Annotated in this window: 103 protein-coding genes and 5 pseudogenes (2 of these 108 only partly in view); 34 read left to right on the top strand and 74 right to left on the bottom strand. The window is 55.9% G+C overall.

Translation table 11 applies throughout. The features are described from left to right. Positions 1-913: the 3' end of a phosphoenolpyruvate carboxylase gene (gene ppc / locus AFK67_RS01070; protein WP_007735062.1), read on the top strand. The gene continues 1,739 nt to the left of window position 1, outside the view; only the last 913 of its 2,652 coding nucleotides appear in the window; the start codon falls outside the window, past its left edge; the stop codon is at positions 911-913. Positions 914-981: 68 nt separating this feature from the next. Here ppc and AFK67_RS01065 read toward each other — a convergent pair whose 3' ends face one another. The 9 genes from AFK67_RS01065 to metB all read right to left on the bottom strand — a co-directional run bounded on the left by AFK67_RS01065 (position 982) and on the right by metB (position 15,218). Further along, positions 982-2,112, bottom strand: coding sequence for a fimbrial protein (locus AFK67_RS01065; protein ID WP_007735063.1), 1,131 nt, complete (start codon positions 2,110-2,112; stop codon positions 982-984). A 68-nt stretch (positions 2,113-2,180) separates the two neighbouring features. After that, a complete protein-coding gene (locus AFK67_RS01060; RefSeq protein WP_038884205.1) occupies positions 2,181-4,850 on the bottom strand; it encodes a fimbria/pilus outer membrane usher protein in 2,670 nt (889 codons plus the stop codon). A 45-nt stretch (positions 4,851-4,895) separates the two neighbouring features. After that, complete coding sequence (locus AFK67_RS01055; RefSeq protein ID WP_007735066.1) at positions 4,896-5,594, bottom strand: fimbrial biogenesis chaperone; 699 nt, start codon at positions 5,592-5,594, stop codon at positions 4,896-4,898. A gap of 54 nt (positions 5,595-5,648) precedes the next feature. Next, positions 5,649-6,206 (bottom strand): fimbrial protein, encoded by a 558-nt coding sequence (locus AFK67_RS01050; RefSeq protein WP_007735069.1) that lies wholly within the window; start codon positions 6,204-6,206, stop codon positions 5,649-5,651. A gap of 591 nt (positions 6,207-6,797) precedes the next feature. Continuing rightward, positions 6,798-8,453: a malate dehydrogenase (quinone) gene (mqo, locus tag AFK67_RS01045; protein ID WP_032967731.1), complete on the bottom strand. Its 1,656-nt coding sequence runs from the start codon at positions 8,451-8,453 to the stop codon at positions 6,798-6,800. A gap of 274 nt (positions 8,454-8,727) precedes the next feature. Next, complete coding sequence (locus tag AFK67_RS01040; protein WP_007735080.1) at positions 8,728-10,017, bottom strand: methyl-accepting chemotaxis protein; 1,290 nt, start codon at positions 10,015-10,017, stop codon at positions 8,728-8,730. A 345-nt stretch (positions 10,018-10,362) separates the two neighbouring features. Then, positions 10,363-11,268 carry a methylenetetrahydrofolate reductase gene (gene metF, locus AFK67_RS01035; RefSeq protein WP_038884207.1) on the bottom strand — a complete coding sequence of 302 codons (906 nt, stop codon included), beginning with the start codon at positions 11,266-11,268 and terminating at the stop codon, positions 10,363-10,365. 353 nt (positions 11,269-11,621) lie between these two features. Further along, a complete protein-coding gene (locus AFK67_RS01030) occupies positions 11,622-14,054 on the bottom strand; it encodes a bifunctional aspartate kinase/homoserine dehydrogenase II (protein WP_007729225.1) in 2,433 nt (810 codons plus the stop codon). Between the two features lie 9 nt (positions 14,055-14,063). Further along, positions 14,064-15,218, bottom strand: coding sequence for a cystathionine gamma-synthase (gene metB / locus AFK67_RS01025; RefSeq protein WP_007729223.1), 1,155 nt, complete (start codon positions 15,216-15,218; stop codon positions 14,064-14,066). 280 nt (positions 15,219-15,498) lie between these two features. On the opposite strand from metB, the gene metJ reads away from it, so the two are divergent. Further along, positions 15,499-15,816, top strand: coding sequence for a met regulon transcriptional regulator MetJ (metJ, locus tag AFK67_RS01020; protein WP_004385727.1), 318 nt, complete (start codon positions 15,499-15,501; stop codon positions 15,814-15,816). A 92-nt stretch (positions 15,817-15,908) separates the two neighbouring features. Here the strand turns inward: metJ and rpmE are convergent, their stop codons facing one another. Beyond that, positions 15,909-16,121, bottom strand: coding sequence for a 50S ribosomal protein L31 (gene rpmE, locus AFK67_RS01015; RefSeq protein ID WP_004385728.1), 213 nt, complete (start codon positions 16,119-16,121; stop codon positions 15,909-15,911). Between the two features lie 203 nt (positions 16,122-16,324). Between rpmE and priA the strand changes: the two genes are divergently transcribed. From priA to rraA, 7 genes are all read left to right on the top strand, one after another. Further along, positions 16,325-18,520 carry a primosomal protein N' gene (priA, locus tag AFK67_RS01010; protein WP_007729222.1) on the top strand — a complete coding sequence of 732 codons (2,196 nt, stop codon included), beginning with the start codon at positions 16,325-16,327 and terminating at the stop codon, positions 18,518-18,520. 158 nt (positions 18,521-18,678) lie between these two features. After that, positions 18,679-19,713, top strand: a complete 1,035-nt coding sequence (gene cytR, locus AFK67_RS01005; protein ID WP_007729220.1) for a DNA-binding transcriptional regulator CytR — start codon at positions 18,679-18,681, stop codon at positions 19,711-19,713. A gap of 86 nt (positions 19,714-19,799) precedes the next feature. Continuing rightward, positions 19,800-20,825, top strand: a complete 1,026-nt coding sequence (gene ftsN / locus AFK67_RS01000) for a cell division protein FtsN (protein ID WP_007729217.1) — start codon at positions 19,800-19,802, stop codon at positions 20,823-20,825. 91 nt (positions 20,826-20,916) lie between these two features. Then, positions 20,917-21,447: an ATP-dependent protease subunit HslV gene (gene hslV, locus AFK67_RS00995; protein ID WP_032967548.1), complete on the top strand. Its 531-nt coding sequence runs from the start codon at positions 20,917-20,919 to the stop codon at positions 21,445-21,447. Positions 21,448-21,456: 9 nt separating this feature from the next. Continuing rightward, a complete protein-coding gene (hslU, locus tag AFK67_RS00990) occupies positions 21,457-22,788 on the top strand; it encodes an ATP-dependent protease ATPase subunit HslU (RefSeq protein ID WP_007754556.1) in 1,332 nt (443 codons plus the stop codon). 180 nt (positions 22,789-22,968) lie between these two features. Next, positions 22,969-23,901, top strand: coding sequence for a 1,4-dihydroxy-2-naphthoate polyprenyltransferase (gene menA / locus AFK67_RS00985; RefSeq protein WP_007729212.1), 933 nt, complete (start codon positions 22,969-22,971; stop codon positions 23,899-23,901). Between the two features lie 92 nt (positions 23,902-23,993). After that, entirely contained in the window at positions 23,994-24,479 is a 486-nt protein-coding gene (gene rraA, locus AFK67_RS00980; RefSeq protein WP_007729210.1) for a ribonuclease E activity regulator RraA, read from the top strand. 50 nt (positions 24,480-24,529) lie between these two features. On the opposite strand, the gene zapB is transcribed toward rraA, so the two are convergent. Then, a complete protein-coding gene (zapB, locus tag AFK67_RS00975) occupies positions 24,530-24,769 on the bottom strand; it encodes a septal ring assembly protein ZapB (RefSeq protein WP_007667757.1) in 240 nt (79 codons plus the stop codon). A 434-nt stretch (positions 24,770-25,203) separates the two neighbouring features. On the opposite strand from zapB, the gene AFK67_RS00970 reads away from it, so the two are divergent. The 3 genes from AFK67_RS00970 (at position 25,204) to AFK67_RS00960 (ending at position 28,081) form a co-directional block, all read left to right on the top strand. Beyond that, positions 25,204-26,052, top strand: a complete 849-nt coding sequence (locus AFK67_RS00970; RefSeq protein ID WP_007729203.1) for an MIP/aquaporin family protein — start codon at positions 25,204-25,206, stop codon at positions 26,050-26,052. Between the two features lie 18 nt (positions 26,053-26,070). Beyond that, positions 26,071-27,588, top strand: a complete 1,518-nt coding sequence (gene glpK, locus AFK67_RS00965) for a glycerol kinase GlpK (RefSeq protein WP_007729199.1) — start codon at positions 26,071-26,073, stop codon at positions 27,586-27,588. A gap of 130 nt (positions 27,589-27,718) precedes the next feature. After that, positions 27,719-28,081, top strand: a complete 363-nt coding sequence (locus AFK67_RS00960; protein WP_007729196.1) for a YibL family ribosome-associated protein — start codon at positions 27,719-27,721, stop codon at positions 28,079-28,081. A 39-nt stretch (positions 28,082-28,120) separates the two neighbouring features. On the opposite strand, the gene AFK67_RS00955 is transcribed toward AFK67_RS00960, so the two are convergent. Together AFK67_RS00955 and AFK67_RS00950 are read right to left on the bottom strand one after the other, a co-directional pair. Next, positions 28,121-28,648, bottom strand: a complete 528-nt coding sequence (locus AFK67_RS00955) for a GNAT family N-acetyltransferase (RefSeq protein WP_007729191.1) — start codon at positions 28,646-28,648, stop codon at positions 28,121-28,123. Further along, positions 28,645-29,004 carry a type II toxin-antitoxin system TacA family antitoxin gene (locus AFK67_RS00950; protein ID WP_235047927.1) on the bottom strand — a complete coding sequence of 120 codons (360 nt, stop codon included), beginning with the start codon at positions 29,002-29,004 and terminating at the stop codon, positions 28,645-28,647. The genes AFK67_RS00955 and AFK67_RS00950 overlap by 4 nt, the downstream gene beginning before the upstream one ends. A gap of 349 nt (positions 29,005-29,353) precedes the next feature. Between AFK67_RS00950 and lldP the strand changes: the two genes are divergently transcribed. From lldP to lldD, 3 genes are read left to right on the top strand one after another with little or no spacing between them, the layout of a single operon-like run. Further along, entirely contained in the window at positions 29,354-31,009 is a 1,656-nt protein-coding gene (gene lldP / locus AFK67_RS00945) for an L-lactate permease (RefSeq protein WP_007729175.1), read from the top strand. Further along, positions 31,006-31,791: a transcriptional regulator LldR gene (gene lldR / locus AFK67_RS00940; protein ID WP_007729172.1), complete on the top strand. Its 786-nt coding sequence runs from the start codon at positions 31,006-31,008 to the stop codon at positions 31,789-31,791. Before lldP ends, lldR begins: the two co-directional genes overlap by 4 nt. Next, positions 31,791-32,996, top strand: a complete 1,206-nt coding sequence (gene lldD / locus AFK67_RS00935) for an FMN-dependent L-lactate dehydrogenase LldD (RefSeq protein WP_007729169.1) — start codon at positions 31,791-31,793, stop codon at positions 32,994-32,996. The genes lldR and lldD overlap by 1 nt, the downstream gene beginning before the upstream one ends. A 103-nt stretch (positions 32,997-33,099) precedes the next feature. On the opposite strand, the gene yiiM is transcribed toward lldD, so the two are convergent. Further along, the gene (gene yiiM, locus AFK67_RS00930; protein ID WP_007729166.1) at positions 33,100-33,777 is read right to left on the bottom strand and encodes a 6-hydroxyaminopurine reductase; all 678 of its coding nucleotides are present in this window, start codon (positions 33,775-33,777) and stop codon (positions 33,100-33,102) included. 70 nt (positions 33,778-33,847) lie between these two features. Then, positions 33,848-34,468 carry a superoxide dismutase [Mn] gene (gene sodA, locus AFK67_RS00925; protein WP_032967551.1) on the bottom strand — a complete coding sequence of 207 codons (621 nt, stop codon included), beginning with the start codon at positions 34,466-34,468 and terminating at the stop codon, positions 33,848-33,850. Positions 34,469-34,841: 373 nt separating this feature from the next. Between sodA and rhaT the strand changes: the two genes are divergently transcribed. Next, positions 34,842-35,879 carry an L-rhamnose/proton symporter RhaT gene (rhaT, locus tag AFK67_RS00920; protein WP_007729162.1) on the top strand — a complete coding sequence of 346 codons (1,038 nt, stop codon included), beginning with the start codon at positions 34,842-34,844 and terminating at the stop codon, positions 35,877-35,879. Here the strand turns inward: rhaT and rhaR are convergent. After that, positions 35,876-36,718, bottom strand: a complete 843-nt coding sequence (rhaR, locus tag AFK67_RS00915) for an HTH-type transcriptional activator RhaR (RefSeq protein WP_007729161.1) — start codon at positions 36,716-36,718, stop codon at positions 35,876-35,878. The genes rhaT and rhaR overlap by 4 nt on opposite strands. A gap of 71 nt (positions 36,719-36,789) precedes the next feature. After that, a complete protein-coding gene (rhaS, locus tag AFK67_RS00910; protein WP_032967550.1) occupies positions 36,790-37,626 on the bottom strand; it encodes an HTH-type transcriptional activator RhaS in 837 nt (278 codons plus the stop codon). 300 nt (positions 37,627-37,926) lie between these two features. On the opposite strand from rhaS, the gene rhaB reads away from it, so the two are divergent. From rhaB to rhaM, 4 genes are all read left to right on the top strand, one after another. Then, the gene (rhaB, locus tag AFK67_RS00905; protein ID WP_038884209.1) at positions 37,927-39,399 is read left to right on the top strand and encodes a rhamnulokinase; all 1,473 of its coding nucleotides are present in this window, start codon (positions 37,927-37,929) and stop codon (positions 39,397-39,399) included. Beyond that, positions 39,396-40,652 carry an L-rhamnose isomerase gene (locus tag AFK67_RS00900; RefSeq protein ID WP_038875526.1) on the top strand — a complete coding sequence of 419 codons (1,257 nt, stop codon included), beginning with the start codon at positions 39,396-39,398 and terminating at the stop codon, positions 40,650-40,652. Before rhaB ends, AFK67_RS00900 begins: the two co-directional genes overlap by 4 nt. Positions 40,653-40,661: 9 nt before the next feature. Continuing rightward, positions 40,662-41,486, top strand: coding sequence for a rhamnulose-1-phosphate aldolase (gene rhaD / locus AFK67_RS00895; RefSeq protein WP_007729157.1), 825 nt, complete (start codon positions 40,662-40,664; stop codon positions 41,484-41,486). A gap of 163 nt (positions 41,487-41,649) precedes the next feature. After that, positions 41,650-41,964, top strand: a complete 315-nt coding sequence (gene rhaM / locus AFK67_RS00890; RefSeq protein WP_007729156.1) for an L-rhamnose mutarotase — start codon at positions 41,650-41,652, stop codon at positions 41,962-41,964. A gap of 132 nt (positions 41,965-42,096) precedes the next feature. On the opposite strand, the gene AFK67_RS00885 is transcribed toward rhaM, so the two are convergent. The 4 genes from AFK67_RS00885 to AFK67_RS00870 all read right to left on the bottom strand — a co-directional run bounded on the left by AFK67_RS00885 (position 42,097) and on the right by AFK67_RS00870 (position 47,300). Beyond that, positions 42,097-43,359: an MFS transporter gene (locus tag AFK67_RS00885; RefSeq protein ID WP_007729154.1), complete on the bottom strand. Its 1,263-nt coding sequence runs from the start codon at positions 43,357-43,359 to the stop codon at positions 42,097-42,099. A gap of 56 nt (positions 43,360-43,415) precedes the next feature. Then, the gene (locus AFK67_RS00880) at positions 43,416-45,539 is read right to left on the bottom strand and encodes an alpha-galactosidase (RefSeq protein WP_038884210.1); all 2,124 of its coding nucleotides are present in this window, start codon (positions 45,537-45,539) and stop codon (positions 43,416-43,418) included. Positions 45,540-45,669: 130 nt separating this feature from the next. Beyond that, on the bottom strand, positions 45,670-46,677 hold the full coding sequence (locus AFK67_RS00875) for a substrate-binding domain-containing protein (RefSeq protein ID WP_038884211.1): 1,008 nt from the start codon (positions 46,675-46,677) through the stop codon (positions 45,670-45,672). 74 nt (positions 46,678-46,751) lie between these two features. Then, on the bottom strand, positions 46,752-47,300 hold the full coding sequence (locus tag AFK67_RS00870) for a helix-turn-helix domain-containing protein (RefSeq protein WP_007711075.1): 549 nt from the start codon (positions 47,298-47,300) through the stop codon (positions 46,752-46,754). A 99-nt stretch (positions 47,301-47,399) separates the two neighbouring features. On the opposite strand from AFK67_RS00870, the gene AFK67_RS00865 reads away from it, so the two are divergent. Together AFK67_RS00865 and AFK67_RS00860 are read left to right on the top strand one after the other, a co-directional pair. After that, positions 47,400-48,062 carry an AzlC family ABC transporter permease gene (locus AFK67_RS00865; protein WP_032966303.1) on the top strand — a complete coding sequence of 221 codons (663 nt, stop codon included), beginning with the start codon at positions 47,400-47,402 and terminating at the stop codon, positions 48,060-48,062. Continuing rightward, the gene (locus AFK67_RS00860) at positions 48,062-48,385 is read left to right on the top strand and encodes an AzlD domain-containing protein (RefSeq protein WP_032966302.1); all 324 of its coding nucleotides are present in this window, start codon (positions 48,062-48,064) and stop codon (positions 48,383-48,385) included. Before AFK67_RS00865 ends, AFK67_RS00860 begins: the two co-directional genes overlap by 1 nt. 38 nt (positions 48,386-48,423) lie before the next feature. On the opposite strand, the gene AFK67_RS00855 is transcribed toward AFK67_RS00860, so the two are convergent. Together AFK67_RS00855 and fdhD are read right to left on the bottom strand one after the other, a co-directional pair. Then, entirely contained in the window at positions 48,424-48,633 is a 210-nt protein-coding gene (locus AFK67_RS00855; RefSeq protein WP_007711067.1) for a YdgH/BhsA/McbA family protein, read from the bottom strand. A gap of 130 nt (positions 48,634-48,763) precedes the next feature. Further along, the gene (gene fdhD, locus AFK67_RS00850) at positions 48,764-49,606 is read right to left on the bottom strand and encodes a formate dehydrogenase accessory sulfurtransferase FdhD (RefSeq protein WP_007711065.1); all 843 of its coding nucleotides are present in this window, start codon (positions 49,604-49,606) and stop codon (positions 48,764-48,766) included. A 165-nt stretch (positions 49,607-49,771) separates the two neighbouring features. Between fdhD and fdnG the strand changes: the two genes are divergently transcribed. Genes fdnG through fdhE form a run of 4 tightly spaced genes read left to right on the top strand, consistent with a single transcriptional unit; the run spans position 49,772 to position 55,295 of the window. Further along, positions 49,772-52,822 carry a formate dehydrogenase-N subunit alpha gene (gene fdnG / locus AFK67_RS00840; protein ID WP_144421353.1) on the top strand — a complete coding sequence of 1,017 codons (3,051 nt, stop codon included), beginning with the start codon at positions 49,772-49,774 and terminating at the stop codon, positions 52,820-52,822. 12 nt (positions 52,823-52,834) lie between these two features. Then, complete coding sequence (gene fdxH, locus AFK67_RS00835; RefSeq protein ID WP_007711061.1) at positions 52,835-53,737, top strand: formate dehydrogenase subunit beta; 903 nt, start codon at positions 52,835-52,837, stop codon at positions 53,735-53,737. Then, positions 53,734-54,369: a formate dehydrogenase cytochrome b556 subunit gene (gene fdoI / locus AFK67_RS00830; protein ID WP_007667684.1), complete on the top strand. Its 636-nt coding sequence runs from the start codon at positions 53,734-53,736 to the stop codon at positions 54,367-54,369. The genes fdxH and fdoI overlap by 4 nt, the downstream gene beginning before the upstream one ends. After that, positions 54,366-55,295 carry a formate dehydrogenase accessory protein FdhE gene (gene fdhE / locus AFK67_RS00825; protein WP_007711057.1) on the top strand — a complete coding sequence of 310 codons (930 nt, stop codon included), beginning with the start codon at positions 54,366-54,368 and terminating at the stop codon, positions 55,293-55,295. Before fdoI ends, fdhE begins: the two co-directional genes overlap by 4 nt. Before the next feature lie 66 nt (positions 55,296-55,361). On the opposite strand, the gene nadS is transcribed toward fdhE, so the two are convergent. The 3 genes from nadS to AFK67_RS00810 form a co-directional block, all read right to left on the bottom strand. Next, positions 55,362-55,652, bottom strand: coding sequence for a NadS family protein (gene nadS / locus AFK67_RS00820; protein WP_007711054.1), 291 nt, complete (start codon positions 55,650-55,652; stop codon positions 55,362-55,364). Further along, positions 55,652-55,963, bottom strand: coding sequence for a type II toxin-antitoxin system RelE/ParE family toxin (locus AFK67_RS00815; protein WP_007711052.1), 312 nt, complete (start codon positions 55,961-55,963; stop codon positions 55,652-55,654). The genes nadS and AFK67_RS00815 overlap by 1 nt, the downstream gene beginning before the upstream one ends. A gap of 194 nt (positions 55,964-56,157) precedes the next feature. Next, positions 56,158-56,760, bottom strand: a complete 603-nt coding sequence (locus AFK67_RS00810) for a LysE family translocator (RefSeq protein ID WP_007711049.1) — start codon at positions 56,758-56,760, stop codon at positions 56,158-56,160. 156 nt (positions 56,761-56,916) lie between these two features. Between AFK67_RS00810 and AFK67_RS00805 the strand changes: the two genes are divergently transcribed. Continuing rightward, positions 56,917-57,789 (top strand): ROK family protein, encoded by an 873-nt coding sequence (locus AFK67_RS00805; protein ID WP_007711046.1) that lies wholly within the window; start codon positions 56,917-56,919, stop codon positions 57,787-57,789. Between the two features lie 24 nt (positions 57,790-57,813). Here the strand turns inward: AFK67_RS00805 and yiaY are convergent, their stop codons facing one another. The 4 genes from yiaY to AFK67_RS00785 all read right to left on the bottom strand — a co-directional run bounded on the left by yiaY (position 57,814) and on the right by AFK67_RS00785 (position 63,135). Beyond that, the gene (yiaY, locus tag AFK67_RS00800; RefSeq protein WP_007711026.1) at positions 57,814-58,965 is read right to left on the bottom strand and encodes an L-threonine dehydrogenase; all 1,152 of its coding nucleotides are present in this window, start codon (positions 58,963-58,965) and stop codon (positions 57,814-57,816) included. Positions 58,966-59,184: 219 nt separating this feature from the next. Beyond that, on the bottom strand, positions 59,185-61,032 hold the full coding sequence (gene selB, locus AFK67_RS00795; protein ID WP_007711021.1) for a selenocysteine-specific translation elongation factor: 1,848 nt from the start codon (positions 61,030-61,032) through the stop codon (positions 59,185-59,187). Continuing rightward, a complete protein-coding gene (selA, locus tag AFK67_RS00790; protein WP_007711018.1) occupies positions 61,029-62,411 on the bottom strand; it encodes an L-seryl-tRNA(Sec) selenium transferase in 1,383 nt (460 codons plus the stop codon). The genes selB and selA overlap by 4 nt, the downstream gene beginning before the upstream one ends. Before the next feature lie 115 nt (positions 62,412-62,526). Beyond that, positions 62,527-63,135, bottom strand: a complete 609-nt coding sequence (locus AFK67_RS00785; protein WP_007711015.1) for a glutathione S-transferase — start codon at positions 63,133-63,135, stop codon at positions 62,527-62,529. A 531-nt stretch (positions 63,136-63,666) separates the two neighbouring features. Here AFK67_RS00785 and AFK67_RS00780 point away from each other — a divergent pair. From AFK67_RS00780 to fpr, 5 genes are all read left to right on the top strand, one after another. After that, on the top strand, positions 63,667-65,589 hold the full coding sequence (locus tag AFK67_RS00780; protein WP_007711012.1) for a PTS mannitol transporter subunit IICBA: 1,923 nt from the start codon (positions 63,667-63,669) through the stop codon (positions 65,587-65,589). Between the two features lie 206 nt (positions 65,590-65,795). Then, positions 65,796-66,944 carry a mannitol-1-phosphate 5-dehydrogenase gene (gene mtlD, locus AFK67_RS00775; RefSeq protein ID WP_007711009.1) on the top strand — a complete coding sequence of 383 codons (1,149 nt, stop codon included), beginning with the start codon at positions 65,796-65,798 and terminating at the stop codon, positions 66,942-66,944. 48 nt (positions 66,945-66,992) lie between these two features. Then, the gene (mtlR, locus tag AFK67_RS00770; RefSeq protein ID WP_007711006.1) at positions 66,993-67,532 is read left to right on the top strand and encodes a mannitol operon repressor MtlR; all 540 of its coding nucleotides are present in this window, start codon (positions 66,993-66,995) and stop codon (positions 67,530-67,532) included. Positions 67,533-67,643: 111 nt separating this feature from the next. Next, positions 67,644-68,654, top strand: a complete 1,011-nt coding sequence (gene glpX / locus AFK67_RS00765) for a class II fructose-bisphosphatase (protein ID WP_007711002.1) — start codon at positions 67,644-67,646, stop codon at positions 68,652-68,654. A gap of 93 nt (positions 68,655-68,747) precedes the next feature. Beyond that, positions 68,748-69,494 carry a ferredoxin--NADP(+) reductase gene (gene fpr / locus AFK67_RS00760; protein WP_007710999.1) on the top strand — a complete coding sequence of 249 codons (747 nt, stop codon included), beginning with the start codon at positions 68,748-68,750 and terminating at the stop codon, positions 69,492-69,494. Here fpr and AFK67_RS00755 read toward each other — a convergent pair whose 3' ends face one another. After that, entirely contained in the window at positions 69,495-69,914 is a 420-nt protein-coding gene (locus tag AFK67_RS00755; RefSeq protein ID WP_007710996.1) for a DUF805 domain-containing protein, read from the bottom strand. It lies immediately after the preceding gene. A gap of 114 nt (positions 69,915-70,028) precedes the next feature. Between AFK67_RS00755 and AFK67_RS00750 the strand changes: the two genes are divergently transcribed. Continuing rightward, complete coding sequence (locus tag AFK67_RS00750) at positions 70,029-70,628, top strand: YiiQ family protein (RefSeq protein ID WP_007710993.1); 600 nt, start codon at positions 70,029-70,031, stop codon at positions 70,626-70,628. A gap of 106 nt (positions 70,629-70,734) precedes the next feature. Beyond that, complete coding sequence (gene tpiA, locus AFK67_RS00745) at positions 70,735-71,502, top strand: triose-phosphate isomerase (RefSeq protein ID WP_038875583.1); 768 nt, start codon at positions 70,735-70,737, stop codon at positions 71,500-71,502. A gap of 61 nt (positions 71,503-71,563) precedes the next feature. Here the strand turns inward: tpiA and AFK67_RS00740 are convergent, their stop codons facing one another. From AFK67_RS00740 to AFK67_RS00555, 43 genes and pseudogenes are all read right to left on the bottom strand, one after another. Further along, positions 71,564-71,953, bottom strand: a complete 390-nt coding sequence (locus AFK67_RS00740; RefSeq protein ID WP_032966296.1) for a DcrB-related protein — start codon at positions 71,951-71,953, stop codon at positions 71,564-71,566. Between the two features lie 578 nt (positions 71,954-72,531). Next, on the bottom strand, positions 72,532-72,972 hold the full coding sequence (locus AFK67_RS00735) for an SMI1/KNR4 family protein (RefSeq protein WP_007710985.1): 441 nt from the start codon (positions 72,970-72,972) through the stop codon (positions 72,532-72,534). 214 nt (positions 72,973-73,186) lie between these two features. Then, a complete protein-coding gene (locus AFK67_RS22470; protein ID WP_144421352.1) occupies positions 73,187-73,513 on the bottom strand; it encodes a hypothetical protein in 327 nt (108 codons plus the stop codon). Continuing rightward, positions 73,497-73,682 (bottom strand): hypothetical protein, encoded by a 186-nt coding sequence (locus AFK67_RS22465; RefSeq protein WP_050569287.1) that lies wholly within the window; start codon positions 73,680-73,682, stop codon positions 73,497-73,499. The genes AFK67_RS22470 and AFK67_RS22465 overlap by 17 nt, the downstream gene beginning before the upstream one ends. A gap of 216 nt (positions 73,683-73,898) precedes the next feature. Next, entirely contained in the window at positions 73,899-74,420 is a 522-nt protein-coding gene (locus AFK67_RS22660; RefSeq protein ID WP_032966294.1) for a hypothetical protein, read from the bottom strand. Between the two features lie 168 nt (positions 74,421-74,588). Further along, entirely contained in the window at positions 74,589-75,131 is a 543-nt protein-coding gene (locus tag AFK67_RS00720; protein WP_032966292.1) for a HEAT repeat domain-containing protein, read from the bottom strand. Positions 75,132-75,374: 243 nt separating this feature from the next. Beyond that, positions 75,375-76,331, bottom strand: a complete 957-nt coding sequence (locus AFK67_RS00715) for a hypothetical protein (RefSeq protein WP_007710980.1) — start codon at positions 76,329-76,331, stop codon at positions 75,375-75,377. A gap of 411 nt (positions 76,332-76,742) precedes the next feature. Beyond that, positions 76,743-77,015 (bottom strand): annotated as a pseudogene (locus AFK67_RS23600) (RHS repeat-associated core domain-containing protein); the annotation flags it as partial. 169 nt (positions 77,016-77,184) lie between these two features. Beyond that, positions 77,185-77,721: an SMI1/KNR4 family protein gene (locus AFK67_RS00705; protein WP_038884215.1), complete on the bottom strand. Its 537-nt coding sequence runs from the start codon at positions 77,719-77,721 to the stop codon at positions 77,185-77,187. 11 nt (positions 77,722-77,732) lie between these two features. Then, positions 77,733-78,035, bottom strand: a pseudogene (locus AFK67_RS23325) (hypothetical protein); the annotation flags it as partial. A 90-nt stretch (positions 78,036-78,125) separates the two neighbouring features. Beyond that, positions 78,126-79,183, bottom strand: a pseudogene (locus tag AFK67_RS00700) (RHS repeat-associated core domain-containing protein); the annotation flags it as partial. A 98-nt stretch (positions 79,184-79,281) separates the two neighbouring features. Beyond that, positions 79,282-79,731, bottom strand: coding sequence for a riboflavin biosynthesis intermediates N-glycosidase (locus tag AFK67_RS00695; RefSeq protein WP_081591069.1), 450 nt, complete (start codon positions 79,729-79,731; stop codon positions 79,282-79,284). A 1-nt stretch (position 79,732) separates the two neighbouring features. After that, entirely contained in the window at positions 79,733-80,071 is a 339-nt protein-coding gene (locus AFK67_RS00690; RefSeq protein ID WP_032966291.1) for a hypothetical protein, read from the bottom strand. Positions 80,072-80,221: 150 nt separating this feature from the next. Beyond that, on the bottom strand, positions 80,222-80,593 hold the full coding sequence (locus AFK67_RS00685; protein ID WP_235047928.1) for an SMI1/KNR4 family protein: 372 nt from the start codon (positions 80,591-80,593) through the stop codon (positions 80,222-80,224). Further along, positions 80,565-81,017 (bottom strand): HNH endonuclease signature motif containing protein, encoded by a 453-nt coding sequence (locus tag AFK67_RS21390; protein WP_071602761.1) that lies wholly within the window; start codon positions 81,015-81,017, stop codon positions 80,565-80,567. Before AFK67_RS21390 ends, AFK67_RS00685 begins: the two co-directional genes overlap by 29 nt. 263 nt (positions 81,018-81,280) lie before the next feature. Then, positions 81,281-81,814: an SMI1/KNR4 family protein gene (locus AFK67_RS21385; RefSeq protein WP_320769042.1), complete on the bottom strand. Its 534-nt coding sequence runs from the start codon at positions 81,812-81,814 to the stop codon at positions 81,281-81,283. Next, positions 81,814-83,190 (bottom strand): annotated as a pseudogene (locus tag AFK67_RS00680) (RHS repeat-associated core domain-containing protein); the annotation flags it as partial. The pseudogene AFK67_RS00680 and the gene AFK67_RS21385, both read right to left, overlap by 1 nt. A gap of 227 nt (positions 83,191-83,417) precedes the next feature. After that, entirely contained in the window at positions 83,418-83,873 is a 456-nt protein-coding gene (locus AFK67_RS00675; protein ID WP_032966298.1) for an SMI1/KNR4 family protein, read from the bottom strand. A gap of 580 nt (positions 83,874-84,453) precedes the next feature. Further along, complete coding sequence (locus AFK67_RS00670; RefSeq protein ID WP_032966992.1) at positions 84,454-84,786, bottom strand: hypothetical protein; 333 nt, start codon at positions 84,784-84,786, stop codon at positions 84,454-84,456. After that, on the bottom strand, positions 84,779-89,341 hold the full coding sequence (locus AFK67_RS00665) for an RHS repeat-associated core domain-containing protein (RefSeq protein ID WP_007718878.1): 4,563 nt from the start codon (positions 89,339-89,341) through the stop codon (positions 84,779-84,781). The genes AFK67_RS00670 and AFK67_RS00665 overlap by 8 nt, the downstream gene beginning before the upstream one ends. Before the next feature lie 2 nt (positions 89,342-89,343). Beyond that, complete coding sequence (locus AFK67_RS00660; RefSeq protein ID WP_007668176.1) at positions 89,344-89,775, bottom strand: DcrB-related protein; 432 nt, start codon at positions 89,773-89,775, stop codon at positions 89,344-89,346. Next, positions 89,772-91,700, bottom strand: coding sequence for a type VI secretion system Vgr family protein (locus tag AFK67_RS00655; protein ID WP_053532921.1), 1,929 nt, complete (start codon positions 91,698-91,700; stop codon positions 89,772-89,774). Before AFK67_RS00655 ends, AFK67_RS00660 begins: the two co-directional genes overlap by 4 nt. Before the next feature lie 743 nt (positions 91,701-92,443). Further along, the gene (locus AFK67_RS00650) at positions 92,444-92,881 is read right to left on the bottom strand and encodes a hypothetical protein (RefSeq protein WP_007731689.1); all 438 of its coding nucleotides are present in this window, start codon (positions 92,879-92,881) and stop codon (positions 92,444-92,446) included. Between the two features lie 298 nt (positions 92,882-93,179). Beyond that, a complete protein-coding gene (locus AFK67_RS00645; protein WP_235047932.1) occupies positions 93,180-93,737 on the bottom strand; it encodes a DUF4265 domain-containing protein in 558 nt (185 codons plus the stop codon). A 34-nt stretch (positions 93,738-93,771) separates the two neighbouring features. After that, positions 93,772-94,839: a hypothetical protein gene (locus AFK67_RS23315; RefSeq protein WP_235047933.1), complete on the bottom strand. Its 1,068-nt coding sequence runs from the start codon at positions 94,837-94,839 to the stop codon at positions 93,772-93,774. A gap of 1,043 nt (positions 94,840-95,882) precedes the next feature. Continuing rightward, entirely contained in the window at positions 95,883-96,275 is a 393-nt protein-coding gene (locus AFK67_RS00635) for a DUF2750 domain-containing protein (protein ID WP_032967622.1), read from the bottom strand. 166 nt (positions 96,276-96,441) lie between these two features. Then, positions 96,442-96,840 (bottom strand): hypothetical protein, encoded by a 399-nt coding sequence (locus tag AFK67_RS00630; protein ID WP_032967621.1) that lies wholly within the window; start codon positions 96,838-96,840, stop codon positions 96,442-96,444. Then, a pseudogene (locus AFK67_RS23555) lies at positions 96,837-97,841 on the bottom strand (RHS repeat-associated core domain-containing protein); the annotation flags it as partial. The pseudogene AFK67_RS23555 and the gene AFK67_RS00630, both read right to left, overlap by 4 nt. Positions 97,842-97,883: 42 nt before the next feature. Continuing rightward, entirely contained in the window at positions 97,884-98,426 is a 543-nt protein-coding gene (locus AFK67_RS00620) for a DUF4303 domain-containing protein (protein ID WP_038884240.1), read from the bottom strand. Beyond that, positions 98,426-102,445 (bottom strand): RHS repeat-associated core domain-containing protein, encoded by a 4,020-nt coding sequence (locus tag AFK67_RS00615; protein WP_038884242.1) that lies wholly within the window; start codon positions 102,443-102,445, stop codon positions 98,426-98,428. Before AFK67_RS00615 ends, AFK67_RS00620 begins: the two co-directional genes overlap by 1 nt. Positions 102,446-102,666: 221 nt before the next feature. Next, on the bottom strand, positions 102,667-103,347 hold the full coding sequence (locus AFK67_RS00610; RefSeq protein ID WP_007731659.1) for an ankyrin repeat domain-containing protein: 681 nt from the start codon (positions 103,345-103,347) through the stop codon (positions 102,667-102,669). A 97-nt stretch (positions 103,348-103,444) separates the two neighbouring features. Further along, a complete protein-coding gene (locus AFK67_RS00605; protein ID WP_007731656.1) occupies positions 103,445-104,740 on the bottom strand; it encodes a Tle-like phospholipase domain-containing protein in 1,296 nt (431 codons plus the stop codon). Next, entirely contained in the window at positions 104,733-105,884 is a 1,152-nt protein-coding gene (locus tag AFK67_RS00600) for a DUF2169 family type VI secretion system accessory protein (protein WP_007731654.1), read from the bottom strand. The genes AFK67_RS00605 and AFK67_RS00600 overlap by 8 nt, the downstream gene beginning before the upstream one ends. Before the next feature lies 1 nt (position 105,885). Further along, positions 105,886-108,024, bottom strand: a complete 2,139-nt coding sequence (locus tag AFK67_RS00595) for a type VI secretion system Vgr family protein (RefSeq protein ID WP_053532883.1) — start codon at positions 108,022-108,024, stop codon at positions 105,886-105,888. Positions 108,025-108,177: 153 nt separating this feature from the next. After that, on the bottom strand, positions 108,178-108,627 hold the full coding sequence (locus AFK67_RS00590; protein ID WP_007726032.1) for a hypothetical protein: 450 nt from the start codon (positions 108,625-108,627) through the stop codon (positions 108,178-108,180). Between the two features lie 177 nt (positions 108,628-108,804). Continuing rightward, positions 108,805-109,197: a DUF4150 domain-containing protein gene (locus AFK67_RS00585; protein WP_007679141.1), complete on the bottom strand. Its 393-nt coding sequence runs from the start codon at positions 109,195-109,197 to the stop codon at positions 108,805-108,807. A gap of 5 nt (positions 109,198-109,202) precedes the next feature. Next, on the bottom strand, positions 109,203-109,808 hold the full coding sequence (locus AFK67_RS00580) for a DUF3540 domain-containing protein (RefSeq protein WP_007726033.1): 606 nt from the start codon (positions 109,806-109,808) through the stop codon (positions 109,203-109,205). Between the two features lie 9 nt (positions 109,809-109,817). After that, positions 109,818-110,888: a pentapeptide repeat-containing protein gene (locus AFK67_RS00575; RefSeq protein ID WP_007726034.1), complete on the bottom strand. Its 1,071-nt coding sequence runs from the start codon at positions 110,886-110,888 to the stop codon at positions 109,818-109,820. After that, positions 110,885-113,425, bottom strand: a complete 2,541-nt coding sequence (locus AFK67_RS00570) for a DUF2169 family type VI secretion system accessory protein (RefSeq protein WP_007726035.1) — start codon at positions 113,423-113,425, stop codon at positions 110,885-110,887. Before AFK67_RS00570 ends, AFK67_RS00575 begins: the two co-directional genes overlap by 4 nt. 147 nt (positions 113,426-113,572) lie before the next feature. Beyond that, positions 113,573-113,938: a DUF3592 domain-containing protein gene (locus tag AFK67_RS00565; RefSeq protein ID WP_032967403.1), complete on the bottom strand. Its 366-nt coding sequence runs from the start codon at positions 113,936-113,938 to the stop codon at positions 113,573-113,575. Between the two features lie 16 nt (positions 113,939-113,954). Then, on the bottom strand, positions 113,955-114,287 hold the full coding sequence (locus AFK67_RS22655; protein ID WP_134792933.1) for a hypothetical protein: 333 nt from the start codon (positions 114,285-114,287) through the stop codon (positions 113,955-113,957). 64 nt (positions 114,288-114,351) lie between these two features. After that, complete coding sequence (locus AFK67_RS00560) at positions 114,352-114,717, bottom strand: DUF3592 domain-containing protein (protein WP_038884252.1); 366 nt, start codon at positions 114,715-114,717, stop codon at positions 114,352-114,354. A gap of 470 nt (positions 114,718-115,187) precedes the next feature. Then, on the bottom strand, positions 115,188-115,343 hold the end of the coding sequence (locus tag AFK67_RS00555; RefSeq protein WP_038884255.1) for a hypothetical protein. It continues 216 nt past the right edge of the window; only the last 156 of its 372 coding nucleotides appear in the window; its start codon lies beyond the right edge, outside the window; it ends in the stop codon at positions 115,188-115,190.

Below are 115,343 nucleotides of genomic sequence, written 5' to 3'. Positions count from 1 at the left end.
ACGCGGCGGTTCTATTGGCCGCGGCGGCGCGCCAGCCCACGCGGCGCTGCTCTCCCAGCCGCCGGGCAGCCTGAAAGGCGGTCTGCGCGTCACCGAACAGGGCGAGATGATCCGCTTTAAATACGGCCTGCCGGAAGTGACCATCAGCAGCCTGTCGCTCTACACCAGCGCCATTCTCGAAGCGAACCTGCTGCCGCCGCCGGAGCCGAAAGCCGCCTGGCGACATATCATGGATGAGCTCTCCGACATCTCCTGCACCATGTATCGCGGCTACGTGCGCGAAAACAAAGACTTCGTGCCGTATTTCCGTTCGGCCACGCCGGAGCAGGAGCTTGGCAAACTGCCGCTCGGCTCGCGTCCGGCGAAGCGTCGCCCGACCGGTGGCGTGGAATCGCTGCGCGCCATTCCGTGGATTTTCGCCTGGACCCAGAACCGCCTGATGCTGCCCGCCTGGCTTGGCGCCGGCGCCGCGCTGCAAAAAGTGGTTGAGGACGGCAAACAGGACGAGCTGGAAACCATGTGCCGCGACTGGCCGTTCTTCTCCACGCGCCTCGGCATGCTGGAGATGGTTTTCGCCAAAGCGGATCTGTGGCTGGCGGACTATTACGATCAGCGCCTGGTGAAACAGGATCTCTGGCCGCTCGGTCAGGAGCTGCGCCAGTTGCTGGAAGCCGATATCAAAGTTGTACTGGATATCGCCAACGACTCGCATCTGATGGCGGATCTGCCGTGGATTGCCGAGTCCATCCAGCTGCGCAACATCTATACCGACCCGCTGAACGTGCTACAGGCAGAGCTGCTGCACCGCTCGCGTCAGGCCGAAGAAGAAGGCAAACCGGCAGATGCGTGCGTGGAACAAGCGCTGATGGTCACCATCGCAGGCGTCGCGGCGGGTATGCGTAACACCGGCTAATCACACGCCTCACAGAGACAACAAGCCCCGGCATGCCGGGGCTTTTTTATAACGGTGCTACACGGGCGTCAGTAATAGAGCACGGTAAACGTAATCGCGCCATTCGCTTTGCCGGGTCGCATACGGTCCTCCGTCTGGACATAGCGCGCCACGAATGGAATGCGGTGCGTGGAGACATCGTCCGTGCTCAGATTCCAGTAGTTATCATTATATGTGTTCAGCGCCATCGGCTTATGCGTCGCATCCGATACGCTGCCTTTGGCTATCTGAATCCCGATACCGCTGGCGCTGTCGCTGCCCGGCGTCACAGAGAAGATGCCGTTATTCGCATCAATCGTCGTTGTGGAGGGCTTCATGCTGATCCACACCGGGTTTGGCGTAGGGTTGCCCATTGAGGTGATGCCGCTGTCGTTGGCGTCAATATTGGTACGGATCCCCCAGGCGCGCGGACAGTTGGTCAGCGTAATCGACGCATCCCGCCACTCCGTTCCGCTACCCACGCCGCTGAAATCATTCTCCGCGCTCCAGGTACCGAGCTTCACGTTCACATCAGGCGTCGTACAGGAGAGCGCCGCGATATTCACCGAGCCGGTGAAGTTAATCTTGAGCGTATTGAGCGGGCTGCCTGCGGCGCCTGAGGCCAAAAAGTCAATGGCAAGCGTCGGTAAGTCCTGCCCGTTCACACTGCCCGGCTGAACAGAGCCGGTCTTAATCAGGTAGAGCCAGAACTCCGCATTCATCGTGTGGTTCACATTCTGGTTCGGCTGCGGGTGGATCGTATCGATGTAATACGTGCCCGGTATGGCATCGTCGCTCTTGCCCTGCGCCCAGACCGCGACCCCAACGCCCGGCAGGTTTGTATCCCAGACTTTGTTCGGGAACGGCGGTCCGTTCCAGGGCGACAGCCCATGCGGCGTGTTGATCCAGCGATAGTCATAGGAGACGTCATAAGGCACGCTGTCGGTCGAAAGACAGTCAATCTTGACCGGTGTACTGGGCATATAGTGAAGCCGGTAGAGCGTGCGTCCGTTACTCGCGTCAGAACCGACCGAGACAAGCCCGTTAATCGGTAGCGTCACATTCATCGCGTGCGAGCCGGGGTGATAAGAACACTCCGTCGAGGCCAGCGCGCTGCCGCCGAACGACAGCAGCAATAGCGTTACGGCCCGCAGAGATAAAACGCTTTTCCTTACAGCCATGATTCCCTCTTTACAGTGCCTCGTTCCCGTCACAGGAAGCGTGTGTTTGACCAGCCCTCAGGCCAGGTTTAGCCCGCCGTTAACGCCGCCTGACGACGCCGGTCGGTGGAAAGCTGTAGCGATGGCGACGATGACGCCACGCCCGCGGGCGGCAGACACGGCGTATCGAAACGCTGAATAGACTGACGCTGGCCTTCCGCCTGCGGCATCAGCAGGTAACTGATAAGACACTGCATCCCTACGCTCTCGCCCCATTTCACGGTCAGTTGCCCCTGGTTGTCGCTGACGCGCGCGTAAACCAGCCCACCCTGGCCCGCAGACCCGACCTGATTGCCCTGCCCGTCAAACACCATCGCGCCGAACGGCACCGGGTCGCCCTGGTACTGTGAGGCGATCAACACTGGCGTGCCGGTACTGGCCTTGTAGATAAGCTTCACGACCGCACCCAGATAAGGCGCGACTTTCTGCGACGTGCTATCCAGCTCGACATTCACCGGCGCGGTTTTCGGATCGATCGTGATGTCGTTGAACTGGTACGGGTCCAGATACGGCACAGCGGCATAGCCACGGCCATCGACAAACACGCCGGGATACGATGACACCGCCGCGCCGCGCGCGCCTTTGGCCTCAACCAGCGCGAAGGTGTCCGAGGTGTAAGGCGTAAAGGTAATTCCGCCTTCGTGCGCCAGAATCGTGCCGGTCGCGCCAAGCGAGACGCTGTTATAGTGTTCGCCCACGCTGTAGCCGCCGCTCACTGACGCCACCTGGCTGCGGTAATCGGCGTTGAACGAGCCGCTGGAACCCTGGCCCTGATCGGCGTTCATCGCGGTCACGCTGTAGCTCATCTGGTTATACTCGCCAAGCGAGCCGGAAACGCCGACCTGCTGCCCGTCATGTCCGGTGCTGTCATGCGTTAAATCGACATGCGCGTGCGGCGTATGCTGATCCCACTCCCGACCCAGCGGGAAACTCATCGTCAGCAGATAGTTGGTCTGCCCTTCATTCTCTTTGCTGTAGGTACGGCTGACCGTCAGGCCGTAAGTCAGGCTCTTATAGCTGTTGTTGTAACCAACCTGAAACTGCTTATCGGTGCCTGATTTATTCCAGTAATCCTGCAACGAACCGCTGAGATAAAACTGGCCCCAGCCGTCCATCAGCCCCTGGCTTGCGGTCGCCACAAACTGGTTTTTCATGCGCAGAATGTTATCCGGCGAGTCGCCGCGCTCTACCGCGTCGCGCGCCAGCATGGCGGTCTGGAAATCCATGTACTGGCTGGTCGCGAAGCGATACGCCGCCAGCGAAATATTGCTGCGCGTTTCGCTGATATCTTTGCTGAAGCTCAGTTTGTAACTCTGCCCGCTCAGGCTGTCGGCCTGTTTCTGGCCGCGCACGTAAGTGCCGTTTTCCAGATGCGTGCGCGCCTGGGTCACGTCCAGCGCCAGCGAACCCAGCGGCGTGCCGAACGCCATACCAAACAGCAGCGCGTAATAGCCCTGGCTTACCTGTACGCCGCCATAGCTTGTCAGGCGGTTGGAAATACCGTACTGGTAAGTCGCCTGATAGAGCGCCGGTTTGCTGCGCAGCGAGTCCTGATGATACTCCCCCGCCACGACGGAATAGCGCAGCGCGCCGGGACGCAACTGTTGCGCGACCGATGCATACGGCACCTGAAAATGTTGCTCGCTGCCGTCCGCCTCATACACCGTAACGTCAAGGTTGCCGCCGTAGCCAGTCGGGTAGAGATCGTTAATCGCGAATTCGCCCGGCGCGACGGTGGTTTCATAGATGGTCTGGCCGCTCTGGCGCACCGTGACGCGGGCGTTGGTGCGGGCGATGCCGCGAATATCCGGCGCGTAGCCGCGCTGCGACTCTGGCAACATGCGCTCGTCGCTTGCGATCTGAACGCCTTTGAAAGGCAGCGTATCGAACACCTGGCCCTGGGTATTGGTCTCTCCGACCAGCGCGCGGCCTTTTATGGCCGGAATGTCGCGCTGCAGATAGGTGCTGATGCTGTTGTATTGCCGCTCGCCCTCTTCCATATAGCTGTAGTAGCCGTTATGGCGAAGATACCAGGCGCCGACATTGAGCCCGCCCTCCAGGCTTGAATAAAAGGAGTTGAGCGTTTCGCCATTGGCGCGGCTTGAATAACCGCTCATGTTATAACCGAGCATCAGCGCCGGAATGCCACTATCCCACAGCTCCGGATTGACGCTGCCGCGCGCGTTGCGCAGCAAATAAATTTGCGGTACCGAAATATCGAGCCGCTGGTCGCTAGTGTCGAACGCGATTTCCGCATGCGGGATTTTCTTTTCCAGGTCAAGGCAATGCTCGCCCTGCTGAAAAGGCGTCAGAAAATCCTTCGGCAATTTTTCGTAATTAAACGGGATGGTCTTGATAAGTTCAGGCGTCAGGCAGACGCGGCTGGTTTTATCCGGCTGCGCCACGACTTCAATGTCGCTGGTCATCGCCGCCTGGCCGTTAATATAAATCAGTGCGCGATAGCGCCCCGGCAGCGCCGTCGCGCCATTAGCGAAACGGCTTAAGTCCACCGCGTTTTTATTTTCCAGATTCAGGAAAATATTATCGAACTCGACATGTTCGGCAATATCGACCGGTTTTTCTTCAGGTTTTCCCGGCAGGTTTTCCGCCTTTCCCGGCGCCGCCAGCAAACAAGAAACCACAGCGATAATGCCGCGGGTACGCGTCGCCGCATGTCCCTGGCGAAACCTGTTTTTCATCACGCTTCTCTTTTATGGTGATAATTGAATAAACAGAGCGACGGCTTATTGTAGCGTCGCTTCGAATTCATTCAGCGCGCCATAATCATTGACATAGACGCCTGCAAGTTTATTTCCCGAATTGCCGGGCAGTTTCACCGTCATGGTGGATTTCGGCGCAATCATGTCGCCGTCAACGCTTTTGCCGTTGAGCTTCAGCCTGACGAGAGAAATAAAATAGGGCGTGGGGTTTATCGCCTCGATCGTTTGCCCGTTCGCGCGCCAGGTCACGTGTGTCACCGCCTCGTTGGCGTTACCTTCAAGACCCACCGGGCGCAGAAAGAGTTTGATGCGCGAGCGAAATGCGACCTGTAAATAATTGTCACTTACCGCAGTGGCTTTTTTCGCGGGAATTTCCAGCACGTTCAGCCAGTACACCGATTCGCGATCCGCCGGGAGTAATTTTCCGGTAAAGGTAATACGCAGCGTCTGGCCTTTGCCTGATTCCACGCGGTTAATCGGCGGCGTTAAAATAAACGGCACCTGGATGGTTTCCGGCGCGGCGTCGGCATTGCCGTTATCAATCCAGCTTTGAATTAACACCGGCGAGCCCCCTTTATTGTCGAGCTTCACGCTCACTTCCGGCGCATCGCTCGGGTAAATAACACGGGTGCCGGTAATCACAATACTGGCGATGGCCGCCGGGCAGGCGAACCAGGCCGCCAGCGCAAAACACGCGCCTTTCCAGAAAAGGGTATTCGCCATGTTGTTTACTCCCTTAAAGAAATACAGGAGGGCGGAACCCTCCTGTCGCGTTTTTTACTTATACATCAGCGAGTAAACGACGCTGCTGTTGACCTTACCGGCTTCGGTAGCGCCTTCAGCGTAATATTCCACGGCGTAAGGCAGCGTGGCGGTGCCGTCAGTGGCGTCATACGTGATATAGGTGGTATCGGTAGCCTGGCTGGCATTACCCGCTTTGATAACCGCGTAGGAGGAGCTGGAGCCGTCACGCAGCTGGAGGCTCACGTTTTTAGCATTACCCGTACCGGTGGCGTTTTTCAGACGGCCCGTCACCGGATCGACAGATGCGCCCGCTTCAAAGTAGGCGGCAACGGTTTTCAGGGTGCCTTCGCAGTTGGTTAGCTCCATCAGGAAGTTGGTGCGGCCTGCCGTTTTACCGGCGGTCTCCAGTTGAGAAATACCGAGCGTCGGCAGCTTAACGGTCGCGTCAGCGCCCTGGCCGTCTACTTTTACATCACATGACGTCGCAGTGAGTTCTCCTTCAAACGTGATAGTCCCAGTGGAAGCAGCCTGCGCGGTCGCGGCAAACCCCATCGCCGCGGCTAAAGAAAGGCTAAGTGCTAACTTTTTCATATATCATCCTAATTACATTAAAAGTTAAGCTATTTATAAAAATAGCCGGTTTATATTCACAGCCTGTGAATATAATATTCACCCCGAGTGCGCTATGCGTATCAGGACAAAACGGGTATTCATCTGGTTTTTAACAAGACCGCGCGCATTGTTTTATTTGATGCTGCGTCGTTATTGCATGGCAATGCGCTCATTATAAAAATCATCACCGGCGCGACAATAGTTGAACCTCTAACAGCCTCAATGAATGGCGCATCAAGTTCTTTAAAAAGACTTTTAAAAATAAACACCTGAACACGATCGGGGCGATTTCCTAAACATCAGAAAATCGCCGAAATAATCACGCAGCCTGAGAGATAAGTTTTTAATAAAATAAATTAATAACGCCGTAAAATTGATTATCCAGATGCCGGGGTATTATTCAGCATTATGCTTTATTTCAATAGATTTAATCGCGTAAGCCAGACATAACGGGCATGGCGGATAACGTTATTACGGGTTCGTTTAGCGGGAACCGTTACCCATAACGGGCATGCGACGCGGCAAAAAAAGGGAGGCCCGTGGCCTCCCTTTGCGTAACGTCGTTTTTACTTACAGCGCCATATCGTGTTGCGGGCTCGCGGCCTGCGCCGGTTTGGCTTCCGGCAGCTTCTGCTGCGCGTCGTTCATCTGGATAACCGGCGGTTTGGTCAGTTGCAGCGTCGCGGCCGTTTCGTCCCATACCTGCTGGGTCAGCGCCACGTTGCCGTTCAGCTTCTGGCCATAGCTCGGCACGATTTCACGCAGCTTCGCCTGCCACTGCGGCGAGTTAAACTGCTCAGGGAAGAGCTGTTTAATCACGTTGATGGAAATCGGCGCGGCGGTGGAGGCGCCAGGCGATGCGCCCAGCAGCGCGGCCACGGTTTTCTGCTGGTCGGTGACGATTTCCGTACCCAGCTTCAGCACGCCGCCTTTCTCAGGATCTTTCTTAATAATCTGCACGCGCTGACCGGCCTGGATAAGCTTCCAGTCCTCTTTGCGCGCTGACGGGTAATACTCTTTCAGCGCTTCAAAACGGTCTTCGTCGCTCAGCATGACCTGACCCATCAGGTATTTCACCAGATCAAAGTTATCCAGGCCCACGTCGGTCATCGGCATGAAGTTTTTGGTGGTGGTGGTGCTCAGCAGATCGAAGAACGAGCCGTTTTTCAGGAACTTGGTCGAGAAAGTCGCGAACGGCCCGAACAGGACCACGCGTTTACCATCCAGAAAACGGGCATCGAGGTGCGGCACGGACATCGGCGGCGCGCCCACCGAGGCCTGACCATAGACTTTCTCGCCGTGCTGGCGCGCGATTTCCGGGTTCTCAGAGACCAGGAACGAGCCGCCGACCGGGAAGCCCGCATAATTGTCCGCCTCAGGAATACCGGTTTTTTGCAGCAGCTTCAGCGCGCCGCCGCCTGCGCCGATGAATACATACTTCGCATCCACGGCATGCTCTTTCCCGGTGTTGGCGTCGGTAATGGTGACGTGCCAGGAGTTATCGGCGTTGCGTTTGAAATCGGTCACTTCAGACGAGGTTTCCAGCTTGAAATTGCTGGTTTTCTTCAGGCTGCCCACCAGCTGGCGGGTAATTTCGCCGTAGTTCACGTCAGTACCGACCGGCGTCCAGGTCGCAGCCACGCGCTGTTTCGGATCGCGGCCTTCGATAATCAGCGGCGCCCATTTTTTGATCTGATTCTGATCGGTGGAGAACTCCATCCCCTGGAACAGCGTGGTTTGCTGCAGCGCTTTATAGCGTTTCGCCAGGTAATCGACATTATCGCCCCAGACGAAGCTCATGTGCGGCGTGGAGTTAATAAAAGAGTGCGGATCGTTCAGCACGCCGCGCTTGACCTGGGAGGACCAGAACTGGCGCGAGATCATAAACGCTTCGTTAATTTCCAGCGCTTTGCTGACGTCAATCGAGCCGTCCGCGCGCTCCGGCGTGTAGTTCAGCTCCATGTTCGCGGAGTGACCCGTACCGGCGTTGTTCCAGCCATTCGAGGATTCGAGCGCCACGCCGTCGAGTTTTTCCACCATCAGTTGTTTCCAGTCCGGCTGGATCTCCTGAAGAACGGTGCCGAGGGACGCGCTCATGATGCCGCCGCCAATCAGCAGGACATCGGTTTTTTCCGTGGTGTTGTCCGCATAAGCGGCTGAACTGACAAGTAATGCAATAAGAGAGAAAGCGGGAAGCGGCTTCCTGCTAATGAGATTTTTAGACATCACAATCAACTATCATTGAAAATTTAGCAGATTATTTTAACGCAACTATTATAATTTTAAAATTATTAAAACAAAAAATTAACAACCATAAAGAGCGTGCGGTTATATCAGACGTTTCGCAGTCGCCTACCAAGAATCGCGGCGTTTCATTTCGTTAAAATAATCAGCCGGGTACGAATGTCACTGCACGAAACGCACTGGGTGAAGGGCACCCTGAATATTCCGCGCGAAACACTCTCCGCGTTGCGTTTATTCAGGATGCCGCCGTGGATCGTCAGGCATTTATGACTTTGCCGATGGCGTTAACCGCTTCGAGAATATTTTTGGCGTAACCTTCAATCTCTTTGGTCAGCGTTAACGCCTCGCGGGAAATAGCCGTGGTGGACGCCACCGCGTCACCGCTGCGACAGATGGAATCGAGCGCGCTTTTCGTCAGGTGATCGTTCTGCTCGGTGATGCGCGTTATTTTGCCGGTCGCGTCGTCAATACGATCCGCCAGCGATTTGACCTCGGTGGCGACGACAGAAAAGCCTTTACCCGCATCGCCCGCGCGCGCCGCTTCTACCGACGCGTTCAGAGACAGCAGTTTAGTCTGGGTCGCTATCTGGGCGATAACGGATGACAAATCCATAATGCTTTCGGAGTCATTTTTCAGGTTGGTGACGATAGCGATAACCTGCTCCATATTGGCCTGAATATTTTCCATTGCCGACACGCAGCCATCTAAGGTCTTTCTGATCTCAACCGTTTTGGTCAGCGTCTCGCGCGACACAGCTTCCGCCCTTTCGGTCGCCTGTCGTTCATCGCGGCTCTTCTGTACTTCCGCCGTCACGTCATAGGCGAATTTCACCACGCGATAGAGACGGCCTTTATCGTCAAAAACCGGGCTGTAGCTGGCGCGCAGCCAGAGTTCCTGACGGTGTTTGGTGACGCGGCGAAAATCCCCGGAGGCGAATTCGCCGTGGTTCAGCTTGCGCCAGAAATCGGCGTACTCCGCGCTCAGCGCGTACTCGCGCTCGCAGAAGATACGGTGATGCTTACCGATGATTTCGTTTAACGTGTACTGCGACGCCCGGCAGAAGTTCTCGTTAGCGGAGACGATATGCCCGTCGGGCGTAAATTCGATAATCGCCATAGAGCGGTGCGCCGCTTTGAGGATCGCGTCTTTGTTCAGCGCGTCATGGATCCTTCCTGAGATATCACGCGCCAGTTTAAGGACATACTCAACGTTTTTGTTTTTGCCGAGTACCGGAATATAGTTCGCCTCCAGCCACATTTCGCTGCCGTCTTTTTTATAACGCAGGAATTTATCGCTGAAGGTTTCGCCGCAGCCAAGTCGCTGCCAGAACTGACGATATTCAGGGCTCGCCGCATATTCCGGCGAGCAGAACATCCGATGATGTTTACCCACCAGTTCATTAAGCGAATAGCCCATCGCATTCTGGAAAGCCGGGTTCGCTTCCACAATCGTGCCGTCAGGGCGGAACAGAATAACCGCCATATGTTCTTTTATCGCCGCAAACGCCGCGTTGTTTTTTAAAATATTGGTTATCTTGCTAATCATTATTGCTATCCAGGAAGGTTTCTTACACAGCATATCGGCAATATGGATGAAGACATAACGTGTATTTTTATATCGCTACGATAGCTGCCACCCCTGGCATTCTTAATAAGCCAAAATTAAAACGTAATAAAAGGCGTGCTCACAGTCGGAAATAGCAGTGGCGAGCTTAAACATCCCGGAAGGAAGCGAAAATGCGCTCTGATTTCGCTTAGGGGAAAAGAAGTTGTACAGACACAATTTTCGTTGTACAGATTTATACCAGGCTGAAATATATGTTTTGTAACAATCGCTTTAACGTCAAACAACAAAGGAGGCGTGCGCCTCCTCTCTGTTAACCCATAAGGGTTACGCGGTTTTCAGTTCAACCGCCGGTCTTACACCCAGCGTATGGCAAATGGCATAACTCATTTCCGCGCGGTTGAGCGTATAGAAGTGGAAATCTTTGACGCCTTCGCGGCTTAATATTTTCACCATGTCCATCGCGATGTTGGCGCCGACCAGCTTGCGGGTTTCCGCGTCATCATCAAGGCCCGCAAACATCTGCGACATCCAGGACGGAATGCGCACGTTGGTCATGTCGGCAAATTTCTTCGCCTGCTTAAAGTTGGAGACGGGCAGGATGCCGGGAATGATTTCCACATCAATGCCGGTTGCCGCGCAGCGGTCGCGAAAGCGCAGGTAGCTTTCGACATCAAAGAAGAACTGGGTGATCGCGCGATTAGCGCCGGCGTCGATTTTGCGACGCAGATTGAGCAGATCGGCCTGCGCGCTTTTCGCCTCCGGATGTACTTCCGGGTATGCGGCGACGGAGATATCAAAATCCGCCACCTCTTTTAACAGCGCGACCAGATCGCTTGCGTACATTTCCGGCTTGCCGCTGCCTGGCGGCAGGTCGCCGCGCAGCGCGACGATGTGGCGAATGCCGTTGTTCCAGTAGTCGCGCGCGATGGTACGCAGCTCATCGGGTGTGGCGTCAATGCAGGTGAGGTGCGGTGCCGCTTCAAGACCGGTGCGGTCTTTAATGCCTTTAATGATGCTGTGGGTGCGGTCGCGCTCGCCGGAGTTGGCGCCGTAGGTGACCGACACGAATTTCGGCTTCAGGCTGCTCAGGCGATCGATAGAGGACCACAGGGTCTGCTCCATTTCACTGGTGCGCGGCGGGAAAAACTCAAAGGAGACATTAATCTGTCCCTGCACTTCTGCGAGGCTCTGATTCAGGGCCTCCCGCTGGTTGGCGTGAAAAAAGCTCATACCTTACCTCATCAATCGCTGTGTCGGGGTCGCGTGTGTTGACTTCTATACGTTTAGACGTCCAGATGTAAAAATGACGGAAAAGCCGGATGGCGTCAACAGGTAAATCATCACTTGATGTGAGTATTTTTCAGCGAAGATGAAAAAATTTCATGACAGGAAAATGAAGGCCGGGGGGGCAGCGGAGCGGGAAATGGCGGATGCGAGTGGCGAGGATGCCGTTACAGGTGGAGGGGATAGCGGGTGCGCTGACGCTTACCCGCCCTACCTTTAAAACGCATCACTTATGTAGGGCGGGTAAGCGCAGCGCACCCGCCGTTAAATACCCTGGGCGGATAACCCGCCACAGGCGATCAAAGCAACTGCGCCAGACGGTTGAGATCCGACTGAATGGCCCCGGCGGTAACATCGCGTCCGGCGCCCGGCCCGCGGATCACTAACGGGTTATCGCGATACCAGCGGCTTTCGATAGCGAACACGTTATCACACGGCAACAGCGACGCCAGCGGATGCTCGGGACGCACGGCCTCAACGCCGACGCGCGCTTTACCGTTGGCGTCAAAACGTGCGACGTAGCGCAGCACAAGCCCCATCTCGCGCGCCGCTTCAAGGCGCTGCACCATCTGCTCGTTCAGCGCGTCGCCATATTCGAAGAAATGATCCACCGATCCTTCCTCGCAACCCGCAGGCACCAGCGACTCCACGCGCACCTGATCGGGTTCGATATCGTAGCCCGCCTCGCGCGCCAGGATAACCAGCTTGCGCATCACATCTTTGCCGGACAGGTCAACGCGCGGGTCGGGCTCGGTCAGCCCCTGCTGCCACGCCTGATCGACAAGCTCGGTAAAAGGCACCGTGCCGTCGAACTGTAAAAACAGCCACGAGAGCGTGCCGGAGAAAATCCCGCTGATGGACAGAATCGAATCGCCGCTGTCGCGCAGATCGCGCACCGTGTGGTTAACTGGCAGACCGGCCCCGACCGTCGCGTTATAAAGCCAGTGGCGGCCCGTTTTCGCAAAGGCGTCGCGGATCTGGCGATACTTCTGGCTGTTGCTCGCGCCCGCCAGCTTATTCGCGCTGATCACATGAAACCCGTAACTCGCGAAATCGAGATACTGGTCCGCCAGATCCTGGCTTGCGGTCACATCCAGCACCACTAAATCGTCATAAGGGTGCGCGCGCATCCACAGGAACAGCGACTCTTCATCCTGCTCCACCGCTTCATCATTAAAGAACGCCAGCGCGCGGCTCGCATCCAGCCCGTCGTAATTCAACAGGCTGCGGCGGCTGTCCACCACGCCCGCCAGCACAAACTCAAGGCCGGTACGGGCAGAGAGCGTCTCCTGCTCGCGCGCGAACAGCTCAAGCCAGCGCGAACCGATGTTCCCTTTGCCGAACAGCATCAGGCCGATGCGTTTTTCCGCACGGAACAGCGACTGGTGCAGGCCCTGGATCAGGCTCTCCGTCGGCCCCGCGCGCAGCACCGCTACCAGGCTGATGCTCTCTTCCGACTGCCAGATAAACTCCACCGGCTGATCTTTCAGCTGTTGCCAGAAACGGTGGCTGTGCAGCGGATTACGGCAGACGCCCGCGCCGACCAGCGCCACCAGCGCCAGCCCTTCGCGCAGGCGCAGCTCGCCCGGCAGCGCGGCGTCTTCCAGCAGCTTCAGCGCGCTGCCGACCACTTCCGAGGTGTAGCAAAGTTGCAGCAGGCGGCGGTCAGGATGTACCCCGACCGACAGCGGACGCAGCTGAGCGCGTCGGAGCAGCGCGTCCACCTCTTTATGCGCCAGCTTGAAATCGAGATGCGACGGCACGTCGAATTCGATAAGACAGACGTCGTCATGGCTGGTGACGATACGCGCGCCCGTGCCGGAAGCCAGCACGCGCTCAATGCGCGTGGAGCCCTGCTCCGGGCTGTAGCTGCAACGCAGCTGTAAATCGATATCGCTGCCGGAGACCGGCTGCAGCGTGCGCGCATGCAGCACCGGCGCGGCGAGACGCGCCAGTTCGCTCGCCTCATCGAGGCGCAGCAGCGGCAGCAGGCAGGCATCTTTAACTTTACGCGGGTCAGCGCTATAAACGCCCGCCACGTCACTCCAGATGGTGACGCGGGAGACGCCCGCCAGCGCGCCTATCTGCGTCGCCGAGTAGTCAGAGCCGTTACGGCCCAGCAGGACGGTTTCACCCGCGTCGTTACGGCTGATAAAGCCGGTCACCACCAGGCGTTTGCCCGGATGCTGCACCATTAACTGCTGCAACAGCGGGAAAGAAAGACCTTCATTAACCTGCGGCTGCGCGGCGCGTTCGGCACGCAAGAAATCGCGCGCGTCGAGCCAGGCGGCATCGAGCCCCTGCTCGTTCAGCACCGCGGCCATCAAACGCGCCGACCAGATTTCGCCGTGGCCGACCACTTCCGCGTAAACCGCGTCGGTGATGTCGCCATCCAGCAGCGCCGCGAGACGCTCCAGATCGCGGATAAATTCGCTGACCAGCCCGTCGGCGACGGCGGCCGGCAGCAGCCCGGAGATAAGCTCGCTCTGATAACGACGCAGCGCCTGTTGCACCTGATGGGCGGAGAGACGATCGTTCTGGCTTAACTTCAGCCAGCTGATCAACTGGTTGGTCGTGCTGCCCGCCGCCGACACCACCATCATATCCCCGGCGCGGGAATAGTCGGCCATGATACCCGCCACGCGCAGGTAACATTTCACGTCGGCGAGACTGCTGCCGCCAAATTTATGCAGCTGACGACCGTTCGTCCCTGCAGGCGCTGTAACACTCATGCTTACCCCTTAGCTCGCCGCCTGGAACGCTTTTTCCAGGTCGGCAATTAAATCTTCGCTATCTTCAATACCCGTCGAGATGCGTAACAGCGTTTCGGAAATGCCCGCCGCGGCGCGCGCTTCCGGCGCCATGCCCGCGTGGGTCATCGTCGCGGCGTGGGAGATAAGGCTCTCCACCCCGCCCAGAGATTCCGCCAGCGTGAACAGCTCCAGCGCGCCGAGGAAACGGCGCAGCGTCTGTTCATCGCCATCCAGTTCGAAACTCAGCATCGCGCCAAACCCTTTCTGCTGGCGCGCAGCTATCTCATGGCCCGCGTTGTCCGGCAGCGACGGATGATACAACGTTTTCACCAGCGGCTGTTGTTTGAGGAAATCCACAATCGCGCTGGCGTTGCGTTGCGCCACTTCCATACGCGGACTGAGCGTGCGCAGGCCGCGCAGCAGCAGGTAGCTGTCGAACGCGCCGCCGGTCACGCCGATGTTATTCGCCCACCAGGCAAGCTCCGTCACGATCTCCGGGTCTTTCGCAATCACCACGCCCGCCACCACATCGGAGTGCCCGTTGAGGTACTTGGTGCAGGAGTGCAGGACCAAATCGGCCCCCAGCGCCAGCGGGTTCTGCAACGCCGGGCTCAGGAACGTATTATCCACCACACTTATGGCTCCGGCCGCACGCGAAAGTTCGCAAATTTTCGCAATATCCACCACGCGCAACAAGGGATTACTCGGGCTTTCCACCAGCACCAGTTTGGGTTTCTCGGCAAGCGCCGCTTTCAGCGCCGCCTCATCGCCCTGATCGACGAATTTCACGCGATAGCAGCCGCGCTTCGCAAGGCTGTCAAACAGGCGATAGCTGCCGCCGTAGCAGTCGTGCGGCGCGACCAGCAGATCGCCGGGTTTCAGGAAGACGGTCGTCACCAGATGAATCGCGGACATGCCGGTGTTGGTCAGCACGGCGCCCGCGCCCCCTTCCAGCTCCGCCAGCGCGCGCTGGACGACATCGCGGGTCGGGTTGCCGCGGCGCGAATAATCGTGGGCGCGCGGTTCGTTAAAGCCGGTGAAGTTATAGGTGCTGGAAAGGTGGATCGGCGGGACGACGCAGCCGTACTGCTCGTCGTCGTTGAGCCCGCTGCGAACTGCGATGGTGGCCTGTTTACGCGTCATGAGAGTCGTTTCCTGGCGTTATCGGAGAAAGGTCAGGTGACAGAGTAAACATTGCCATTATGGACGTCAATACATCTGGACATCTAAACTTCTTTGCGTATAGATTGAGCAAAACAGGATTAGCCGTTAAAATTAGGCGTTTTATAGGGTCGTGATGCAGCATCGGTGTCGAAGTCACGGTATTATTCCGCGCTGCTGAACAACAGACTATCGGGTTAAGACCGTGAGACCTATCCGGTTTTAATCTTTTTCTAATGACTGAGAGGATTAAAGGTATCTCATGGCTGAATGGAACGGCGAATATATCAGCCCCTACGCTGAGCACGGCAAGAAGAGTGAACAGGTCAAAAAAATTACGGTTTCCATTCCTCTGAAGGTGTTAAAAATCCTCACCGATGAACGCACCCGTCGTCAGGTGAACAACCTGCGCCATGCCACCAACAGCGAGCTGCTGTGCGAGGCTTTCCTTCACGCCTTTACCGGCCAGCCCTTGCCGGACGACGATGACCTGCGCAAAGAGCGCAGCGACGAGATCCCGGAAGAGGCGAAGGTAATCATGCGTGAAATGGGTATCGACCCGGATACCTGGGAATACTGATTCGCATCAATGACAAAGGCGCCCATCGGCGCCTTTGTTTTATGCTCTGAAGCAACAAAAAAGGCGCCGTTGGGCGCCTTTTTTCGGGAAACTTATTTGCTGCCCGGGATGCTGAAGCGTTTGTTGAAACGCTCAACACGACCACCGGTATCAACAACACGCTGTTTACCAGTGAAGAACGGGTGGCAGTTGCCGCACACGTCCAGGTTCAGGTCGTGGCCAACGGTGGAGCGAGTTTTGATCACGTTACCGCAAGAGCAGGTAGCGGTGATTTCAACATATTTCGGGTGAATATCTTTTTTCATGGGAAACCTCAGTTAAGGCCGCGTCGCTCTTCCAGCCCTTACGCCAGACACCACGCGATGTTGATAAAGTCGGTTTGATACTTTTAAAGGGCATCAAAGGCGGCGAATCATACAGAAAATAACCGCCCCATGCAAACTGATCCGCAAATTTATGAACACACAGTGTACACTATGACGCTTCTTTTCTCAGCCCGGATACCTTCATGCCTGTAGCCCGCGTTGCTCTGCCCGTTCCGCTTGCCCGCACTTTTGACTATCTGCTGCCTGACGCCATGACGGCCGCGGCGGGTTGTCGCGTGCGCGTGCCGTTCGGCCGCCAGCAACTCGTCGGCGTCGTGGTGGCGGTGGGCGAAGAGAGCGACCTGCCGCGCAGCGAGCTGAAAAGCGTGGTGGAGGTACTGGATGGCGCGTCGCTCTACCCGCCGACGCTCTGGCGGATGCTGCTGTGGGCGGCGGACTATTACCATCATCCGCTCGGCGAAGTGCTGCTCCACGCGCTGCCGGTGCTGCTGCGCCAGGGCAAACCGGCAAGCCCGGCGCCGCTCTGGTACTGGTTCGCCACCGAAGAAGGCCGGGCGGTCGATCTCAACAGCCTCAAACGTTCGCCAAAACAGCAACAGGCGCTGGCGGCGCTGCGCCAGGGCCGCTTATGGCGGCATGAGGTTGCACAGATGGCGTTCAACGACGCCGCGCTGCAGGCGCTACGCACGAAAGGCCTGTGCGAGCTTGGCAGCGAACTGCCGCCCGTCGCCGACTGGCGCGGCCAGTTTTCGGTCGCGGGCGACCGTCTGCGGCTCAACACCGAACAGGCCACCGCCGTAGGCGCTATTCGCGGCGAAGCCGACAACTTCTGCGCCTGGCTGCTGGCGGGCGTGACCGGTTCCGGTAAGACCGAAGTCTATTTAAGCGTGCTCGAAAATACGCTGGCGCAGGGCAAACAGGCGCTGGTGCTGGTGCCGGAAATCGGCCTGACGCCCCAGACCATCGCCCGCTTTCGCGAGCGCTTCAACGCGCCGGTGGAAGTGCTGCACTCGGCACTCAACGACAGCGAGCGGCTGGCGGCCTGGCTGAAAGCCAAAAGCGGCGAGGCGGCCATCGTCATCGGCACACGCTCGGCGCTCTTTACGCCGTTTAAAAATCTCGGCGTGATAGTCATCGATGAGGAGCATGACAGCTCGTATAAACAGCAAGAAGGCTGGCGCTACCATGCGCGCGATCTGGCGGTCTACCGGGCGCACAGCGAGCAGATCCCGATTATTTTAGGCTCCGCCACGCCTGCGCTGGAGACGCTGCACAATGTGCGCCAGCGTAAATACCGCGTGCTGAAGCTAACCCATCGCGCGGGTAACGCGCGCCCGGCGCAGCAGCACGTGCTGGATCTCAAAGGCCAGGCGTTACAGGCGGGTCTCGCGCCCGCGCTGGTGGCCCGCATGCGCCAGCATTTGCAGGCCGATAACCAGGTCATTCTGTTTCTTAACCGCCGCGGCTTCGCGCCTGCGCTGCTGTGCCACGACTGCGGCTGGATAGCCGAATGCCCGCGCTGCGATCACTACTACACGCTGCACCAGGCGCAGCATCAGTTGCGCTGCCACCATTGCGACAGCCAGCGTCCGGTGCCGCGCCAGTGTCCGGGGTGCGGCTCCACGCATCTGGTGCCGGTAGGGCTTGGCACCGAACAACTCGAACAGAGCCTGGCGCCGCTCTTTCCCGGCGTGCCGCTGTCGCGCATCGACCGTGACACCACCAGCCGCAAGGGCGCGCTGGAACAGCAGCTCGCCGAAGTGCATCGCGGCGGCGCGCGTATCCTGATTGGCACCCAGATGCTGGCCAAAGGACACCACTTTCCTGACGTCACGCTGGTGGCGCTGCTGGATGTCGACGGCGCGCTGTTCTGCGCCGATTTCCGCTCGGCGGAACGTTTCGCCCAACTCTATACCCAGGTGGCGGGCCGCGCTGGACGCGCGGGCAAACAGGGTGAAGTGGTGCTCCAGACGCATCATCCGGAGCATCCGCTGCTCCAGACGCTGCTCCATCAGGGCTATGACGCCTTCGCCGACCAGGCGCTGGCGGAACGCAGCAGCGTCTGGCTACCGCCCTACAGCAGCCATATTTTGATTCGCGCGGAAGATCACCATAACCAGGACGCGCCCGCGTTTCTCCAGCAGTTGCGCAATCTGCTCCAGGCAAGCCCGCTGGCGGATGACAAACTCTGGCTACTCGGCCCGGTGCCGGCGTTGCAACCCAAACGCGGTGGCCGCTACCGCTGGCAGCTGCTATTGCAACATCCTGCGCGTTTACAGCTGCAGCGTATCGTCGCCAGTAGCCTGCCGCTGGTGGGAACGCTGCCTGCTGCGCGCAAGGTGAAGTGGACGCTCGATGTCGACCCGACCGAAGGCTGACCGCCTCGCCCGCTTCTGCGAAACGGATCGTAAAATTCAATATCCGTCACATCTTCGATGTAATTTTTGTAACCGCCGCGCTCAAGATCTGTTAAGAATGTGAGGCGTGTCAGATTACAGGACGAGTCTGCGCCTGCGGACCGCTACGAGGAGATGAAGTGAAGTCCAAAAAGCAGGTTGCCGCCGCAACCATGAAAGATGTCGCCGTTCGCGCCAGGGTGTCTACCGCGACGGTATCCCGTGCTTTAATGAACCCGGAAAAAGTCTCGCAGGCCACCCGCAACCGTGTGGAGCAGGCCGCCATCGACGTGGGTTATCTGCCCGGATCGCTTAACCGCAACCTGAAGCGCAACGAATCGCGCACTATCCTGGTGATTGTCCCGGACATCTGCGACCCATTTTTCAGCGAAATCATTCGCGGCATTGAAGTCACGGCGGCGGAACAGGGCTATCTGGTGCTGATTGGCGACTGCGCGCATCAGAACCAGCAGGAAAAAACCTTCATCGACCTCATCATCACCAAACAGATAGACGGCATGCTGCTGCTGGGCTCGCGCCTGCCGTTTGACGCCAGCAAAGAGGAGCAGCGCAACCTGCCGCCGATGGTGATGGCGAACGAATTCGCGCCGGAGCTGGAGCTGCCGACGGTGCATATCGACAACCTTACCGCCGCGTTTAACGCCGTGAACTACCTGCATGAGCTGGGCCATCAGCGCATCGCCTGCATCGCGGGCCCGGAAGAGATGCCGCTGTGCCATTATCGGTTGCAGGGCTACGTCCAGGCGCTGCGCCGCAGCGGCATGACGGTGGACCCGCACTATATCGCTCGCGGCGATTTTACCTTTGAAGCGGGCGCCAGCGCGCTCGAACAGCTGCTGAGCCTGCCGCAGCCGCCGACGGCGATTTTCTGCCACAGCGACGTGATGGCGCTCGGCGCGATGTCGATGGCGAAGCGTCGCGGCTACCGCATACCGGACGACATCTCCATTATCGGCTTTGATAACATCGCGTTAGCCGAGTTCTGCGATCCGCCGCTGACCACCGTCGCGCAGCCGCGTTTTGATATCGGCCGCGAAGCCATGCTGCTGCTGCTCAGCCAGCTTAACGGACACACCGTCAGCAGCGGTTCGCGTCTGCTGGATTGCGAACTGGTGCTGCGCGGCACCACCCGCGCCCCGAAGCCGCGAAATTAACCGCCTTTAGGACTCCTTATCTGGTCAAAGGCCCGTCCCTTAAGTAACATGGCGGGCTGTTAACGAATGGATACAGCGAAACGATAGTGGCACAACGAGATTATGTACGCCGCGGACAGCCGACGCCCGCGCGGCGCAAGAAAACCAACACCCGCAAAAAGCAACGTAACCTGCCTGCTGTTTCACCGGCGATGGTCGCTATCGCAGCGGCGGCGCTGGTCGCCTTTATTGGTGGTCTGTACTTTATTACGCATCATAAGAAAGAAGAGTCGGAAACCCTGCCGGGCCATAAAGTCGCGGGCAACGGCCTGCCGCCCAAGCCGGAAGAGCGCTGGCGGTATATTAAAGAGCTGGAAAGCCGCCAGCCAGGCGTGCTGAAACCCACCGAGCCTTCCGCCGGCGGCGAAATCATGAATCCGGATCAGCTGACCAACGAACAGCGCCAGTTGCTCGATCAGATGCAGGCCGATATGCGCCAGCAGCCGACGCAGCTTAGCGAAGTGCCGTGGAACGAACAGACCCCGGCGCAGCGCCAGCAGACGCTGCAACGCCAGAGACAGCTTCAGCAGCAACAGCAGATGCAGCAGTGGAACAACACCGCGCAGCAGCCGACCCGTACCGCGCCGCGCACGGAAACGCCGCGCGTTGAAACCCGTCAGGCACCGGCTTACCAACAGCCGCAAACCCGCACGGTGCAGACGCAGCAGCCTGCGCGCTCCACGCAGACCCAGACGCGTCAGCCGCAGACGAGCAACGCGCCGTATCAGGATCTGCTGCAGACGCCGCCGCATACCACGCAGCGTGAAACCGCGCAGAGCAAGCCTGCGCAAACCGCGCCGGTCACGCGTGAGACCGAAGCCGCGAAGCCTGCCGAGAAGAAAGACGAGCGCCGCTGGATGGTGCAGTGCGGTTCGTTCAAAGGCACCGAGCAGGCCGAAACTGTTCGCGCCCAGCTGGCGTTTGAAGGTTTTGACTCGCGCATTACGTCCAACAACGGCTGGAACCGCGTCGTGATCGGCCCGATTAAAGGCAAAGATAGCGCCGACGGCACCCTCAACCGCCTGAAGATGGCGGGCCATTCAAACTGCATTCGTCTCGCCTCCGGGGGTTGAAACCCCCGAAACGCCCCCCATCTATAATTGCATTCTGCCCCGCATCACTCGCGGGGCGCTGTCTTCAGCTTATGCAATAAGGGGTTTGCTCGTGACAACAATAGTAAGTGTGCGCCGCAACGGCCAGGTAGTGATCGGTGGCGACGGCCAGGCCACCCTGGGCAACACCGTAATGAAAGGCAACGTGAAAAAAGTTCGCCGTCTGTATAACGACAAAGTTATCGCGGGCTTCGCGGGCGGTACCGCTGACGCCTTCACCCTGTTTGAACTCTTTGAACGCAAACTGGAAATGCACCAGGGCCACCTGGTGAAAGCCGCCGTTGAACTGGCGAAAGACTGGCGTACCGACCGTATGCTGCGCCGTCTTGAAGCGCTGCTGGCGGTGGCGGATGAAAACGCCTCGCTGATTATCACCGGTAACGGCGATGTCGTGCAGCCGGAAAACGATCTGATCGCCATTGGTTCCGGCGGCCCTTACGCGCAGGCTGCGGCACGCGCGCTGCTGGAAAACACCGAGCTTGGCGCTCGTGACATCGTGGAGAAGTCGCTGGGGATCGCGGGTGATATCTGCATCTACACCAACCACTTCCTCACCATCGAAGAACTCTCCTCTAAAGCGTAAGGATCTCCCATGTCTGAAATGACTCCACGCGAAATTGTCAGCGAACTCAATAAACACATTATCGGCCAGGACGCGGCGAAGCGTTCTGTCGCCATCGCGCTGCGTAACCGCTGGCGCCGTATGCAGTTGAATGAAGAGCTGCGCCATGAAGTCACGCCGAAAAACATTCTGATGATTGGCCCGACCGGCGTCGGTAAAACCGAAATCGCCCGTCGTCTGGCGAAGCTCGCCAATGCGCCGTTTATTAAAGTCGAAGCGACCAAATTCACCGAAGTGGGCTATGTCGGTAAAGAAGTGGACTCCATCATCCGCGATCTGACCGACTCCGCGATTAAAATGGTGCGCATGCAGTCGATTGAGAAAAACCGCTACCGCGCCGAAGAGATGGCCGAAGAGCGCATTCTCGACGTGCTGATCCCGCCGGCGAAAAACAACTGGGGCCAGCCGGAACAGCAGCAGGAGCCGTCCGCCGCGCGTCAGGCGTTTCGCAAAAAGCTGCGCGAAGGCGAGCTCGACGATAAAGAGATTGAAATCAACCTGGCCGCCGCGCCGATGGGCGTAGAAATTATGGCGCCTCCGGGTATGGAAGAGATGACCAGCCAGCTGCAGTCAATGTTCCAGAACCTGGGCGGCCAGAAACAGAAACCGCGCAAGCTCAAAATCAAAGACGCGATGAAACTGCTGGTGGAAGAAGAAGCCGCCAAGCTGGTCAACCCGGAAGAGCTGAAAGAGCAGGCTATCGAAGCCGTTGAGCAGCACGGCATCGTGTTTATCGATGAGATCGATAAAATCTGTAAGCGCGGCAACGTCTCCGGCCCGGATGTCTCGCGTGAAGGCGTACAGCGCGACCTGCTGCCGCTGGTGGAAGGCTGCACCGTTTCGACGAAACACGGCATGGTAAAAACCGACCATATCCTGTTTATCGCCTCCGGCGCATTCCAGGTAGCGAGCCCGTCCGATCTCATCCCGGAACTGCAGGGCCGTCTGCCTATCCGCGTTGAATTACAGGCGCTGACCGCTGAAGATTTCGAGCGCATCCTGACCGAACCGAACGCCTCGGTAACGGTGCAGTACAAAGCGCTAATGGAAACCGAAGGCGTGCATATCGAATTTACCGACGATGGCATCAAGCGTATCGCCCAGGCGGCGTGGCAGGTGAACGAGACCACCGAAAACATCGGCGCGCGTCGTCTGCATACCGTGCTGGAGCGTCTGATGGAAGATATCTCCTATGACGCCAGCGATCTGGGCGGCCAGACTATCACTATTGACGCCGATTATGTGAGCAAACACCTGGATGCGCTGGTGGCAGATGAAGATCTGAGCCGTTTTATCTTATAATCGCGCTCAACGCATTTTCATCACTTTTGGTGAGGGCTTTTGCCCCGCCCGATGTGAGGTGCGGTAAGGCGGTCAGCCTGTTCCCGGCGGCGTTAACACGCCGGGATATACAGGCCGCGCCGACAACCCGCAGCTTCATCAGGCAGGCAAGCCCTCATTTTTATTGGCTCAGATTCGTCTATGAATACACACTCGCATTCGGTAAACCGTACTCAGGCCTGGCTTGAAAGCCTGCGCCCGCGCACGCTGCCGCTGGCTTTTTCCGCCATTATGGTGGGCAGCGCGCTCGCCTGGTGGCAGGGCTATTTCGATCCTGTCATTACGCTGCTGGCGCTGCTGACCGCCGGGCTGCTGCAAATCCTCTCCAATCTTGCCAACGACTATGGCGACGCCGTGAAAGGCAGCGACAAGCCGGACCGCATCGGCCCGCTGCGAGGGATGCAGAAAGGCGCTATCACCGCGCCGCAGATGAAGCGCGCTATCCTGCTGACCGTGGCGCTGATTTGTCTCTCCGGGCTGGCGCTGGTCTATGTAGCCTGTCGCAGCATGGCTGACGTGCTCGGGTTTCTCGCGCTCGGCGCGCTCTCGATTCTCGCGGCGATCACCTACACCATCGGCACGCGCCCTTACGGCTACATGGGGCTTGGCGATATCTCAGTGCTGGTGTTCTTCGGCTGGCTGAGCGTGCTTGGCAGCTGGTATTTACAGGCCCACACGCTTATCTCCCCGCTCTGGCTACCGGCGACCGCCTGCGGCTTGCTGGCGGCGGCGGTGCTGAATATCAATAACCTGCGGGATATCGACAGCGACCGGCGCAACGGTAAGAACACGCTGGCGGTGCGTCTCGGCCCGCTGGCGGCGCGTCGTTATCACGCGGCCCTGCTGGCGGGCGCGCCGGGCTGTCTCGCCGCGTTTAATCTGCTCTGGCTGCAAAGCCCGTGGGGATGGCTGTTTCTGCTGGCGACGCCGCTGCTGGTGCGTCAGGCGCGCTTCGTACTGCGTGAAACCGAGCCCGCCGCCATGCGCCCGATGCTTGAACGCACCGTGAAAGCGGCCCTGCTGGTGAACCTGCTGTTTATCGTCGGGCTCGTCCTCAGCCAGCGGCTGGGTTAACTGACCCGCATCAATTAACAATTGATGATTTTGCCAACAGCGCGCGTTAAGCGATATACTGACAGCTCTTGCAGCAACTGAACGTTAAACCTATGAAATACGATACTTCTGAGCTTTGTGACATCTACCAGGAAGAGGTCAACGTTGTGGAGCCTCTGTTCTCCAACTTCGGCGGTCGCTCTTCTTTTGGCGGGCAAATCATCACGGTGAAATGTTTCGAGGACAACGGGTTGCTGTATGAGCTGCTCGAAGAAAATGGCCGCGGACGCGTTTTACTGGTTGATGGCGGCGGTTCGGTACGCCGCGCCCTGATTGATGCGGAACTGGCGCGCCTTGCGGTGCAGAACGAATGGGAAGGAATTGTGGTCTACGGTGCCGTGCGTCAGGTAGACGACCTCGCGGAACTGGATGTCGGCATCCAGGCGCTGGCGGCGATCCCGGTGGGAGCGGCAGGCGAAGGCATCGGCGAGAGCGACGTGCGCGTGAATTTCGGCGGCGTCACCTTCTTCTCCGGTGACCATCTCTACGCGGACAACACCGGCATTATCCTTTCCGAAGATCCGCTGGATATCGAGTAATAAAAACGGGCGCCCTGAGCGCCCGTTCTTTTTGGATCAAAGTGCGTTAATCACACTTCTTCCATTTTACCCAGCAGCGCCTGAAGGCGTTCCTGCCAGACATGCTGCTGTTCACGCAGCTGATGGTTTTCCTGCTCCAGCGCTTCGCGGCTGCCCTGGGCGTTCTGCACTTCCTGAGCAAGATGATTGTTCTTGTCTTTCAGCTCTTCGATTTCCATCTGCAGCAGGGTGATGGTATCAACAGCCTGCTGTACTTTCGCTTCCAGTTTCTCAAACACTTCAAATGACATCGTACTACCTCTCCTGAATTGCAAGGCGTTGATGGATGACTATCCTCGTCCCGGTGCCCGGCGACGCCTTAGGTAACCTGTGCGCACAACACTAGTCCCGATTGTATGAAGCCCTTGTGCCCCTGTCCAGCGACAACCCGCACGGATTGCGGTTTGCGCGCTTTTTCAGTCTAAACCGAGTGTATTCGCTTCACGAAGCGGTAAATTGTTAACATGTTAGTTAATGAAATGATTCAGCTCTCACTTTCCACTGCCCGAAAAACGCGCTGCCGAGCGCGAAAACGCTCATTTTCTTGACGTAACACACACATTTCAATTTCGATATTTCTCGTTTTTGTTCGTTAACGATAAGTTAACACCATGTCTACAAGACATCATGGTCGTCTTCGACGCCATGCATACAATAATCATCAATTAGCCTTCAGGACCCGATTATGAGTCAAACATCAACCTTAAAAGGCCAGTGCATCGCCGAATTCCTCGGTACCGGGTTGTTGATTTTCTTCGGTGTGGGCTGCGTGGCGGCGCTGAAAGTGGCAGGAGCCAGTTTCGGACAGTGGGAAATCAGCATCATCTGGGGTCTGGGCGTGGCGATGGCCATCTACCTGACTGCAGGCGTTTCCGGCGCGCATCTCAACCCGGCGGTAACCATCGCGTTGTGGCTGTTTGCCTGTTTCGACGGGCGCAAAGTTGTTCCTTTTATCTTTTCTCAATTTGCCGGCGCCTTTTGCGCAGCGGCGTTAGTTTACGGGCTTTACTACAATCTTTTTCTCGATTACGAACAGACTCACCACATGGTTCGCGGCAGCGTCGAAAGTCTCGATCTGGCCGGTATTTTCTCCACCTATCCCAACCCGCATATCAACCTGATGCAGGCGTTTGCGGTTGAAATGGTCATTACCGCTATTCTGATGGGCGTCATTATGGCGCTGGGTGATGATGGCAACGGTATTCCGCGTGGCCCGCTGGCGCCGCTGCTGATTGGCCTGCTGATTGCGGTTATCGGTGCCTCGATGGGCCCGCTGACCGGCTTCGCCATGAACCCGGCGCGCGATTTAGGACCGAAGGCGTTCGCCTGGCTCGCGGGCTGGGGCAATGTCGCCTTCACCGGCGGTCGCGACATTCCTTACTTCCTGGTGCCGGCGCTCGGTCCTGTGGTGGGCGCAGCCCTTGGCGCGTTCGGCTACCGCAAACTGATTGGCCGCCATTTACCGTGCGACATACGCGAGGAAGAAGCGGATAAAGCTTCTGCCGCCAGCGCACAACAGAAAGCTTCGCTGTAACCGATTTACGGGATAAAAATGATGACTCCAGAAAAAAAATATATCGTTGCGCTCGACCAGGGCACGACCAGCTCCCGCGCCGTGGTGATGGATCATGATGCGAACATCGTGAGCGTCTCCCAGCGTGAATTCGAACAAATCTATCCGCGTCCAGGCTGGGTAGAACACGACCCGATGGAGATCTGGGCATCCCAGAGCTCCACACTTGTGGAAGCGCTCGCGAAGGCGGACATCAGCTCCGATCAAATCGCCGCTATCGGCATCACCAACCAGCGCGAAACCGCGATCGTATGGGAGCGTGAAACCGGCAAGCCAATCCACAATGCCATCGTCTGGCAGTGTCGCCGCACCTCGGAAATTTGCGAGAAGCTCAAGCGCGACGGCATGGAAGATTACGTGCGCCAGACGACCGGCCTTGTGATCGACCCGTACTTCTCCGGCACCAAAGTTAAATGGATCCTGGACCACGTCGAAGGCTCTCGCGAGCGCGCCAAACGCGGCGAGCTGCTGTTCGGCACCGTCGATACCTGGCTTATCTGGAAAATGACCCAGGGGCGCGTGCATGTCACCGACTACACCAACGCCTCGCGCACCATGCTGTTCAACATCCACGAGCTCGACTGGGATGACAAAATGCTGGACGCGCTGGATATCCCGCGCGCGATGCTGCCGCAGGTGCGTAAGTCGTCCGAAGTTTATGGCCAGACTAACATCGGCGGTAAAGGCGGCACCCGTATTCCTATCGCCGGTATCGCGGGCGACCAGCAGGCGGCGCTGTTCGGTCAGCTCTGCGTGAAGGAAGGGATGGCGAAAAACACCTATGGCACCGGCTGCTTTATGCTGATGAACACCGGCGAAAAAGCGGTGGCGTCCACCCACGGTCTGCTGACCACTATCGCCTGCGGCCCGAAAGGCGAAGTGAACTACGCGCTTGAAGGCGCGGTGTTTATGGCAGGCGCGTCCATTCAGTGGCTGCGCGACGAGATGAAGCTTATCAGCGACGCGTTTGACTCCGAATATTTCGCGACCAAAGTGAAAGACACCAACGGCGTGTATGTCGTCCCGGCGTTTACCGGTCTCGGCGCGCCGTACTGGGATCCGTATGCCCGCGGCGCGATTTTCGGCCTGACCCGCGGCGTAAACTCGAACCACATTATCCGCGCGACCCTGGAATCTATCGCCTACCAGACCCGCGACGTGCTGGAAGCGATGCAGGCGGACTCCGGCATTCGTCTGCACGCCCTGCGCGTGGACGGCGGCGCGGTGGCCAACAACTTCCTGATGCAGTTCCAGTCTGACATTCTCGGCACCCGCGTGGAGCGCCCGGAAGTGCGTGAAGTCACGGCGCTGGGCGCCGCCTATCTGGCAGGTCTGGCAGTCGGCTACTGGCAGAACCTGGACGAGCTGCAGGAAAAAGCGGTGATTGAGCGTGAGTTCCGTCCGGGTATCGAAACCACCGAGCGTAACTACCGCTACGAAGGCTGGCGCAAAGCGGTGAAACGCGCGATGGCCTGGGAAGAGCACGACAAAGAGTAAGCGTTAACCTCATTGGTCTCCCCCTTTTCTCCCGCCTCCGGGCGGGAGACTTTTCCCCGTTTTTCCATTCGCCCCGCGCAATAGTGTATCCTTTGCAGCAATCTCCCCCTTTTTTAATGGTCCGTTGTAAATGAAAGAAATCGAAAAAGCTGAAATCAAACGCCTGAGCGACCGCCTGGACGCGTTACGTCACCAGCAGGCCGCCGTTTCCCTGACCGAAGCCGCCGACAAATACGCCGAGCTTGAGCAGGAGATAACCACGCTTGAAGCGGAAATCGCACGCCTGAAAGAGGTGCGCACCGATAAGCTCAGCAAAGAAGCTCAGAAGCTGATGGCGATGCCGTTTAAACGCCCTATTACTAAAAAAGAACAGGCCGACATGGGCAAGCTGAAGAAAAGCGTGCGCGGGCTGGTGGTCGTGCATCCGATGACCGAACTGGGCCGTGAAATGGGCCTGAAAGAAATGACCGGTTTTGCGAAAAGCGCGTTTTAAGGATTCATCACGGGCTGGTATACCAGCCCGTCGCGTTGCTTATGATGTTGTAGTGAATAACGCGTCGAGTGCTCTGATCGGAAAAAACAGGCACTGTCGCCCGTCGGTACTTTCTGCTTGCAGGAATCCGAGCTGCTGATAAAACTGTGCGGCGTACGCATCTTTCGCTTCCACAAACATCGCATAGACGCCTACCGCACGAGCGACGTCATAAACGCGTCTCGCGGCATCCGCCACCAGCATCGACCCGATGGCCTTTCCCGCATGTGTTTTGTCTACCGCCAGCCTGCCCAGTAACACGCATGGCGCCCTATCGTAAGGGATCTGCCGCTTCCGATCGCCAAACAGCGACCTCTCGAAAGAGGTGCCCGACAGCGTGTAGTAGCCAGCGACCGCAGGCTCCGGCTCGTTGGTTAACACGACATACGCACGCAGAACATTGCGCTGTTGCTGCACTGCAAGGCGCTGGCGAAGAAAACCATTCAGTGTGTCACAGCCGCAGTCGAACGACGCCGTCTTCCAGCCGTGCTCCGGTGTGTAAGGAAAAACGCCTCGCTTCAGCGTCATTCCCAGAATTCACCGTTATCCAGGCTTTCAAACGCACGCTTGAGTTTCTCGTTTGACGCGGGTGGGTTATCCAGCGCCGCCATAACGGCATGCCAGCCCTGCTCCGTTAACCGAATACGGTGATGTTCTTCAAGCAAGACTCGGGCGCGAGCGCGAGCGGCATCGACAATAAATTGCGAGACGCTGGTGTTTGAGAGGCTGGCAGCCGCTTCAATAGCAGCTTTGTCCTCCGTGGAGAGACGACACTCCAGACGGTCTTTTTTCGACGGCTCAGGCATAACCGAGTCCCCTGACAAAAAGCGGTTTTGTTGTACGGTAAATAACCGTACATGCAGGGTAGGCGTCGAAGGTTCCATTTTCAATTCTCTCCTTGTGATTATCGGCGCTGAATACAATAACGCAGCGCAAGCATAACGCGGTGCCAGTCATAAAAACCCAGACACTTTGCCGCTTTGCGAGACGCCTTCCACGAAATTTATCGTTCTCTGAAAGTTGCATATTGGCCCTACCAATTTCCTCACAAACTGGCCGTCCTCTCACAAAACCCCAAAAAACCGCAACCAGCCTGTTGCTCGACACTAACAAATGGTTAACCTTTTGTTGTCATTCACCCTACAACAACACATTGGTTGGGCCACTTTTACAAATCCGCGCCACAGGAAGCACAGACTTCCGGCACGCTTTGCGGCCCGCAGGAGACTCGCTATGCAGCTCTGGCAGCAGAATTACGATCCCGCAGGGAATATCTGGCTCTCAAGCCTGATAGCCGCTTTGCCGATCCTGTTTTTCTTTTTCGCGCTCATTAAGCTCAAGCTGAAAGGCTACATGGCGGCGACAATCACCGTCGTCATCGCGCTGCTGGTGGCGCTCTTTTTCTATAAGATGCCGGTGGAACGCGCGTTCGCGTCCGTCATCTACGGCTTCTTCTACGGCCTGTGGCCGATTGCCTGGATTATTATCGCCGCGGTCTTTGTCTATAAAATCTCGGTGAAAACCGGGCAGTTCGACATTATCCGCTCGTCAATCCTTTCCATCACGCCTGACCAGCGCCTGCAAATGCTCATCGTCGGCTTCTCATTCGGCGCATTTCTCGAAGGGGCAGCAGGTTTCGGCGCGCCGGTAGCGATCACCGCCGCGCTGCTGGTGGGGCTCGGCTTTAACCCGCTCTACGCCGCGGGCCTGTGCCTGATTGTGAATACCGCGCCGGTGGCGTTTGGCGCGATGGGCATTCCGATTCTGGTGGCAGGCCAGGTGACCGGTCTCGACAGCTTCGCGATTGGACAGATGGTGGGCCGTCAGTTGCCGTTCCTGACCATTATCGTGCTGTTCTGGATCATGGCGATTATGGACGGCTGGCGCGGCATTAAAGAGACCTGGCCTGCGGTGCTGGTGGCGGGCGGCTCGTTCGCCATCGCCCAGTATTTAAGCTCGAACTTTATCGGCCCCGAGCTGCCGGACATTATTTCGTCGCTGGTGTCGCTGGTCTGTCTGACGCTGTTTCTCAAACGCTGGAAGCCGGTGCGCATTTTCCGCTTCGGCGATATGGGCGCCTCGGTGGTGGATCAGACGCTGGCGCGCAAAAATTACACGCCAGGCCAGGTGGTGCGCGCCTGGTCGCCGTTCCTGTTCCTGACCGCCACGGTTACGCTCTGGAGCATCCCGCCGTTTAAAGCGCTGTTCGCTAAAGGCGGCCCGCTCGCAGACCTGGTGTTTAACGTCCAGGTGCCCTACCTGGATGGCCTGGTGGCGCGTATGCCGCCGGTGGTGGCGAAGGCCACCTCTTATGCCGCCGTGTATAAATTCGACTGGCTCTCCGCCACCGGAACCGCGATTTTCGTGGCGGCCATCATCTCGATTATCTGGCTGCGCATGAAGCCGAAAGCCGCTGTAGAAACCTTCGGCCAGACGATGAAAGAGCTGGCGCTGCCGATTTACTCCATCGGCATGGTACTGGCCTTCGCGTTTATTTCTAACTACTCCGGCCTGTCGTCAACGCTGGCGCTGGCGCTCGCCCACACCGGCAGCGCGTTTCCGTTCTTCTCGCCGTTCCTCGGCTGGCTCGGCGTGTTCCTGACTGGCTCGGATACCTCGTCAAACGCGCTCTTCGCGGCGCTTCAGGCGACGGCCGCGCAGCAGACCGGCGTCTCGGATATTTTAATGGTGGCGGCGAACACCACCGGCGGCGTAACCGGCAAGATGATCTCGCCGCAGTCTATCGCTATCGCCTGCGCAGCGGTGGGGCTGGTCGGTAAAGAGTCCGATCTGTTCCGCTTCACCGTGAAGCACAGCCTGGCGTTTACCTGCATGGTGGGGCTGATTACGCTGCTGCAGGCTTACTACTTTACCTGGATGATCCCATGACATTAATGACCCGACGGCTGGCCGACCATCTGGTGGAGCGCATTCGCGCGCTTATCACCGAGCGCGGCCTGGAAGCGGGAATGCGCCTGCCTGCGGAGCGGCAGCTGGCGCAGGAGCTTGGCGTCTCGCGCAACTCGCTGCGCGAGGCGTTGCAAATACTTATCCGCGACGGGCTGCTGATAAGCCGTCGCGGCGGCGGCACCTTTGTGCGCTATCAGCTGGAGCCGTGGTCGGAACAGCGCATCGTTCAGCCCATCCGCAACCTGATGGCCGACGATCCGGGTTATCGCTACGACATTTTAGAAGCGCGGCACGCCATCGAGGCCAGCACCGCCTGGTACGCGGCGCTACGCGCCACCGCCCAGGACAAAGAAAAGCTGCGCTACTGCTTTGACGCGATGCTGCAATTTACCGAGCGCGACGACCCGGATCTCGCCTCGCAGGCCGACGTGCGCTTTCATCTGGCCATTGCCGAAGCCTCGCATAACGTCGTGCTGCTGCAGACCATGCGCGGCTTTTTCGATCTGTTGCAGTCGTCGGTGATGGAAAGCCGCCAGCGCATGTATCAGCAGCAACCCATTTTCGCCCAGCTCACCGGCCAGCACCGCGAGATGCTGGAGGCCATCGAGGCGGGCGATGCCGAGCGCGCCCGCAAAGCAGCGCTGCGCCACCTCGGCTTTGTCCACGCCACCATTAAACAACTTGACGAAGATGTCGCCCGCCAGGCGCGCGTCACCCGCCTGCCCGACGATGTAATGAAACCTTCCAGGGAGAATGATTGATGATTATTTCCGCAGCCAGCGACTACCGCGCGGCGGCCCAGCGTATCCTGCCGCCGTTTCTGTTCCACTATATCGACGGCGGCGCTTACGCTGAATACACCCTCAGGCGCAACGTGGACGATCTCTCGCAGGTCGCGCTGCGCCAGCGCGTGCTGAAAAACATGGCGGATTTAAGCCTTGAGACAACGCTCTTTAACGAGACGCTCTCGATGCCGGTGGCGCTCGGGCCGGTCGGACTGTGCGGTATGTACGCGCGGCGCGGTGAAGTGCAGGCCGCGCGGGCGGCGGCGGCGAAGGGCATTCCGTTTACGCTCTCTACGGTGTCGGTCTGCCCGATAGAAGAAGTCGCCCCCGCCATCAACCGCCCGATGTGGTTTCAGCTCTACGTGCTGCGCGACCGCGGCTTTATGCGCAACGCGCTGGAGCGCGCCAAAGCGGCGGGCTGTTCAACGCTGGTGTTTACCGTGGATATGCCGACGCCCGGGGCGCGTTACCGCGACGCCCACTCCGGCATGAGCGGCGCCAATGCCGCCATGCGCCGCTACTGGCAGGCCGTCACCCACCCGCAGTGGGCCTGGGATGTCGGGCTGAATGGCCGTCCGCACGATCTCGGCAATATTTCGGCCTACCTTGGCAAACCGACCGGTCTTGAAGATTACATCGGCTGGCTCGCGAACAATTTCGACCCGTCTATTTCATGGGAAGACCTGGAGTGGATCCGCGAATTCTGGGATGGCCCGATGGTGATTAAAGGCATCCTCGACCCGGAAGACGCGCGCGACGCGGTGCGCTTTGGCGCTGACGGCATTGTGGTGTCGAACCACGGTGGTCGTCAGTTGGACGGCGTGCTCTCCTCGGCCCGCGCCCTCCCCGCCATCGCCGACGCGGTGAAAGGCGATATTACGATCCTCGCCGACAGCGGTATCCGCAACGGCCTTGACGTGGTGCGCATGATTGCGCTCGGCGCCGACAGCGTTTTGCTGGGCCGCGCCTATCTGTACGCGCTTGCGACCCACGGCGAGAAAGGCGTGGCGAATCTGTTGAATTTAATTGAAAAAGAGATGCGGGTGGCGATGACCCTGACCGGCGCGAAATCGATTAAAGAGATAACCCGCGAATCGCTGGTGCCGTCACCGGAATTCACGTCCGTGTTAGCGGATCTGCCCGCCGCCAGCGCGAAAACCAAACAGGACGATGCGGCGTAAACGGTGGGTTAATAATGGTTGATGGCGGGTGCGCGTCCCCACCACGTCAACGTCGTCATAGTGCTTTTGTAGGGTGGGTAAGCGCAGCGCACCCACCACGTTACTACCCTCGCCCCCACAACCTGCGGGAAAAGCTCTCGATCTTCCCGTTTAAACGGCGGTTTTGCAGGGTTTTCGCCCAGCTGGCGGAAAGCCCGGCGGCGCTTAACAGCCGGTGATACTGCTCGTCATCGAACGGCGTATGCCAGGCGATAGCGGCAGCCTCGCGCACCGAAACTGCGCTGACGCGCGATACCAGCTCCAGCGGCGCGTCGGTAAAGACCTTGCCTTCGCCAATCACCCGATACAGCCATCCGCAGCGCGCGGTATCCTGCATCCGCCCGGAAAGCTCGCTGATACCTGCGTGAAAATTTACCTTAAAACAGGGCGAGCGTGGCTGGGTAATCTGGATAAGCGCTTCGCCCCAGCGGAAGATATCGCCAATAAACGCGTTTTCTTCCGTCAGCCCCAGCGTCGAGAGATTCTCGCCGAACGCCGGCGGCGCAAACCACGCCCCCTGTTCCGGGTATTCCCGCGCCCAGACGGCGTAATGCTCGCGCGGATAGTGGCAGAGCGCGCGATCCGGCCCGCCGTGAATTTTCTTCTCCGCCTGCTGATCGCCGACCAGCCCGCGGCTGGTGAGCGACAGTTCCCCTTCCACCTGCACTTTGCCGATGGCGCTGGGCCGGCTGCCTTCGTAATCGCGGATTTTGCCAAGATAAACCTGAACCGGAAAAAGCATGCGCGCCTCCTTTTGCGGATATAAAAAAAGCGAGCCGTCAGGCTCGCTTTTTACAGGTCAGGTTGCAACCTTATTTCTGGGAAGCGAAACGCGCTGCGGCTTCGTCCCAGTTAACCACGTTCCAGAACTCTTTGATGTAGTCCGGGCGGCGGTTCTGGAATTTCAGGTAGTACGCGTGCTCCCACACGTCCAGGCCCAGGATCGGGTAGCCGGAAGCGCCAGCGACAGCCTCGCCCATCAGCGGGGAATCCTGGTTAGCGGTGGAAACGACAGCCAGTTTGTCGCCTTTCAGCACCAGCCACGCCCAGCCGGAGCCGAAACGGGTCGCAGCAGCTTTCTCGAACTCTTCTTTGAATTTCTCAACGGAGCCGAAATCGCGCTCGATAGCAGCTTTCAGGTCGCCCTGCAGGGTAGTGCCTTTTTTCAGGCCTTTCCAGAACAGGCTGTGGTTCGCGTGGCCACCTGCGTTGTTGCGCAGAACGGTTTTCTTGTCAGCCGGAACCTGATCCAGTTTGGTGATCAGCTCTTCAACCGGCAGGTTCGCCAGTTCAGGCAGGCTTTCCAGCGCCGCGTTGGCGTTGTTGACGTAAGTCTGGTGATGTTTGGTGTGATGGATTTCCATCGTCTGCTTGTCGAAATGCGGTTCCAGGGCGTCGTAAGCGTACGGCAGGGATGGCAGTGTATAGCTCATGTTCATCATCTCCATTATTGTCGGGCGGCAGAGGTGTTAACGCCGCGTAAGCAGTGGGTTCATTATAGTTAATTAAATGATATTGAAAATGTTTATCAATGCCGCAGTTTTTATATGGTTATAACTTAACGCAATAATGGCTAAAAAAGGACGCCTCACGGCGATTTTCGCACACTTTTCCGAACCTTAAGCATCGTCCGAATTCGCCGCAAAGTGTGATCCTCGTTCGGCTCACCCGCTGTTTTTTGCCACCCGCCTGCGCTTCACGGCAGCGCCCCGAAGGTGAAAAAGTATACATCTCAATAGACTCGTTTCGGTTAGGGGGCGGCTTTCGCTCCCGCCTGGCCATCCGATGGAAACGAGGACGATAAGCATGAGTAACGCGATAACCATGGGAATACTGTGGCACCTGATTGGCGCAGCGAGCGCCGCCTGCTTTTACGCGCCGTTTAAGAAGGTACGGCACTGGTCATGGGAGACGATGTGGTCGGTGGGCGGCATTGTCTCGTGGCTGCTGTTGCCCTGGGCGGTGAGCGCCCTCCTGCTACCCAATTTCTGGGCCTATTACGCTTCTTTTAGCGCCTCGACGTTGCTGCCGGTATTTCTGTTCGGCGCGATGTGGGGCATCGGCAACATCAACTATGGCCTGACCATGCGCTATCTCGGCATGTCGATGGGCATCGGCATCGCTATCGGCATTACGCTGATTGTCGGCACGCTGATGACGCCGCTGCTGAACGGCAAATTTGGGCTGCTCATCGGCACGCCAGGCGGGCGGATGACGCTGCTTGGCGTCTTCGTGGCGCTGATTGGGGTGGGCATCGTGACCCGCGCCGGTCAGCTCAAAGAGCGCCAGATGGGCATCAAGGCCGAAGACTTTAACCTGAAAAAAGGGCTGCTGCTGGCGGTGATGTGCGGCGTGTTCTCGGCGGGCATGTCGTTTGCGATGGACGCCGCAAAGCCGATGCATGAGGCCGCCGCCGCGCTCGGCGTCGACCCGCTTTACGTCGCCCTGCCGAGCTACGTCGTCATCATGGGCGGCGGCGCGCTGGTTAATCTCGGCTTCTGCTTTATCCGCCTCGCGAAAGTGCCAACGCTGTCATTGAAAGCCGACTTCTCGCTCGCGAAACCGCTGCTCATCACCAACGTCCTGCTCTCCGCGCTGGGCGGGCTGATGTGGTATTTGCAGTTTTTCTTCTACGCCTGGGGCCACGCGCGCATTCCGGCGCAGTATGACTACATCAGCTGGATGCTGCACATGAGCTTCTACGTGCTGTGCGGCGGGCTGGTCGGGCTGGTGCTGCGCGAATGGAAAGCGGCGGGCCGCCGGCCGGTGAGCGTGCTGAGCCTGGGCTGCGTGGTGATTATCGTGGCGGCGAATATCGTCGGGCTGGGGATGGCGAGCAACTAACCGGTCATCACGCCGCACTGCTGACGCCACACCCGTGGCGTCACGCCCGTTTCGCGGGTAAACACGACCGAGAAATAGTTGCTGTCTTCAAAGCCGCAGCGCGCGGCGATCTCGCTAATCAACAGATCGGAGTGGCGCAGCAGATACTGCGCCTGGCAGAGCCGCAGCTGGCGCAGATACTGGCTGATGGTCATGCCGGTCTGCTGGCGAAAGAGCTGGCGCAGCGGGCGTTCGGCAATCTGGTAGTGGCTGCAAAAATGCTGCAAATCGAACGGTACATCAAGGCTGTTGCCGAGCGCCGCCATCAGCAGATCGAGCTTTTCCCCCTCGCCCGGCCCGGCGCCGTTCGCGGCCTGGTAGCGGTGACGGCGCAGCGTAATCGCCAGCTGTAAAAACAGACTTTCGGCCAGACAGTGCGACAGCGCGTCATGCTTTGGGCTCTCATGCTCCAGCTGGTCGATAATCTGTCGCGCCTGCACCATGCCCTGGCTGCTGAGCCGCCAGCGCGGATCGCCGCGCGGGCTCTCCAGCAGCTCGCGCCAGTTCACGTTCAGTTTCAGCCTTTCCGGGCAATAAATAATGTTATGGAGCACCAGATCGTTGACCGACTCGTAACTGTGGCGGTCTTCGGCGCGAATATAAAAGAGATCGCCGCAGGTAATGCGGTAAGGCCGGTCATTCAGCACATGCAGCCCGTTACCGCGCCACACCAGCACCAGTTCGCAGAACTCGTGGGTATGCTCGGCAAAGACATTCTGCGGGTAGCGATCCGCCACCACCACCGGCTGGGTGGACGTGGCGAAGAAGTCCGCTTTCCTGAGTACTACCTGAGGGGCCACTGGGCGTCTCCGGGGGAAATGGCTGCAAAGTATGCCATTTTTCGCCGCAGAAAACGGTGATTTTGTTCGCGTTACGGCCTTTGTCCGTCGCGCCCGAGACGAATATCGCGCGGCGACCAGGAAAACTCGCGCCGGAACAGCGTGGAGAAATGATTGCTGTCGCCAAAGCCGCACTGGTAGGCGATATCCGTCACGCTCTCTTCGCTGTGGCGCAGCAGATGGCGCGCTTTCATTAAGCGTAAGCGGTTGAGATAGCGCTGCGGCGTCAGGCCGGTGCGCTGCTTCAGCTGGCGATGCAGCGTGCGCAGCGAGAGCCGGTGCCGGTCGGCGAGCGCTTCCCAACAAACATCTTCCGCATAGTGCTCTTCAAGCCAGGCAATCAGTTGATTCAGCCGTTCATCGGCGTGGCCACCGTCCTGTACCTGGCTTGCACGACGCAGCAAAATCAGCAGCTGCATAAACAGGATTTCCATACTGGCGATGGCGTGGACGTCGCTGCTTTCGCGCAGCGCCTCCAGTTGATCAACGAGCGGACGGGCCTGATGCAGCGTCTGTTGGCTGACGCGCCAGTGCGAGGGGTAGTGACCGTCCTGCTCCTGCGGCAGGAGCTTTTCCAGCCCTGACAGGAAACTGAACGCCTGCGGAGAACGGTACAGCACGTTGGTCAGGCAGAGGTTTTCAGTGTGTTCATACAGATGCCGATCGTGGTCGCGCACAAAGCAGATGGAGCCGCCGCTTAAGGTATACGGCTGGCCGTTGAAGACATGCGTGCCCGTGCCGTGCTCGACGATGACAATTTCATAGAAATCATGATGATGCTCAGGAAAAGCCGCCTGCGGCAGACGCGGCTCAATGGTCACCGACGCCGCACCGGTTGGGAAAAAATCAACGCACTGTAGTACCGTCATCATCGCCCCCGCGTTCAGTCAAACCTGCCTGATAGTAGATAACGGTTCTCACTTACACCTTAAATTTTCGACGCCAAAACGCGCAAAGCCCGTCGGTTTTTTAAGAAACGTCGTGAAATTTCTGGAAATGCGGCACGGCTCACATGCGTCCTCATTCGCCCTGCAAACGCCATTCTGTGACCTTCCTCACGTTCATCTTTACCTCCTTGCCAGCGCCGGTAACGCGCTGTCAGTGGGATGAAGGTGCGCCGCCGCGCCGCTCCCTAGACTAGCGTCAGAGATTCCAACAAGGACCCCATCATGACTATTCGCCATAGCGTCGCGGTCGACCTGGGCGCCTCCAGCGGCCGCGTGATGCTGGCCCGCTACGACCGCGAGGGACAGCGCCTGACCCTTCAGGAAATCCACCGTTTCGCCAACGGCCTGCGCCGCGTGGACGGTTTCGACACCTGGGATGTGGACGCGCTGGAGCGTGACGTGTGCCTCGGGCTCGAAAAAGCCTGCGCGAGCGGCGTCGCCATCGACAGTATCGGCATCGACACCTGGGGCGTCGATTTTGTACTGCTGGATGAACGCGGCGAGCGTGTCGGCCTGCCGGTGTCATACCGCGACAGCCGTACCGACGGCGTCATGACTCGCGCGCAGCAGCAGATGGGTCGGGAGGCTATCTACCGCCGCACCGGCATTCAGTTCCTGCCGTTCAACACGCTTTATCAGTTCCGCGCGCTGGCAGATCAGCAGCCGGAACTGGTCGGACGGGTGGCGCATGCGCTGCTCATCCCGGACTACCTCTGCTACCGGCTGACCGGCGCGCTGAACTGGGATTACACCAACGCCACCACCACGCAGCTGATGAATATCGACACCGATAACTGGGACGAGACGCTGCTCGACTGGGCGGGCGTGCCGAAACGCTGGCTGGGGACGCCGACGCATCCGGGCAACGTCATCGGCCACTGGCGCAGCGCGCAGGGCGTCGAGGTTCCGGTGGTGTCAGTCGCAACGCACGACACCGCCAGCGCCGTGATCGCCGCCCCGCTGGCGAGCCCGGACGCGGCGTATCTCTCCTCCGGCACCTGGTCGCTGATGGGCTTTGAGAGCAAAACTCCTTACACCGACGACCGGGCGCTGGCCGCTAACATCACCAACGAAGGCGGCGCCGAAGGGCGCTATCGGGTGCTGAAAAATATTATGGGGCTGTGGCTGTTGCAGCGTGTCTGCCAGGAGCAACAGATTACCGACCTGCCCGCGCTGATTGACGAAGCGCGCGCGCTGCCCGCCTGTCGGTTTGTCGTCAACCCTAACGACGACCGCTTTATCAATCCAGACAACATGAGCCGCGCGCTGCAAGCCGCGTGCCGTGAAAACGGCCAGCCTGCGCCACAAAGCGCGGCACAGCTGGCGCGCTGCATCTTCGACAGCCTGGCGCTGCTCTACGCCCGCGTGCTGGATGAGCTGACTGCCCTGCGCGAGCGGCCTTTCACGGTGCTGCATATCGTCGGCGGCGGTAGCCAGAACGCGTTTCTCAATCAGCTCTGCGCCGATGCCTGCGGCATTCCGGTGCTGGCGGGACCGGTGGAAGCCTCCACGCTCGGCAATATCGGCTGCCAGCTGATGGCGCTCGACGAGATAACCGATGTCGACGCATTTCGCCGTGTGGTGACCGCCAGCCAGCCGCTGACCCATTTTCACCCTCAGACCGACAGTGAGATTGCCCGCCATGCGGCGCGGGTGTCGTCGTGTCGTCAAACCAGGAAGGAGCTTTACGCATGACCACTCAAATCAACCAGGCATGGGAACTGGCGAAGCAGCGCTTCGCCGCCGTGGGCGTCGATGCTGACGCCGCGCTGCGCCAGCTCGACCGCCTGCCGGTATCGATGCACTGCTGGCAGGGCGACGACGTGGCCGGGTTTGAAAATCCGCAGGGGCAACTGACCGGCGGCATTCAGGCCACCGGCAACTATCCGGGCAAGGCGCGTAACGCCGAAGAGCTGCGGGCGGATCTCGGCCAGGCGCTGCGCCTCATCCCCGGCCCAAAACGCGTGAACCTGCACGCCATCTATCTGGAATCTGACGCGCCGGTCGCGCGTAACGAGATAAAACCGGAACATTTCGCCGGTTGGGTCGCCTGGGCGCGTGACCACCAGCTGGGGCTCGACTTCAACCCGTCCTGCTTCTCGCACCCGTTAAGCGCCGACGGCTTTACGCTCTCTCACGCCAACCCGGAAATCCGCCAGTTCTGGATTGAGCACTGCCAGGCGAGCCGCCGCGTCTCGGCATCGTTCGGCGAACAGCTCGGCACGCCCTCGGTAATGAATATCTGGATCCCGGACGGCATGAAAGATACGCCGGTAGACCGCCTCGCGCCGCGCCAGCGCCTGCTGGCGGCGCTTGATGACGTGATAAGCGAAAAACTCAACCCCGCGCACCATATCGACGCGGTAGAGAGCAAGCTGTTCGGTATCGGCGCGGAGAGCTACACCGTGGGCTCGAACGAGTTTTATCTCGGCTACGCCGCGAGCCGCCAGACCGCGCTCTGCCTCGACGCCGGGCATTTCCACCCGACCGAAGTGATTTCCGACAAAATCTCCAGCGCGATGCTCTACGTGCCACGTCTGCTGCTGCACGTCAGCCGCCCGGTACGCTGGGACAGCGATCATGTCGTGCTGCTGGATGACGAAACCCAGGCCATCGCCGGTGAAATCATTCGCCACGACCTGTTCGACCGCGTGCATATCGGCCTCGACTTCTTCGACGCCTCCATCAACCGCATCGCGGCATGGGTGATTGGCACCCGCAACATGAAAAAAGCGCTACTGCGCGCGCTGCTGGAGCCGACCGCACAGCTCCGCCAGCTTGAGCTCGAAGGCGATTACACCGCCCGGCTGGCGCTGCTTGAAGAGCAAAAATCGCTGCCGTGGCAGGCGGTGTGGGAAATGTACTGCCTGCGCCACGATACCCCGGCTGACGCCTCGTGGCTCTCCGCCGTCCGTCAGTATGAACAACATGTATTAAGCCAGCGCTAAGGAGCACGCATGCAACGCATTCTTTCTTCCTGGTTTGTCCAGGGTATGGTGAAAGCCACCAGCGATATGTGGCTGAAAGGCTGGGATGAACGTAACGGCGGCAACGTGAGCCTGCGCCTTGACGCCGCCGACGTGGAGCCGTACCGCGATACGTTTTACCCGCAGCCGCGCTGCGTGGAGCTGAGCCAGCCCCGCGCGGAGCTCGCGGGCTGCTGGTTTCTGGTCACCGGCTCAGGGAAATTTTTCCGCAACGTACAGCTCGACCCGGCGGATACGCTGGCGCTCCTGCGCATCACCGACGACGGCATGGCGTATCACATTCACTGGGGGCTCGCTAACGGCGGTCTGCCGACGTCTGAACTGGCGTCGCATTTGCAGTCGCACGCGGTGCGCAAGGCGGTCTCCGGCGACAAAGACCGCGTGATCATGCACTGCCACGCCACCAACCTGATCGCCCTGAGCTTTGTGCTGGAGCTTGATGAATCGCGCTTTACACGTCTGCTGTGGGAAGGCAGCACCGAGTGTCTGGTCGTCTTCCCGGACGGCGTCGGTATCGTGCCGTGGATGGTGCCGGGCACCGACGGCATCGGCACCGCGACCGCAGAGCAGATGAAAACCCACACCCTGGTGCTGTGGCCGCATCACGGCATTTTCGGCACCGGGCCGACGCTCGACGAGGCGTTCGGGCTTATCGACACCGCTGAGAAATCGGCGGAGATCCTGGTCAAAGTGCTTTCCATGGGAGGCATGAAACAGACCATTACGCGTGACGAGTTAATCGCGCTCGGCGAACGTTTCGGCGTGACCCCGCACGCCGGTGCGATCGCGCTTTAACGCGCGGTTGCATGGGTTACATGGATTGCATGGTGGGTGCGCTGCGCTTACCCACCCTACCTCGGTATTTCCGGAGCAGCACGTAGGGCGGGTAAGCGTAGCGCACCCGCCGTCACCGCCAAACAAGGAGAATTCACATGACCGTTATGCTGGCGGAGGCATTATGATCCGCAAAGCGTTTGTAATGCAGGTAAACCCTGACGCCCACGACGAGTACGAACGCCGTCATTCGCCCATCTGGCCGGAGCTGGAGGCGGTGCTTAAGGAGCACGGCGCGCACCATTACGCCATTTACCTCGACACAGAGCGACACCTGCTGTTCGCCACCGTGGACATCGAAAGCGAGGCGCGCTGGGACGCGGTTGCGCGAACCGAGGTGTGCCAGCGCTGGTGGCGACACATGCGCGATATTATGCCGACCAACCCGGACAACAGCCCGGTGAGCCGGGAATTAAAAGCAGTGTTTTACCTTGATTAAGCGGGTGCGTGGGGGTGAGTGATTGGGATGGCGAGTTATGGGGATGGCGGGTGCGCTGGCGCTTACCCGCCCTACGCCGCCCAGCCCAACCCCCGCCGTTATCCACGCCCTATTATTTACGTGCCGCTTACCTCACGCTTTCACCGTCTCCTTCAATGCCACGCCGGGCCGGTGGCTGGAGAGCGTAAACGCGGAGACCACGGTGATGCTCAGCACGATGCTACCGAGGATCAGATAGGTGTCCTGAAAACCGATGCGGTCATACATATTGCCGGCGAAGGCCGAGAGGAAAATTGCCGCCATCTGTTTGGCGAACTGAAAACCAATCAGGTAAATGGTCGCCGAAAGCCGCGTGTCGAACACGCCGGTAATGTATTTAAACGCCCCCACCAGCAGGAACGGCACCTCCAGCGCGTGCAGCATTTTCAGCGCGATAATTTCATATACCGATGTCGCAAACGCCGAGCCGATAATGCGCGTCGTCATAATCGTGCCCGCAATCAGCAGCGTGTTCTTCGCGCCGATGCGGTTAATTATCCACGGCGAGCAGAACATGATGATAGCGTTGCACATCTCCCCCGCCGTGGTGGCGAAACCGAACGCCTGAGTGCCCGCCTGCGGCGTCGGGAAGAACGATTTAAAAAACGTGGCGAACTGCTGGTCGAAAACGTCATAAACGCAGGCCACGCCTACCACATAGAGAATGAACATCCACAGCTTCGGCAAGCGAAACAGGCCGAGCGCCATCTTTGCCGTCACCTGCGGCTGGTTCGCGCCAAGCGCGTTCATCACCTGCGCCGTCGGGTTGACGCGCGGGCGAGCGATAAACAGCAGCCCCATCAGCACCAGCGCCGCGCCGGAGCCCATCCAGAACACCATCGCCGGGTTTACGTTAAACAACATCCCCGCCGTCGAAGCGCACAGCCCCCAGCCGAGGCAGCCGAACATACGCGCCTTGCCATATTCAAACGCGCTGCTGCGGCTCACGCGCTCGATATACGCCTCAATTGCCCCGGAGCCGGACGAGAAACAGAAGCCGATATACAGCCCGCCCGCCAGCGCGCCGAGCCAGATATTCACCTTCAACAGCGGGCCGAACACCCACAGGAAGAACGGCGCGAACAGCACCAGCAGGGTAGTGATGATCCACAGCAGATGCTTTTTTAGCCCCAGCTTGTCGGAAATCACGCCCAGCACCGGCTGGAACGCGATAGCAAACAGCGACATGCAGGAGAAAACAATGCCGGTATCGGTTTTATTCAGGCCAATTACGTCCGACAGCCAGATAGGCAGAAACGGAAAGCAGGTGGCCATAATGAAGAAATAGAAAAAGAAAAAGAGACCGAAAATCCAGAAGTTAGCGTTATTTTTGTAGGTACAGGCGGTTGTTGTCATTATCGTATCCTCGCAAGGCACACCATTACGGCGCCGCACGCGCGGCGCCTCCACCATCACACGCGTTCAAAAGCAATCAATATGGCGGTTTCCGGGTCCAGCACCGGCAGTTGTAGACCGGCCTGCGCCAGCCACTCCCCCGTCGCGCTCACCGGTTCGTTCATCCAGCCCGGCAGCTGGCGCATGGTGTGGCCGCCTGCCCCGGTGAGCTGAATATTCGGATGATCCACCAGCCGCACCTGGTAGCGCGCCTGCGGCTCCAGCCCCGGCACGCGCAGCGCGCCCGGCAGCGTGTAGTCCGGCATCGCCAGCTGGCTGACCAGAAACAGGCCCTGCGTCTTGTCCTGGCTTACCACGCCCTGCACCTGGGTGGCGGCGTCCGGCATCTCCACGCGCCACAAATTGCCGGTGTGGATAAGCCCGCGCCACTGCTTATAGAGCGCGGCGTAGCGCTGGTAGCCCGCGGCCTCGTCGGCGCCGGCGGCGACCGGGTCGAGCTCCAGTCCCATATGGCCGAACAGCGCCGTCAGGCCACGAAACTCAATGCTGTGCTGGCGGAAAGTGGCGTGGCAGCGCGGGTTGCCGATATGCGCGCCCATGACTTCCGGCGGGAAGAAATAGCTCATGCCGCGCTGGATCGTGTTGCGCTCCAGCGCGTCGTTGTTGTCAGACGCCCAGAAGCGGTGCGTGCGCGTCAGCACTTCATAATCGATACGCCCGCCGCCGGAGGCGCAGGATTCAAATTCAACGTGCGGGAAGCGCGCGCGCAGTGTATCCAGCAGGCGATAGAACTGACGCGTCTGGGCATCCGCCGCCGCCCTACCCTCGTGCCCCGGCTGCACCAGCTCGCGGTTCATATCCCACTTCACGTAATCCACCGGGTGCTCGCCGAGCAGCCAGCTCATGCGCGCCAGCAGGTAGTCGAACGCGTCGGGAATATTCAGGTTAAGCACCCACTGATGGCGGCCCGTTGTTTTCGGGTAGCCCGGCAGCGCCAGCACCCAGTCCGGGTGCGCGCGGTACAGGTCGGAATCGGGATTGATCATCTCCGGCTCTACCCAGATGCCAAACTCCATACCGAGCGCTTTAACGTGGTTGATGACCGGCATCAGACCATCCGGGTATTTCTGCGCGTCGAGATACCAGTCGCCAAGCGCCGCATGGTCGTCGTTGCGACCCTTAAACCAGCCGTCGTCGATAATAAAACGCTCCACGCCAAGCGCGGCCGCCTGGCTTGCCATCTGCATGATGTATTCCGGCTGGTGGTCGAAGTAGATCCCCTCCCAGGTGTTGAGATGCACCGGGCGCGGCTTGTTGCCGGGAAAACGGATGACCTCATCACGCAGGAAGCGGTGGAACTGCTGGCTCATGCCGTTGAGTCCGCGCGTGGAGTGGCTGGCGAAGAGCCAGGGGGTGTGGAGCGTTTCGCCTTCCTGCAGCGCCATCTCACCCGGCAGATAGAGCGCCTCGGCCTGCAGGTAGCGACGCCCGTCGGTTTTCGCCTCGCACTTGAGCCGGTGGTTGCCGCTCCAGCCAAGATGCACGCCCCAGACGTCGCCGTGCTGCTCGCCAAAGCCCGCCGTCCCGGCGATGAGCGCCGGAAAATGCTCGTGCGAGGTGCGTCCGCGACGGTTTTCCAGCACAAAGCCGTCATGGCTTAACGTGACGCGGTGCGGCTGGAATTCACGCGTCCAGCGGCCATGAAACGCCATCACCTCGAACGCGCGCTCCGCCACCGGCAGCGTGACGGCGAAGCGATCCACCTGCCAGGCGCCCGCGCGCAGATTGGTCAGCCCGTGGCGCACCTTCAGCACGCCGCTGTTGCTGAGCGCCAGCTCGCTGACGAGCCGCAGCCCGGCGGTGGCGTCTTCGCTGACGAGAGTCAGCGTCTGTCCGTCCTGCGTCACGTCACGCGTGGTAAAGAGCGGCGAGGCGTCGAGCCCGTTGCGGTGCCCTTCGAGCCCCGGCGCGCCGAACAGGCCATGACCCTGTTCCGCCATCAGCGTGACGGGCGAATCGGCATCCAGACGCCCGTTGGCGACCGGGCGTATCAGGCTGGCGCAATCCTGCGCCGAAAAGTGGGCAAGATGTGGTCCCCAGTAAATAATTTCGGCGAACGGCTGCGTTTTGATAATGACGTCAGTGGTGGGACTCGTCAGACGATGAAGGTGGGTTTCCATAAAAGCCTCTGTGGTAACAGGAATGCTTTTACTGTTGATCCGAAACGTTTCGGATGCCAACCAAAACGTTTCGGATGTGTGATCTGGTCGGAATTTTACTTAGGATTTTTGCTTGGGAATTTGCCCTGCTTCAGGGCGCGGCACGGAGCGTGGAGCCCGGCAGAAAGTCGGGTTGCCACAGCACCTGGAGCTGCGCCACGGGCTCACCGGCAATTAACCGCTGCACCATATCGGCAATCTGGCGTCCGACGCCTTCGCGGGTGGACTGGATAACGGCGGCCACGTCGGTCTCCACAATGCTGTCGGGCGGCAGACCGTCATACACCACCAGCGAGACGGCGTCTTTACCGTGCAGCCGGTCAAGCGTCTGGAGCGCCATCGCCGCGCCGTCGCCAAGCGAGTTGCAGTCGGTCACGATGGCCGAGGGCGGCGCAGGCTGCGCCATCAGTTCCAGCACCGCTTTGTAGCCCGCGCGGCGGGTGGGCGGCAGCATCCGCAGCCCGCTCTCATCCAGCTGATGCGCGCGTAAGGCGTCGCGCCAGCCTTCCCGGCGCTGGGTGATAAACGCCTGGCTGTTGTGCTCGCCGAGCATCGCGATGCGCCGGTGGCCAAGCGCTATCAAACGCTGCGTGGCCTGGTGGGTGCCGGCGTGGTTGTCGAAATCGAACCAGGCGTAAGGCTGCGGCAGCTGGCTGCGCCCGAGCGCCAGAAAAGGAAAGTTCGCGGCCTGTAGCTGCTGTAATCGCGGGTCGTTATCGAGCGTATGCGCCACAATCAGCGCATCCACGCGGCGGCTTTGCACCAGCCGCATATAGCTGTGGCTGTCAGAGAGATCGTCATCGGCAATCAGCAGTAAATCGACCTCGTGTTGCGCCAGTTCGCGGCTGATCTCGCCCACCATCTCCATAAAGACGCTGTTATTGAGCGGCACCGGATGCACCGGGAAGACCAGCCCCACGGCGTCGATTTTGCCCATCTTTAAGCGACGCGCGAAGGTGTTGGGCCGATAGCCGCGGCGCTGCGCCTCAGCCTCTACCCGCGCGCGGGTTTCCTGAGAGACGTCGTCATAGCCGTTCAGCGCGCGGCTGACGGTCGTGACGGAGAGGCCAAGTTGGGCGGCGATAGCTTTAAGCGACATACATTAGGTGCCTGATTGCAAAGTGCATAAAAGGGACGCCTGGGTTAACCAGACGCCCACAGATTTTCTAAGGCTTAATTCTGTTCCGCTACCAGAATCGCCTGAGTATCCGGTTCCAGCGCGCGGAAAATATGCGCCTGATCGGCGGGATAACAGATGTAATCCCCGGCGTTAAGCTCTTCGGGCGCGTCGACAAGGCCCACCAGCGCCCGCCCCTGGGTCACGATGATATGTTCCACCGAGCCCGTCGGGTGCGGATGCGAAAACCGCTCGCCTTCCGGCTGGGTGAGCAGTAAGTAGATGTCGCGGCGCGCGCCTGGCGGACAGGTCGCGAGCAGGATCGCCTGATAGTTAGCGAGCTCCGCCACGACCTTCGGCCCTTCGCCGCGGCGGATGACCTGCGTGTTATTCACCTGCGGCTCCATCAGGCGCGCGAAGGGAATATCCAGCGCCACGCAGAGCGCCCAGAGCGTCTCAAGGCTTGGGTTGCCGTTACCGGCTTCCAGCTGGGAGAGCGTGGATTTGGCGATCCCCGCGCGGCGGGCCACTTCGGCCAGCGAGAGTCCGGCGCGCGTGCGTTCGCGCACCAGGCTTTTAGCGATCACGCTGATTGGCTGTGTCATTGCGTTTCCCTCGTTCGTTAAAATGAACGAACGTTCGTGTTGAAAATCGGCGGCGGCGTGTTCATTATAATGGTCATTCGTTCGTTATGGGTGAAAAGTATGGTAATGCAACGTTTCGCCTGCCTGAAAGGCGACATTATAAAGGCTATTGCGCTGGTCTGTCTGGCGGTTGGCGTGGTCGGTGTTTCTTACGGCACGCTGGCGATGGCTTACGGCTTTGCGCTGTGGGTGCCGCTGCTGCTGTCAGTCTCCGTGCTGGCGGGCGCATCTGAATTCATTTTTATCGGCATTGTGGCGAGCGGCGGCAGCCCGCTTGCAGCGGCGGCAGCAGGTTTGCTGGTCAATGCCCGCCATCTGCCGTTCGGCATCACCGTGCGGGATCTGGTGGGCCGCGGCGTGAAAAGGCTGCTGGGCTCGCACATCATGAATGACGAAAGCGTGGTGTTCGGGCTGTCGCAGGCCACACCCGAGACGCGCAAGGCCGCCTACTGGCTGTGCGGGCTTGGGGTGGCGCTGGCCTGGCCGCTTGGCGTGGTTATCGGCGTGGCGATGGGCACGCTGCTGCCCGCCCCGGAGACCATCGGTCTGGACGCCGTGTTCCCGGCGATCCTGCTGGCGCTGGTGCTGCCTGCGCTGAAGAATAAAACCACGCTTATTCGCGCCGGCAGCGGTGCGGCGCTCTCGCTTGCCGCCGTGCCGTTTGCCCCGGTGGGGCTGCCGGTGCTACTTTCTCTGGCCGGTTTACTGACGAGGAGGAAATAATGGCAAGCACCATAACTATCCTTTCCGGTATCGCCGTGCTCTCCGTTGGCACCTATCTGATGCGCTTTGGCGGAGCGAAGCTTGGCAACAAGCTGGCGCTGAGCGAACGCGCGCAGGCGCTGCTCTCCGATGCGGCAACGACGTTACTGTTTGCCGTGGCGCTGGCGGCCACTTTTTATGAAGGCGAAAACTTTGCAGGGATGGCGAGAGTGCTGGGCGTGGCGTTCGCGCTCTTCCTGGTCTGGCGCAAGGCCCCCTTAATTGCAGTGATTGTCGCCGCGGCGGTGGTGACGGCGCTGCTGCGTCTCGCGGGAATGCCATAAAAAAAGCGCCCTCAGGCGCTCTTTCGACAACTTCTGGTTTATTTATTCAGTTCGGCGGTCATGTGAACCTGGTTGCCGGTGAACGCTTCGGTGATGGTGTAGGTCGCGCCGAGCTGTTCTGCCTGTGCGGCGATTTTGGCTTCAGCCCCCGAGAGCGTGGTGTCGGTCGCGGTCACGGACTGGCCAGCGAAGGCGCCGAAAGCGGTAGCAAGGGTCATAACTGCAACAAAAGATTTGATAGTTTTCATGGCAAGATTCCTTCAGGTCTGGTTTAAGTGGGAAGGCGCAGTGCCTTCGATGTGTGTAATAGTAGACCTGCAAACCGGAAACCAAAAGCGGAAGGATTTGCCATTCTCTTTCAGAAAAACTGAACAATAATTATGCGTTAGTATCGCCTGCCATCAGCCGCTGCGGGTGCGTATAAATCGTGGCGCGACCAGGGCGCGAGAAGCCCACCAGCGTCAGGTTACAGCGCGCGGCGACCTCCACCGCAAGCGTGGTGGCGGCAGAGACCGCAAAGAGGATCTCAACACCACAGGTGGCGGCTTTCTGCACCATTTCATAGCTGGCGCGGCTTGAAACCAGCACAGCGCCCTGCTGCCAGCCTTCGCGCGCGCGGCGGCCCAGCAGTTTATCGAGCGCGACGTGACGCCCGACATCTTCATGCCCGCCCGCTATCTCGCCCTGCGGCGTCAGCCAGGCAGCGGCATGGGTGCAACCGGTCAGCTCGCCCACGGGCTGGACGCTGGCAAGTTGACGCAGCGCGCCGTCCAGGTGCGCAAGCGAGAAGGTCTGCGTAAACGGCAGCGGCGCCAGGGGCCGCACGATATCATTGAGCTGTTCCACGCCGCAGACGCCGCAGCCGGTGCGCCCGGCCAGGTTGCGCCGACGCTCCTTCAGGCCCATAAAGCGACGGCTGGAAAGTTCCACCTGAATTTCGATACCATTACACCCATGGATAATATCCATGCCGTAAATTTCGTGTGAAGATTCGACAATTCCTTCCGATAAAGAAAATCCAAGGGCAAAATTTTCCAAATCTTTGGGAGATGCCATCATCACGACGTGGGATATCCCGTTGTAGACCAGTGCTACCGGCACTTCTTCCGCCAGCCAGTCCGGCTGCGTGGTGGTGAGATTCTCTCTTTTCCAGAGCGGAAGGGAACGAGCGGCGGTGACGTCGGTCACGTTTTGCAACAGTTCTGGATGGTTCTTATTCACTTTTTATTAACCGTCTGAAACAGCCTCAGCAACATTGTGGTATTCTGTTGCGCCTAATCCCTCCGCGTTTAGAAGGGAATGATGATTGTGAACCGTTGCGGCGGCATCCGCAAAAGAAAAACCATACGACTTACTTTGTGACAATGTCTGAACAAGGAGCAATCCATGCAGGTCAGCAGAAGGCAGTTCTTTAAGATCTGCGCTGGCGGTATGGCAGGCACCACGGCAGCCGCACTGGGATTCGCTCCCAGCGTCGCGCTGGCGGAAACACGGCAATATAAACTGCTGCGCACCCGCGAAACCCGTAATACCTGTACGTACTGCTCCGTTGGCTGTGGGCTTTTGATGTATAGCCTCGGCGACGGCGCGAAAAACGCAAAATCCACGATTTTCCACATCGAAGGGGACCCGGATCATCCGGTAAACCGCGGGGCGCTTTGCCCGAAAGGCGCAGGTCTGGTGGATTTTATCCATTCTGAGTCTCGTCTGAAGTACCCGGAATACCGCGCGCCAGGCTCCGACAAATGGCAGCGCATCAGCTGGGAAGACGCGTTCGAGCGTATCGCTAAGCTGATGAAAGAAGACCGCGACGCTAACTTTATCGCGCAGAACGCCGAAGGCACCACCGTCAACCGTTGGCTCTCCACCGGTATGCTGTGTGCTTCCGCGTCCAGTAACGAAACCGGCTATTTAACCCAGAAATTTACTCGCGCCCTCGGCATGTTAGCCGTGGATAACCAGGCGCGTGTCTGACACGGACCAACGGTAGCAAGTCTTGCTCCAACATTTGGTCGCGGTGCGATGACCAACCACTGGGTTGATATGAAGAACGCCAACCTCATCGTCGTGATGGGTGGGAACGCGGCAGAAGCGCATCCGGTGGGTTTCCGCTGGGCGATGGAAGCCAAGATCCACAATGGCGCGAAGCTTATCGTGATTGACCCGCGCTTTACGCGCACGGCGTCGGTGGCCGATTTCTATACGCCTATCCGTTCCGGTACTGACATTGCCTTCCTGTCAGGCGTACTGCTGTACCTGCTGAACAACAACAAATTTAACCGCGAATATGTCGAGGCCTATACCAACGCCAGCCTGATCGTGCGTGAGGATTACGGTTTCGATGACGGCCTGTTTACTGGCTACGACGCGGAAAAACGCAAATATGACAAAACCAGCTGGCACTATGAGCTGGACGAAAAAGGCTTCGCCAAACGCGATACCACGCTCTCTCACCCGCGCTGCGTCTGGAACCTGCTGAAAACGCACGTCTCCCGCTATACGCCAGAGGTGGTGGAGAATATCTGCGGTACGCCGAAAGCCGACTTCCTGAAAGTGTGCGAATACATCGCCGAAACCAGCGTGCACGACAAAACCGCGTCGTTCCTGTATGCGCTCGGCTGGACGCAGCACTCTGTTGGTGCGCAGAACATCCGTACCATGGCCATGATCCAGCTGCTGTTGGGTAACATGGGGATGGCGGGTGGCGGCGTGAATGCGCTGCGCGGGCACTCCAACATTCAGGGTCTGACCGACCTCGGCCTACTGACCCAGAGCCTGACCGGCTACATGACGCTGCCAAGCGAAAAACAAGCCGATCTGCAAACGTACCTGACCGCCAACACGCCGAAACCGCTGCTGGAAGGCCAGGTGAACTACTGGGGCAACTACCCGAAATTCTTCGTCTCGCTGATGAAAGCCTTCTATGGCGATAACGCGACGGCCGAGAATAACTGGGGCTTCGACTGGCTGCCGAAGTGGGACAAAGGCTACGACGTCCTGCAATATTTCGAGATGATGCATCAGGGCAAGGTCAACGGCTATCTTTGCCAGGGCTTTAACCCGGTCGCGTCGTTCCCGAATAAAAACAAAGTGATCGCTTCGCTGTCGAAGCTGAAATTCCTGGTCACCATCGATCCGCTCAACACCGAAACCGCCACCTTCTGGCAGAACCACGGCGAGCAGAACGATGTCGATACCGCGAGCATTCAGACCGAAGTGTTCCGCCTGCCATCGACCTGCTTTGCCGAAGAGAACGGTTCTATCGTGAACTCCGGCCGCTGGCTGCAGTGGCACTGGAAAGGACAGGACGCGCCGGGCGAAGCGCTGAACGACGGCGAAATCCTGGCCGGTATCTTCCTGCGCCTGCGCAAGATGTATGCCCAGGAGGGCGGCGCCTGCCCGGAACAGGTGCTCAACATGACCTGGAACTATTCGACGCCGGAAAACCCGTCGCCGGAAGAAGTGGCCATGGAGAGCAACGGTAAAGCGCTGAAAGACATCATCGACCCGGTCACCGGCAAGGTCCTTGCGAAAAAAGGCGATCAGCTTAGCACCTTCGCGCACCTGCGCGACGACGGCACCACGTCAAGCGGCTGCTGGATCTTCGCAGGCAGCTGGACGCCGGACGGCAACCAGATGGCGCGTCGCGACAACGCCGACCCGTCAGGCCTTGGCAATACGCTGGGCTGGGCATGGGCGTGGCCGCTTAACCGCCGCATCCTGTATAACCGCGCCTCCGCGGATCCGCAGGGCAAACCGTGGGATCCGAAACGTCAGCTCCTGTCTTACGCCAACGGCAAGTGGGTCGGCGCCGATATCCCGGACTACAGCACCGCGCCTCCGGGCAGCGATGTCGGTCCGTTTATCATGCAGCCGGAAGGCATGGGCCGCCTGTTCGCCATCGACAAAATGGCGGAGGGCCCGTTCCCGGAACACTACGAGCCGTTTGAGACGCCGATTGGCACCAACCCGCTGCACCCGAACGTGGTGTCTAACCCGGCGGCGCGCGTGTTCAAAGGCGATCTGGAAGCGATGGGCAAAGCGGACAAGTTCCCGTATGTCGGCACAACGTACCGTCTGACCGAGCATTTCCACTACTGGACCAAGCACGCGCTGTTGAACTCCATCGCGCAGCCGGAGCAGTTTGTGGAGATCGGCGAGAAACTCGCCGGCAAGCTCGGCATCGCGCAGGGCGACACCGTGAAGGTCTCCTCCAACCGTGGCTACATCAAAGCCAAGGCGGTGGTGACCAAGCGTATTCGCACGCTCAACGTGGACGGCAAGCAGGTGGATACCATCGGCATTCCGATCCACTGGGGGTACGAAGGTGTCGCGAAGAAAGGCTTTATCGCCAACACGCTGACGCCGTTTGTGGGCGACGCCAACACCCAGACGCCGGAATTTAAGGCGTTCCTGGTGAACGTGGAAAAGGTATAGCGGAGACGAATTATGGCTTATCAATCTCAGGATATTATCCGTCGTTCCGCGACTAACGGTTTCACGCCCGCGCCTCAGGCGCGGGACCACCAACAGGAAGTGGCGAAGCTTATCGACGTGACCACCTGTATCGGCTGTAAAGCCTGTCAGGTGGCGTGCTCGGAGTGGAACGATCTGCGTGACGAGGTCGGTCATAACGTCGGGGTGTATGACAACCCTGCAGACCTGACCGCCAAGTCGTGGACCGTGATGCGCTTCTCGGAAGTCGAGCAGAACGACAAGCTGGAATGGCTTATCCGCAAGGATGGCTGTATGCACTGCGCCGATCCGGGCTGCCTGAAGGCGTGTCCGTCGGAAGGGGCTATCATTCAGTATGCCAACGGCATCGTCGATTTTCAGTCTGAACAGTGCATCGGCTGCGGCTACTGCATCGCGGGCTGTCCGTTCGATGTGCCTCGCCTGAACCCGGAAGATAACCGCGTCTACAAATGCACCCTGTGCGTAGACCGCGTGACCGTGGGCCAGGAGCCGGCGTGCGTGAAAACCTGCCCAACTGGCGCTATCCACTTTGGCTCCAAAGAGGATATGAAACAGCTGGCGGGCGAGCGCGTGGCGGAGCTGAAAACCCGTGGTTATGAAAACGCGGGCCTGTACGATCCGGCAGGCGTTGGCGGTACACACGTCATGTACGTGTTGCACCACAACGACAAGCCGAATCTGTACCACGGCCTGCCGGAGAACCCGGAAATCAGCGAAGCCGTTAAGTTCTGGAAAGGCATCTGGAAACCGCTCGCGGCCATCGGCTTTGCGGCGACCTTCGCAGCCAGCGTCTTCCACTACGTCGGTATCGGTCCAAACCGCGCCGAGGAAGATGACGAGAACCTGCACCATGACGATGATGAGGTGCGTAAATGAAAAGACGTGACACCATCGTGCGCTACAGCGCGCCGGAACGCATCAACCACTGGATCACCGCCTTCGCCTTCGTGCTGGCGGCGGTGAGCGGGCTGGGGTTCTTTTTCCCCTCCTTCAACTGGCTGATGAATATTCTCGGTACGCCGCAGCTGGCGCGCATTCTCCACCCCTTCGTTGGGGTGGTGATGTTCGCCTCGTTCATGCTGATGTTTTTCCGTTACTGGCACCACAACCTCATTAACCGTGACGATATCCTGTGGGCGAAAAATATCCACAAAATCGCCATGAACGAGGAAGTGGGCGATACCGGGCGCTATAATTTCGGTCAGAAGTGCGTCTTCTGGGCGGCTATCCTGCTGCTGCTGCTGTTACTGGCAAGCGGCGTGGTTATCTGGCGTCCGTGGTTCGCGCCGATGTTCCCCATCCCGGTGATTCGCCTGGCGCTGCTGGCGCATTCATTTGCCGCGGTGGCCTTGATTGTGGTTATCATGGTGCATATTTACGCGGCCCTGTGGGTCAAAGGCACCATTACCGCCATGGTGGAAGGCTGGGTTACCAAAACCTGGGCGAAGAAACACCACCCGCGCTGGTATCGCGAAGTGCGCGAGAAACAGGAAAAATCGACTGAATGAGTATTCGCATCATCCCGCAAGACCAGCTGGAGAAGAGCGATAAACGCACGGCGGAAGTGATTCCGCCGTTATTGTTCCCCAGACTGAAAAACCTGTATAACCGCCGCGCCGCACGTCTGCGCGAGCTGGCTGAAAACAATCCGCTGGGCGATTACCTGCGTTTTGCCGCGCTGATAGCCCATGCCCAGGAAGTGGTGCTGTATGACCACCCGCTGGAGATGGATTTAACGGCTCGCATTAAAGAGGCGGCAGACCAGGGCAAGCCCCCGCTCGATATTCACGTGCTCCCGCGTGACGGTCACTGGCAGAAGCTGTTGCAGTCGCTGATTGCCGAACTGAAGCCAGAGATGAGCGGCCCGGCGCTGGCGGTTATCGAGAATCTCGAAAAAGCCTCCGCGCAGGAGCTGGAAACGATGGCAAGCGCGCTGTTCAGCGCGGATTTCAGCGCGGTGAGCAGCGATAAAGCGCCGTTCATCTGGGCGGCGCTCTCGCTTTACTGGGCGCAGATGGCAAGCCTCATCCCCGGCAAAGCCCGCGCGGAGTATGGCGAAGCGCGCCAGTTCTGCCCGGTCTGCGGCAGCATCCCGGTTTCCAGCATGGTGCATATCGGTTCAAGCCAGGGCCTGCGCTACCTGCACTGCAACCTGTGTGAAACCGAGTGGCACGTGGTGCGCATCAAATGCAGCAACTGCGAGCAGACCCGCGATCTGCATTACTGGTCGCTGGAAAGCGAGCAGGCGGCGATCAAAACCGAAAGCTGCGGCGACTGCGGCACTTACCTGAAAATTCTCTATCAGGAAAAAGACCCGAACGTTGAAGCGGTGGCGGACGACCTGGCCTCGCTGGTGCTTGACGCCCGTATGGAGCAGGAAGGCTTCGCCCGAAGCTCTATCAACCCGTTCCTGTTCCCCGGAGAGGGTGAATAACCTGTCTGTAGCCCGCCTGAAAGGGCGGGCTTATTTCACAACCCATTGAATATTATTGGCTTAATGTTACGAAGCCAGCGCCGGAATCACGTGCTGCGGGTCCCGGGCGATGGCTCGCAGCAGCGCACGCGCAGGCCCGGTAGGAGAGCGTCGGCCCTGCTCCCAGTTGCGTAATGTATCAACGCTCACGGCAATCAGGCTGGCGAATTTCGTTTGCGAGAGCCCGGATGCCTGTCTGATTTCTTTTATTTTCAGCGCATCAATGGTGAAAGTTCGTGAAGGCTCGCGGCTGCCTTCATCGATTTCATTCATCTGCCGCATACTTGCTGCTAACTGTTCAAAAAGCGCCTTGTCCATCACCACCTCGCGTTGAGCATTCTGAGCACTGTTTTTTCCTGAGGCGAGAGCGCGTCTTTTATCCCCTTGCGATAAATCAGCAGGAGTCGAATTTCATCCGTCTGCGAACGGTAGAAATAGATTACCCTGACGCCGCCTCGCTTACCCCGACCATTCGCCTGCCAGCGCGCTTTGCGAAGCCCGCCGGTCTCGGGGATCACGTCGCCGGAGCAGGGTTGTGTCGCCAGAAATCGCTGAAACTCTCCGTATTCGTCATCACTCAGGAGGGCGGTCACGGCCCGGGTGAAGATTTCCGTTTCAATAAATAACATATCCCTACGCCAGTGAACGATGTTAACACAGCAGAAAGGTACGTCAATGGCGTACCCTGAGGGGAATACGCTAGCGTGATGACAGGTGCGCGGCAACGCCCCACAGGGGAAGATTTCCCTTCTGCGAGCCGCCTTCCGTAATGGTTTTTCCTGTTACATCAGTAGGATAAATACTTAGCGATATGCCCGCCCGCTTACGTTAGCAGCGCGAGCGCGGAAGAGAGCGTGAGGATAAACAGAAACAGGCCGCCGCCGGTATCGACGACCACTTTCAGCCAGCGCACCGAAAAGCGGCGGGTGGTCAATACGATAGCCCCGCCGCACAGCAGCAGCCAGGCTGCCATAATGGCGACATGTACGCTGGCGAGCAGCAGATAATGCGCAAAGGCCGTGCCAGCGAAAGCAGGCACCACGGTCAGCCAGAGCAGGACGGCCTTGATGTTGAACAGGTTCGCGAACAGCGCCTCTTTAATGCCCGCGCCACGGCTCTCCACGGCGTGCTGAGGACGCCGCCAGGCCTGAATACCGCTTGCGATAAGCCGCAACGCCAGCCAGAGCAGGTAGAGCGTGCCTGTCACCTGTAGCGCTTTCATCACCGGCGGGTAGCGCACCAGCAGCTGCGTCACGCCAAGCCCCACCAGCGACGCGTGGATGTAGATGCCAATCATCGTCCCCACTATCACGCTGAACACGCCGGTCAGCCCCCGGTGGATCACGTTGTTCATCGCAAGTGTAAAGCTGGCACCGGGAGAGAGCGCCACCGGCGCAATCGCCAGCACAAAACCTGAAATATCCACACGTCCGCCTCTGTTCACATTCCCCCTTACTTAACCACAATCGCGGCACCCCCGACATTCACCAGAAATTGCGGTGGATTACTTTCCTTTACGTTGCGTTTTGCCAGCTGCGCCATACTCAACGATGGAACCCGGTTGGTCACACAAGGAAAACCCATGCGTAAATTTATTGGCTTCGACGTAGGCGGCACCCATATCAAACACGGCCTGATAACCGAAGAGGGCGAAGAACTTTCCAGCGACGAATATGACACTGACTACGATCCTGAAGCCTTTAAAAACGCCTGGCGCGCGGTAGTCGAACAGTATCAGCAGCAGGAGGAGATTGCGGGCATCGGCGTCAGTTTCCCCGGCTATATCAACCCCGGCACCGGCCATGTGCCGAAAGCGGGCGCGCTTGAGTTTCTCGACGGCTGTAATCTGCTGGCGCTTTTCGGCGAGCTGACGTCGCTGCCGGTCACGGTGGAGAATGACGCCAACTGCGCGGCGCTCGGCGAGATGTGGCGCGGCGCGGGCCAGCGCTACGACTCCTTCATCTGCATGACTATCGGCACCGGTATTGGCGGCGGGCTTATCCTGAACCGCGAACTGCTGCGCGGCGCGCACTTTCGCGCGGGCGAGTTCGGCGTGATCCCGGTGGGCGATAACGGCGAAAACATGCATCAGGTCGCCTCCGCGCGCGGGCTGACGGAGGCGAGCCGCCGGGCGCTGGCGCTGCCGTCCGACGCCCCGCTGCACGGCAAAGCGATTTTCGAGCGCATGGCTCACGATGTGCATCTGCGCGACGTGGTGGAACGATGGGTCGGTTATCTGGCGCGCGGCGTCTACAGCGTGGTGTCGCTCTACGATCCGCAGGTGGTGCTGATTGGCGGCGGCATCAGCCAGCAAAAAGAGCTCTACCCGATGCTCGAACGCAGCCTTGAGAAATATAAATTCTGGGAGGCATTGCAAGTGCCGATTCAGCCATGCCAGCTTGGTAATCAGGCCGGGCGGCTCGGCGCGGTGTTTCTGGCGAAGCAGAAACAGTAGCCCCGCCGCAGCGGGGCGTAAGCGTTACATCGCCGCGCGGTAAATCGCCATGATCTCCGCGTGGCTCGCCTGGACCGGGTTCGTTAACCCGCAGGCGTCTTTCAGCGCGTTGTGCGCCAGCTGCGAAATATCCTCTTCACGGACTTTCAGCTCTCGTAAGCCCGCGGGAATATTCACCTGACGGGCCAGCTCGCAGATGGCGGCGATACAGGCGTCGGCTCCTTCGGCGTCGCCGAGACGACGCACGTCGACCCCCATAGCCGCCGCGCAGTCACGCAGGCGATGCGCCGCCACGCTGCTGTTAAAGCGCTGCACGTGCGGCAGGAGCACCGCGTTGCAAACGCCGTGCGGCAGATCGTAAAAGCCGCCCAGTTGATGCGCCATCGCGTGGACATACCCCAGCGACGCGTTGTTAAACGCCATGCCCGCCATAAACTGCGCCCAGGCCATCGCTTCGCGCGCCCCGACGTTATCGCCCTCCTCCACAGCCTGCGGCAGCGCGCGTGTAATCATGGTGATGGCTTTCAGCGCGCAGGCGTCGGTGACAGGCGTCGCGGCGGTAGAGACATAAGCTTCGATGGCGTGGGTCAGCGCGTCCATGCCTGTCGCGGCGGTCAGCGATTTCGGCATACCCATCATCAGCGCCGGATCGTTAACCGACAGCACCGGCGTCACGTGTTTATCGACAATCGCCATTTTTACGTGGCGATCCGGGTCGGTGATAATGCAAAAACGCGTCATCTCCGATGCGGTGCCCGCCGTGGTGTTGATGGCAATCATCGGCAGCTGCGGTTTGCGGGAGCGGTCGACGCCTTCGTAATCACGGATATCGCCGCCGTTAGCGGCCACCAGCGCGATGCCTTTGGCGCAGTCGTGCGGCGAGCCGCCGCCGAGCGAGATAACGCAGTCGCAGCGGTGCGCGCGCAGCAGGGTTAAGCCCGCTTCCACGTTCTCGGTTGTCGGGTTTGGGTGCGTGCCGTCGAAAATCACGCTCTGAATGCCTTTCTGCGCCAGCAGCTCTTTAAGCTGGCCCGCCATGCCGAGCGCCGACAACATACCGTCTGTCACCACCAGCGCGTTGCGATAACCATATTCGCTGGCGGCTTTCAGAGCCTCGTCGAGACTATTTGTGCCAATCATATTAACTGAGGGAATATAAAACACAGACGCCGTCATACTCATTATCCTTAATGAATGAAATGAGCCTCTGAAAATACACCCCACGCCAGCGTGAAAAAAGCGAACCGCCGCGAATTAACAGGAATTCACGGGCAAAAAGCACCATAAAATAAAAGCGTTACTGAAACCGCTAATAATTATTCAGGTGATAACTAAAAGAAAGGGAATATATATTTAGCCAATATATATTCCCGGGAAAGTGCGCTATTTAACGCGTTACAACGCGGAATTAAACAGCGCGCTGTCGCGCAGCAGATGCTCATTACCGCGCCGACGCGTAAAACCGATGCGGTCGAAATATTCCAGTATCTGGATCGCCAGTTTACGGCCCACGTTCAGACTGTCGCGAAAATCGGCGGCGACGGTCGCGCCTTTTTCCTGATCGAGCGCGCGGATCAGATCGGCAAACGCCACGATGCGATCGTGGCGGTAGTAGCGATCTTTCACGATCGCGGTGATAAAGCCCTGCTGGGCGGCGAGCCGCAACAGCTGGCGCATCGCCTGCTCATCGGTGCCTGCTTCGCGCGCCAGATCGCGCACCCACCAGGGCTCATCGCCGAACAGCCCCTGGATTTTCTCCCACAGCACCTGCTGCGCCTCGCTGAAGCCCGCCTTGTGGCCCGGCAGATGCAGCCAGCCTTCGCGGCTCGCGAGCTGTCCGTCGCGCCGCATTTTCTCTATCAGCGCCAGCACCAGCGGCTCCGGCTCGGAAGGAAGCGCCATGCGCCGCAGGCGCTCGCGGCCAGGGCCCGGCTCTTCGCCGTGGGTTTCATGGTAGCGGGCGAGCGTCATGAGGAGTTTCTCCTGCCAGCGCGCGGCCAGTTCGTCGCTCAGCAGATACCCGCTCGCCTGGAGATACGCCGCGCCGCCCGCCAGCGCGTCGAGGGCAGGCGTGGAAAGCTGGCGCGCCCAGCCGAATGTCGCGAGCGCCACCGCGCCGCGCGCCGCATGAAGCCGCAGCGCGTCGGCGTCGGTCTGCGCCCTGGCAAGCTGCGCCAGGAACGCGAGAAACTCGGGCTGGCGTTTGCCGCGTCGCGGCGTTTCCAGCGTCACGACGCGCGCCCCCGCCAGCGTCTGCCGGGCGCTGATATCGCGCAGCACCAGCCGGTCGTTGTCGGCCAGATACAGCGGCGTGTCGAGCACCAGCTCCGCGAGGTTATCCTCAAGCAGCGAGACGCGCCCGGTAACGTGGCTTGCGGCATGGTGAATATGCAGCGGCTGCCACTGCTGGAGCGGCGCGTGGCGCTCCAGCGTGACGATGGCCCGCTCCACGGCCTGCGGCGGCGCGTCGGTCAGCAGCCAGTCGCCGCGCCGGATATCGGCTTTCTGCGCGTCGCCGCTGATATTCAGCGCGATACGCTGCCCAGCGAACGCGCGCTCTGTCGGCTGGTTCTGCGCATGCAGGCCGCGCACGCGCATGGGGGTATTCGCGCCGGTTAAAAACAGCGTATCGCCGACGTTTACCTCGCCGGAGAGCGCCGTACCGGTGACGACCAGGCCTGCGCCCTTAACGGTAAAGGCGCGATCGACCGCCAGACGAAAACGCTGCCCGCCGGTGTGCGCGCGCGCCGGCAGCTGGCGCAGATGATCGCGCAGCGCGTCCACGCCCGCGCCCTCGGTCGCCGCGGTGACGAAGAGAGACGCGTCGTTCCAGCCGTGCTCCCGCAGCGTCGCCTGTACCGCTTCCCGCACCTGCGCCACGCGGGCATCGTCCACCCGGTCGGCTTTGGTCAGCGCCACGGTCAGCGTCGGCTGGCCGGTCAGTTGCAGGATAGCCAGATGCTCGCGCGTCTGGGCCATCACGCCGTCGTCGCACGCCACCACCAGCAGCGCGTGGTCGATACCGCCGACGCCCGCCAGCATATTGGCGAGAAATTTTTCATGGCCCGGCACGTCGATAAAACCGATGACGCGCCCGTCCGGCTGCGGCCAGTAGGCGTAGCCGAGGTCAATCGTCATGCCGCGTTTTTTCTCTTCCGGCAGACGGTCAGCGTTGATGCCGGTAAGCGCTTCGAGCAGCGTGGTTTTGCCGTGGTCCACATGACCGGCGGTGGCGATAATCATTGCAACAACATCTCCATCAGTCCTGCTTCATCTTCAAGACAGCGTAAATCGAGCCATAAGCGCCCCTCGCCCACGCGGCCAATCACCGGCACGGGCAGCCGACGCCAGCGGGCCGCCAGCGCCTCAAGACGGCTGCCGCGCCCGTCGCGCGGGGTGAACGTCAGCGCCGCGCCGGGAAGCCGGTCAACCGGCAGCGAGCCGCTGCCTATCTGCGACAGGCAGGGCATCACCTCAACCAGAAATTCGTCGCCATAGCGGGCCTCGAGCGCCGGTCGCAGGCGCTGCGCTTGCGCGCTGATGTCATCCGCCTGACGCGTTAGCAGCCGCAGCGTCGGCAGGCGTTGCGCGAGTTTTTCCGGGTGCAGATAGAGGCGCAGCGTCGCGTCGAGCGCGGCGAGCGTCATTTTATCGGCGCGCAGGGCGCGTTTGAGCGGGTGCTTTTGCAGCGCGGCGATGAGTGCTTTTTTGCCGACGATAATCCCCGCCTGCGGCCCGCCCGGCAGTTTATCGCCGGAGAAACTCACCAGACTCGCGCCAGCGGCGAGCGCCTCCTGCGGCATCGGCTCTTTCGGCAGGCCGTACTGGCTGAGATCGACCAGCGAGCCGCTGCCCAGATCGATAATCACCGGAACCGTCGACGCCTGCGCCAGCTCGCCCGCCTCCACGGCTTTGGTAAAGCCTTCTATCTGGTAATTGCTGGTATGCACTTTCATCAGCAGCGCCGTCTGCTCGTTGACAGCCTCAAGATAATCTTTCAGGTGCGTGCGGTTAGTGGTGCCGACTTCCACCAGCTGACAGCCCGCCTGGCGCATCACATCGGGAATGCGAAACGCGCCGCCGATTTCCACCAGCTCGCCGCGCGAGACAATCACCTCTTTGCCCGCGCCCAGCGCCGCCAGCATCAGCAGCACCGCCGCGGCATTGTTATTGACGATGCAGGCATCTTCCGCGCCGGTCAGCTCGCAAAGTACCTCCGCCAGCGCGCGGTCGCGGTGGCCGCGCTCGCCGCCTTCGGCGTCATACTCCAGCGTCACGGGCGAGCGCATGGCGCGAACCACCGCGTCCACCGCCTCCTGCGCCTGTAACGCGCGGCCAAGATTGGTGTGCAGCACGGTGCCGGTGAGGTTAAAGACCGGGCGCAGCGCGCTTTGCGCGGCGCGGCTGAGCCGTGCTGCGGCCTCCGTGGGCCAGCCGTCGCCCCACGACGGCAGCGCCTGATGCTCGCGGATAGCGGCGCGCGCCTCGTCCTGCATCGCGCGAAGCGTATGGACCACGCGCGTATGGCCGTAGGTATCCAGCAGCGGCTGGAAAGCGCTGTCGCGCAACAGGCGGTCGGTGGCGGGAAGCTGGCTGTAAAGCAGACGGGAATCGGTCGTCATGGCGTGCATAAACCTGGATAAAACGTGGCGATAATTTAGCAGGAATCGCGGGGCAGTTCAGTCCCCGCTCGCGGTAAGCGCAACAAAGGGCGGTTTCGCCGCCCCTGCGCGACGGTCAGGCGGTCGGCGGTTCGGTGCGCGCGAAGCTTTCGCGGGCGAAGAGTGATTCCACCAGCTTCACCAGATGCGGGCGCTGCGCGCACCAGCCCGGCGCCACGCGGCGGAAATTAAGGTAACCGATGGCGCAGCCGACCGCGATAGTGGCGAGCGTCAGTTCATCGGCTTTCAGCGTGCCGTCGGCGGCGTAGCCTTCCAGCGCATCGAGGCTGCGGTTGATTTTCTCACGCTGGCGCAGCAGTTCATTTTCCGACTGCTGCGCCGCCGGGCGCGCCTGTTCGCGCACCGACACCAGCGCCGCGTCCATCACGCCGTCCGCCAGCGCTTCCAGCTGGCGCACTTTCAGCGCCGCGAGCGGCTCCTGCGGCACCAGCGCCGGAGGGGTATCCAACAGCTCGATATATTGCGCGATGATCGGCGAATCGAACCAGGTCTCGCCTTTTTCGGTCACCAGCGCCGGTACTTTCCCGAGCGGATTGTACTGCGCCATGCCGTTTTCTTCGGCATAGGGCGATTCATTGATGAATTCAAACGTGATGCCTTTTTCGAGCAGCATCACGGAGATTTTGCGCACGAACGGGCTGGTGTAACTACCGATGAGTTTCATGACCGGGTCCTTTTACGTTAACGCCAACGAGAGGATAAGTATGGGTCAGAATACGCGAAAAGGCGGCGCGGCGGCGCGCTAAAACACACGCGGGCAGCCTTCAACGAACGTCTTTTTCTGTCATCTGCCTGCTGTAACTTTCTTACAGGCTATTCTTTATCACGTGAATAAAAAATGAACGGCAGCCGTTCGGATTTTTCCTGGAAAATAATTTGTGATTTACATCACAAATGAATAACAAAGATCCCGCAGAGAAATGTGATTTTATTCACATTTATAGGCGATCGGCGCTGACATTTTGCGCATTGTCTTTTTTTTACACGCTATTTTTGTGAAATAAGTCACGCTATAGCACCCCTGACACCCCGGCTTCACGTGATCAGGATCACACTTAAACCACCTGTCTGGACACCATCGCGATTCAGTGCCAGATTTCGCGTCATCAGAGCATGGGTCCGGCTACCTCTGCCGCCACGTTAACAATAAACCTCGGGCCGCAAGCCTGCGCGTAAACATAAGAAGGGGTGTTCTATGTCATCCGATATCAAGATCAAAGTGCAAAGCTTTGGTCGCTTTCTCAGCAATATGGTAATGCCTAACATCGGCGCGTTTATCGCCTGGGGTATTATCACCGCGTTATTTATTCCCACAGGATGGTGGCCCAACGAGACGCTGGCGAAGCTGGTCGGCCCGATGATCACCTACCTGCTGCCGCTGCTTATCGGTTACACCGGCGGTAAACTGGTCGGCGGCGAGCGCGGCGGCGTGGTGGGCGCGATTACCACGATGGGCGTTATCGTCGGCGCGGACATCCCGATGTTCCTCGGCGCGATGATCGCAGGCCCGCTGGGCGGCTTCTGCATCAAGAAATTCGACGCCTCGGTCGATGGCAAAATCAAATCCGGCTTTGAAATGCTGGTGAACAACTTCTCCGCGGGCATCATCGGTATGATCCTCGCGATTCTGGCGTTCCTCGGCATTGGCCCGGCGGTAGAAGTGCTCTCCAAAGTGCTGGCCGCTGGCGTGAACTTCATGGTGGTTCACGACATGCTGCCGCTGGCGTCGATTTTCGTTGAACCGGCGAAAATCCTGTTCCTGAATAACGCCATCAACCACGGCATCTTCTCGCCGCTGGGCATTCAGCAGTCTCATGAGCTTGGCAAATCTATCTTCTTCCTGATTGAAGCCAACCCCGGTCCGGGCATGGGCATCCTGCTGGCGTACATGTTCTTTGGCCGCGGCAGCGCGAAACAGTCTGCGGGCGGCGCGGCTATCATCCACTTCCTGGGCGGTATCCACGAGATTTACTTCCCGTATGTGCTGATGAACCCGCGTCTGATTATCGCCGTTATCCTGGGCGGTATGACCGGCGTGTTCTGCCTGACCATCCTGAACGGCGGCCTGGTCTCTCCGGCATCTCCGGGCTCTATCCTCGCGGTGCTGGCGATGACCCCGAAAGGCGCGTACTTCGCAAACCTGGTGGCGATTTTCGCCGCGATGGCGGTCTCCTTCGTGGTGGCGGCTATCCTGCTGAAAACCAGCAAAGTGAAAGAAGAAGACGATATCGACGCGGCAAACCGTCGTATGCAGGACATGAAAGCGCAGTCTAAAGGCGCGACGGCAACTGCCGCGAGCGCGGATCTGAGCAACGACCTGAGCCACGTGCGTAAAATCATCGTCGCCTGCGACGCCGGTATGGGTTCCAGCGCGATGGGCGCAGGCGTACTGCGTAAGAAAGTGCAGGACGCGGGCTTAAGCCATATCTCCGTGACTAACAGCGCCATCAACAGCCTGCCGGGCGACGTGGATCTGGTGATCACCCACCGCGACCTCACCGAGCGCGCGATGCGCCAGGCGCCGCACGCGCAGCATATTTCGCTGACCAACTTCCTGGACAGCGGCCTGTACGCGGGCCTGACCGAACGTCTGGTCGCCGCGCAGCGCCACAGCCAGAACGAAGATAAAGTGCGCACCAGCCTGCATGACAGCTTCGATGCCAGCGACAGCCATCTGTTTAAGCTCGGCGCGGAGAACATCTTCCTCGGCCGTCAGGCGAGCAATAAAGAAGAGGCGATTCGCTTTGCCGGTGAGCAGCTGGTAAAAGGCGGCTACGTGCAACCGGAGTATGTGGACGCGATGCTGGAGCGCGAAAAACTCACCCCGACCTATCTCGGCGAGTCCATCGCGGTTCCGCACGGCACCGTTGAAGCGAAAGACCGCGTGCTGAAAACCGGCGTCGTGTTCTGCCAGTATCCGCAGGGCGTGCGTTTCGGCGAAGAAGAAGACGATATCGCTCGTCTGGTGATTGGTATCGCCGCTCGCAACAACGAGCACATTCAGGTTATCACCAGCCTCACCAACGCGCTGGATGATGAAAGCGTGATTGCGCGCCTGGCGCAGACCCAGAGCGTTGATGAAGTGTTGGCGCTGCTGTCGGGTAAAAACGTGGCGTAACGCCATCCAGAGAGGGACGCTGTCCCTCTCTTTGCTTTGTGCTATTGAGAAGTGCTTGAGTCGTTATTGAGATGTTTGTGCTCCACCAGGGCAACCTTACCTCTCCCACTTCGGGAGAGGGCAAGGGAAAGGGAGGTCGCACGCAGCACCCTTTCCCCCGCCCTCTCGGGTGACACCGTTTCCGCTTTAAGTAAGAAGGTATTCCCATGAAAGCATTACATTTTGGCGCAGGTAATATTGGTCGTGGCTTTATTGGCAAACTCCTCGCGGACGCAGGCATCGGCCTGACATTCGCCGACGTTAACCAGACGGTGCTGGACGCGTTAAACGCGCGCCACAGCTACCAGGTGCGCGTGGTGGGCGAACAAGAGCAGATTGATACCGTCTCAGGCGTCGACGCGGTCAACAGCACCAGCGACGACGTGGTGACGCTTATCGCGCAGGTCGACCTCGTGACCACCGCCGTCGGCCCGGTCGTGCTGGAACGTATCGCCCCGGCGATTGCCAAAGGCCTGGCGCTGCGTAAAGCGCAGGGCAACGAGCGCCCGCTCAATATCATCGCCTGCGAAAACATGGTGCGCGGCACCAGCCAGCTGAAAACGCATGTCTTTAACGCGCTGGCGCAAGACGATAACGCCTGGGTGGAAAGCCACGTCGGCTTCGTGGATTCCGCCGTCGACCGTATCGTGCCGCCGTCGGAATCCGCCGCGAACGATCCGCTGGAAGTGACCGTTGAGACCTTCAGCGAGTGGATCGTCGACAAAACCCAGTTTAAAGGCGAGCTGCCGACCATTCCTGGCATGGAACTCACCGACAACCTGATGGCGTTTGTTGAACGTAAGCTCTTCACCCTGAACACCGGGCATGCTATAACCGCCTACCTCGGAAAACAGGCCGGTCATCAGACCATTCGCGACGCCATTCTGGATGAGAAAATTCGTCTGGTGGTGCGCGGCGCGATGGAAGAGAGCGGCGCGGTGCTGATTAAACGCTACGGCTTTGACGACGCGAAGCATGCCGCTTACATCGAGAAAATCCTTGGCCGCTTTGAAAACCCGTATCTGAAAGATGACGTGGAGCGCGTGGGCCGCCAGCCGCTGCGTAAACTGAGCGCGGGCGACCGTCTGATTAAACCGCTGCTGGGCACGCTGGAATATGGCCTGCCGCACCAGAACCTGGTACTGGGCATCGCCGCCGCGATGCATTTTCGCAGCGCAGACGACCCACAGGCGCAGGAGCTCGCGCAGCTTATCGCCGATAAAGGCCCACAGGCCGCGCTGGCGCAGATCTCTGGTCTGGATGCGAACAGCGACGTCGTCGCCGGGGCGGTAAACGCGTATAACGCAACAGCGTAATAACTAACGGGCGCGGCTGAGTCTGCGCCCGCTGATGACTTGTCAGATATGCAGGCAATGATGGAAGAAACCCAGGCCTTTGAAAACCGTGTGCTTGAGCGTCTGAATGCTGGCAAAACCGTAAGAAGCCTGTTGATCGCCGCCGTTGAGCTCCTCGCCGAGGCGGTCAACATTCTGGTATTGCAGGTGTTTCGTAAAGACGACTACGCGGTGAAATATGCCGTTGAGCCGTTGCTCGACGGAAGCGGCCCGCTGGGCGATCTCTCCGTGCGCCTGAAGCTGATTTACGGGCTTGGCGTTATCAGCCGCGCCGAGTATGAAGACTGCGAGCTGCTGATGGCGCTGCGCGAAGAGCTCAACCACGACGGCAACGACTACGCCTTTACCGACGATGAAATCCTCGGCCCCTTCGGCGAGCTGCATTGCGTCGTTGCGCTGCCGCCTGCGCCGCCCGCGCTGGAGAGCAGCGATCCGCAACTGCTCCAGATGCAAAAACAGCGTTACCAGCAGGTGGTACGCTCCACGATGGTGCTATCCCTGACCGAGCTACTCTCGAAAATCAGCTTAAAAAAAGCCTTCCAGAAGTAGCCACAAGGGCCGAACAGCGCTTTTGCCTCTCTCCTCTGAGCTCCCCGCCCGTCACCGCCGCCATCCGCTCTGTGCTACACTGCGACGCAGTTAATTTTGCGGAAAAGAGTCATGAAACGAGAACTTGCCATCGAATTTTCACGCGTTACCGAAGCGGCGGCGCTGGCCGGGTACAAGTGGCTGGGACGCGGCGATAAAAACCTTGCCGACGGCGCTGCCGTCAACGCCATGCGCATTATGCTCAATAAAGTCGATATCGACGGGCAGATTGTGATTGGCGAAGGGGAAATCGATGAAGCGCCGATGCTCTACATCGGCGAGAAGGTCGGCACAGGCACCGGCGATGCGGTGGATATCGCGGTCGATCCTATCGAAGGCACGCGCATGACCGCGATGGGTCAGGCCAACGCGCTGGCCGTGCTGGCGGTAGGCGATAAAGGCAGCTTCCTGAACGCGCCCGATATGTATATGGAAAAGCTGATTGTCGGCCCCGGCGCGAAAGGCGTTATCGACCTGAACCTGCCGCTTGAGCAGAACCTCGTGAATATCGCCGCCGCGCTCAATAAACCGCTCCACGATCTCACCGTGACTATTCTCGCCAAACCGCGCCATGATGCCGTTATCGCCCAAATGCAGCAGCTTGGCGTGCGCGTTTTCGCCATTCCCGACGGCGACGTGGCGGCGTCTATTCTGACCTGTATGCCGGACAGCGAGGTCGATGTACTGTACGGCATCGGCGGCGCGCCGGAGGGCGTGGTCTCCGCCGCGGTGATCCGCGCGCTGGATGGCGACATGCACGGCCGTCTGCTGGCACGTCATGTGGTGAAAGGCGATACGCCGGAAAACCGCCGCATCGGCGAACAGGAGCTGGCGCGCTGCCAGGCGATGGGCATCGAAGCGGGCAACGTGCTGAAGCTGGATGAGATGGCGCGTAACGATAACGTGATTTTCTCGGCCACCGGCATCACCAAAGGCGATCTGCTGGACGGCATTACCCGCAAGGGCAATATCGCCACCACCGAGACGCTGCTTATTCGCGGTAAATCGCGCACCATTCGCCGCATTCAGTCGATTCACTACCTCGATCGCAAAGACCCGGAGATCCAGACGCATATCCTCTGAAAGTTTGTCTGAATGAGCTTTCCAGCCCGCGCGGGCTGGAAATGGCGCGCTTCTCTGGCGAAGATAAAGCAACAGTTAACACAGGAGCGAAACATGGCGGATTGGGTTACAGGTAAAGTGGTTCGGGTTCAGCACTGGACCGATTCTCTCTTCAGTCTCATCGTTAACGCCCCTGTCGCGCCGTTCACCGCCGGACAATTCACCAAGCTTGGCCTTGAGATAGACGGCGAGCGCGTGCAGCGCGCTTACTCCTACGTCAACGCGCCGGGCAACCCGGATCTGGAGTTTTATCTGGTGACGGTGCCGGAGGGCAAACTCAGCCCGCGGCTGCACACCATGCAGCCCGGCGATGAGGTGATGGTCGTCAGCGACGCGGCAGGCTTTTTCGTGCTGGAGGAAATCCCCGAGTGCGAGACGTTATGGATGCTGGCGACCGGCACCGCCATCGGCCCGTATCTGTCGATTCTCCAGGAAGGGAAAGATCTTGAGCGTTTCAAAAACATCGTGCTGGTGCACGCGGTGCGCTACGCCCGGGATTTAAGCTATCTGCCGCTGATGCTGGAGCTGCAACAGCGCTATGAAGGTAAGCTGCGGATACAGACCGTGGTGAGCCGTGAAACCGTCTCCGGCTCGCTTACCGGGCGTGTACCGGCGCTTATTGAGAGCGGCGCGCTGGAAGCGGCTGTCGGGCTGCCGATGGACACCGCCACCAGCCATGTGATGCTGTGCGGCAACCCGCAAATGGTGCGCGATACCCAGCAACTGCTGAAAGATACACGCCAGATGGCGAAGCATTTGCGCCGCCGTCCGGGTCATATGACGGCGGAGCACTACTGGTAATCAGCGGTACTTCACCTCGCCGGTGTCTTTCCCGTATTTGTTTTCACCCTGGGTGCCGAGAAACGCGCCCAGGTCCAGCACGATCATCACCATGATAAGCGTCGGGATGAAGCGCCCCACCGCCCATTGCCAGACGCCGCCAAGTACCGCCCAGTTTCCGGCGAGCAGCATCCAGGCGAGGATCATCAGCAGCGCCCAGGCGCCCGATTTGCCGCGGTCATGAAGGCGCTTCACCACCACCGCCGCCGTCGGCCACAGCAGGCAGACCAGCATGAATGCTGCCGTCTGGGTATTGAGTAAATCGTTGCCGGTCAGGGTGAAAAGAAGAATCATCAACGCCACCCAGAGCGCCATCCAGGCCCAGAAATCACGACGGCCAATACGGCCTTTAAATGAGAACAACCACTGCTGAAGGGTCATAGCCTAAACCTTACTGTGTGCGTGGCGCATAGTTTACCCTGGGGCGGACGGGTTTTGACAAGCCAGCCCGATATCGTTTTAATCCCTGTGATACCTAACCGGGAAAGGTGAATCATGAAGCCGCTGTTTTATCTTCTTTTTCTGACGCTGCCGCTGGCCGCGCGCTTCGCCGATGCCGAAACCGACCCGGAGACCCTGACGCCGACCGCGCCCTATCTCCTGCCCGGTTCACCCACGTTTGATCTCTCTATCTCGCAGTTCCGCGAGCAGTTCAACGCCGATAACCCCACGCTGCCGCTCAACGAATTTCGCGCTATCGACGTGAAAGGCGACAAGGTCAACCTGACGCGCGCAGCCAGCAAGATCAACGAAAACCTCTACGCCTCGACGGCGCTGGAGCGCGGCACGCTGAAAATCAAAAGCATCCAGATGACCTGGCTGCCCATTCAGGGACCGGAACAGAAGGCCGCCAAAGCCAAAGCGCTGGAGTATATGGCCGCCCTGCTCAGGAGCTTTACGCCGAAGATGGGCAAAGCGCAGAGCCAGCAGCGGCTGACGCGACTGCTCACCGAAGGCAAGGGCAAACGCTACTTCAGTCAGGCCGAAGGCGCGATCCGCTATGTGGTGGCGGACAGCGGCGAAAAGGGGCTGACCTTCGCTGTTGAACCGATTAAGCTCGCCTTATCGGCAACGCTGGAAGGGAGCAATAAATGACAAAAAGCAAAGCCTTTCCGGGTTCGAATCTCTATACTGTTTCACAGACCGCGCTGCCCACGGGGCAGCAATATTCCTTAATTCGCTTAGCGCGTGGAGAATGAAAATGCGACATCCTTTAGTGATGGGTAACTGGAAACTGAACGGCAGCCGCCACATGGTGAACGAGCTGGTAGCTAACCTGCGTAAAGAACTGGCTGGCGTGACCGGCTGTGGCGTCGCTATCGCCCCGCCGGCAATGTATCTGGATCTGGCTCACCATGCCGCCGCAGGCAGCCACATCATTCTGGGCGCCCAGAACGTCGACGTTAACCTCTCTGGCGCCTTCACCGGTGAAACTTCCGCTGAAATGCTGAAAGACATCGGCGCGAAATACATCATCATCGGCCACTCCGAGCGTCGTACTTATCACGCGGAATCTGACGAGCTGATCGCGAAGAAATTCGCCGTGCTGAAAGAGCAGGGTCTGATCCCGGTACTGTGCATTGGTGAAACCGAAGCAGAAAACGAAGCGGGCAAAACTGAAGAAGTGTGCGCACGCCAGATTGACGCTGTCCTGAAAACTCAGGGTGCCGCTGCTTTTGAAGGCGCAGTGATTGCTTACGAACCGGTATGGGCTATCGGTACCGGCAAATCCGCGACCCCGGCGCAGGCGCAGGCGGTTCACAAATTCATCCGTGACCACATTGCTAAAGCCGATGCGAAAATCGCCGAGCAGGTGATTATTCAGTACGGCGGCTCCGTGAACGCGTCCAACGCGGCAGAGCTCTTCACCCAGCCGGACATCGACGGCGCGCTGGTTGGCGGCGCCTCGCTGAAGGCAGACGCTTTTGCGGTCATCGTGAAAGCCGCTGAAGAAGCGAAAAAAGCGTAATACACCGCGCCGCTCTTTCGGGCGGCGCTCTTTTTATTCCTTCCGCAACATTTCTCTCGCCTCAGGCGCGCTTCTGCTGACGGTGAAATTTAATACTCTGCATAATTTCCTGATACTGCCAGTGGTGCGACTCCAGAAACCCGCCGACGCAGGTGCCGATATAGCACACCATCTTTTTTCCTTCCGGCGGATCGTTTAACAGGATGACCGTCTGGCGCTGATACACCGGCGTATTGTCTTCCATATACTGGTAAAACATATCGACCGCAGGTTCACCGTCCACGTCAGTCATCTCCGTAGAGACCAGACGGAATTCCGGCAGGGAGGATTCCATTTCTCTGACGATGCGGGCGGCGACAGCATGGACTTTGTCATCCGCATTGGCAGAGGCTCGGGAAACCATAAAACTTAATTCACTTACGTTACTGTCACTAACGGGGAATAAATTCATAACTCAGTCTTTATCTATTTTGGGCGTAACACGCTCTGCTACCTGTGAAAAAAGAATAAGCGACACCGCACGGGTGACCGCCATAATAAAAGCGCACATTTATAAGGGTAAATTTGTGTCAGGAAAACCTGATTTCCGGCAGAGGATAACGCGTTTCGTCAGGCAATTAAAAGACCCGACGCTAATTTCCTGCCTTATCTAAAATTTATCGTTTATAGACAGCAAGTTACTTAATATTTCTGTTTACAGAAGCAGCCGCCGCTCAGCTTTTTGCGGCGTTTTACTGTGCATACGATCAGGGGATACAAGCGATACGGCGGCAAGTAAGCATTAATTGATAAATTGTGGGCACAGATATCAGACACGCCGCTTGTAAAATATGACCCACAATAGCAAAGCTCTGTTACGCGTGTTAAAAACCCAGCGTCTCAGTCTTATTAAGATGATAATTTGACGCTTACACGTCATCATCGAGGGTCACACTCTATTGCTGCGTAACCGCGCCATAATCACCTGAGCGAACGGCATACCAAACCGGGAGAGCCTCCCCGGTGGCATCACCCCCTGTGCGATGACGTTCAGCGCTTATAGAGCGCGTCCAGAAAGTCATCAAAGGAATCGGCCACTTCAAAAAGGTCATCTCCGTCCTGGGCATAGATATAAACACAGCCGTAGTCACATTCTTTTAACGACATAAAAACCGTGTTGCCGCCATTATCGTAAGCGAACGGAACGAACGCCTTTGCATGCCACGGGCCATACTCGCTCTCAGCAGGAGCAATAGTGTCGATATCAGTAATGAGTTCCTCAATGGTGAGCTGACCATATTTTATGGGATTAAAACCCCCGATCGGTATTCCCCACCGGTCTGCTTCAACATCCTCTTCGCCTAAACAACCACCGTTAATCCTTAAATAATGGTCTTTGAAGGAGTCAGGTAATGGCCTAGCAAAGCCCTTTGCAAATTCGATAAATTCGTTTTCATCAATGTGCTTTTCAGCGTCGACTAATTCAACCATAATGTTTTACTCCTGAGGAAGGTCATATCTGAAATAACCCTGCTGCTATAACGTGTTTATCTAAGAAAAATCGCTTAAGTATATTATCAACGACTGGAGTAACCTTCGATAAAATTATCGATATTTTCTCCTATCGGATCATAGCTGAAAAGACAATTTCAAAATATTTATTTAAGAATAGCAGGATTAAAGATAACTATATTCATATCCTTTTTTACACCGCAAGGTATACAACCTCTTTGTATATGCCATATATTACTTCGAGGATAGAGGAAGGCATAATCCCTTTAATATACCTCTGCGTTGAAACCATGTTAAGCATATATATTGCCTCATCACTAACCTCGCACGTAAAATCTGCATATTCCTTATTCTCAGCTAAGCCCATCTGTTTCTTTAAAAGGTAAGCTTTCCTTTTCCTTATGTTTTCTTTAATAGCATCACCTTTTGAAAGAAGCATATTATCATTGATGGTTTTTTGAGATTCTTTATACATTGGATGTAAAATAAGTGCAGAGGTGATCTCAGCAAAAAAAATCACTCCAGACCATAAACTCTTTTGGCAAGCCCTGATCAAACAAGAGATGTAAAGCTAGCTTTTTGTCATTGATATAATCTACTTTAAAATTATTATTGCCGTGACCCGCAAGGAATTTTGGCTTGCGGGTGAAGAGCATCGGCTCCATAAAAACAGCTTCATTTACTTGCATACTCAAATCCCTATATCAGTCAAAATTATATATGCATGCTACCGACCAAAATTTTATTTATTACGCTAAACTTATTCTTATTTTACATTTTATAGATGTGACCTCTTGCATCGATTATCCGGTGATATTGTGACTAGCTATATCTGGTGAGAGGCCAGTCGGCAACTTCTAAAAATTTTAGATAGGCTGATATGTTGTAAGTTAATCGGCAATATTTCATCTTTCTTGTTTGGGGTTAAACAACAAAAACTGATCTTTTTTCATACCACATACCCAACCACCAATTTTATAAAGCTCATAAACCTTTTCAAAAAAACCATCTTTTACAGGACTGTCAAGATACCGGTTGATGCATACAAGAGATAAAATGGCAAAAGCATCCTGCCTGGCTTCAGAAAATATAAAATCATCATATTCAGAGTTTGTTTTTTTAAGCTTCTTTTTTCTGTATTCTAAAAGTAAAGATGAGTTTTGCTTCTGACGCTGTTCTAATTCATTGGAAACAAAAGCTTGTGCAGCTAAAAATGAGCCTTTCAGACGTAATGTTTGTTCATATTCGGACACAACATCTTGCCAAATTTTATAAGTGGGTGGAAGGTTTTGCTCAAAAGCAAAAATAAACGCATCTTCTTTGCGATTAACAAGTAAAAAACCACTCGCAGTTTTCTTCTCTACCCCTTTAAATAATTGATCTGAGAATAAAAAACAAAGTGGTTCTAACACATATTTATTATTCAACACTAACCTCTTTTATTAAAAATTTTTACCGTCAAACAATGGCTTTTGTTGAGAGTGCAATTAGTATAGGGAAATAGCATATGATATGGTTGGATTAATAATCCACTTTCTTTTTACATAAAAAACCAGAAGGATAACTTTATAGTTCAATTAATTAAAAACAACTCTCTAACTAACGAAACCGTGAGACTCTCTAACTTGCATTGCTTTATCTTTTATTTCCGGGATGGTGTTATGTGATAATAGCTTTAGTTTTTCAAGAGCGCAATGTGAACCTATTTTCGCTAAAGCGTATATACAGTTCCATGTCAACATGTAATTATCATCCTCTCTGTCATCAGCCAGATAGTCGTACTCAGATAAGGCACAGTTATATAGTGCATTTACTGCATCGTCGCTTTTAGAATTTATCTTAACTAAAGCCCGCACAACATCATCATGTTTATAATGAAAATCATCACCCAAAAGATGTATCAAGATATCTTCATGCTTGCCTGTAAATCCAAAGTGAAAGCCAATATATAACGCATATTCAACTTCTTTCAGGTCTTTAGAAAAATGCGCATTTTTTAAAATGTCATCTATAAAATCCTCAACATTTCCCTGAGTACACGGAAAAAGTTTTAGAAATTCCTCATCTGTTATTTTTTCAGCTCGGAGTGGCTTATTATTAACCACAGAAAGCACTAACTTCTTTTGCTCTGAATTCATTGTTGCCTCAGTACATTAAAAGAGGTTGCCGAGCGCGTCGTACTCGTACTCAAATTTCCCGCCGTGGTTCTCCTCGCTCACCAGCTCGCCCGCCGCATTGCGGGTGAAAATGAGTACGGCGTCCCACTCGGGTTCGCGCTCTTCCAGCAGCGCGCTGCGCCACTCGGCGCGGCTTTTTGCCGCGCGGCAGGCTTAAATGGCGGTAAGGTTAAGGAAAATCAAAGCTATAAAACAAAGAAAATATTAATCTAGGAGATTCTTATAAATCATCTCTCTAAATTTTATATTTTCACTACTTAAGGTAAACTCGCTTTTTTTTATGAACGGCTTAAACATATCAATAATCGGATGAGAAATACAATTAATATCCTTTCCAGCATTTGCTCTTATTTTCAATAAACATAAAATCTCACTCGGTAAAAACTGCCATTCCGTAGCATCAAAGACATAAAACTTTTTGGAATCCTTACGGCAGTTCTCAGCGTGAAAATCACCCAAAGAAGTAAACACCTTACTCACAACTTCAGGTTCATCACTTAAAAAATTGTTATAAGCGAAACTGTAAACCTCATTGAGGTTGTTTTTGAGGTCTATATTAAGTGGTACGCTGCTACCATCCACTAGCCCTTCAAAAGAAGTAACATGCTCTTCCACCCCAAAAAAATCATTACCAATTATAACAAATAACGGGAGAATACTATGTCCTGCCTCACAGCGAGCCAAATTCGGATTGCTTTTGCTTTTAGCCTCATTTGCTTTATTTTCAAGGAAAAAGTCAAGGTATTCCATGACATTAAGCTGATCTTCTTTTGTGAAAAAAGTAAAAGATAGTAAACCTAAAGAACTAATATTGGAATCCAGATACGCAGGCAATCTCTTTTTCATAAACAGAGCTGATGTTACTGCGAGTAGCTGAACGTAATAAATATTAATTAACTTATTGAAGCTATCTTCGTCTTTATTGGCGTAGAAATCCTTCGCATATATAGCGAACTCATCAAACTTCCTCGAAAGTGCAGAAGCTATGTCCTCTTGAACAACACGATATCCTACTTTTTCATTTACAAAATACTTATAAGAAAGATCTGTTTCGCCCTCCAAATAACGAGCCAGTCTCTCGTTAAGATCTTCATAATATTGCCCCTCCTCCTTAGTGACATAATTAACAATACCGTCAATTTCTTTAATTAATTTCTTCATTTATCGACTCCGTTACTCCCAAATGCTCATCAAATATTTTGAAACAAACCAGCGCCCATTAGCGGCCCTTCCAACGAAGACGTCAATAACGTAAGTGTCGCCTATATTATCCAACATATCATTGACTCTGTACCCGTTAAGGTCATAGCCTCCCTTCCGGACATCTGTTCCAAGAACAGTTTTAATGAAATCTTTTGAACTTAGCTGCCGATCGCTTAATTTTCCGACCGACCCAGTTGTATTTGTTTTTACTTCAAAGAAATCATATTTCCCGTCATGCCTCTAACCGACTAAATCAATGCCATTATTAGATTTATTTTGCACCGAAAAAACATCTGCATAATTACCCGACGCTTCGAGCTGAGATTTCGCATGGGATTCGCCAAAATCCCCCAAGCGCTTACTAAAGCACAGGCCAAGCGGGTCGATCCATATTAATGGGTCCGGCACATATCCGTAAGTATTAATCCCACCGAGCAACCCAATCGGGTCCATCTGGGTATAACGACCAGCCACCGGGTCGTAATAGCGGAACAGGTTGTAGTGCAGGCCGCTTTCGCGGTCGAGGTACTGGCCCTGGAATCGCAGGTTCTGCGGCACCTGCCACTGCGGCACGCTGAGCTCGCGCTCCGTTTTGCCCCAGGTGCTGAACTGTCCGCGCCAGACGGTCTGGCCGTCGGCGTCTTGGCCCAGACAAATTTATTGTCACCAACTTTATTAAAAAAATTGCCGAAAGATTAATTTTCTTAAAAAGAGTGAAAACAAAAAAATATAAAAAAACACATCAACCCTTTGAAAATGTTTTTATATCAAAAATCTATAACTGCCATACTTTATGATGGCAGTTGCAATTTTACAGACTCTGCCAAAAATCTAGATTTACGGCACCAACTGCAGCGGCAACCTCTGAAACAGTACCTTCTTTCAAAAAGAGTGTGCCGACCCCTCTTACAAATAATTCAAAATTTATTGAAATCTCATTTTCCTGATATTGATAGGATTCTCCAGTAATACCATAAACCTTATTATCGTTATTATTTAATAAAATGCTGTAGGGGTCAGAAATCGCAATTAAAATGACACCTTCAGGCCTTTTGTTACCAACCCACCAATGATTAAAATCATCGTCTTCATTTAGTTCAATCAAGGTGTTGATATAATTATCGCCGGAACCAAAAGCAACATTCCCGAGAGAAAAGTTATCAAGATCGTAGGTTTTTAAAAATGACAGAAAGTCATTGCATATTTTAATATTAAGCTTTGCCTCAAATATTGTAATGTTAGCAAGAGCACTAGTTCTTTTTTTCAGAATTAAATCATCCATTTCACCTTGAAACGGATCGAACTTCTCATGTAATTTTTTTTCAATCTCAGGAATTGTTAATAACATTTCATCTCCTACTATTTAGTATGCCACACACCACCACTACCGACATGCGTCTTGCCAGGTACAGGTATAGCATAGGGACCAAAATCCACATGATGATGAATCAGTGTATCACCCTTATAGTTGACATGCTCGGGGAATACTTTTATCCAAGTATCGTCGATTTTCGGCGAAAGCCCTAACTCCTGAATCCTGTACAGATTGTTTTTACTTAAAGAATCAGGTTGTAACTCGCTCCACTGTTGCCAGAATTCTTTGTTATTTCTTATGCCACCTTTTGATGTGGGGGTTCCGCTATTAAAAGTTGTAGTGTCAATAGAATATGCCGGATCAGGCCTTTCTGGAAAACGCGGATCAACACGAGTTTGGTAAGGATTGTCACCTCTAGCTATACTGCTATCAGGTTTGCACGCATTCAACCCCAACGGATCTACCCACACCAGCGGGTCGCCCACATAGCTGTAGGTATTCATCCCGCCCGCTAACCCAATCGGGTCCATCTGCGTGTAACGACCAGCCACCGGGTCGTAATAACGGAACAGGTTGTAGTGCAGGCCGCTTTCGCGGTCGAGATACTGGCCCTGGAAGCGTAAGTTCTGCGGCACCTGCCACTGCGGCACGCTGAGTTCGCGCTCCGTTTTACCCCACGTGCTGAACTGTCCGCGCCAGACGGTCTGGCCGTCGGCCTCCGTTACCCGCTCCGGCAGGCCGTTGAGTTCGGTGTGGTACCAGTAAATTTCGCAGTCGTCATACACACTATCGACGCGCGCCAGCGGCTCGTAGCTGCCCTCGGTATAGACGTACTGGACGTAGTGGTCCGGCTCGCGGTCGCTCTGTTCACCCGCCAGCTGTAACCCCTGCCAGTCGAAGCGGATGGTTTCCGGCTGCGGGTCGTTATAACGCCACAGCACCTTGTGCGTCCTGCGCCCCAGCGGGTCGTAGCGGTATTCCACCCTGCGGAACTCGCTGTTCCCCTCAAAGCGGATTTCCTTTACCCGCTGCTCATCGTCATAGGCAAAGTGCTGCACCACGCCGTTTTTATCCTGACGACGCATAAGCCGCCCGAACCCGTCGTAGTCCAGCTTCAGCCCGTCGAGACGCAGCAGCAGGTTGTGCCACACCGGGTTACGGTGTTCTTCGGTGCGGTTGCCTGCGGCGTCCCAGAAGAAGCGCTCTTCCTTCTGCGGCTCGACGGCCTTTGTCACCTGGCCTGCCGCATCGTAGCCCCACAGGTACTGGCTGTACTTTTCACCCGGCGTCGCGGGCGTCGCGTCCGTGTGTATCTGCTGGACTATCTGGTCGGTGCGGTCCCAGCGGTAGCGGCGTTCGAACACCAGCTCCCGGCGGGCGTCCAGCACCGTGCGCTGGGTGACGCGCCCTGCGGTGTCGTAATGGGTTTCCTGTGAGAGCACGCCTGGCTGCGGGAGATTTCCCGGTGCAGGCGGTCGCGGCTGAAGATTAGTAACTCATTCGCTCATATGAGGTAAAATACTTTTATATCAATATGTTCAGGCATTACCCCCCCACAGAACGGGCCGCTTGAAAAAAATACTTCGAGCGACCTCACAAAGCCTTTTTATTAAAAAAATCCCGTGTTTCCATTAATATTTTACCTAGCATATTCTTTCCAGTCCCATCACCACCATCTGCCCAATATCGATCATTCTTAGTGTGTTCTATTAACTCCGCATTCCCAGTCGACAACAATAGCCTCCTCGCGTCAATGTTCTGAGAAAATTTTTCCAGGACAGCAAAGCGCATAATATCGTCCTTTATAAACTCCCAATCATCTCGCAAAGGATATTCTCTATTTCTTCCGGCCTTAGCTGCCTCCATGGGAAATGATAATGAACGAATTTTTTCTTTTAGTTTTGCATCATAAAATTTTTGTGCCTGAAAATAATGCTCTGCTGTAGGCCACCATATACCATCGACATCAAATCCCGTGCTATGGAAGTTTGAAAAAACACCATATGGCTCATTTACCCTATAAAAATAAACATCTTCAATCATATTAAATAATCCTTGGCCCACTTGGCTCTTTATCATCAACGGACTTTCCGGCTAGTATCAAATTGAAGCATTTCATTATTCTTTTAGAGATTAAAGATAGTTCTTCATTTTTGTAGAATTCATTTTCCAGATCAATCCCTATCGCAACAAGATGCAATTCTGACAATAACTTCTTCGGGACCAACTCTTCATCCCTGAATAATCTCGTTGCTTCTTCCGCAACTAATATTAAATCATTAAAAGCCTCAGAATTGATGTGCCCTCCCATTTTTAATGGATAAACAGAATGAGTAACTTCTTCTTTAAGAACATCTAAAATATTAGCTTTATTCAAATTCATTGTATTTAGCCGAACGAAAGTTGTTTAATAGACTGTAGTACAGTTAACCGAAATTACCTTTATTATATATTGATGAAATATAAGTAACACCTTTAATTATAATGCGCTATATAGCTAAGCCTAGGAATGGCAATACCTAGGCTGGATTAATTATTTTATTTCATTAATTAACATGTCAAATGAGTCAATAACGAATGCTAGCTCTTTTTCATCCATTAACCATAGATACACTTTACCATAGTCCTTTTTGCACATTGAAATCAGAAAACAATTCCCGCCTTGATCATCAGCAAATGGAACAAACTCCTTTAGCGCTGGAAAATCATCAACCAAATCCTTATACGTTCTTTCTATTGGTGCAGAACCATATTTGAAAGGAATAAAGCCACTTAGCAAAAAATCATTATCAGCATATTCATCCGCTAGTTCCCCTCCGTTGTGATGGAGATAAAATTCTTTAAAAGCCCTCGGGAATTTCCAGTTGAATTTTTTTTCAACCTCTACAAAGTCTTCTTGCGTCAAACCTATTTCTGAAGCTACTATAATAAGTTGCATATTGTTTACCCGTTGCAGCTTTATACTGACTCAATCCGCCATTATGATTAATACCACGGTGTGACGGTTTTTCAACAAGCTGCATTGTGCCTTTATTAGTTTCAGCATCATAGTCATCAAGATGATGCCAGACATAACCACTTGGGGTGGTTTTTTGATTTAAGCCAGCCTCATAGTTAGCCTGTTCAAAGTCAATTGCATAATCACCAGAATACTCTATTTTCACAATAGGGTTCACACCCGGCTTTTTATCATAAAGCGCATTGCTATTTGAATAATCTAACCCTCCACCAGGTGTTTTAACTACGCCGCTATAGCCACGTTCTTCTAATTTAACCAATGGATCGACAGCAAGCCCAAACGGATCCACCCACACCAGCGGATCACCCACATAGCTGTAGGTATTCAGCCCGCCCGCTAACCCAACGGATTAATCGACGTATAACATCCGACAGCTTGGCCGTAATAGCGAAAAAGGTAGTATAGGCCGTATTACTCAGCACATCCCTGTGACTAGTTCCGATAGTTACACGAGGCGTATCAAATATGTTCCGAAATAATTCCCTACAGCCGAGATTTCGGATCTATGAGAAATTTTAAAAATCAATGGCATCATATAAGCCATCTAGTCTACAAAGCATATCTATTCATAACTTATAAAGTTTCAAAAATAAGAGATTTGGATGGAAAACCATCAGGTAAAGAACTCGCTTTAAGGCTTTTATCTAATATTTGCTCTATCAAACTTACTAAGTTGCATTCGAAATATTCAACGTCTGGTGATCTCGAAGGGATAACAGCAGTTCCCCATAGGTCACTGTTTTCCTTTGAGGTTACAACCCAAAATATATAATCCCCATTATCAGTTACTCCTACTGGTATAAGTCCGTTATCGTCCGGATAAATTTTGTATTTATAATAATCGCTATCAGATTCGATGAGGTAACCTAGATCTTCTGAAATATAATTATATTGGTCAAAGAAATTTACATTTTCATCATTACTGAAAGGGTTAAAAATAATAATAAAATCTGCTATCCGACCAGAGCCATAGGTATTGATAAAATCAACATAATCAGACGGGAATTTTATTGAGCCTGGAATCAATGGCCAAGTTTTACCCTTCCCTGAATCTGAAGGGAACGCTGGGGGGGGTAGTATTTGAGTTAATTTATTGATCATAATCATTACATTCCTGGAGGATTGAGTACTGTCACATGCTCAAAGAATCCACCAGAACCTTCTGCTTTAATCGTAATTCCGGCAGGGATTCTGGATGGGCCATGATATATAGGAGTTATGTTTAAATCTATGATCTCCCCCTGTTCTAACGCTTTTCTTATACGACCTTCTATACCGCTCATAACAGGAGTATTAGCGGGCCGCTGTTGAATAGTAATGAGATTCCGGACATCATCACCAGAACCACCTAATTGGCGACCCAGTAAGTGACCTCTAGCTCGGTTAGACCCAGCACCTGTAATAAACCCTGGTGGTTGTATACTAGGATTAGCATGTGTTCCGGTATTTACATGGCTAGCATTCAATCTCGCTTGTACCCCCGTTGGGCGGCCTAAACTGTCCAGTTCACCATATTTAATACCACATGCTTTCAACCCCAACGGATCCACCCACGTCAGCGGATCACCCACATAGCTGTAGGTATTAATCCCACCGAGCAACCCAATCGGGTCCATCTGGGTGTAACGACCTGCCACAGGGTCGTAATAACGGAACAGGTTGTAGTGCAGTCCGCTTTCGCGGTCGAGATACTGGCCCTGGAAGCGCAGGTTCTGCGGCACCTGCCACTGCGGCACGCTGAGTTCGCGCTCCGTTTTGCCCCAGACGCTGAACTGCCCGCGCCAGACGGTGTGGCCGTCGGCGTCCGTCACCCGCTCCGGCAGGCCGTTGAGTTCGGTGTGGTACCAGTAAATGTCGCAGTCGTCGAAGACGCTGTCGACGCGCGCCAGCGGCTCGTAGCTGCCCTCGGTATAGACGTACTGGACGTAGTGGTCCGGCTCCCTGTCGCTCTGCTCACCGGCGAGCTGTAATCCCTGCCAGTCGAAGCGGATGGTTTCCGGCTGCGGGTCGTTATAACGCCAGAGCACCTTATGCGTGCGTCGCCCCAGCGGGTCGTAGCGGTATTCCACCTTTCTGAATTCGGCATGACCGGTGAAGGTGATTTCCTTCACCCGCTGTTCATCGTCATAGGTGAAATGCTGAATAACGCCAGACTTGTCCCGCCGCTGAACAAGCCGCCCGAACCCGTCATAATCCAGCTTCAGCCCGTCGAGGCGCAGAAGCAGGTTGTGCCACACCGGGTTGCGGTGTTCTTCGGTGCGGTTGCCCGCCGGGTCCCAGAAGAAGCGCTCTTCTTTCTGCGGCTCGACGGCTTTCGTCACCTGGCCCGCCGCGTCGTAGCCCCACAGGTACTGGCTGTACTTTTCGCCCGGCGTCGCAGGCGTCGCGTCGGTGTGTATCTGCTGGACTATCTGGTCGGTGCGGTCCCAGCGGTAGCGGCGTTCGAACACCAGTTCGCGTCGCGTATCCAGTATTACTTTCTGGTGATAACCCTACGATGAGTTTGTTATATTAATAAGAACACGAACATCTCCACTGATGATTATAATATTTCAATGGGTGAATAACATTGCGCTTGATTAGGCTCTAAATAAAAAACAGACAAGCTTTTATAATTTACTTTCACATGGAACAGAGTGGACAGTAAGAATTATTTGACTAGACCTGACATGGCTGGCACAGATATATTGCCAGCCATTACCATTAAAGACTAAAGCTCTGTTTCATGAAGATTTTTTAAAAAATCACTAAAGCTTTTAGCAATGAAATATACGTTATCCATAGTTGGAACTTCACCCTCATCAGCTTCATATTCATGGTCCCAAAAATAAATACCTGTATTTTCTTCATTGTTAGCCAAAATTATTAGGTTACCACCAGCATCATGTGCTATTGGAAGAAAGTCAGCAGGGATCCTTTCCTTAAAATTTTGATAATATTTTTGCAGATTACTATATTTCTCTTTACCCAAGCTCAAAAACCAATCAACTGAAGAACCATCATCACGTTCTGCATAAAATCTAAATGCATTCGGGACTGGTTGCCCCCCATTATAGGTTTTCAAAAATTCTTTATAATCATCAGGTAAAAGTAAATCAACCTTTTTTTCAAAGTCAGAAATAGCTTCATCGGCTATCGGCGAGTTGAAATTTAAGATTTCGGTCATGATAATCATCTATTAGTTGCGATTTCGCCACGATGCTTCACTACATCGTGTAGGATCTGTAGAATTAATAACATGTATAGCCTTTAATCTCGCTAACTCACTAGGCGTTTGCAAATGTCATAGTTAAATCGTCAACTCTTTTGGTTTTAGTTAAACAGAGCCTGAGTTGGCGGAAAAGCTTATAACGCTAGCGCATCACATTGCGCCCGTGTAACTTCTCATCTTTTATTGCTAATAGGATTTAATAATAGAATAATAAAGAATAACGCTATTGATTATTACAGCCACTAATAGCAAAGTTACAAATATGCTATTATATCAATCTCATAACCTTTAAATGCTAATCCTTATATAATTTATTGAAAGCCAATTGAATATAATTATCAAGGTTATTTGTCATAATAACCTCAAAAAAAAACAGATCCCTAAAATATTAACAATAAAGCAAGCCACAAAAATAAATCGAAAAAAATATTATGCTACTTTTTAAGAAAAAAATCTCTCAAAGTAGATAAACAATATGAGCAGAAAAAGCTTGGAAAATGAGCAGCCGGGTCGAAGCATGCCCGGCATGATTTTTCTATTTTTTTGAAAAAGGATACAGGCAGTTTCTAAAAGATTCCTCTTTTACGCTCTCGTTCAGACTCCGCCCTGACTCACTTTCATATTTTTGTATCTTTGACAAAACAAATTTTTCATTTTCTGGGTGACTTTTATTATAAAAATTTAATGACTGCTCACCTAAGTCATCAATGCTAAGTAACTTTGCCAAAACCGAGTTGATCGAAGGACTTCCGGAAAACAACAACGATTCAGTTTCTTCACATGAAAATTTCAAATACATAATTGCTTTTTTTAAAGCAATTATTTCCCCCTGATCCAAATTTAATATTTTATCTTTAATTTCAGCCACACCTTACTCCTCTCGATTTCATTTGCTCTTGCGTCATACCTAGTCTCTGCTCATATGATAAGTGAGTCAATGTTGCATACGGGTTTTTACCAGCATGTACAATCTCGCCGATTTTTAGCCTACCAGAATGGATATACTCCAATTCGGCACTTTGGCTGATTTTACTCATTTGTTCTGCATCGGCTTTAAAAATAATGGCATAATCGCCACGCCCAGTATGAATAGGATCGTTAATAAATATGTCCCTCATTGCATCTTCTGGAGACATCAATATGTCAGTAATATAAACTTTCCCTTTAGAGTTTGCTTCAATCACACCTGTTTCCATTATACGATCAAAGCCGAATTTATCAGTATAATGAATAAATATATCATTACCTGCCAACCCCCACGGATCCACCCACGTCAGCGGATCACCCACATAGCTGTAGGTATTTATCCCGCCCGCTAACCCAATCGGGTCCATCTGGGTGTAACGACCAGCGACCGGGTCGTAGTAGCGGAACAGGTTGTAGTGGAGCCCGCTTTCGCGGTCGAGATACTGGCCCTGGAAGCGTAAGTTCTGCGGCACCTGCCACTGCGGCACGCTGAGTTCGCGCTCCGTTTTGCCCCACGTACTGAACTGTCCGCGCCAGACGGTCTGGCCGTCGGCGTCCGTCACCCGCTCCGGCAGGCCGTTGAGTTCGGTGTGGTACCAGTAAATTTCGCAGTCGTCGAAGACGCTGTCGATGCGCGCAAGCGGCTCGTAACTGCCCTCTGTATAGACATACTGAACGTAGTGGTCGGGTTCCTTGTCGCTCTGCTCGCCCGCCAGTTGCAGTCCCTGCCAGTCGAAGCGGATGGTTTCCGGCTGCGGGTCGTTATAGCGCCACAGAATCTTGTGCGTCCTGCGCCCCAGCGGGTCGTAGCGGTATTCCACTTTGCGGAACTCGCTGTTCCCCTCAAAGCGTATTTCTTTTACCCGCTGCTCATCATCATAGGCAAAATGCTGCACCACGCCGTTTTTATCCTGACGCCGCGTGAGCCGCCCGAACCCGTCGTAATCGAGCTTCAGCCCGTCGAGACGCAGCAGCAGGTTGTGCCACACCGGGTTGCGGTGTTCCTCCGTGCGGTTGCCTGCGGCGTCCCAGAAGAAGCGCTCTTCCTTCTGCGGCTCGACGGCTTTTGTGACCTGACCGGCCGCGTCGTAGCCCCACAGGTACTGGCTGTACTTCTCGCCCGGCGTCGCGGGCGTCGCGTCGGTGTGTATCTGCTGGACTATCTGGTCGGTGCGGTCCCAGCGATAGCGGCGTTCGAACACCAGTTCGCGTCGCGCGTCCAGCACCGTGCGCTGGGTGACGCGCCCCGCGGTGTCGTAATGGGTTTCCTGCGAGAGCACGCCCTGGCTGCGGGACGTTTCACGGTGCAGGCGGTCGCGACCGTAAGCTGCCAGCGTGTGCGTCGCCCCGCCGTGGCGCAGCTGCATCTCCAGCAGGTGACCGGTGCCGTATCGCAGGCTTGCCAGCTCGCGACCGTCCGGGAACCGCGTGCTGCTGAGGTTGCCGAGCGCGTCGTACTCGTACTCAAATTTCCCGCCGTGGTTCTCCTCGCTCACCAGCTCGCCTGCGGCATTGCGGGTGAAGACCAGTACGGCGTCCCACTCGGGTTCGCGCTCTTCCAGCAGCGCTGTCCGCCACTCGGCGCGGGTGGCGCGGCGGATTTCCAGCGACAGCGTGTCGTGACGGTACTCGGTGCGGTGGTCGGCGGTTTCCCGCGCCGTCAGGCGCCCCAGCACGTCATATTCAAACGCGGTGACCAGCGGCGCCTCCCCGCTGCCCGGCAGCGGATGGCGAATCACCTCCGTCACCTGGCCCAGCGCGTCGTGGCGGTACTCCGTCAGGCGGCCCGCGTAATCCCGCTGGCCCGTCAGCCGGCCCGTGGCGTCATACTCAAAGCGCCAGCTTTCGCGGTTCGGGTTCACCAGCGTCGTCAGGCGGCCCAGGCGGTCATAGCGCAGGTGCGTGAGATGGCCCGCCGGGTCGGCGGCGCTCACCACCTGCCCGCGCGCGTTGCGCGTGACTTTGCGCTCGCGCAGCCCGTCGTCGTCCTGCCCGCACAGCAGCCCGGCGCTGTCATATTCGTAGTGCGTCTCGCGGCCGTCCGCCCGCCGCCAGGTCTGCAGACGCCCCGCCGCGCTCAGCGTCCAGCGGTCGGTGTTGCCTTCGGCGTCGCCCGCGCTCAGCGGTCGTCCCGCCGCGTCGTACAGCCGGTGGCTCTGGTTGCCCGAGCAGTCCTCGTCGCGCACCAGCAGCCCGCGCTCGTTCCACCAGAAACGGTGCGTGTTCTCCAGCGCGTCCGTCTGCTTAACGAGGTCGCCCTGCTCGTTCCACTCAAAGCGCGTCACGCCGCCTTTGGGGTCGGTGAGCGAGACCACGTCGCCGCGCGCGTTGTACTCATACTGCCAGGTGCCGCCGTCCGGCAGCACCTCCTTCAGCGGGAACGCGAAAACCGGGTGCCAGGTGGTGAACGTGCTGTTGCCGAGCGGGTCGCGCACTTGCGTCAGGTTGCCGTGCTCGTCGTAGCCGTATTCCCAGCGGCTGCCGTCCGGCGTGGTGGCCGCCTTCAGCAGTTCGGCGTAGTCCGCCCACTCGTAGCGCCACACGCCGCCGTTGCGGTCGGTGAACTCGGTGATGCGGTAGAGGAAATCCCAGCAGTGGCGCGTTGAGAAGCCCGCGTCGCAGCTCACCGTCGCGCAGCGTTTCGCCTCGTCGGCGTCGATGCGCCAGCGCTCCAGCACGTTATCCTGGTCATCCAGCACCTGATAACTGCACACGCGCCAGTTGGGCGCATCGGCGGCGGGCTGCCACTGATAATGCACGCTGAGGTTAGTGGAGTAGCTGTGCCAGCCCATCATGTCGCTGGCGCGGTCCCAGCCGAAGCGGCGCGTGACGATGCCGTCGGCGTCGGTCACGTCGGTTAGCTGGCCGTGTTCGTTATAGCCGTAAGTCACCAGCAGGCGGCGCTCGCCCGCGCAAACCTGATGCACGCTGGCGAGACGGCCATGCGCGGTCTCATAGGCAAGCTCGACATCCAGCGCCTCGTTGTCGCTGGAAATCCGCACCAGCCTGCCGTGCTCGTCCCAGTTGTAGTACTGGCAGTTCTCGTGACGATCGTAGATGCGAAACAGTCGCCATTCGCCGGGGTTCGTCGGGTCTGGCTCGTAGACATGGTATTCGCCGTTCGCCATCTGGAGCATCAGCGTGCCGGTCACGGTGTAATAGAGCGTGATACCGTCTTCGAGATAATCCACCACGTCGCCGGGGTTCAGCTCGCCAAAGCCCAGGTCGCGGCCCGACATGTCGCGCCAGATAAACGTATTGTCCTCAAGGCGGAAGAAGCGGGTCTCAAACGGCAGCAGCCAGCCAGTGCCGAGCATACCGGTCGCGAGATTACGGCTGTTGTAGATGCGCTGCCAGATGAGCGGAATACGGTCTTCCAGCGTGAAATCACGGTCTTCGCCGCCCGCGAGGATTTTCGCGCCGCTGGCGATATCGACAGGGTGCTGCGTATGGCGCGCTTCACTGCCGACTTTCCCGGCCTGGATCAGCCCGAGCGTGGTTAATCCCATCGCGAGATCGGCGGCGAGCTGACAGCAAAACGCTTTGAGTATCTGGCGGCTGAAAATCGTCTTCAGTAAGCCTGCGCTGAGGTTGCGAATAATTCCCGGCCCGAGGCTGCCGATGGCGTTACCAATAAGCCGCGCCCAGAAATTTTTACCGCTGCGGATATCGCGCACCACAATGCTCTCGCCGCCGATGCGCACGCGCGTGTTCTCTTTAACTTTTATCTTTGCTTCGCAGGTGCTGCGATCGCCGTCACGGCACGCGGGCTGACCGTTGATCAGCACTTTTTTCGAGCCTTCCGCCAGGAAGTTACCGCCGGTGACCGTATGGCCTTTGGTACACTCAACGGTATCCAGCGGCGCTTCTTTAGCAAAAGGGCTGGCCCCCGCCACGACCGGCTGGGTTAAGTTATCCCAGACGCTGCCCGCAAAATTTTTCACGCCCTGCCAGCCGCTGCTGGCAATCGCGTTGGCGCCCGCCGCCAGATTATCAAGCGGGTGCAGCGTAAACTGCGCCACTTCGAGAATGGTCACCGCCGTGTTTATCGCGAACGCTTTCGCCTTATCGGGAAAGCTCTCTTCCGGGATAGGCGTATTGAGATAATCATGATCGACCGTGCCCGCCGCACGGGCGGCAGGGAGATCCATGATATGAACGTTGTGCGAGCCACTCGTGATAATGGCATCCGGCGGTCCACGCCAGCCGAAGAAATCCAGCACGGCATCGACACCCTGGCCGACCAGATCGCCTGCGTCTTCCGCGACGCCACTGCCGAAGACAACGGCAATCAATGCAACGCCCGCGAACGTGCCAAGCCCGGTCGTCATCATCGCCATACCCGCCGTTAAGGCGGCAAGACAGATGGCCCCTTCGACCGCACCGCTGACAACATCGGCGAGCAGAGAGCTGTGGATGAGCGGGTCCTGGTAACGGGCAGCTAACGGTTCGGACACGCTTATGCTCCTTCCCCAGGCGTAAACTCCAGACCCGCTTTAATGGATTCCCATAACGCCAGCGCATCTTCATCAAACGGCGCGGTGCGGCTCATGGCCATCACCAGCAGATGGTCATCCAGCATCGTGGTCGCCAGCTGTTCATGAACCGTCACGCCGTGGTTTTCAAAACGCAACGCGACTTCCTGCGCGGGCCGACCACCGACCTGGGTGTCCTGCGCCTCACCGCCGGTAAACTTCTTCATGTCGCGTTTGATTTTGGCGACCTGGCTTTTCAGGTACGCCTCTTCGTCACCAGGCTTCACGTCCCATGCGCGGGTCAGCACCAGCGACGCGCCCGCTTTCGGCAGTGACAATATTGTCATGCTGCGATCCTGTACGGCTTCCGGCAGCGTCAGCGTCCCTTCTGATAGCGTATATTTCACGTCGCTCATGCCTGCCCTTCTCCGTCGGATGTAAATGTTTTTGCCACTTCGTTCTGAATGTCAGCGGGCGTCGGCGCGACGTTTGACGCTTTGTCTGGATCCTTGAGGTTCAGATCGAGCGTGCCGCCGGTGTTGATTTGCCCCGTACCGCTGGCGTTGATCGCAAACTTGGTACAGTAAAGGTTTACCTGGCCGTTCGCGCCCATCTCCAGTATGGAATCGCCCGTCACCAGGCGGATGCCGGTCGCGGAGGAGATGGTCACCATGCCCTGGCCTTTGATGTCGTACTGCGCGCCCACCAGTTCGTTGCGCGTCATCTGGATGGCGTGTTCGTGTTTGCCTTCCACCTTACCGGTGTAATCCTGCTTGATGGCCAGCACCTGTGAACCGCCCACGCTGTGGGTCTCATCTTTTTTCACTTTCGTATCGAGGTTGCGCTCGGCCTGGAGCCATACCTGCTCCTCGCCGGCTTTATCCTCAAAGCGCAGGGCGTTGGCGTTGTCCGGCGAGCCGTCCTTCGACCGGCTCAAGAAGCCCATCTGCGTCGCCGCCGCCGGCAGCGCCCACGGCGGCATGCTCGCCTCGTTATACACCCGCCCCGTTATCAGCGGGCGGTCCGGGTCGCCGTTGATGAAGTCCACCACCACTTCATCACCCACGCGCGGTATCTGCACGCCACCAAAGCCCTGGCCCGCCCACGCGCTCGACACGCGCACCCAGCCCGAGCTGGTGTCGTCGCCCTTCGACAGACGGTCCCAGTGGAACTTCACCTTCACGCGACCGTATTTGTCCGTCCAGATGCTCTCCCCCTGCGGGCCCACCACCTTCGCCGTCTGCGGGCCGTACGTGCGCGGCCACGGCGTCTTCTGCGACGGGCGGTACGGCACGTCCGCCGGTATCACCTCAAAGCGCGTCTCGTGGATGGTGTTGCTGTCTGCGCCACTCGCGTAGCGGTTTTCCTCGAAGTGGTAGTGAGCGACCGTAGTGAGGTACTCGCCGTTGTCGCCGAAGAACGGGGCGTTGCGCAGCACAAAGGTGTGCCCCGGCGCGATGCCCAGCGCCGTCCCGCTGCCCTGGGTCTGGCGGTGCTCCACCTGCCACCGCTCCTGACGGATGCGGGCGTAGAACTCACCGTGGCCGTGCTCCACAAACCGGCCCGGCCAGTCGTAGACGTCGATGCTTCCCGGCTGCGGCGATTTCGGGTTCTGCCGCGCCTGGAACAGCCACGCGTTCGGCTTGCGGAAGTCGTAGTCGTCCAGGCTGTAGATGCCCGGCGTCACGCTGTCTTCCAGCGCCCACTGGCTGATGCCCTCTTCATCCGTGGTGCCGCCCGACGGCGTCACGTGGTACGGAATCGTCTCGTAGCCCGGGAACGGCTCGTACTGGCCGGGGGCGTCGGTGAGAATCAGCGTGTGGCGGTCCTGCTCGTGGCGGAAGTGGTAGGTGATGCCCTCCAGCTCCAGCAGGCGGCTCATGAAGTCGAGACTGCTCTCCTGGTACTGCACGCAGTACTCCCACACCCGGTAACTGCCCGACAGCCGCTCCTCGACGTTCACCCGGCTCTCGCCCAGCAGCGTCTTCACTATCTGCGGCACCGTCTGGCCCTGGAAAATACGCAGGTTGCGGTCGCGCTGCATCGGCCACAGGTCCGGCTCCACCGTCAGCTCGTACGCCGCGTAGCGGGTGCCCGACATCTCCACGGCGGTCACCGCCACGCGGGTCACCTTGCCGTTGAGGTAGCGCGGCGTCATCAGCGCCTGCGTCGGGATGGTCACCGTCACCGGCTGGCCCAGCAGCGCGCTGCGCTCGGCGCGCGCATCCGTGCCGAGCAGCGTCAGGGTGAACATGAACGGCTCCGACAGCGACTCGCGCCCGGAGAGTTTCCAGAAAAGCAGCCCCTCGACCGGGAGCTGAACGGTGATTCGGTTGAGCATAACTTCCATCCCTATGTGTCTGTGCGGTGCAAACCAGAGCCGGAGATCCAGCAGGCTATGATCCATAAATCACAGCACAGCAGCAAATGACGCACTATTTTCAGGGCTCTGACAGCGCAGCCAGTACTCTGCCAGAAACACTTTGCAGTTTTAGTTAATTCACGTCGCAGGTTGCATGAAATTTCATAATACGGCTACGGCTACCGCCGACGCAGGTACGCTCGTGTCGTACACGTCGCCTGCGGCCAGTCGTATCAGGAAATGTCAGATAACGAAGCGGCTATTAGGGGTTATACAAACCGACGCGCGCTCGCTGTGTAAATATACCAATAAGTCGCCCGGCAAAAAACCGTCATTGTTTTTGATAAGCAGACTATTCCTATTCCAATATGTGGTCGGGTTGAAAGTTGGGATAAAAACAGAATAAGGGCGGGGTATTTTTATGGAGGGCGTCACTAATAACGCGCTGAAATATTCATAAAGGAAAGAGGTTTGGCTTTGTAATACCGCGTGATGAAAGGATTCTTTATAAGAAAGAATAATATTTGACTTAGGGGAACCCCTAATTATGGTGGGTCGGGAAAATAACAGGTTATTTTGCCACTCATTGTATGGCGATTTGTATGGCGATGCGCGTTTTGGAGCGGTGAGACGGATACGTGTGCAGCGATGGGTGTTGAGGGGGAATGCGCATGCCGGGCGTCGAACCACCACCGCCTGCGGCGTGGCGGGCAAGCGCGGTGTTACTCCTCCCGACTAATAATGACGTCACTCAGGCAATCCGGCGCTTTGACGGTGAAGCTAAACGTCACGGCCTCGCCAGACGCACCGGCAGGCGTGGTGTAGCTGGTCACTTCATTTTCCGAGTGGCCGCGTGGCGTGTCGGTTATGGTAAGTGTCGGATAGTGCTTTTTGACTTCGTTAAGCGTCAGGCACGGGCCCTGCCAGTGCGATATCCATAGCAGCGTTTTCTCCTGCGGATCTCTGCTGAGCCTTAATTCAATATCCGTAGCCCTTCCCGCCGCAGTAAACGCGACGTCTTCAGCGCCGTAAAAATTGATGTACTCGTTCTGCGAGGTGAGATGAAATTTTAAAGGCGCGCGGTGAAGCGTCGCGGCCCTGATATCCGCTAAGGATGAACGCATGACGGTAATAAAGTCCCACAGCGAAGCCGGGTGCATATCAGCCACGGCACTGGCAGAGCTCAACGCCACCAGGAGGGCGAAGGCAGCGGTAGTTCTATTTATTCTCATGATTACTCTGTATGTCTCACGGTGGCGCATCGCTGAATAGCCTGAACAGCGCGTCGTCATCCGGCATTAAAACCATGCCGTAAATCTGCATATAGCGCTGGAAGTGCTTCCTGAAGCAATTTGCTTAAAATGTTTATCTGAGAAGCATACCACTGTTGCATCTTTACGCTCGCACGTGAGTGATACAAATGGCTTTAAAATCTCTGGCTACCCGTCGCCTTGTCCGTCAGGGCATTGTACAGGCGATGTTAAACACACTCTCGCATTCGCTCACTCTTATTGGATCTATATCGCCATGCTGAAGGCAGGCGTCCTCGTAATCAAGAATTCCGTCGTCATATTTACTTTTCAAAAATGCATCAATACGTAAAAAGGGAATGTCACTGGGTATATCGAGGCTAAATAATGCGGCGGATGCTGAAGTGCCAATATGTCCACCCAGGCTCTGTAACGCAGAAATCACGCTCTCTTTCTGCTGCGCCTCATTAATATATATACGCAGTGTAGAGTGCCCTTTTCGCTTGGCTATTCCACCAACCACATATTCATCATTGCTTTTTTGAAAAGTAATCACATCGCCTTTACTGACGCCATAGATATAGAGGGGTATGTTATCAAGTTCATACTCGCCATTACCATTTCTTTTCAACCAAACCGATTCATAAGGTACCGGCGGGTAGCCGTCTTCATCCTGAATAAGACGAAACGTGACTTTTATGAATTCACTTTTGCTTGTCAAATACGCCTCCATAGACACGCTTCCAGCTTTTCCAAACATTAACATAGTGGACGTCGTTAATGATTTTATAACCTGAAAATTAGATCCTGTACATCTTCTTCGCTTCGTCATCAAAAAAGCAGGTTATATCTTTAATCCTATCGAAAGAAATACCTTTCTCATCCATTATCCATTTAATGAATGTAGCTCGCTTGAAGAGTTGATTGATAATTATCTGTTTTTGCTCTGCCTGCGGGAATGAATTTAACAGGTTATATGTTTCCTTAAAATCCACACGTAGAATATAAAGCACGAAGTTTTGCAAGAGGAAATTCAGGCACGTCTCCTCGTGAATATTCTTTCCTTGTAGAAAGGTGGTAATTGTACGCATTATATGTTCTCTGTCGTCAGAGTAAACCTTTGTAAAATAAACCGCGTCATTGATTAATATCATGTCAACCGGCAGTGCTGGGGCGGGTATTTTCAGGTCAAAGCTCCCCTTTTCAATCATATCTACCAGAGAAAGATGGAGTATCTTAGCCGCTTCGATCTCACTGGCTTCAATTACTATCTGTGAAGATAGTTGGTCATAGTGTTCTAAAAAGTAATCGTAATAAGCTGATGCATAATCTCTTAACGTTATGCCTGAGGGGATATGAACCATCTCACCTGAATTATCTAATGTAAAGGCATTTAAAGTTTCTTCATTCACAGGGTGTGTGAACATGAATAACCGGAATAAGAAGTTATTATTACTTATCCTTTGGGCCGAATTACTTTCATCTCTTCTGCTGTTTGATAATTGAAAAAAACAATATAACTTCATAAATGCATTTATAGAATTATATTTTGTTAATTTCGGCACCGTTGTAATCGAGTTAATCGCAAAAATCATATGATGAAAAACCTGTTCATCACAGACGTCCAACAGAGGGAATTTATCTTTTAAAATTATGCTCGAATCAGGGTTGAATTTATAATGGAGATCTTCAGGTTGAAGATTCAAATCCCACTCGCAAAAAGTTTCATCCTCACTTTTTTTGAAGAAGAGTTGGACTGTTCCATCATTGCAACAAAAATAGTCGAATTTAGTGGAAAGGTTATTTTCTCCATGTAACAAACCATTAACGATAGATAAATAAAAAGCGAAATCCGTTTCATTGTTCATAAACCATCTTTCATGAGGGCTAAGATTAAATATGGCCTGGGTATAAAGTTATATGCTCCATTTTATAATAATATTTGCATTAACAGCCGTAATAACTTTACTAGTTGCTATATGCATATATGTTATGCCGGTGTTTCTTCGCACTATTTATAAAATCAATAAAGTTAATGATTTGTTCATGAGCCAAATCATTATCGACATTAACATCTTTTAATTCTATCAAAAATGTATCCAGCTGGTTAAAAAGAATAATACAATCATGATAATAATCTTTGAATCTGGAAATTATTTTATATGATTCGTTAGCCTTGAGTGAGGAAAATATTTCTTTATGAATCTTTTCATCCATGCAATAACAAGGCGTGTCTTTACTAATCAACCTCTGGTGCTCGCTTGCAAAAAAATCCATAGACATATAGAACCTCTATTTTTATACTGACTATACGAAGAGAGTCATCCCGCTTATTCAAGTGAGGAAGAAGCACAAATGAATATCAACGGTCAAATAATAACTTTAAAAACTGCTGGAGTTATATTGACACCCAATTTATAGAATGCTCTAAAGAACTTACAGGGCAACTTAGAAAAATGATGCTACCTATAAATGCAAGATGATATCGAAAGGTCTTGTTCCTGCCGTAAAACAGAGAGTAACTGCTTTCACACTGTTTCATTAAATCACAGAATCTTTTTGGTGGAATATAGTAACCATTACTGGTTTCAAGTATCTCTTGCATATCAGTTATCTTTAGCATGCATGTATTTAAAATAGTATTTGTCGATAAGTACGCGGATTGAACTGTATCAGTTTTTATTGTAACAATCAGTTCCTCATCATTATAAGTTGTTAGATTAACAATTAAATTTTGCTGCTGGAACGACCAAGAGTTTAAAGTAGATTCGGAGCAAAGCGATAGAAGAGAACTAATAGCATTCGAATAATTTCGTGAAATCATCCTGACATCCTGTTAATTAACATATTATTAAGCCTACGCATTTTTACTGCTCTCGCATCAAGATTATTGGACTACTTACCTTTCTAATTATTTATATTTCTCAAACTCTTTCAATAAATCGGTTAATACATTCATTGCTGATAGCACAGGTACGCAGGTTTCATTGGGTGCCATAAAAACCACTATATCAATCTCATCATCAATTAATTGGGGAAGCAGCTCATCAAGAAGTTCGTTCAGGTGAACCTTCTTCACTGAAAGGTTTTTCCATTCATTTATTGCACATTCCTGAGCGTACTCTTTCGCTGGCCAAAGAGGCAGTGATGTTTGTGCTTTGTTATCTTCTGTGGTTGCATAACCTGATTCATCGCCTAAAGACCATGCACACTCCCAGTCAACCACTTTTTTTATGAAATATACATATCGTTCCTTGGCATTTTTGTTTAATAAAGCTTTAATTTCTTGTTCTGAAAGTTTCATGTTTCGGGCAATCCACGCCAGTTGAATTTAGTTGTTAAAAATTATTATTAATGTATGTGTTTATTTTAAAAGTAATGAAATTAAAAATAGTTAACAACACATTACACCTCTTTTAAATAAACACGTAATAACCTCTATAGAAAAAATACAGGTTTAACAAGGCTATTTAGATTTTTGTAACAGAAGAAATCATCATGGTGATTTCACTTTCTATCCCCGAAAAAAAATCATCAAAAACATTATTTATATTGCCCGATTCATCTATCAAAATTTCATTCCACTTTTTATGATAAGCGCCATCACCATAGGTTAAATCAGCAGATATACGAATGCAGTGTAAATTATCCTTAATACACATTATTTCGTATACAATTTCATCCGGTTTATCATCCACAACCAAATCAGATTTCAATAATAAGCTAAAATACAAAGTGCGATTATCTGATTTTGATCTACACCCTATATCTATTAAACACACTTCATCATAAGAGCTAAAAACGAAGTCATAAAAAGACAACTTTTGAAGAATTATATTAACTACGGATTGATAGAGTTCTTTTCTCATAAAATACACTTCCTGACTTTATTAGTGTTTTCATGAATGGGTCCACTACCGCCATCGACTATTCCGGGGCGGCTGTTCGCCCAATCATTTAGTTTGTTCAAATCAGCATCACCTTTAGGCCTAACGGATGCATGATCGATATCATCTTGTATCACATCGAAACCGGCTTCATTTAATTTAGCCACATCAAGAGGTATCGATTTACCAGAGGGTTTTTCTATTGTTGTGCTCAACCCAGGTTTTTTTAACGGGTTCGTATCTTTTCCTGGTCTGGGAGTCATGTTAGCAGGCGTATTACTACCTTGCCTGTAAACCACGCCTTCTGTCAAAGGTACATGTCTAAAGGCCAACCCCAGCGGATCCACCCATACCAGCGGGTTCGGCGCATACTGGTAAAGGTTTATCCCGCCCGCGAGCCCAATCGGGTCCTGACTGATAAAGCGCCCCGCATCCGGATCATAGTAGCGGAAACGGTTGTAGTGCAAACCCGTCTCGGCATCGAAATACTGCCCCTGATAGCGTAACGGCTGATACACCGGCTCGCCGGTGCGGGTTGCGATATGCTCCACGCGTAGCGTATTGCCCCAGGCGCGGTATTCGGCCCGCCAGGCGATTTCACCGCCCGCGCCCGTCAGCTCGCGCGGCATGCCGGACACATCATTGTGATACCAGTACACCTCTGCGTCGTGTTCGGTGTCGCCCCTGTGAAGACTGATTTGCGCCAGCGGCGCGAAGCTGTCGTCTTCGTAAATCCACAGGTGGCTGCGCCCGCCGCGCGTTTCACTCAGCAGGCGGTTGCCGTCCCACACAAAGGTCGTCACGCCGAAGGCATCCTGCTTCCAGCTGCGTCTGCCGAAGGCGTCATAGCCATACGTGGTGCGCTGCTCTGCGCCGTTACGCACCGTGACGGCCTCCGCCAGCTGATGCTCCGCGTTCCAGCGGAACTGCTGCTGCGTGTGCCGCGCCGTCAGCTCCGTGGTGACGTTGCCAAAATTAGAGTGATATCAAGTAAAGAAAAAGGCCGTTAACGGCCTTTTGAAATTTTATAAAAAATATTTGTACGTTTCTAAAAACCAGTTCAGGTTCTCTGAAGGTTCATTAATCTCTATGGCAGAGGCATGATCAATTTCCGGCTCACCAGGAATAGTAATATAAAAGACAATATTATTCACATCATTGCCGATAGTATCACATAGTTGTTCTTTTGCCTTTTTCATAGCACTTATATATAGATTAATGTTCCTTTCTCTTTCCTCATCAAAATTATAGCCTTCTGGCAGTAAAGGCAGGATGCTTTCATTATAATGTTCCATCATTATAGTGGTGAAAGAACGTACACCGACATCATCATTATCGTCAAAAAATCCGAGAACCCAAGAATATCCCTCCCACTCTATTCCCTTATGAATTTTTTCAAGGCTTTCCTTTGTGGATATGGCCATATAACTAGATAAACCGTCATCGTCCAGTACCAAAACGACCCCATAAATATTATTTTCTTTATTATATTTCTTATATAACCCTAAAAACTCCTCTTGGATTAATTTGTTTAATTTATCCAATTGCATGCTATGCCAATTTCCCATTACCTATATCCTCCAAATACATCATGACCGATTTCTTGTAACTTCTGTTTAAGAAGATTTGTTCTATCGCTGCCTGTCAATTTTTTGCATTTACTTATTTCCTTAATTTCTTTATCAGCTTTAACCAGTGCGTCTGCAACTTTTTTTGCATTTTTTTCGGTATGAACCCCTTCTCCGTTATTGGCGATCATAAGATTCGCAGGGTCGTTTACAGGATCAATACCGTATCTTTTAAGAATAGCTTTCGATCTTGATAAATGCGGAGCCAGAGATGTCCCTTGATATTGTCCTTTAAAAACAATATGATGGCCATGAGGGTTTGTCATCCCTGCGGGTATAACGTGACCATTTGCTAAAGCTTTCGCTAACCAAGATCTTGAAGCCAACCCCAGCGGATCCACCCATACCAGCGGGTTCGGCGCATACTGGTAAAGGTTTATCCCGCCCGCGAGCCCAATCGGGTCCTGACTGATAAAGCGCCCCGCATCCGGATCATAGTAGCGGAAACGGTTATAGTGCAAACCCGTCTCGGCATCGAAATACTGCCCCTGATAGCGTAACGGCTGATACACCGGCTCGCCGGTGCGGGTTGCGATATGCTCCACGCGTAGCGTATTGCCCCACGCGCGGTATTCGGCCCGCCAGGCGATTTCTCCGCCCGCACCCGTCAGCTCGCGCGGCATGCCGGACACATCGTTGTGATACCAGTACACCTCCGCATCGTGTTCGGTGTCGCCCTTACGCAGGCTGATTTGCGCCAGCGGCGCGAAGCTGTCGTCTTCGTAAATCCACAGATGACTGCGCCCGCCGCGCGTTTCACTCAGCAGGCGGTTGCCGTCCCACACAAAGGTCGTCACGCCGAAGGCATCCTGCTTCCAGCTGCGTCTGCCGAAGGCGTCATAGCCGTAGGTGGTGCGCTGCTCTGCGCCGTTACGCACCGTGACGGCTTCCGCCAGCTGATGCTCCGCGTTCCAGCGGAACTGCTGCTGCGTGTGCTGCGCCGTCAGTTTGGTGGTGACGTTGCCGAAGTTGTCATACTCCCAGCGTTTGTCTTCATAAACCCGCAGGCGGTTGTCGTGCAGCGGCGCCGCGCCGGTGTCGCTCAGCAGGTTATGGGCCGGGTCGAAGGCGAAATGCTCGTCGCGGGCGCGGGTCAGGCGGCCCAGCGCATCGTAGTCGTAGCGATGCTCGCCGGTGTATTTATCCACCATCTGCAACAGCTGCCCGTCGCGCCGCCAGGCGTAATCACGCGCCACCGCGATTTTCCCGTTGCGCCCCGCGCGCTGGCTGACCAGCCGCCCCATCTCATCATGGACATACTCGCTGCTGAGGGTGCCCTGCGTGCGGCGAACTTCTCTGTGCAGCACGTCGCGCTCGCTTTCGCTGATAACCCGGCTGCCGAGGTTCACCTGAATACGGTGCCCGCTGCCGTAGTAGAAGTTTTTCAGCTCGCGGCCGTCCGGCAGCGTGGTGACGGTGCGGTTGCCGAGCTCGTCATACTGATGACGAAGCTCATGGCTGACGCCGCGAATGAGGTTGCGCTCAAGCGTGAGCTGCCCGGCGGCGTCCCACTCCAGCTCCACGCGCCCGCCGTGGTTGACGCCCGCAATCAGCCGCCCAAGTGAATCATACCGGTAACGCGTGCGCTGCCACTGCGCCTCGCCGCCGCGCGCCACCAGTTTTTCCACCAGCCGCCCGGCGTCGTCACGCTGATAATGCGTGCGGATGATGCTGCCGTCTCCGTTGCCTTCTTCCTCCCGCGCCGTCGGGAACCCGCCCGCATCGTAACGGTAGCGCGTGGTGCAGCCATCAAACCCGGTTTCGCGGATCAGATAATCGCGCACGTCATATTCCATCTCGTAGCGCGCGCCGTTTTCGTTAACCAGCGTGATCAGGCGGCGCGCCAGATCGTATTCATACTTCACCTGGTGGCCCAGCGCATCGGTACGCGCCAGCGGCAGGCCATCCGGTGCCAGTTGCCATTGCGTCATCTGCCCCTGCGCGTCGCGCCAGGCGGTAAGACGCTGCCAGCGGTCAAACTCAAACGTCTCCGTCGCACCGTCGGGGTGAACAATGCTGCGCGGCAGGCCATCCTGCCGGTTGTTTATCAGCGTACGGTTGCCCGCCGCGTCCGTCTGCTCTTTCAGCCAGCCATATTTGTCATAGCCGAAGGTGGTGGTACGCCCGGAGCAATCGGTGTGACTGATAAGAAAGTCGGCGCTGTTCCAGGAGAGGCGCTGAATGCCCGCCGCCGCATCGCGCACGCGCACCAGGTTCCCGCGATCGTCATGGTTATATTCCGTAATGCGGCCAAGCTCATCCATCTCGCGGATCAGGTTGCCCGCCACGTCATAGGCGAACTCCCGCGTGCCGCCCTGCATATCGGTGACGCGCACCGGCAGGTTCCAGTGTTCGTGGTAGTCGATGCGCGTCATCTGCCCGTCCGGCCCGGTAACGGCGGTGCAGTTGCCGCGCTCATCGTAGCGGTAACGCGTGGTTCTGCCTGCCGGATCGGTGAAGTGGGTCATCTGCCCGCGCACGTTGCGACGAAACCGGGTGTAGCCGCCCGCGGCGTCTTTGTAGCCCAGCAGCTCATGGTTATCGTCGAATTCGTAGCGCGTGACGCGCCCCAGCGCGTCGGTCACCGTCGTGCTGTCGGCGCCATATTCAAACCGCCATTCACCGCCCAGGCTGTCGCGATGCGCCAGCACTTTGCCGGAAGGGTCGTGTTTGTCGTAGTGGTAGAAACACTCCATCTCGCCCGCGAGGCGGTGCGCCACCATGATGTGGTTGCGGTAGCGAAACTCGCGCAGCACCTCGCCCTGACCATTCCTGACGGCGATGAGATCGCCCTGCGGCGAGTAGTCATAACGGCAGAGGCTTTCGGCATGGAGCGGGTCGGAAGGGTGACAGACGCTGACGCCCGTGATGCGGTCTGCCGTGTCGTCACCGGCAAGCGCGAGCCGGGTGAAATGAATAATGAACCGCCGCCCGGCGCTGTCGATAACCTGCTCGGGCTGATGATGCGCGTTGTAGTGCAGCGTTAAGCGGTTATCGTGGCGGTCGCTTATCGCTGAGAGCAGCCAGCGGCCCGGCTGCGCCTGATGCGTAAAATGCCAGCGTCTCGCTTCATCGGCGGTCGCGATGCAGAACTCGCCCGGCAGTGGTTGCGAAAGCGAAAGCTGTTCGTAGCGGTGCAGTTTCGGCGGGTGGCCAGGCTCCGGCCACGGGAATTCGATTTCACGGCCCTGTTCGTCGATAAACAGCAGCACGTCATCCTGCGCGCGCACCTCCAGCGACAGCGGTAAAAACCACCCCTGCCCGAGCCAGCCATTGCCGGTTTCATCAGAGAAGTAATAGCGCTGCCAGTTGAGCGGGACCGACGCCGGAAAGGCGAAGTCGTTATCCTCATCGCCAAAAAGAATTTTAATGCCGAGAATGGCGTTGACCGGGCTCCCGACGAGCGGCGTCACGCCTGCGGTATTCGGGATTTTGCACGGCTCGGTCTCTTTTTTGGCTTTGCCTTTATCGCTGCCGCCCTTCTCGCTGCCCGCTTTTTTCGCTTTTACCGCGTCTTCCGCGCCTTCTTTGGCAGCTTTGCCCTCGGCTTTCACGGCCGCTTTTTCCGCTTTAAACGCGGATTTCTCGGCGAGTTTCGCGGTCTCTTTGACCAGCCCTTTCGTCGCGCTGGCGGCTTCTAACGCTTTGCCTGCTTTGGCCGCCATTTTCCCGGCTTTAAACGCCGCGCCGCCGCCCGGCACGAAGTTCGCTGCCGCCGACGCTGCCGATAACGCCGCGTTGCCGTAATCGCCTTCGGCGGCATAAATCGCCGCGTTCGCGCCATCGGCGACAACGCCCAGTACCGGCACCGCGCCTATGATATCCAGTCCGGTATGAACAATATCGCCCCAGTCGCCCCACCAGCTTTTCTTTTTCGGGGGGTTGGCGCTGCCCGCTTTTACGCTGCTTTTCGGCGCGGGCGCATATTGCAATTTTCCGATAGTATTTCCTGTCGCCATATAAATTCCCTGCGATGGATTGCGTGTTCTTAACAGAATATTTAAATATTTATCGCCGTGGAAAATAAAGGTAATGCTTTATTTTCAGAAGCTGACCGTAATAACTTTATTTTGCGCTATAGAAAAAGGCACATTCACGATTAAAGGCAATAAAGCGTAGAGATAAGTCAGAAATGAAATTATCGCCCCGGACAGGAGCGATAATCATTGTGATGTTTTATTCAGTCATCAGCGGGGGGCCAGTGTAACCCTTTGCGAATGGCAAGCTGACGGATCTCTTCTAATTTATCGATGGTTCTTTTATTACTGTCTTTTTCGCGCTCGATAACATCTGACAGCATCTTCCCAAAATTCAAGCCATTTTGATTTTCAATATTGGGGTTAGCGCCATAATTCAGCAAATACTCAACCTGATCCAGTTCCATGCCAGCCAGTGCAGACATTAATACCGTTTTACCGGCACTGTCGGTTTTATTAACATCGGCACCCGCTGATAATAAATACTTCAGGACGGCAAACGAATTGTCTGAAGCGGCGTTGAAAATTAACGGCTGGTAGTTGGTCATAGCGTTCGGGCTAAGGCCGCCGTCAATCAGCGCTTTGATATAAGCAGGGTTGTTAGAGCTTGCCATCACCGCCGCAGGGCTGCCGAAATCCGGGATATCCTGTAGCGGATCCGCGCCCGCTTTCACAAGCGCTGTCACAATCTCCAGCGATGTCGTATCGCCATTGGTCGCCTCCAGCAGCGCGTACATCAGCAAGGTCATGCTCTGACTGCCGGGTTTATTTAAATCCGTGCTTTTGGCTAAGGCTTTTACTTCGGAAAGATTATGCTCAGCGATAGCCTGAGCAAGCTGTAATTGCGTACCGCTAAAATAAACTTCCGGCGCTGCTTGTTTCATATTCGTGCTTCCGTGACCAGGTATTACAACCGAAAAGAGTGCCAGCCCAGCGAGGAGACTGCAAATTAGCCTGCGAAACGTCTTCATTCTGCTCTCCTTATAAAGCCATTAGTATAGCCTCATCCTCTGCCTTTTCGGCCTCGATACAGGGGATGACCTCGCTCATAAAGTGGCGATTCACCGGGTTGCCTTTACCGCCCGACATATCATGTTTTTTACCCACCGCCGCCGGGAGTGCGGCGATAACCAGCCCGAGCCCGGCACCAATGAGCCCGCCAAACAGGCCGCCAAATTTTGCGCCCAGCGCGCCAAGCCCGCCCACGAGACCCAGAGTGCCCAGCACGCCGGGCTCCTGCAGGCCGGTTAACACTTCCCCTTTAACGCGGTAAGCGTTGATGTTCTCTGACGTCACGCTCTTCTCGAGCACTTTGCCGCCGTATTTCTCCACCGTTCCGCCGTTAAGGCCCGCCGCGTTGAAGGTCCAGCCCGGCTTGTTGCTGGCGCGCGAACAGGCGGAGGCGAGCCCGCCGCCCAGCGAGTGCCCGACACAGTCGACAGGCGTCTTCGCCCTTTTTAACGAGGTGCCAATCTCAACCGCCTTTTTGTAGTACGGATTGCTGACCCCAAACGCCTGTTTGGCATTGACGCCCCAGTCCGGCCCCGACTGCGTGCCACGGAAAACCACCGAGGGCGACATATCTTTGCCAAACACGGCTTCGTCTGGCTCATACATCCGCGCGCGAAACTGCGGTGCGCCGTTCTCGCGTAAATCATTAGGCGACAGGTTATATTTCGCGAGCGCCTGCGGGTCGTTAGAGATATCTTTCCAGCCCGTCGGGATTTCCGGCGTGGGTTTTGACGGGTCGCGCGGTTCGTAGACGTAATCGGCGAGACGTGCCTTTTCCACCGCGACGTTGTTCTGCTCAAGGCGCTGCGCCGCGGCCTGCGCTTTAGGGTCGCTGCTTTGCTTGCCCTTCGCGATAAGCGCCTTACGCCGCTCCCAGGTCTCTTTCTTGGTGAAGTCACCGCCGCGCCCGCCGTTGGCTTTACCGTTCATGGCGAACGTATCCTGCACGCGGTTAAGCGGGTGCCCGCCGACGTTGGTATCCGGGCTGTGTTCAATAGACCAGCAGTCGCCCTCCACCGTACCGCTGACCACACCCTTATTGCGCCCTGCCGCATCGCCAATAGTGGTCGGCACAAAGCTCTGGTCATACACAAACGCGGGTTTGCCGCCGAAGTTCACCGAGTTAACGGTGCTTTTGGCAGGCTCCAGCGTCGCCGTGACCGGGTACGGCACCGGCGGCTGGATGCCGGGCGTAAAACATAAATCGGGCGCCAGGCCAACCAGCTTATATTTCCCGTTTTTACGGGCGGCAAAGTTCTCAGCCATGCGCGCCTCTCTCTTTCAGATTCAATAACGACGGGGGCAGCGGGATAAATTCCGCCGATGCGCGATCCTGGTTCAGGTGACGCGCGCGCGTCACCTGACCTGCGCGCTCATCACGGGCGATAAAGCGCAGCTCGGTCATGACCGGCTCCATCAGCTCCGAAATAACGGTCCGGTAGCTGCAGTGCACTTTACGCGCAGGCACATCCACGACCAGCGTATCGAGCGCCATATCCTGCGCGACCCCGGCGCCTTTCTGCGTCATGATAAAAACGAACAGGCTCTCCACCGGCACCTGAAAACGAATCTCCTGATCGGCTTTGTCACGGGCGGAGATGAGGTATTTCAGCGTCACCGGCACCGCGCTTAACGGCGCAGGCAGAGGAAACTGCAATAACGGATGCGCGCCGCACCAGTAATCAAAGCGAAAATCCTTCGGTAAAAAAGGGTGCCGGTGCTGTTTCCACTCTTCGTCATAGGTGCCCGCATGTTCGATGCGTCCCTGCCAGCCGCGGCCATAAAAGCCAAACCCGGCGGCAAGCCCGGCCTCATCGATTTTCTTCACCGGCTGCGTGACCCATTCAATCTGCGGGGCGGGCAGCCGGTCTTTTTTCAGCTGCTTTCTGACCTCGCGCGGGTACCATCCCATGCCGGTCGTATTCTCCTGGGCGGCGATAACGTTACCGTCAGGCAGCGTGTATAACCCCCCGGCGGCGTATTCGTAGCGTAGCTCGAGCGTTCCGATGGGCTCAGGCTCCGTCAGCCGCCAGCCCGCCACGACCTTCCACCATTCGCGCGGCCCGTGGATACGCAGCAGGCGCGTCGTGTCGCCAATTTGCGCGCCGACGGTAAAGCTGCGCGCCGGTTTATCCTGCGGCGCAAAGGCGCTCGCGTTTATCACGACATCCATCCAGGGCTTATAGGGCGCCAGATCGCTTTCAAACCTTACGCTGCTGTAGCCCGGCTCGCCGTAATGCATATCCTGCTCAACCAGTTCGCCCTGATCGTCACAGAGCGTCAGCGCGCCCGTGGCGATATCAAGATCGTAACTGACGCGGGCGACCACCGTACTGAAGCCGTGGTCGTTCTGGTCGAACGAATCGAACAACATGGCCGGAAAGGCGCTGAGATTAGTAAAGTTTTCCATATCAGTTGATGTTGATTTCCGTGCCGTCGATATCGATGACTTTTTCACCGACGAGCTTGATCTTATTGGCGCTCAGCGTGATGGTGCCGTTCTGCTCCAGCACAATCATCGACTCCCCGCAGACCAGCGTTATTTTCTCTTCCGCGCTGAAATCCGCCGTCGTCCCCGCCGACAGGCTGAGATCTTTGCCTGAATTCACCGAGTATTTGAGCGCCACATTGTGCATCTGCATGGCGCCGACGTTGGTCATCCAGCCCGCCCCGACGTTCAGGACATACGCCGCGCCGATGTTGGTATTTTGCGCGAGCCCGACGTTGAGCATGGAGGCGAGCGCTATCGTCTCCGTTTTGGTCTTATCGACGCGCAGCGTCTGCGCGCCGTTGACGGTCACGCTCTGGTTCTGGCCGATACGCACGGTTTCATTTTGATCGACCGTTTCGGTCCGGTTGGAATGGACAGTGATGGTTTCATTGCCGTCCACCGTCTCGGTGCGGTTCTGATGCACCGTGATCGTTTCATTTTCGACGACCGTTTCCGTCCGGTTTTTCTTCACCGTCGTGGTTTCATTCGCGCCAATCGTTTTAGTGCGGTTGCTGCCGACCGAATGGGTTTCATCATTCTCCACCTCGGTATCCATATTTCTTTCCGCGTGCAGCCACACCTGCTCGGCCCCGGCTTTATCCTCAAAGCGCAGGGCGTTGGCGTTGTCCGGCGAGCCGTCCTTCGACCGGCTCAAGAAGCCCATCTGCGTCGCCGCCGCCGGCAGCGCCCACGGCGGCATGCTCGCCTCGTTGTACACCCGCCCCGTTATCAGCGGGCGGTCCGGGTCGCCGTTGATGAAGTCCACCACCACTTCATCACCCACGCGCGGTATCTGCACGCCACCAAAGCCCTGGCCCGCCCACGCGCTCGACACGCGCACCCAGCCCGAGCTGGTGTCGTCGCCCTTCGACAGACGGTCCCAGTGGAACTTCACCTTCACGCGACCGTATTTGTCCGTCCAGATGCTCTCCCCCTGCGGGCCCACCACCTTCGCCGTCTGCGGGCCGTACGTGCGCGGCCACGGCGTCTTCTGCGACGGGCGGTACGGCACGTCCGCCGGTATCACCTCAAAGCGCGTCTCGTGGATGGTGTTGCTGTCTGCGCCACTCGCGTAGCGGTTTTCCTCGAAGTGGTAGTGAGCGACCGTAGTGAGGTACTCGCCGTTGTCGCCGAAGAACGGGGCGTTGCGCAGCACAAAGGTGTGCCCCGGCGCGATGCCCAGCGCCGTCCCGCTGCCCTGGGTCTGGCGGTGCTCCACCTGCCACCGCTCCTGACGGATGCGGGCGTAGAACTCACCGTGGCCGTGCTCCACAAACCGGCCCGGCCAGTCGTAGACGTCGATGCTTCCCGGCTGCGGCGATTTCGGGTTCTGCCGCGCCTGGAACAGCCACGCGTTCGGCTTGCGGAAGTCGTAGTCGTCCAGGCTGTAGATGCCCGGCGTCACGCTGTCTTCCAGCGCCCACTGGCTGATGCCCTCTTCATCCGTGGTGCCGCCCGACGGCGTCACGTGGTACGGAATCGTCTCGTAGCCCGGGAACGGCTCGTACTGGCCGGGGGCGTCGGTGAGAATCAGCGTGTGGCGGTCCTGCTCGTGGCGGAAGTGGTAGGTGATGCCCTCCAGCTCCAGCAGGCGGCTCATGAAGTCGAGACTGCTCTCCTGGTACTGCACGCAGTACTCCCACACCCGGTAACTGCCCGACAGCCGCTCCTCGACGTTCACCCGGCTCTCGCCCAGCAGCGTCTTCACTATCTGCGGCACCGTCTGGCCCTGAAAAATACGCAGGTTGCGGTCGCGCTGCATCGGCCACAGGTCCGGCTCCACCGTCAGCTCGTACGCCGCGTAGCGCGTGCCCGACATCTCCACGGCGGTCACCGCCACGCGGGTCACCTTGCCGTTGAGGTAGCGCGGCGTCATCAGCGCCTGCGTCGGGATGGTCACCGTCACCGGCTGGCCCAGCAGCGCGCTGCGCTCGGCGCGCGCATCCGTGCCGAGCAGCGTCAGGGTGAACATGAACGGCTCCGACAGCGACTCGCGCCCGGAGAGTTTCCAGAAAAGCAGCCCCTCGACCGGGAGCTGAACGGTGATTCGGTTGAGCATAACTTCAGTCCATATAACAGGGGAACATGACAGGTCCGCCAGGGGGTTTACTGGCGAATACGCGCATGGCCAGTAACCAGGCGCTACCTGTTTAGCGTGATGACGTTAAGAGACGATTACTTTTTCTTTTGCCAGGGCCATTTGTGTACCCTGTCATTGTGGATGAAACGGGGCAAGCCATATCCCGTAATAAATCAGCGCGGCGCCCAGCGAAAGCGCTACTCTGAGGATTAATGGTGCTGCCGGGCGGGCATTTTTAACGGCTGACTGTATTGTCTTATAATTATCCCGATTGAAATTCTCATGAAATTTCATAATAAGAAAAAACTGCGTGTTTATGCCCACCGCAACAAACTGTAATCCCCACAGCACAATGGCTGACAGAAACACAGTGCATGAATAATGTTCAGCTGCGGCAGGCGAGAAGATATTCCAGACGAGCGCCATCGCGAGAAAAACAAAAGAGACGACGCCGAAAAGAATGAAAATACCGACAAGCTTAAGACCAAAGAAAAGCCACTGCCTGCGGGTAAAGGACATTTTACCTTTCCAGATGATGTACAGCGCACACGCCATGAAAAAAACAAATACTGCAAAGAACATTCCGTTGCCTCTTATAGCGTAAGTCACCGCCAGTAAATTGTATAAAGGCACGCGTCACCCGCGCTTTTTTACGTCTTAAAACAGCGCTCTGCGCAGGCTTCAGGCAGAAAAGCCGGGCTCCTGCCTGCGGCAAAAGCCCGGCTCCGGGGACTTTTCTCTGAGCGACCAGTCGCCGAATCAGGGGGCGAGCATTAATACCTTGAACTGGCTGGGGACAATACGCATCCCCACAGCGTTGGTTGAGTTTTGCAGGCTGACGCTGGTCAGGCGCGTGGCGGGCGTACCTTTAAGCAGCACGGTAAACGCGCCCGTCAGGTGGCGTGACGGTCCCATGACCGTACCTGAGGCGACACCCGTCGCTACACCTGGGTTATCACCATTGGTGAGCGGCGTGACCGTTGCCATGTTATGCGCGGGCATACCCATAAAGAGAATATTCAGCGCATTGGGGATGGCCGTTGGGCCGAGTGCGATATCAGGGTAAGGGATCGGCGTTGGTGCAGGCATTGGCGTCAGGCACACGTCCGGAAACGCCAAATCCATGCCAAACAGCTGGCAGTTAGCAAACATAGTGATTACCCCATGTGGATCTGTTCAGAATCGACTTTGGTGATCGCTTTGGACGTAATCACCGTATTGTGCGCATGCAGTCGTGCGAAATCTTCAGCTTTCATATCCAGCTGGCCTGCGCGCACCTGCTCTGTCTGCCGTGTGGAGCGAAACAGGTTATGACTTATCTGCGTTACCGTCTGCCAGACTGACTCCGCGCGCTTGCCAACGATGCGCGAAAGGCTTACCCATGCCGAGAGCTTATCACCGCTATATTTCATCTCGCTGATGTGGCAGTCGCCCTGTTGCGCGCTGACGCGTAGCGCCTCGCCGCTGAGGCTGAGTTCACCTGCGCTGCGGATATGCAGATCGCCCGGTACGCTAAGCTCCGCGCTTTGTGGATTGGCGCGCTCCAGCACCGCCAGCAACCAAAGCTGATTATCGACGCTGGCAATCAGCGCCGTATCGCCCGCCTGCGGCGCGATAACGCAACTGGCGGCGCGGCGGCAGTGCCAGCCGCGGCCTTCGCTTTCCACCATCAGACTGCCGTCGGCGAAACAGTGGGTAACGGTACCGGAGGCCTGAACAGGCGGTGTAATCGTCTGGGCCAGCTTGTGGTTAATATTGCTCATGTTCTCTCCTTAGATACGGCTCTGGCGCTGCGCGCTCCAGGCTTCAGCCGTCAATAATTCTTCGTCATATTCCAGAATGCCCTGACGATTGGAAAACAGGGCATTGTCCTGGCGCGCCCGGTGTAAACGGGTGCGGGAAAAAGTGGCGCCGCGCAAATCGGCAAGACGCAGATCGGCGCCGGAAAAGTCGCTGTAGGTCAGGTCACTCTGGATAAACCGGGCACCCGTCGCATTCGCCTGCTGGAAAATGCACTGGAACAACCGGCTGTGGCTGAAGTCTGTCTGTTGCAGCAACGCCCCCACGAAAATCGCCTGATCAAACACGCTGTTCTGGCATTGCGCCTCGCTCAGATCGGCTTCCATAAACAGCGCCTGGCTGGCGTTAACGCGTTGAAGCTGTGCACCTTTAAGCGTTGCGCCTTTGAAGTTGCACTGCGGCAGTTGCGCGCCTTCAAACCGCGCGCCTTCCAGTTGGCAGTCCGTAAACTGGCAACCGACAAACTGCTGCTGCGAATAGTTTTTGCCGCGCTGGTCGCAGTCAAAAAAGACGGTTCGCTCAAACGTGCCGTTCTCCAGCGACGTGGTACGCAAATCGATGCCATAAAACGTGGCCATCAAACTCTGGCAGCCGCTAAGTACGACGTTTTCCAGTGGTGATTCAAAAAAGACGCTACGGTCGAGTTGCACCTGCGTGAAGTGACTGTCGTTAAGCGTACAGTTCATAAACTGCGTGCTTAACAGCGCGCTATGTGAAAAATCGCTGCCACTGAGTGCGCACTGGTTGAACACACACTCTTTAAGCGTCGTTTCACGCACGTGAATATTATTAAGCTCACACTGGTTAAAGACCGTCTGCTCCAGATGCGCACCGCTGAGATCCACCTGATTCATCGAGCATTCGGTAAAGAGCGTTTCATGCAGCTTTGCGCCGCGAAGGTTAGCCCCGGTGAACGACACTTCCTGAAACATGCCGCCGGACAGATCGCAACCCTGTAAATCGAGCCCATCCAGTGTGAGTTCGATAATGGCTTCGCCGTTTTTGATTTTCTGTTGCAGCTCCGCTGCGCTGAGCGTTGTCATACCACTTCTCCGTCACGCTTCGGCAGGGTTTTTACGCGTTTGGTAAACGCGCCGTTCATGCGGGTCTCATCACTCGTGAACGACTGGGAAAGATCCGCGCGGAACAGATTAGCGCCGTTAAAATCCGCCCCGCCCAGCTGGCTTTTTTGCAGCAACGCCCCCATCAGGTTGGCGTTGGTAAAATCCACCCCACGGAAATCCGTACGAATAAACATGCTGCCCACCATACAGGCGCGCTGAAAACTGGCGCCACGGCAGTTGGCTTCGCTGAGATCGGTGTTCTCAAGTTTTGCCAGCTCAAAACGCGCGCCACACAGCGCCGTCTGGCGCAGGTTGCTTTGCCGCAGCGTCGCATGGGTGAAATCGGCATGGTTGAACGTGCTTTCCGACGCCGCCGCGCAGGTTATCCAGGTCGCGCTGACAAAGCGGGCCTCGTCGGCGTTCGTTTCCACAAAGGAGCAACTGTCGAGCGTCGCATCGCTGAAGTCCGCTGCTTCTAATGTGGATTTCACAAATGTCGTTTTATTCAGCCGAGCATGGCGGAAATCGAGACCCGGCAGCGTCAATTCAAGAAAAACGCAGCCATCAAGCGTCGCCCGGTGGAACCGGCAGCGGGTAAACCAGGTTTCCCGGAACAGAAGCCCTTCCAGCGTGGCGTCATCGAACGTGCAGTCATCCAGCAGCGTCTCCTGCAACTGCGTGTCTTTAAAACGTGCGCCGCTAAAATCGCTGTGGCAGCACTGGGCCAGCGACAGGCTTGCGCCTTCGAAATTGCACTCACGCAGTGAGGCATGATGCAGCTCGGCCCGCGCCAGTACCGCACCGTGGAAATTCGCCCCGACCAGCTGGCACTGACTGAGGTCGGCGCATTCCAGCAGCGCCTTACTGAAATTCGCACCACGCAAATCCATACCGGAGAAATCCACGCCCGTCAGATCCATACCGCTGAAATCACCGCCCTGCGCCAGCGTGCGTTCGGCGCGCTGACGAATAATCTGCGCCAGATCGCCTTTCAGGCGTCGTGCTGGCGGCTGGTGCTGAACGGACATCAGGTACATCCGATGCAGCGCGTCGCGACTTTGCGCCAGCTTCTTCTCACCGAGGCTGTCGCGGTTGCGATACAGCATCTCCTGCATACGGTGCATCGCTTCCGGGCCGCGCGGCTGGTTATCTTCGTTATTTCCCTGCGGAAAACGCGCTTCCATTTCACGCTTACGCGCTTCGGCTTTCGCCTGCATCTCTGCGGCCTGCTTTTCCATCTTTTCGATAAACTCGGGGAGTTCATCCAGCTTCGGCATTTCCGGCTCTTCGAAATCTCCCAGCAGATCGTTTACCTCGCCGCCGCTGGCTTCAATACGGGCGCGGTGCTGCTCGCGAAGCTGACTGGCGCGATTATTCATGTTGTCGCGCATCGGGCTGGCGGACTCTTCCACTTCGCTGTCGATCCAGGGACCGATAGCATCCTCCGGCACCAAATCCTTCTCGCGAAAGGCGAACAGCGCCCCTTTCTCTTTATCCATGCGCTGCGCCAGTACCTTACGGTAGTGATTCACCGAACGGGACGCGCCCATCTTTTCCATCGCTGGCAGGAGTTGTAGCACATCAGCCGCATCATCCTCATTAATGCGGATGTGCCCCTGCCAGATCAGCATCATCTGTTCGAGATGCGGGAAGAACCAGACGGTGGTCGCTCGCAGCGCCACCTCTTCAAACAGGGTTTCATCGCCGCGCTGGCGATTGATAAAGCAGCGCGCCTGCCACGGCGGCAGCGTACCTTCCTGGAGCGGTTTTTCAGGGTGCATATTCCAGATGCGCCATTTTGCCTGCGGCGGCAGCGTATCCCGATCCTGCCACCACTGGTCAGAGCTTGCGGCGTTAAACACTTTCCAGTCGATATCTTTCGCAAAGCCAGGGAAATCGTTCTGCAGCCAGCTGGTGTCATACTTTTTGCCCATGCGGCCGAACCGGCGCGGCCAGAGAATATCCAGCGGCCCGAAGCTTGCAGGCTCCGGGTTCTGTTTGGGCGATATCATGCGCCCTTCGAAAGGCTCGATATTCGGCAGACGACGAAACTCATGCCCCTGATGGATTTCCGGGCGGAACCCGACGCCGTGCGGGTTTTCTTCATAACCTTCGCCGCCGTAGGCGCGGCTCCAGTCGAGACGCATCTCATCAAAAGGCCGGGGCATCGTCATTTTGCTGCCCGCCCAGTAGCGATCGCCGAAGACAGCCAGCGTTTTACTGAGGTTCTCCACATCTATACGCACTGCGCAGGCGGTTTTTTCCTGCTGATGGTGGGTGTAGGCATGGCCGGTCGCCAGAAACTCGGCGCGCACTTTCGGGATGGCCATGTCGATAATCCCACCGCTGGTTTGCAGTTCACTCGCCGCCAGTTGCCAGAGTTCTACCTCCGGTCGCAGTTTTGGGCTGGGCCCCATGTCCGCGAGCGCAATAACCGATACGCCCAGATAGTTTTTCCCCTCCCAGCGAAAAGGCCGGTTCAGTACGCTCAGGCGCAGGGGCTTAACGATTTTCATGCCATGTGTCCTTTATGAACGACAAAGAAAGCAGAGACAGAGCTCAACGGCCCTGAAGGAAAATGACTGACGCCTTATTTTTATAAATGCGTTAACCAGAGGATGAGGTCTTTCTTAGCCTCCGTACGCGCTGGCGGCAACGGTAAATCAACGGCGCAAGGGATGAGGGATATCCAAAATTACCTTTAACGGATCGCTTTTCAGATAGCGCAACGCAACGGTCTTTCCGGGCTGGTAATTCGCCGTATTCATAGCATTAATTACTGCATCGGCCTGGTTACGAACCTCTTCTCCTGTTTCAGTGCGGTAGGTAATTTCAAGCGTAATGTTGAGACATCCCGCACCACCTGAACGACTCCGGGCTTTGGTGATGACCGCCGTGGTATCAACACCATTGCGCAGGATGTTCTGCTTAATGCGATTTCTCTTCCGGTCCCGAATCAATAAATAACCAATCAGAAAACTAAACAACCCAATCGGAATGCCGTAAACAACGTACAAAATCCAATGCACTTTTTATCTTCATCCCTTATTCAAAAATGAAATTCGCCTTCACTATATCGCCGTCACCGAGATATCTTAATTGTACTTCACATCCAGGCTGAACACGAGGTGCGTATAGCTGTGGAATTGTCGATTCAAATCCTATTATCGTCGGTCCTTTTTCGGCATCATTAAATTTTACAATAAAGGCTCCATTTATACTGCCAGTTTCGTTACTGCTTAACTGCTCCGATTTTAAAACCACTGCCGTAACAGTCTTTCCTTTTTTTCGGATCAATGCATCGTTATAAAAGGACTTGCCAATAATATATGCAGGAATACCAATCAACAACAATACGACAATAACATCCATTGTCATATTAGCTCCCAAAGCTGGCGAGATCAGGCTGATATTTAACCAGCCAACAATTAAACAAAAAAAATTACAGACCTTCTCTATCTTTTTGGCTCTGCAATATAAGCCACACTTTTTGAGGCTTATCTTTTTTATAATAAATATCAACCTTGCGGTCTCGTTCTATCGGCATAAGATTTAATGCACTAATAACTTCTGTTTTCTCGGTCGTAATCTTTTCACCCTCCTGGCTATGAAAAGTCAAAGAGATCACACATTTTGGCGAGCCCGCACCAGAAGAGCCAATTTGCTTTATCTTAGTGACAGTTGCCACCGTTCTGATACCATTCTTTTTGAAATCGTCATGCTCCCGCCCTGTGTTAACCACAAGGAATATCATAAAGCACAGTATTCCTACACTAATTAATAGTCCAAAATATTCAGTAATAGCCATTCTTATTTGTTTTTAATAATTATAAAAAGGAAGATAATTTTGCAGCATGTAACATTATACCATGCATTATGATTTTTGCTCCAACCAATGATAAACTCTGCTCTGACATAATCCTTAATTAAGCCAAAATTCTTATTACTATACTCAGCAATAGTGTATCCAAAGTTAGTTAACTTAATCCCTAAATTAAATAAAGCAAAGGATAACACACTGTACTATACGTCTTCTGATGCACATGCGTATTACTTGATAAATAAGGTGAATCAACATTAATTTCCGTATTGCTTTTAATAATATTTATCAAAAGCCAAAATATAAATATTTCCATTTGCTATTTTCTGCACCCAATCGTGCTTAGAGATTGATTTATATATAACTTTTAATCGTCATTTTTCTTGAAAAATATACTTGAAAGTTACCCAGCCACCAAAAAACTAGCCAGGTATTTATAATAGCGCTTATTCTTCTATTTAGTACGTCCTGTAATCAGGGTAGTAAAATTGTGTCGGATTGACAGGATTTATTCTTATTCTTATTTTTTTTCCAACTTCAAACTTATCTTTGTCCGTTATATAAAAGCTAAGGCCACGTTTAGAGGTTATGCTTTTCCCTTTAAACTCATACTG

Origin of the sequence: Cronobacter dublinensis subsp. dublinensis LMG 23823, assembly GCF_001277235.1 — a bacterium.
GTDB lineage: Bacteria > Pseudomonadota > Gammaproteobacteria > Enterobacterales > Enterobacteriaceae > Cronobacter > Cronobacter dublinensis.
The sequence above is the reverse complement of the archived record's forward strand: the minus strand, read 5'-3'. Positions and strand labels throughout refer to the sequence as shown.

Bases quoted from the DNA above. Each gene is read 5' to 3' on its own strand.
- AFK67_RS00585 (WP_007679141.1), bottom strand. From the start codon at position 109,197: ATGTTTGCTAACTGCCAGCTGTTTGGCATGGATTTGGCGTTTCCGGAC.
- AFK67_RS00885 (WP_007729154.1), bottom strand. From the start codon at position 43,359: ATGACAACAACCGCCTGTACCTACAAAAATAACGCTAACTTCTGGATT.
- AFK67_RS00620 (WP_038884240.1), bottom strand. From the start codon at position 98,426: ATGGGAAATTGGCATAGCATGCAATTGGATAAATTAAACAAATTAATC.
- AFK67_RS00600 (WP_007731654.1), bottom strand. From the start codon at position 105,884: ATGGAAAACTTTACTAATCTCAGCGCCTTTCCGGCCATGTTGTTCGAT.
- selA (WP_007711018.1), bottom strand. From the start codon at position 62,411: ATGACGACCGATTCCCGTCTGCTTTACAGCCAGCTTCCCGCCACCGAC.
- AFK67_RS22465 (WP_050569287.1), bottom strand. From the start codon at position 73,682: ATGCAAGTAAATGAAGCTGTTTTTATGGAGCCGATGCTCTTCACCCGC.
- AFK67_RS00650 (WP_007731689.1), bottom strand. From the start codon at position 92,881: ATGCACCCGGCTTCGCTGTGGGACTTTATTACCGTCATGCGTTCATCC.
- AFK67_RS00750 (WP_007710993.1), top strand. From the start codon at position 70,029: ATGAAGCCGCTGTTTTATCTTCTTTTTCTGACGCTGCCGCTGGCCGCG.
- AFK67_RS00855 (WP_007711067.1), bottom strand. From the start codon at position 48,633: ATGAAAACTATCAAATCTTTTGTTGCAGTTATGACCCTTGCTACCGCT.
- AFK67_RS01040 (WP_007735080.1), bottom strand. From the start codon at position 10,017: ATGATTAGCAAGATAACCAATATTTTAAAAAACAACGCGGCGTTTGCG.
- menA (WP_007729212.1), top strand. From the start codon at position 22,969: ATGAATACACACTCGCATTCGGTAAACCGTACTCAGGCCTGGCTTGAA.
- glpK (WP_007729199.1), top strand. From the start codon at position 26,071: ATGATGACTCCAGAAAAAAAATATATCGTTGCGCTCGACCAGGGCACG.
- nadS (WP_007711054.1), bottom strand. From the start codon at position 55,652: ATGGACAAGGCGCTTTTTGAACAGTTAGCAGCAAGTATGCGGCAGATG.
- rhaM (WP_007729156.1), top strand. From the start codon at position 41,650: ATGATCCGCAAAGCGTTTGTAATGCAGGTAAACCCTGACGCCCACGAC.
- AFK67_RS00630 (WP_032967621.1), bottom strand. From the start codon at position 96,840: ATGAGAAAAGAACTCTATCAATCCGTAGTTAATATAATTCTTCAAAAG.
- AFK67_RS00615 (WP_038884242.1), bottom strand. From the start codon at position 102,445: ATGGCGACAGGAAATACTATCGGAAAATTGCAATATGCGCCCGCGCCG.
- AFK67_RS01050 (WP_007735069.1), bottom strand. From the start codon at position 6,206: ATGAAAAAGTTAGCACTTAGCCTTTCTTTAGCCGCGGCGATGGGGTTT.
- fdxH (WP_007711061.1), top strand. From the start codon at position 52,835: ATGGCTTATCAATCTCAGGATATTATCCGTCGTTCCGCGACTAACGGT.
- AFK67_RS01030 (WP_007729225.1), bottom strand. From the start codon at position 14,054: ATGAGTGTTACAGCGCCTGCAGGGACGAACGGTCGTCAGCTGCATAAA.
- AFK67_RS00645 (WP_235047932.1), bottom strand. From the start codon at position 93,737: ATGTTAATGTTTGGAAAAGCTGGAAGCGTGTCTATGGAGGCGTATTTG.
- AFK67_RS00805 (WP_007711046.1), top strand. From the start codon at position 56,917: ATGCGTAAATTTATTGGCTTCGACGTAGGCGGCACCCATATCAAACAC.
- priA (WP_007729222.1), top strand. From the start codon at position 16,325: ATGCCTGTAGCCCGCGTTGCTCTGCCCGTTCCGCTTGCCCGCACTTTT.
- rraA (WP_007729210.1), top strand. From the start codon at position 23,994: ATGAAATACGATACTTCTGAGCTTTGTGACATCTACCAGGAAGAGGTC.
- rpmE (WP_004385728.1), bottom strand. From the start codon at position 16,121: ATGAAAAAAGATATTCACCCGAAATATGTTGAAATCACCGCTACCTGC.
- AFK67_RS00815 (WP_007711052.1), bottom strand. From the start codon at position 55,963: ATGTTATTTATTGAAACGGAAATCTTCACCCGGGCCGTGACCGCCCTC.
- sodA (WP_032967551.1), bottom strand. From the start codon at position 34,468: ATGAGCTATACACTGCCATCCCTGCCGTACGCTTACGACGCCCTGGAA.
- AFK67_RS00960 (WP_007729196.1), top strand. From the start codon at position 27,719: ATGAAAGAAATCGAAAAAGCTGAAATCAAACGCCTGAGCGACCGCCTG.
- AFK67_RS00870 (WP_007711075.1), bottom strand. From the start codon at position 47,300: ATGACACAGCCAATCAGCGTGATCGCTAAAAGCCTGGTGCGCGAACGC.
- metJ (WP_004385727.1), top strand. From the start codon at position 15,499: ATGGCTGAATGGAACGGCGAATATATCAGCCCCTACGCTGAGCACGGC.
- AFK67_RS00865 (WP_032966303.1), top strand. From the start codon at position 47,400: ATGGTAATGCAACGTTTCGCCTGCCTGAAAGGCGACATTATAAAGGCT.
- fpr (WP_007710999.1), top strand. From the start codon at position 68,748: ATGGCGGATTGGGTTACAGGTAAAGTGGTTCGGGTTCAGCACTGGACC.
- AFK67_RS00875 (WP_038884211.1), bottom strand. From the start codon at position 46,677: ATGTCGCTTAAAGCTATCGCCGCCCAACTTGGCCTCTCCGTCACGACC.
- AFK67_RS00635 (WP_032967622.1), bottom strand. From the start codon at position 96,275: ATGAAACTTTCAGAACAAGAAATTAAAGCTTTATTAAACAAAAATGCC.
- glpX (WP_007711002.1), top strand. From the start codon at position 67,644: ATGAAACGAGAACTTGCCATCGAATTTTCACGCGTTACCGAAGCGGCG.
- lldR (WP_007729172.1), top strand. From the start codon at position 31,006: ATGACATTAATGACCCGACGGCTGGCCGACCATCTGGTGGAGCGCATT.
- yiaY (WP_007711026.1), bottom strand. From the start codon at position 58,965: ATGACGGCGTCTGTGTTTTATATTCCCTCAGTTAATATGATTGGCACA.
- AFK67_RS00900 (WP_038875526.1), top strand. From the start codon at position 39,396: ATGACCACTCAAATCAACCAGGCATGGGAACTGGCGAAGCAGCGCTTC.
- AFK67_RS01055 (WP_007735066.1), bottom strand. From the start codon at position 5,594: ATGGCGAATACCCTTTTCTGGAAAGGCGCGTGTTTTGCGCTGGCGGCC.
- rhaD (WP_007729157.1), top strand. From the start codon at position 40,662: ATGCAACGCATTCTTTCTTCCTGGTTTGTCCAGGGTATGGTGAAAGCC.
- AFK67_RS00575 (WP_007726034.1), bottom strand. From the start codon at position 110,888: ATGACAACGCTCAGCGCAGCGGAGCTGCAACAGAAAATCAAAAACGGC.
- AFK67_RS00695 (WP_081591069.1), bottom strand. From the start codon at position 79,731: ATGATTGAAGATGTTTATTTTTATAGGGTAAATGAGCCATATGGTGTT.
- AFK67_RS00560 (WP_038884252.1), bottom strand. From the start codon at position 114,717: ATGGCTATTACTGAATATTTTGGACTATTAATTAGTGTAGGAATACTG.
- AFK67_RS00740 (WP_032966296.1), bottom strand. From the start codon at position 71,953: ATGAATTTATTCCCCGTTAGTGACAGTAACGTAAGTGAATTAAGTTTT.
- AFK67_RS00690 (WP_032966291.1), bottom strand. From the start codon at position 80,071: ATGAATTTGAATAAAGCTAATATTTTAGATGTTCTTAAAGAAGAAGTT.
- AFK67_RS00595 (WP_053532883.1), bottom strand. From the start codon at position 108,024: ATGCTCAACCGAATCACCGTTCAGCTCCCGGTCGAGGGGCTGCTTTTC.
- AFK67_RS00780 (WP_007711012.1), top strand. From the start codon at position 63,667: ATGTCATCCGATATCAAGATCAAAGTGCAAAGCTTTGGTCGCTTTCTC.
- AFK67_RS00715 (WP_007710980.1), bottom strand. From the start codon at position 76,331: ATGAAGAAATTAATTAAAGAAATTGACGGTATTGTTAATTATGTCACT.
- rhaS (WP_032967550.1), bottom strand. From the start codon at position 37,626: ATGACGGTACTACAGTGCGTTGATTTTTTCCCAACCGGTGCGGCGTCG.
- rhaB (WP_038884209.1), top strand. From the start codon at position 37,927: ATGACTATTCGCCATAGCGTCGCGGTCGACCTGGGCGCCTCCAGCGGC.
- AFK67_RS00610 (WP_007731659.1), bottom strand. From the start codon at position 103,347: ATGAAACAAGCAGCGCCGGAAGTTTATTTTAGCGGTACGCAATTACAG.
- mtlD (WP_007711009.1), top strand. From the start codon at position 65,796: ATGAAAGCATTACATTTTGGCGCAGGTAATATTGGTCGTGGCTTTATT.
- AFK67_RS00950 (WP_235047927.1), bottom strand. From the start codon at position 29,004: ATGGAACCTTCGACGCCTACCCTGCATGTACGGTTATTTACCGTACAA.
- mtlR (WP_007711006.1), top strand. From the start codon at position 66,993: ATGCAGGCAATGATGGAAGAAACCCAGGCCTTTGAAAACCGTGTGCTT.
- fdhE (WP_007711057.1), top strand. From the start codon at position 54,366: ATGAGTATTCGCATCATCCCGCAAGACCAGCTGGAGAAGAGCGATAAA.
- lldD (WP_007729169.1), top strand. From the start codon at position 31,791: ATGATTATTTCCGCAGCCAGCGACTACCGCGCGGCGGCCCAGCGTATC.
- lldP (WP_007729175.1), top strand. From the start codon at position 29,354: ATGCAGCTCTGGCAGCAGAATTACGATCCCGCAGGGAATATCTGGCTC.
- AFK67_RS00660 (WP_007668176.1), bottom strand. From the start codon at position 89,775: ATGAGCGACGTGAAATATACGCTATCAGAAGGGACGCTGACGCTGCCG.
- hslU (WP_007754556.1), top strand. From the start codon at position 21,457: ATGTCTGAAATGACTCCACGCGAAATTGTCAGCGAACTCAATAAACAC.
- AFK67_RS00720 (WP_032966292.1), bottom strand. From the start codon at position 75,131: ATGAATTCAGAGCAAAAGAAGTTAGTGCTTTCTGTGGTTAATAATAAG.
- AFK67_RS00860 (WP_032966302.1), top strand. From the start codon at position 48,062: ATGGCAAGCACCATAACTATCCTTTCCGGTATCGCCGTGCTCTCCGTT.
- AFK67_RS23315 (WP_235047933.1), bottom strand. From the start codon at position 94,839: ATGAACAATGAAACGGATTTCGCTTTTTATTTATCTATCGTTAATGGT.
- fdoI (WP_007667684.1), top strand. From the start codon at position 53,734: ATGAAAAGACGTGACACCATCGTGCGCTACAGCGCGCCGGAACGCATC.
- AFK67_RS01065 (WP_007735063.1), bottom strand. From the start codon at position 2,112: ATGGCTGTAAGGAAAAGCGTTTTATCTCTGCGGGCCGTAACGCTATTG.
- selB (WP_007711021.1), bottom strand. From the start codon at position 61,032: ATGATTATCGCCACCGCCGGTCATGTGGACCACGGCAAAACCACGCTG.
- AFK67_RS00880 (WP_038884210.1), bottom strand. From the start codon at position 45,539: ATGGAAACCCACCTTCATCGTCTGACGAGTCCCACCACTGACGTCATT.
- metB (WP_007729223.1), bottom strand. From the start codon at position 15,218: ATGACGCGTAAACAGGCCACCATCGCAGTTCGCAGCGGGCTCAACGAC.
- AFK67_RS00705 (WP_038884215.1), bottom strand. From the start codon at position 77,721: ATGTTATTAACAATTCCTGAGATTGAAAAAAAATTACATGAGAAGTTC.
- AFK67_RS00655 (WP_053532921.1), bottom strand. From the start codon at position 91,700: ATGCTCAACCGAATCACCGTTCAGCTCCCGGTCGAGGGGCTGCTTTTC.
- AFK67_RS00605 (WP_007731656.1), bottom strand. From the start codon at position 104,740: ATGGCTGAGAACTTTGCCGCCCGTAAAAACGGGAAATATAAGCTGGTT.
- AFK67_RS00590 (WP_007726032.1), bottom strand. From the start codon at position 108,627: ATGTTCTTTGCAGTATTTGTTTTTTTCATGGCGTGTGCGCTGTACATC.
- AFK67_RS01060 (WP_038884205.1), bottom strand. From the start codon at position 4,850: ATGAAAAACAGGTTTCGCCAGGGACATGCGGCGACGCGTACCCGCGGC.
- AFK67_RS00755 (WP_007710996.1), bottom strand. From the start codon at position 69,914: ATGACCCTTCAGCAGTGGTTGTTCTCATTTAAAGGCCGTATTGGCCGT.
- AFK67_RS00675 (WP_032966298.1), bottom strand. From the start codon at position 83,873: ATGACCGAAATCTTAAATTTCAACTCGCCGATAGCCGATGAAGCTATT.
- tpiA (WP_038875583.1), top strand. From the start codon at position 70,735: ATGCGACATCCTTTAGTGATGGGTAACTGGAAACTGAACGGCAGCCGC.
- metF (WP_038884207.1), bottom strand. From the start codon at position 11,268: ATGAGCTTTTTTCACGCCAACCAGCGGGAGGCCCTGAATCAGAGCCTC.
- yiiM (WP_007729166.1), bottom strand. From the start codon at position 33,777: ATGCTTTTTCCGGTTCAGGTTTATCTTGGCAAAATCCGCGATTACGAA.
- mqo (WP_032967731.1), bottom strand. From the start codon at position 8,453: ATGTCTAAAAATCTCATTAGCAGGAAGCCGCTTCCCGCTTTCTCTCTT.
- AFK67_RS00580 (WP_007726033.1), bottom strand. From the start codon at position 109,808: ATGAGCAATATTAACCACAAGCTGGCCCAGACGATTACACCGCCTGTT.
- zapB (WP_007667757.1), bottom strand. From the start codon at position 24,769: ATGTCATTTGAAGTGTTTGAGAAACTGGAAGCGAAAGTACAGCAGGCT.
- rhaT (WP_007729162.1), top strand. From the start codon at position 34,842: ATGAGTAACGCGATAACCATGGGAATACTGTGGCACCTGATTGGCGCA.
- AFK67_RS00955 (WP_007729191.1), bottom strand. From the start codon at position 28,648: ATGACGCTGAAGCGAGGCGTTTTTCCTTACACACCGGAGCACGGCTGG.
- AFK67_RS00570 (WP_007726035.1), bottom strand. From the start codon at position 113,425: ATGAAAATCGTTAAGCCCCTGCGCCTGAGCGTACTGAACCGGCCTTTT.
- AFK67_RS00970 (WP_007729203.1), top strand. From the start codon at position 25,204: ATGAGTCAAACATCAACCTTAAAAGGCCAGTGCATCGCCGAATTCCTC.
- AFK67_RS22655 (WP_134792933.1), bottom strand. From the start codon at position 114,287: ATGACAATGGATGTTATTGTCGTATTGTTGTTGATTGGTATTCCTGCA.
- AFK67_RS00735 (WP_007710985.1), bottom strand. From the start codon at position 72,972: ATGGTTGAATTAGTCGACGCTGAAAAGCACATTGATGAAAACGAATTT.
- AFK67_RS21385 (WP_320769042.1), bottom strand. From the start codon at position 81,814: ATGATTATGATCAATAAATTAACTCAAATACTACCCCCCCCAGCGTTC.
- AFK67_RS00785 (WP_007711015.1), bottom strand. From the start codon at position 63,135: ATGAAACTCATCGGTAGTTACACCAGCCCGTTCGTGCGCAAAATCTCC.